The sequence below is a fragment of the Janthinobacterium sp. GW460-12-1-14-LB5 genome, assembly GCF_059423585.1.
In genome coordinates, this window is the sequence record NZ_JBWKYD010000011.1 from 112,661 (window position 1) to 201,852 (window position 89,192).

Sequence of the window (89,192 nt, forward strand, 5' to 3'; positions counted from 1 at the left end):
ATACCACCAAGGAACACGGGCTGGGCTTGGGATTGTCGATCAGCGCTGGCATACTGCGGGCGGCCGGCAGCGCATTGGCCGTGCGCAACCGCAGCGCGCAGGAAGGGGGCGGCGCGCAATTTACCATCACCCTGAGCTGCGCCCCGGGGGAGAATAAGATAGAGACGAAGGAATAGGGAATGCACGAGAATAATTTTGAAGGCATGCAAGTGCTGCTGGTGGAAGACGATGCCGTCGTGCGCAAGGGCGCGCGGCAATCGCTGGAACTGGCGGGCCTGCAAGTGACGGCCGTCGCCACGGCCGAGGAAGCGCTGCCCTACCTGGTGCCGGAATTTGCCGGCATTTTATTGAGCGACATCAAGCTGCCCGGCATGGATGGCTTGAAACTGCTCGATATCGCCGTGGCGCAGGATGCCAGCCTGCCCGTCATCCTCGTCACGGGCCACGGCGACGTGTCGATGGCCGTGGGCGCCATGCGCCGTGGCGCCTACGATTTCATCGAAAAACCGTTTTCTGCCGACTTGCTGGTGGAAGTGTGCCGCCGCGCCCTGGATAAACGCCATTTGGTGCTGGAAAACATGAACTTGCGCCGCCAGCTGGAACAGCGGGTCGGCATCGAGGCGCGCATCGTGGGACGCAGCGCGGCCATGGCCAAGGTGCGCCAGCTGGTGCTGAACCTGGCGCCGAAATCGGCCGACATCATCATCCTCGGCGAAACGGGTACCGGCAAGGAACTGATCGCGCGCTGCCTGCACGACTTCAGCGAGCGGCGCGACCATCCGTTCGTGGCGATCAACTGCGGCGCCCTGCCCGAATCGATCTTCGAGTCGGAACTGTTCGGCCACGAGGAAGGCGCATTTACGGGCGCGCAGCGCCAGCGCATCGGCAAGATCGAGTACGCGAACGGCGGCACCCTGTTCCTCGACGAAATCGAAAGCATGCCGCTGGCCCTGCAGGTGAAACTGCTGCGCGTGCTGCAGGAGCGGCAAGTCGAGCGCCTGGGTTCCAACAAATTGATTTCCGTCAATTTCCGCGTCATCGCCGCCGCCAAGGAAGATTTGAGTGTCCTGGCGGAACAGGGGAAATTCCGTCCCGATCTGTATTACCGCCTGAACGTGGCCAGCCTGACCCTGCCCGCGCTGCGCAACCGGCGCGAGGATATCCCGCTGCTGTTCGAATTTTTCGTGCTGCAGGCGGCCTTGCGCTATGGCCAGCCGGCCGCGCTCGTCAGCGGCGAACTGATCGCCTCCCTGATGGCGCAGCGCTGGGCCGGTAACGTGCGCGAACTGCACAACGTGGCCGACCGCTTCGTGCTGGGCTTGCTGGACGACACCCTGAGCCCGGCCGGCTGCCGCGAGGCGTCGCTGGCCGAACAGGTCGACACCTTCGAGATTTCCATCATCGAGGAAGCCTTGCGCCGCCACAATGGCAACGTCATCGACGCGGCCGCCAGCTTGAATATCCCGAAGAAAACCCTGTACGACAAGCTCAAGCGCTTTGACATCTCGACGGAGCAGTTCCGTTAATCTGAAGCAAATGGCCGACACGGCCATGAGGCGGCGTCCTACCCATACCGATGGACTCCTGTGTGAGAATGCAAGCTCAACTTCTACACAGGACACCGCCATGAAAACCGCCGCTCTCTTGCTGGCCGCCACCCTGATGACCGTGGGCGGCGCCTGGGTGCAAGCCCAGTCGACGACCAATGTCAACCAGACGGGCAACCATACCAACAATCCCAACGATCCGGGCCAGCAATCGGACCAGTCCGACAAGCTCGACAACAAGGGCAAGCTGATCCACGACGGCAAGGCCAGCAAAACCCGCACGGACAAACGCAGCCGCCGCGGCAAGCCCGTCGCCACCTCGGACACCCCGGCCGCCAGCGGAGCGGCCACCTCGCCGCCAGCGACACCGGTAGCACAGACCCGCTAAGTCCGCCGCCAGCGCTGCGCCACATTGCTCCAGGGCACGCTATCATCACGCCTTTACAAGATAGCCGGGATGACAATGAAAGCAGCATGGCAAGTGTTGGTGGCGGCAGGCGTATTGGCGGCCGCGGGCGTACAGGCGGCGCCGACGGTGGGCGAGTGCATGGAATTGACGACGGGCGTCAAGTTCAGCAAGAACAATGGCGACGCGCAAGTCAACGTCGAGGAAGTCTTCGAAGGCAAGAAACTCAAGGGTATCCAGCTGATCCTCGACGGCGGCGTCTTGCTGGCCACGTCCTACCAGGACATCCGCGACGGCCAGGTCTTCCTGACGGGCACGGTCCATTACAACGAAGACGGCACCGTGCGCAGCAAGAACGTCTACGCGCCGCAGTCCGCCATCCCCGCCAAAATGCGCCCGGGCCAGGAAGTGCGCGTGCAATTCACGGACACGCAAACGAGCACCCACTACCCGCTGGCGGGACTGTCCGACAAGATCACCACCTCCACGCGCACCGATCAACGCGATTTCTCGATCACCTTCCTGGGCTGGGAACGCCTGGAACTGGGCGGCCGCCGCTTCCCCGACGCCTGCAAGTTCGAATTGCACGACGTGGGCGGCAAGAGCAAGGGTAAAAGCGGCGAATACGTGTGGTACGCGCAGGGTTTCGGCGTGATCATGACGGACAAGCTGGACCAGGATGGCGACGTGCAGCCCGCGTACCGCATCGCGCTGACGAAGATCATCAGCGCGCCGTAAGACCGCATTCTTTCCCGCAAAGTTTGCGTAAGCGCAACTAATCCGCCATCGCGCCTCTCTACACTGTCCTGACTGGTCAGCATGGAGCGGCGATGGCGTATCCCAAACTTCCCTACACCAGCGGCAAGAGTACCGCCCTGCTCCATTGCGGCCGCATGCAGGACGCCATCGTGCGCATCCGCCCTGAGCTGCCCGGCAACATCATCGTCATCCATGGCGTCAACGATGTGGGCACCAGTTTCGGCGCCGTGGAAAAGGGACTCTGCCAGGGACTCGACGCGCGCATGTATGGCGGCGGCCACGTGTTCACCCCGGCCGCCTACCGCATGCCGCAGGCGTCCGACAAGAAGGAAGCCTTGGCCGACCCGGACGACGTGTTTTTCAAGCGCCAGCCTGACGATACGACGTACAGCCCCGTGATCCCGTTTTACTGGGGCTTTCGCGAACAAGGCAACGCCAGCAAAATGGTCAACGGCCAGAACACGGACCGCTACGGCAACCGCCTGGACAAGGACATGTCGAAGAATGGCGGCCCGTTCGGCAATGCCACCAACACCCTGCCTGACATGTGGAACAAGGGCTTGTTCTCGCCGTACGACGTGGGCGGCGACCCCGTGCGGCCCCTGATGACGGCCCCCGGGCGCATGTACATGGTGCTGGCCGCCAAGCGCCTGGCCGCGCTCATCGCCATGATCCGCGATTACGACAGCAACGACGTGGTGTCCATCGTCGCGCACAGCCAGGGCTGTCTGATCTCGCTGCTGGCACAGGCCTTCCTGCTCGACGAGGGCAAGCGGCCCGCCGACACCTTGATCCTCACGCACCCACCCTACAGCCTGGTGGAAGACACGACCATGTTCTTTGGCGCGGCGGAATCGAGCCGCATCTTTGGCGGCGGCCGGGATGCGGTGATGGAAGAGCAATACGATGCCATCGACAACCGCCAGACCCTGCATGCGCGCCTGCAGACGCTGGTGCAGATCGTGCAGGGCGTGGTGGCAAAAAAGCATGCCACGCCCGCCTTTGCGCAGATCAAGGATCATGCCGTCTGCCATGGCATGGCGGGCGCGGCATGGCGGGCGGAAGCGGACCGCGACAACCGGGGCAAGGTCTACCTGTACTTCTGCCCCGAAGACATGACGGTAGCGCTGGACAATATGCAGGGCATCGGCTGGCAAGGCATACCCGACTACATCGACGGCCATGCTCTGTCCAGAACCAAGGGCAAGACGGACAAAAGCATCTGGGGCGACGGCCCCACCTGCTGGGAAAAGGAATTCCAGCGCCGGCAACCGCTGGCGGAACTGCGTAAAGGATTCTACCAGCGCGTCTTCACCAACAAACAGCGCCTTGACGCGGCTGGCAAAAACAATGGGGCCGTGCTGGTCGGCCAGCCGCCGCACGACTTCGCCCTGCGCCTGGAAGGCGAGGACGACCACGCCCACGTGGCCGGCGCCAACCACGGCCATCGCGGCAACCATGACGAGGCGCAATGGCCGCCAGTCAAGCCCGGCAAATGGAATATCTTTTCCACGGCAGCGGGCCGGCGCGAAGGCTTGCGCTCGATCAATGGCGAAGCGCTGCGCGCGCCCAGGGCGGCCGTGCTGGACGGCGGCGAGATCCGCCCTGGCCAATTCCCCAAGGATTCCGACCAGGCCAAGCTGCCGCGCGACCAGCAAGGACCGTGCGAAGAGGTCGACCCGATCGACGCGGCCATTGCGGTAACCAGCAAAAAAGGTTTGCGGATGCGCAAGCAGGAAATCATCGCCGATCCCCGGCCGCTCAAGCATCGCATTCCCGAGTACGGCGTTGGCATGTTCGGCGCGGGCGAGCGCGAGCAGGTGGAAAAGGCCCTGAACCTGGGCAAGGAAGCGGGCGACAAATGCAGGATAGACCGCGTTTCGCGCCATCCGGGCGGTGGCGACAAGCTGATTGTCGACCGCGAAGAGACCCCGAACGAGGCGCGCAAGCGCTGGCAGAACGAGGTCAGCCCCAAATCCTTCCACGGCGCCATCATCGGCAACGCGGAAAACCACCGCAATGTGACGGCGTATGACGTGGCCATTGGCAGCGGGAAGGCGAGCAGCGATCCGCAGTTTTACCGGTATTTGTGTGCGGTGGCGGATTGGCGGCTGCAAAACGACAAAAAAAATCCTATAAGAAAATCCATCCTGAGATGGGAGGATTTCATGAAAAAATTTGCAATCTATTGGGCTGCAGAACCTCTACAACGCAAGCAAATCATTGAAGGTAATGCACATTACTACAGTTCGGGAGACTTACCTGCCTTTGTGCCCGCACTGCAAGCAGGCCTGCCGTCTACCGTCGTTTGTGAAACAGTGAATGGCAGGCGTACCGAATCGGTCGTCACTCCTTTTGTACATAAAGCCAGCGATGACATTCCAAGATGAAAAAAATTTTCCCGAACTTGCTCTCTCCCTTCTGCGTAACCCTCGCATTGATGACTCTGCTATTGCTTGGGTTTGTATTGATCAGTCCTACTTATTTACAGGAGTCCACGATGAGCAGCAAAATATGGCGCCACCTGCAATGGCTGTTGCTGATCCCGCCCATCGTCGCGGCTACATTGCTCGGTTCTCGCTGGCTGCATTCGTCCAAGCCTGTGGCCGTCGCACAGCCGCAAGTGCAACAGGCGGCGCCCACCGAGCAGGACAAGCGGGAATATGTGCTGGAAGTCATCGGTCTCGGCGTCACTCTGGACAAGTATCGCCAAGGCAAGCTGTGGGAAGTGCTGCAGCAGGGAAATGCCTATGCCAGCATCCGCGAACAGGACAAGGAAAAATACACCTGGGACGCCATGCAAAGAGCTGGGATAGCAGGTGGCCGCGGCGGCGACACGCTGGAGAATGGGGCGAGGGATACTCCCATGTATTTCGGTGTTCCCGTCTTTAACGCGGAACCACCTATCTTCAATTCGCGCATGCTGGATCGCCCAGATTCGCCAGCCATAGGCTTGGCAGGTGGCGCCACGTCATCCGGTATGCACTGGCACTTGTTTGCCTCCGGTCCGCGCCGCCTGAGCGAACACCCAGACCGCATACTGGAAGACGTATTCGCCTTCTTCGATGCCCATCCCGACGTGCCCTACATCGTGCTCAATTCGGAAGACAGCATGCCCACGCGCGATCTGTACAGCCCGGACAACTCGCCACCGCTCACAAGAGACGGCCGCTACATCCCCGAAATGCCCGACGCCTCCGCCCTGTTCGTGCTGGCCCGGCGCGAACGCATCGATGCCGTGCGCAAGTTTGCGTACGACGATGCGCCGCCCGAGGACAGCGTCGACGATTTGAATACCTACGGCGTGGCGCGGCGCCTGTATTTGGCCTACTATGATTTGATGGGCACCGTGCCACAGGCACGCCTGGAAACTGATCCCACAGCCATCACCCGGCGCCAGCCCAGCATCGCCGAATGGCTGCCCGTCGCCGCGCAATTCGCCCGGCGTTCCGACATCCGCGGCACGGGCAGCTTCAGCATGCTCGACAGGCTTCAGCACAAGACCTATCAGCCGCCGAAAGACTGGCAGCCCACGCCCTGGTTTCCCCTGCCGTTTAACAAGGAACAGCTGGCGCAGCTGGACCGCCTGCCCACCTTCGGCTTCCTCCACCGGCCCACTTTTATCAAATTGACGGATGAACACGGCAAGCCGCTCACGCGGCGCGACCAGCGCGAACACGCCCTGCAGGCGGGCTGGCAGCAAGCCTTGCGCAGCCTGCCGGAAACCGAACGTCCCGCCGCGCCGGCGCGCCTGGTCGCGGCCACCGGCGGCAATCAGGCGCAGCTGCTGGCGCTGCACAAGACTTTGCTGAAACATGCGGAAGATGGCGGCACGGAACTCGACAGCGGCAACACGGCGCAATGGATCGATACGGACCGGCGCCTGGGCAACACGGGCGCGGCCACCCTGTTCGTGCAGATGGCCATCGGCGTGATGGGCAGCTACCGCGATGGCGGCGTCAGCGCGGTGGTGAACCTGCGCAATCCGGACGAGGCGACCATCGTGCTGGTCAGCCCGCCATCGGAAGAAAAACGCCGCACGCAAAAACACCCGCACGGCGGCGATGTGCTGCGGCACTACGTCACGCCGGCCATCGACCCGGCGAACTATCCATCGAATTGATTATTTTCCCTGTGCGGCCAGCTGCGCCAGGGCATTGCCCCGCACCTGGAATGCCACCTGCGCCACCGTCTTGCCAGCGTCATCGACGAGGGCCAGCGCATGCTTGCCCGGCACGGGGCGCCAGCTGATGCTCTCCGCTGCGCCGCCCATATCCTTGCCGTCGAGCACCCAGCGCAAGCCGTGGCTGCCTTGCGCCTGGAAGAACACGCGCTGCAGGGCGGGCGGGATGTCGGGGTCGATGGCGAGGATGCTGTCCTCGGCCGGATACACGATGGCGGGCGGCTTCACGGTGTCGCCCACGACGGCGATGACGGGACTTTCCGTCCCGGCAATAAACCATTCGCGGCGCGGCGCTTCCAGCGCGGGCTGGTAGGCCACCATTTGCTGCAGCACGCCTGGCGGCGCTTTCGGGGCATGGCTGGGCACGTTCCTGTGCAAATAATCCATCACGTCGCGCCACACGGGCGCGGCGCCTGTCACGCCCGACACGTCCCACATGGGCTTGCCGTCGAAATTGCCCACCCACACACCCACCGTGTAGCGCGCCGAGTAGCCCATGCACCAGTTGTCGCGCATGTCCTTGCTCGTGCCCGTCTTGACGGCGCTCCAGAAATTCGTCCCCAGCTCGTTGCGCAAGCCAAAGGTCATGCTGCGCGCGGCACGGTCGGCCAGGATATCGCTCACGATGAAGGCGGCGCCCGACTCCATCACGCGGCGCCTGTCCTTGCCAGCCTGCCCCGGCTGCAGGCTGGCTGTGCTGTACAGCCCGCCATTCGCCAGCGCGCGGTAGGCGTTGGCCAGTTCCAGCAGGGTTACTTCCGACGAGCCCAGCGCCAGCGACGGGCCGTAGTATTCGGCCGGTTCCGTCAGGCTCGACAGGCCCACGTCCTTGAGGCGGTTATAAAAACCGTCCTGCCCCGTCAGCAGCACCGTGCGCACGGCGGGAATGTTCAGGGAACTGGCCAGGCTGGTGCGGGCGCTGACGTAGCCCTTGAAATTGCGGTCGTAGTTTTGCGGCGCATACATGCCGGACGCCGTGGCGACGTCGAGCGGCGAGTCGTCCATGACGGAGGCGGCCGTCATCAGGCGGCGCTCGATGGCCAGTTCATACAGGAATGGTTTTAAAGTGGAACCGGCCTGGCGCAAGGCCGTCACGCCATCGACGTGGCTGCCGCCCGCATTGCCCACATAGGCGAGGATCTCGCCGCTGCGGTTGTCCAGCACGATGATGGCGCCGTCGTTGACATTGCGCTCGCGCAAAGATCCCAGCTGCTGACGCAGGTTTTCCTGGGCGAAACGCTGCAGCGCACCGTCGAGCGTGCTGGCGACTTGCGCGCCCGGCTGCTTCAGCAGTTGCTGCGCCACTTGCGGCGCAGGCGCCAGGTCGGCGTACAGGGCCGTGCGCTGCAAGGCCGTTTGCACGCGCTGGCCGATCAGCTGGCAGCTGCTGTCCATGCGCCACTCCTTTGCCAGCGCGCAGGCGCGGCGCGTGACGGCGGCAGGCGGCGCATTCGGCGCCCGCACGAGGCTGGCCAAAATGATGCCATCCGTCTGGTTCAGGCCCGACGGCGCCTTGCCAAACAGGCTGTACGAGGCGGAGGCGATGCCCTGCAGCTCACCGCGGAACGATACGAGGTTCAGATAGGCCTCGAAAATCTGCGCCTTGCTCCAGCTATCCTCGATGGCCTGCGCGGCGCGCATCTGGTCCCATTTCTGGCGCAGGCCGCGTCCGCCCGAGGACGCCTGCAAGTCAGCATCGAGCTGGCCCGCCAGCTGCATGGTGATGGTCGAGGCGCCACGGGCTTTCTTGGCAAACAGATTGTCCCAGGCGGCCGTGGCCAGCGCGGACACATCCACGCCGCCATGGCGCATGAAGCGCTGGTCTTCCGCCAGCAGCACGGCCTGCTGCAGGGCGGGAGAAATATCGGCCAGCGGCACCCATGGCAGGCGCCGCACCTTCATGTCCACGCGCAACGATTGCAGCGGTGCGCCGCCGCGGTCCAGCAACTGCGCTTCCGAACTGCGGTAAGCGGCCTGCACCTGGGCCGGCGTCAGGACCGCCTCGGCGAAGACCGGGCTGGCCAGCAGGCAGCCCATGATCAAGATCAACCGCTTCACTGGCCCACCTTGACATTCGCGTTCGGCGCTTCGCCAAACATCTCGGGCGAATACATGGCCTCGATGCGCGTGGCCGGCAGGCTGAAATCCCCGGCATTGTTCAGGCGCACCGTGTATTCCACGCTCCAGTTACCCTTCGGCACAAACGCGTAATAGGCGCGGAAGGCGTCGAAGGCCCGTTCCTCGAACGTGGGCCAGACCCAGCCCGTGGATTTTTCACCCGCCGTCAGCAGCTGCGAATCGCGGCCCAGGCCATTGCCCAGCACGCTGGCGCTGGCCGGGATCGGGTCGTCGACCACCACCCAGCTCATGTCCGCCTGCGCCGACAAGTCCAGGCGCACGCGGTAGACGTCGCCGCGCGACCAGGCGCCCGCCGTTTTCTGTTCCACCGGCGTAATGGTTTTCTTGATCGTGTAGCCGCTGGAGACGGGCGCCTTGAGCGGGATGGCCGCCAGGCTTTGCACGGTAGCCCACGGTTTACCGGTGCCGCTGTGCGCCAGGCCCAGGGTGTCCGTGCCTTTCGGCCACGCCTGCAGCACGGGTCCCACTTTCGCGGCGCCATTCCACACGAGCGCCTGCGTATCGCTGCCCAGCTTGACGGCGCTGGCGCCCGTCACTGGCGTGGACTCGAACTTGGCCGAGAATTTGGCAATCGCCAGGGTGCCCCAGGCGTTGGCCACCGTGGTATCCCAGCGGCCCTTCTTCTGGCGGCCCATGCTGCCGCGCACCAGGCGGCCGATATCGTCCTTCCATGCCGGGTTGTCCATCACGGCCAGTAATAAACGGTTGGCGTTGACGTCGCCGGAGACCATCAGCCACCACCAGTTATCCTTGCGCTCGGTGGAAAAGCCCATGGTCGTGCCCTGGAAATTCAGGCGCGAACGCAGAATCTGCTGCGCCTCGGCCAGCAGCGCATCGCGGCGCGCCAGGCTTGGCGTGCGTTGCAGCAACAAGCTCCAGTCGATGACGGCGGACGTGGGCCACAGGTTCGGGCTGATGCTGATGCTCTCCAGCGCATCGGGCGGCACTTTATTCGAACGCGACAGCGCTTCCAGCGCAGCCAGCTTGCGCACGGCCAGGTCGGTCGTGGCCAGCGCGGAACGGCGCACGATCTTGCCCTGCACGAAGGCCGTCAAGGCTGCTTCCATGCGGTTCTTCGTTTGTTCAGGAATTGCATAGCCCGCTTCCCTGGTGGCCGACAGCACGTAGGCCGTCAAGCTGTCGCTGCCCTGCTCCATGATGGGAAAATATTTCACCAAGCCGTCGCCATCGAGGTAGGCGGGCAGGCTGGCGGCCAGCCGGTTCCACGCCTCCTGGTCTTGCAGGGCGATGGCCTTCGACGTGTTTTGCTCGAAACAGGTGTACGGGTAGGCGGCCATGTACTCGCGCACGCCGGGCAGCTCGCCGCCCAGCCTGGCGACAAAGCTCGTCTGCAGGCCGCCCCGGCCCGGCAAGGCGCCGGCCGGCATTTGCACGGACATATTGATGGGTTTGTCGATCTGCATCAAGGCGGCTTGATACGTGCGCACGGGCGTGGCCTGGCCGACTTTTTGCGTGATTTTCAGTTTATCGGAGGTGTTGCCAAGCCCGCTACCCGCGGTGTGGCTGCCCGCCTTGGCGCTGATCTCCCACACGACAGTTTGCGCACCGAGCGGCACCTGGTAATCCCAGCCCGTTTCGCGCGCTTCGCCCGCCGCCAGGGTCAAGCTCTGGCGCGGCAGCGCCTTGCCGGCCGCGCTGGCATTGAGTTCCACGCTCAGGGGGGCGGCCGAGGTGTTGCGCACAGTAAAGCCTGCGCGCAGCTGGTCGCCTTCGCGCACGAGGGTCGGCAAGCCCGACATCAAGATCAGGTCTTGCGAGCTGCGGATGTCCGTGCTGCCCGTGCCAAACAATTCCTTGCCCGCGCTGGCAATGGCAACGATGCGGAAGCCCGTCAAGGAATCGTTGAGCGGCACTTGCACGGTCGCTTCGCCCTTGGCGTCGAGCTTGACGGTGCCCTTCCAGAACAGCAGGGTGTCGAACAGCTCGCGGCTGGCGCCCTTGCCGCCGCCCCCGCCAGCCGGGAAGGCCTTGCGGCCGAAATGGCGCTTGCCGATCACCTGCATCTGCGCCGTCGCCGTTTCCACCTGCAAGCTGCGCTGTGCCATCATGGTATCGAGCAACTTCCAGCTATCGTTGGGCATCAGCTCCAATAAACCCGTGTCGACGGCCGCTAGCGCCACTTCGGCGCCCGCCGGCAGCGGCTTGCCGTCGGCGCGGCGCACGCGCACGGAGACTTCCGCCTTGTCGCGCGTTTTATATACTTCCTTGTCGGACACCACCATGACGTTCAGTTCATGCGCCTGCCACCCCACGTTCAGCGGGGCGATGCCCATCTTGTAGGCCGGCTTGCCCAGGTCCACCAGCGCCGTCGGCTGCACGCCATCGACACGCCCCCGCACGACAAACACGGACACATACACATTCGGCGCATAGTTCGGTTTGACCGGGATGGTCACCACCGGTTCCCGGCCATTGAGCTGGCGCACATAGGTGTCGAGGATGCCTTCGCGCTCGACCGTGATCAGCGCCGTGCCCGAGCGGAACGGCATGCGCACCTGCAAGCTCGCTTCCTGGCCCGGTTCATAGCGTTTCTTTTCAGGCAAGACGTCGATGCGGTCATTGTCGCTGGCGTTGAACCACCAGTCGCCGCTGCCGGCCACCCAGGTTTCGCGGTTGGCCACGGCCGCGTTGCCGGCCGCATCCTGCGTGCGGGCGCGCAACACCAGATTACCGCTGGCGGGCGCCTTCACGTCGCACATCAAGAGGCCCTTGCTGTCCGTCTTGCCCGAGCACGCTTGGCCCAGCTTGACGACTTCGCTGCTGTTTTCATACGCATAGAAGCCGCCGATCAGCCGCCGGCGGTGCGAATAGCTGTTGCGCTGGAAGAAGTCCACGGCGACCGGGGCGTTCGCCACGGGCTTGCCATTCGTGCCCAGCACGGCGACCGTGAACTTGAAGGCATCCTTGCTCAAGGCCCAGGCGTCGGGCTTGATGCCGATCACATAGTTGGATGGCCACAGCGGCACCCGTGCAGCCACCGAGGCTGTCTCGCCATTCGCATCCTGGAAAGCCATTTCCGCCACCAGGTCGCGCGGCACGGACAGTTGCGGCAACTGGTCGATGACGATGCGCGCGCCGCCGGCCTTGTCCAGGCTCAAGCTTTGCGTGCGCGCGGCCGTCGCGCCGGCGCCGGAGGGGCCACCACGGCCTTCATCCTGCCATTCGCCTTCATCGTCGTCGTAGCCCGTGCCCTGTTTGACGAAACCTTCCTTCACGTCGCCATTGCTGAAGCTGAAATCGGGATAATCGGCAAACGTCACGCTCTTGTCTTGCAGCACCGTGCGCAGCTTGACGGGCGCATTCGTGGCGGCGCCGCCGGCCAGGTACGTGATCTGCGCATCGAGGGCCAGCTGCTTTGCCTGCACGGCGGGCGCCTTCGGCCCCTGCAGCACGGCTTTCATGGTCGGCACGCGGAAGGCTTCTACGCGGAAACTGCCGGAAGGACGGCCCGCCATCGTGACGCTGTACTCTCCCTGCTTGGCGTCGGCGGGAATGAGCCAGTCGCTTTCCGCCGTGCCGCCGGCGGACCAGCGCAGCGGTAATTGATAGTTCTGGTCACTGCCCTGGTGCGTGATGACGACGGAGGTGGCGCTGCCGGGGCCGTTGTTCTTGTCGACCAGGCTCATGCCCTCGCCCGTGTGCTTGCGGATGAAATGCTTCATGTGCACGGTTTCGCCGGCGCGCAGCAAGGTGCGGTCGAATACGGTGGCCAGCAGGGTGTTGTCGGCCCGCGTGTCGTCCGTGGGCAAATTGAAACGCCAGGCTTCGATGCCGCCCACCCAGTCCGACAGGGTGAAGGTCATGTCGCCGCCGCTGCGCGCACTGATAAAGTAGCGGCCATTGTTCTTGCAACTGGAAGCGGCCAGCTCGGCGGGGATGTGCGCCACGCCGTCCGCGCCCGTGGCGCCTTGCCACAGCAGCTTGCCGGTGCAGTCGCGCACGGCCACTTGCGCTTTCGCAACAGGCGCGCCCTTGTCCAGCGACGTCACCCACACGAGCGACGATTGCGCGCCGTGCTTGAAGTGGGCCGCCAGGTTCGTCACCAGCGCGGCCGTGCGGATATACGCCGTCGTCGGTTTGCCCAGCAGCACCTTGCCGAGGATGGGGCTGGCCAGCTCGACCACATAAAAGCCCGGTTTCTGCAAAGGGATGCCGATCACTTCAAAGGTTTTCTTGCCATCGGGGCGCGGCAGGCTGATGGGGCGCGCGCCGGCGGCGTCGGCCAGCACGGATTTGCTCATGTTGCCCGCATACTGGGCGTACGGCTGCCAGTACTCGCCGCCAGCGCCATCGCCGGCCAGGCGCTGCATCCACTCGATGATGAACTTGTCGTCATTGTCGGGCACGCGCAAGGTGGCGCCCGTGGCGGCAGCGGATGGCTGGGCGACTTCCTTGCCTGACAGCACGGGCTCGATATTGCGCACGGTGACGGGCAGCAAGCCGTCGCCCTTGGCTTCGATGATGCCGAACGGGGCCGGGAACTTCAGCAGCGGCGGCTGTTCGCCCGTGCGCACCGTCATGGGGAAGCGCGCGCGGTTGAGCAAGGCGCGGCCCGCATCGTCTGTCAGCTTCGGCGGCAAGTTCAGCACGAAACTGGCTTGCACGGGGAAGGGGCCGTTGAAGGTGGCGCTATACAGGAACTCCGCCTTTTCTTCCTCTTTTGCAATCGTCGGCGCATACGTCTTGCCGCCGCCCTTCAGGGTCATGGCGCGCACCTGCGCCGCGCTCACGGGCGCGGAAAACTGCACGCGCATGGGCAGGAAGGGGATGCACTGCTCCTTCGGGTTGCTGCGCTCGCAACTGAACTTGGCCGTGAAATCGGGCCGCGTCTTGTACTGCAGGGTTTGCGCCTTGTCCGTGGCGATGCCACTGGCGCTGGCAATGCCCTCGCCCCACACGAGCGACACCTTGGCGTTGGCCGGGAAGCTGCGCTTGCATTGCAGCACCGTCACGGGCAGCGGCGGCGCGCCCTTGCTGGCGACGGGCATGCCCACTTTCCACAGCGTGCCCCGCTTCTTGAAATACACGGTCAGGTAGCGGTCGAGGAAGCTCTTGCGCAGGGTCAATACCTGCTCCAGTTCCTTGCCTTTGAGCAGACGCACGGGAATCTTTTCATTGATGCCATCGGCGCGGCAATACGCGTTGGCGGCCACGCTGGCCTCGTTCGGCGCGGCGTCCAGGCCCAGCACGAAGATCTGGTTTTCATCGATGTAGGGCTGGCCGTCATACGGTACGGCCTCGACGATGGCCGGGCCGCCCGTGGAAAAGCGGTACGCCGCCGTGCCCTGCAAGGCCTGGCCCGCCAAGTCCTTCAGCCCTGGCTTCAAGGTGAAGCTGCAGGCCACGCCGGCCGGCAAGTCGCGCTCGAAATCGTAGTTCCAGTTGCGCTCGTCTGCCCAGCGCCCCGCGCCCGCCACGACGCCAGGCTCGGCCTTGCCGCAATCGATGGCGAACGGCGCGGGCAAGCCCATGTCGCCGAAAGGCACCATCGGCGTGGCGAACTGGGCCCGTACCTGGCGCACGGCCTTGACCGTGCCGCTCGGTGAAAACAGGGCTACGCCGCTATCGGCCCAGGCCGGCATGGCCAGGCCCAGCGACAGGGACAGGGACAGACTTAGCCGGCCCAGCTTGCCAGACAGCGGGGAAGAAAAAATACGGGGACGATCAGGCACGGGTAACTCCTTGATGAAAAGTGGCGGAGCTGGCTGCGGCGTGCAAAAGTTGCCCAATGGAATCTCGGCAAGGCAGCGCGGCAGGAATACAACAGTAATGTAATATTAGTTATCAAGCTCATCATTGTTGCTAATATACAGTGGCAAGCCAGTAGCAAGTCGTACGATTGCCTCTTGCGGCGGCACCCGTCCGTTGGCGGTTGCCGCCAGTTTTTATCGAGGCAGATGAGTTTTTTTCAACAGCAAAGTATTTGTCGTGAATCTGCAACACCATTGATATACCGCAATGCTTTGTGCGCCAACGCACCGACCGGTTGAACGTGCAACCGTATTCTCTAGTCCAACAGCAGTGCATTTATCGCAAGAAAGCGCACCTGGAATTGTTGTCTATCTCTAGCAATAGCATGTCTGGCAGTTGTCGCATTGATGCAGTAGAGAAAATCTCTTATCAACGTTGGGAGTTACTTGTGAATAATCTAAAAAAAATCGCCGTTGCCGCCGCAGTACTGTGCTCCGCCCTCGGCGCACAGGCCCAGGAAATCAATCCTTCCTGGTACATTCAACCCAGCCTCAACGCACTCAAGCCAGATTCCGACTTCGCCACGGATAAAACCGGCTATGGCGCAGGCTTGCGTTTCGGCAAACCTGTTTCCCAGGACTGGGATATCCAACTGGGCACCACGTATGCCCGCTCCAAGGATGGCCAACAGCGCTACCAGCAAAATACGCTGGGCGTAGACGGCCTGTACATGTTCTCGCGCAAAGCCTTCCGCCCCTTCCTGCTGGTCGGTGCCGGTATGCAGCGCGACAAGGACACCAGCTTTGCCTTCGGCGAACGCAGCAAGAGTTCGCCATACGCCAGCGTCGGCCTGGGCTTCCAGTCCACCATCAATGATCAATTGTCGTTCCAGGCTGACGTGCGCAATGTGCACGGTTTCCTGCGCGGCAATACCTTCGACCCGAGCAGCAAGTCGAACAACTACTACGTCACCGTGGGCCTGAACTTCGCGTTCGACAAACCGCCTGCACCGCCGCCACCACCGCCACCGCCGCCAGCACGCTTTGAAAAAGTGACGATGTCGGCAACGGAACTGTTCGCGTTCGACAGCGCCAAGCTGGGTCCGACACAGACCAAGCTCGACGAAATCGCCCGCGTGCTGAACGCAGCGCCGGACGTCAACAACGTCGTCATCAGCGGTTATGCCGACCGCATCGGTTCGCCCAAGTACAACCTGAAACTGTCGCAGCAGCGCGCTGACGCCGTCAAGGAATACCTGGTCGCCCATGGCGTCGCCGCCAACCGCCTGACGGCCGAAGGCAAAGGCTCCACCAATCCTGTCGTCACCTGCGATAACAAGAAACGTGCCGACCTGATCAAGTGCCTGGAACCGAACCGCCGCGTTGAAGTGGAACAGATCACCATCGAACGCCGCGTGCAGTAAGCTGAACGGTGGTACGCCACTTGTAAATAAAAAAAGGGGCTCGCGCCCCTTTTTTGCATTGAAAGCCATCATGAATTTTTCTACCCGCTATCCCAGGCTGGCCGGCCTGGCGCCGCTCAGCAAACAAATGCGCAGCGTCATCGTCTGCTCCGTCACCGAATGGCTGGAACACCGCGCCTCGAGCAAGGGCGCGGCCCTCGCCTATTACACCCTGTTTTCCATCGCTCCCATCCTCGTGCTGGTGATCGCCATCGCCGGCTTTTTCTATGGCCCGGCCGCCGCGCGCGGCGAGCTGATGGGGCAACTGCAGGGTTTGCTTGGCACGCAGGGCGCCGAAGCCATCCAGCTGGTGCTGGCCGGCGCGAAGAACCATGAGCAAGGCCGCATCGCCACCCTCATCGCCAGCGCCCTGCTGCTGTTTGGCGCCACCAGCGTGTTTGCGGAACTGAAGGCCAGTCTCGATGAAATCTGGCAAGTGCCGCCATTGAAAGAGGCAGGCGCCTGGGACATGCTGCGCACGCGTTTGCTGTCCTTCGGCCTCGTGCTGGTGCTGGCCTTCCTGCTGATGGTGTCGCTGGTGGTGAACGCGGCCATGGCCATCCTCGCCAACTTCTGGGAAGGCGTGTGGAAAGACACGGCCGTGCTGTTTACCATTTTGTCGAACCTGATCGGCTTTGCCGTCATCGCCAGCCTGTTTGCCGTCATCTATAAAATGCTGCCGCGCGTGCGCCTGTCCTGGCGTGACGTGCTGATCGGCGCCATCGGCACGGCCTTCATGTTTTCACTGGGAAAATACGCGATTGGCGTGTATATCGGCAACAGCGGCGTGGCCAGCAGCTATGGCGCGGCCGGTTCGCTGGTGGCCCTGCTGCTGTGGGTGTATTACTCGGCGCAAATCTTCTTCCTGGGCGCCGAATTCACGCGCCAGTTCGCCCTGCAGCTGGGCAGCATGAAGGATATGCCGAAGACGGACGATGGCGACGTGCAAGTCAAGATACTGAAACGCCATCAGTCCTGAGCAGGCTGACGCATGTCAAAACGGCGCCCGCGGGCGCCGTTTTTCTTGTGCTGCCGCAAACTATTCGCCCAGCAGCTCGGCCACCACTTCCATGCCCTGCACGCGCTCAGCCACGACCTTCACGATGACGATGATGGGCACGCCCAGCAGCAAGCCCCAGACGCCCCACAGCCAGCCCCAGAACAGCAGGCTGATGAAGACAGCCGTGGGATTCATGCGGGCGATGCGCCCCGTCATCCAGGTGGTCACAAAGGTACCCACCAGGGTGGCGATGGCCATCGACGTGCCCGTCACCAGCAAGACCATTTCCAGTGATTCGAACTGTAAAAAGGCGACCAGGCCCGTGGCGATGGTGATGAGCAGCGGGCCGAAATACGGCATGATGTGCAGCAAGCCGGCCACGATGGCCCAGGCGCCCGCGTTTTCCAGGCCAATCACGCGCAGGGCGATCCACATCAGGACGGCCAGCAAGACATTCGTGACGAGCAGCATGAACATATAGTTCTGGATCGAGGTATTGATGTCTTCCAGGATGTGCACGGTGACCTTCTTGCGGCTCAGTGACGGCCCCGTCAGTTTGACGAGCTTGCGCTTGAAGGTGTCGCCCGACAGCAGCAGGAAAAACACGAGGAAGATGACCATGGTGGCCTGGCTGAGAAAACCCACCAGGCCCAGCGAACCGGCCCAGACCCAGTCCATGATCTTGAAGTTGGGCGCCTCGGCGGCGGCGGCGCGGCGGTTGTTGCGGCGCGCTTCGGCGCCGGCGGCCACTTGCTCGATTTCATTGGCCACGGCCTGCATTTTCTGGAAGGTGCTGTTCTTGCCGCCCGTACTGGCGGCGATCAGCCGCGACAGTTTATGCGTGGCGGCCGGCAACTCTTCCACGATGGATTCGAATTCGCCCTGCACGCGCTCGACGACGACGATGGAGCCGAACAGGATCAGGGCCGTGACGGCCGTGGCGCCGATGGCGCGCGGCAGGCGCAGCTTTTCCAGCCAGGCGACGACGGGATTGAGGGTATAGGCAATGAAAATGCCGAAGATGACGGGAATGAGGAATTTCTGTGCCCACTGCAGCGCATAGATGAAGCTGACGGTGGCGATGATGCCCAGGGCCATGCCGCGCGCATGGACGTGCAGCGGCAAACGCAGGGATGCGTCTGGCTGCTCCACGGGCGCGCCGGGAGGTGGCCCGGCAGGCTCGGTGGAGGCAGCCGCCACCGGCTCGGGCGGGGTATCTGTAGGCTGGATATGCATGCGATTCCCGCGACGGTCGGTGGAGGGCCGCAGGGCCAGCCGTGGGGCTGGCCGCTGCGGCAGTTCATGCCATTACTTGACGCGGATGTCGTTTTTCACCGACTTCACGCCCTTGACGCCACGGGCAACTTCGCCCGCTTTGGCGGCATCGGCTGGCTGCGCAACGAAGCCGCTCAGCTGAACCACGCCCTTGAAGGTTTCAACGTTGATTTCCGTCGATTTCAGGGTCGGCTCATTGAAGATGCTGGCTTTTACCTTGGTGGTGATGGCCGCGTCGTCCAGGTACTCGCCCGTGCCTTCCTTGGTTGGGGTGGAAGCGCAACCTGCAACGGCGAACAGGGAAGCGACGAAAAGGCCAGTAGCGATCGATTTAGTGAATTTCATGGTGGTTTCCTTAGGAGTGGTCAATCAATGTGCTCACAATGAGCTTCTTATACCAGTGTGGTGACTGTGCGCCGGAGGGAGCTCAGTAGCCAAACTGGGTTTTTGCAGCCTTGATACAGTCATCCTTGGCTGCGCCGGCCAATGCATCGCATTTTTCTGTCGCGACCTTGTACTCGGCTTTTCTTTTTGCTTCACGCGCATCGCTGCGCGCTTCGATGACTTTCTTGTCCGCCTTGGCGTCGGCCAGGGCCGCCACCTTGGTGGACTTGGCCAGCTTGACGCAGACATCCTTGTCGTTGCCCGTCAGCGCATTGCAGCGCGCCAGGTCGACGTCGTAGTTGGCATCGGCAATCTTGATGCGCGCCTTGGTGTAGGCACGCAGGGTATTCGTATATTGCGCCTGAGCAACTGCTTCATCATAGGCGCGCACGGCCTTCGCTTCGGCGATGCAGACGTCCTTCGGGTTGCCCGTGATTTTTTCGCATTCGGCGTGTGCCAGCTTGTAATTCAGGCCCGCCTGTTCATTGGCAGCCTTGTAGGCCGCTTTCGCTTCCGGCGTGGCAGCCACTGCCTGGCCGCCCCAGGCGGCGCACGCCAGGCTGACGACGATGGCGGTGAAAAGCTTGTTCTTGTTGTGCATGTATTTCTCCCTGGTGGTGACAAGCATGTCTGCTTGGCATGACTACCGTTTTACGTGGATCGCCGCCGCTCTTCTGTACGCTGCCGTACACAAGTAATTTATTTTGAAAGCGGAAGGCAGACAGGGAGAAATAACAACGTTTTGCAGGATCGCGCCAGCCAAAGATGTCATTTAAGCAGCAAATAGGTACGTGCGGCAGCGTACAGACCGGAGGCACGGGCCTGACTAAGATGGCCCTACACCCTCACCTCGTCAGGAGAATAAAATGAAAACCAACGCCACCTTGGCTGCACTGATGCTCGCCGCCACCGCCGTACTCAGCGGTTGCGCCACCGGCCCTACCCAGTCACAACAGTATTACCCGGCCAACCAGCCTGAGTCCGCCATGTATGGCACTGTCGACTCCATCCAGATCGTGCAAGGCGGCGGACAGACCAGCGGCGCCGGCGCCGTGGTCGGCGGCATCGCCGGCGCCCTGCTGGGCAACACCATCGGCTCGGGCAGCGGCCGCACGGCCGCCACCGTGGCGGGCGCCGTCGCCGGCGGCGTGGTCGGCAACCAGGTGGAAGGCCGCAAGCAGCAAGCGCAGGCTTACCAGATCAGCGTACGCCTCGACAACGGCGAATACCGCACCGTGGTGCAGGACAACGCGAATGATTTGCGCCCGGGCAACCGCGTACGCGTCGTTGACGGCCGCGTCTACCGCTATTAATCCACTGGCCAGGCTTGCCAGCAAGCCCGCGCCGGACCATGCACCAACAAGGAGATACCATGGGCACCATCATTCTGATCATCTTGATCCTGGCCCTGGTCGGCGTCCTGCCCACCTGGCCGCATAGCCGCAACTGGGGTTACGGCCCCAGCGGCATCGCCGGCCTGGTCGTAGTGATACTGATCCTGCTATTACTGACGGGCAGGTTGTAAAAAAAGGCGCTACGGCGCCTTTTTTATTTCAAGGAGGAAATATCATGACTATCCACAACACACTCTTGGCCACCCTGTTCGCTTGCAGCGTGGCACCATTGGCACTGGCCCAGACGGCCACGCCGCAGCCGGGCGACCCGCAACGCTGGTATCAGGAAGACAGCACGGCGCAAGCCCAGCTGCGCACCCTGCGCAAGGAAATCAGCGCCGCCCTGGCCGAGGCCAAGAAAGCTTGTCGTCTGGAGCCGTCCGCCGCGCGCGCCAGCTGCCTGAAGGAGGCACAGGATACGTACCGGCAAGACATGGCGAACGCGGAAAAACTGCGCGCAGCGGCGCATCCGCAGTGATTTGCCGTTTCCGGCAAGGCCTGATCAGGCGGCGTCGCGCTCGTATGGCGGCAATTCGTGCACCACGAGCGGCGTGTCTTCCGTGACAAAGGCGAGCCAGCCGGCCGCCTTGATCGCGCGCAAGGCATCCTGGTAGCCCTGCTCCCAGCGCCACTCGATGGAGCCCTTGGAAAAGTTGATGTCCTTGGCCGCCATATGCCAGTCGCGCCCCGCGTACGGCAGGCGCACGATGTGCATGGTGCTGTCGCAGCCCAGCGCCGCCAGTTCTTCGGCCTGGCGGTGGCTGTGCGCGTCCTCGGGCAGGCGGGCGTACAGTTCCCGCAGCTTGTGCTGCAGAGTATGCGTGTTGACGTAATCCTCGATGTGGCGTTTCGAGCGCGACGCGAAGGTGACGTCCTTTTGCCGCGTCTGCACTTCATCGAGGGTCGTCGGTTCCGGCCCTTCCGAACTCCACAAATCGACCATGAAGACGAGCGTGTCGACGTGGGGCGTATCGTCGAGCACGGTTTCCAGCGGGGTGTTCGAGTACAGGCCGCCATCCCAATATAAATCGCCATCGATCCGCACACCGGCGAAGCCGGGCGGCAAGGCGCCGCTGGCGCGGATGTGGTCGGCCGTCAACGGTTGCTGCTGGCTGTCGAAACTGGTGAGGCTGCCGCATTTGACGCGCAGGGCGTTGACCGTCAGGCGCATGCCGCCCGGCTGGTTCAGGTAATCGAAGTCGACCAGTTCACCGAGCGTGCTGGCCAGCTCGCCCGTATCGTAGAAGCTCGCTTCTTCCGGCTTGACGGCAATTCCGGCGGGAAACAGGCTGAATGCGCGCGGCTTGAAGAAGCCGGGCACGCCGCGCAGCACCGTATCGAGCGTGGCCAGCCAGATGTTCGAGCGGCGTTGCTGGTCAGAAACAAGGTTCATGTCGATGCTGTCGCGGTGCGCCACGCGCTGCCAGAACTGTTTTAGGCGCACGAGCCGGTCTTCGTGTTTGTTGCCTGCCAGAATGGCGGCATTGATGGCGCCGATCGAGGTGCCCACCACCCAGTCGGGCGCCAGGCCATGTTCGTGCAAAGCGTGGTAGACGCCGGCCTGGTAGGCGCCCAGTGCGCCGCCGCCTTGCAGCACCAGCACGATGCGCAGGCGCGAAGGATTTAACTGATTGATCGGTGTCTTCGCATTCGTCATCAAGATGGCCCCTCTGTCCGCCGCGCGGAATGCGGCGTGAATCATTGTAAGGGATTGTGCGCGCTTTAAGGAATTGTGCGCGCTTGCGCGTGCGCGCGTCGGACGTTGCGTACAGGCAAAAAAAACGCCGTCGATGACGGCGTTCCTGTGCGGCTGGCGTTCAGCGCTTGCGGCGCAGCCAGCTGGCGGCAATGGCGGCCACGGCCACGAGGACCAGGGCCGGCTTCACCAGCTTCTTGCGTCCGATAAACGATAACGCCGTCAGCACATAAGGCATGGCACCTTGCAAACGCATGCCGCCCGGTGCCAGCAGGGATTCGACGCGGTGGCCGGCAAAGCCGACCGCCGTTTCGACCACGCCCTGCAGCATCGATTCGGGACGCAAGGCATAGCCCACGTTGGCGCGCGCATGCACGATGCCCACGCGGTACATCTCGCCCTGGGCGATCAGCAGGCGCTTGCGGGCGGCTTGCGCCGCCAGTTTGTCGTTTTCCGACATGAATTCTCCTCGTAGGGCAGCTTACATCAGCATGTCGCGGTCGGCCTTCAATTCCGCCATGGTGGCGGGCATGGACAGCCGTCCTTGACGCAGCATGGCGCGCGCATACATGACCAGGCCGATGGCCAGCAGTACGAACACGACCGTCATGATCGCCAGGATCTTCCAGCCCAGGCTATCCCAGGCCAGGAAGACGATCAGCACGCTGCCGTAAGCGATGGCAAACAAGCCCGCCACCGTCGCCAGCGCGAAAATGACAATCAGCTGCAACACGTGATTGCGCACTTCCGACAGTTCGATGGTGGCCAGTTCCAGCCGCGACAACATCAGTCCGACGGCGTTCTTGGCCAGGCCGGCAACCGAACCGATCAATCCCGGCCCCTGGTGAGACGAAGCAGACTTGTCCATATCGCTCCTGAGTGGGATTACTTGCGGCCCAGGATGAAGCCGACCAGCACGCCGACGCCAGCGGCGACGGCCACCGTGCGCCATGGGTTTTCCTTGACATAACCGTCTGCCTGGGCAGCCATCTGCTTGGTGGCGACGATGGCCGACGCTTGCGCTTCGTGTGCCTTGGCCAGGGCGGCGTCCAGGGTTTTCATGCCCTTGATGCGCACTTCGTCGGCTTTTTCGCCCGTCAGGGCGGCAGCGGCGCTGAACAGGGCTTGCGCATCCTTGACCAGGGTTTTGACATCGTTATTGACGGTGGTGATATTGTTTTCCAACATGGTTTAGCTCCTTAGCTGTGGATGAATGTAGTTACTATACCTACTTTACTCAAAAACACTATTCCATTAGATCGCGCATATCATCGGCGTGCTCTTCCTCGACAGCCATGATTTTGATCAACAAATGGCGTGTCGTCGGGTCTTTGTCGCCAATTTTCACGATCATCTGGCGATACGACTCGATCGCTACCCGTTCCGCGATCAGATTGGCACGCACCATGCTTTGCACGTCTTCGGAGTCATCATACTCGGCATGGCTGCGCGCAAGCAATGTTGCAGGATTAAAATCTGGCTTGCCATTCAATTGCACGATGCGTTCGGCCAGCCAGTCGGCGTGCTCCTGCTCCTGTTGCGCATGCTCAAGGAACTCGGCCTTGATGGTGCCATTGTCGCGCCCGCTCACGGTGTAGTAATGGCGTTTATAGCGCGCAATACACACCAGTTCGGTGGCCAGCGCCCCATTCAACAGGGTGATCAACTCCTGGCGGTCGCCCTGGTAGCCGGCCGTCACGGCGCCGTCGTCCAGGTTTTTGGCGGCCGCGCGGATGGCGGCCGTATCGATGCCAGCTGGAATCTCAACAGATGTTTGGGTCATGATGCTTCCTTTCAAGTATTGCATGGGTATCCACCGGCCAACCTTCGGCCGGTGCTGCCTACTAACAAATCAAACGCCAGGCAAAACCGTCGCGAGCGGCAGTGAATTGTGGCCGAGAAGCGGAGCTGTGCTATAGCACAGTGAGCATCGGAGGCCGCAAGCCGCGACGCGCAGCAGGTTTGGCCTGGTGTTTTAACGGCGGGCAGGAATGGCCGTATTATCTTCCGACAAGACAATTTCCACCCGGCGATTCAGCTGGCGGTTCGCCGCCGTATCGTTGCCGGCGGCCGGATAAGCGGCGCCATAGCCTTTCGTGGCGATGCGGTCGCGGCTGATGCCTTGCTCCAGCAGCGCATTGCGCACGGATTCGGCACGGCGTTGCGACAATTCCAGGTTGTGCGCGGAGCCGCCCGTGCTATCCGTGAAGCCTTCGATCAGCACGGTGCGCTGCGGGTTGTTTTTCAGCACGTCGGCCAGCTTGCGCGCCGTATTCGCGCCATCGGCCGTCAGGTTTGCCTTGTCCGTGCCAAACAGCACGTCACCCAGGGTAATGACCATGCCGCGTTCCGTTTTCTTGGCGGCCAGGTCGGCCAGCTGCGCTTCCAGTCCGGCGGCGCGGGCTTGCGCATCGCGTGCCGACGCTTCGGCCGCTTGCGCCTGTGCCTTGGCCGCTTCCGCATCGGCTTGCGCCGACTGGGCGCGGGCCGTGGCCTGGTCAGCCTGCTGCGTGCGGGCATCGAGGCGCAACTGGTCGCGCTGCTTGCCGGCATTGGCGATATCGGCTTCGGCGGCTTTCTGCTTGGCGACTTCTTGCGCCGTGGCTATCTTTTGCTTGGCCAGGTAGGCCAGCTTGTCGACTTTTTCGCTGTCATCCTGGCGCGTGGCGGCAGCGTTGGCCGCTTCCAGTGCAGCGCTCGCTTCGCGGAATTCGCGCGGCGCATAGGTCGACACCAGCGGGTTCGATTGCGCCGCCATGTAGTCGCCGCGCGTCTGGTCGAGCAGGCTGGTGGTGGTCGGTGCGGAGCTGCAGGCGGCAACGAGGGCGGCCATGGCCAGCAGGCCGGGAATGGTGGTGTAGGTAGCTTTTTTCATGATGGAATCCTGTTCTTCTTGTTAGTTATTGTTTCGGGGCTTGCTGGTTGGCACGGTCGAGTTCTTCGCGCATGACGCGGATGTTCTCGTTGATTTCATCGGCGGCGCTGGTGGCCTTGGCCGAGTTGGCCTTGCTTTGCGCCAGCTTGGCATCGGCTTGCGCCTGGTCGGCCAGGTCGCGCGCCAGCTTGTAGTCGCGGTCTTTCAGCGCTTGGTTGGCCATGCGCATTTTTTCGCGGGCCGAACGCATTTCATCGGGTGCCAGGTCGGCAGCGCCGGCGCTGGCAGCGTTATCGACTGCGGCGCGCGACACGGCGACGTCGGCCGTGGCCGGCGTTTTCAGGCTGGAACAGCCCGTCATCAGGACAACGGCGGTGAGGCAAGCGGCCAGAGCGGTCATGGGGGTGTTGATGAAATCTCGGTTTGTCATTTTTCTTCTCCTGGAGAATGTGATTGATGTGTAACAGGTGGAACGAATCAGGAACTGCGTTTGATGTATGACGTTATAGGCCCCGGCTCCCCGCATATCCGTTCGGTGCCGCACATAGAGTAGGAAATCGACAATACTTGCATGGGCAACGTGCGCCAGCGCACGCGCCGGGCCGCAAAAGCGAGAAACGGGCCCGGCTTGACAGCGATTCCTGTAGCATCGTGAATACTTGTCCAGAAAGAATCGTCGCCCATGCAACTGTCTCGCCGCCAGAAAATCGCCCTCGCCAGCACCGCCGTGCTCGTCGCCCTGCCCGTCACGGCGTCCATCGTCCTGCTGAACATGGACTGGAACCGCGCCAAGCCCTGGCTCAATGCGCGCGCCAGCGACGCGCTGGGACGGCCGTTTGCCATCGAGGGCGACCTGGCGCTGACGTGGCAGCAGCCAGGCAAGGCAGCAGGGGAAAAAACCTGGCGCGACTATCTGCCCTGGCCGCACCTGCAGGCCAAGGACGTGCGCCTGGGCAACCCGAGCACCATGGCCGGGACGGATGGCCAGGCGCAACTGGCCAGCGTGGGCCAGCTGGCGTTCTCGCTCAATCCCCTGGCCTTGTTGGAGAAGAAGATCATCATCCCGCAATTGCGCTTCGACACGCCGCAGGTGCGCTTGCTGCGCAGCAAGGATGGCAAGAACAACTGGACCTTCGACAAGCAGGACCAGCCGTCGCCGTGGCAGCTGGAGCTGCAAAGCGTGGTCTTCAGCAAGGGCAGCGTGACCTTGGACGACGGCGTCAGCAAAACGGCGATGCGCGCCGACGTCGACACCATCGCCGGCGATGCGCGCTACGGCATCGCCTGGAAACTGTCCGGCACCTACCGCGGCGAAAGCGTCCAGGGCGGCGGCAAGGCGGGCGGCGTGCTGTCGCTGCAGCAGCAAGGCACGCCCTTCCCCATCCAGGCCGACATGCGCGCGGGCGGCAGCAGCGTAGCCATCGAAGGCACGCTGACGCGCCCCGCCGACCTGGCGGCGCTGGACGTGCGCCTGAAGCTGTCCGGCCCCAGCATGGCCCGGCTGTATCCCTTGACGGGCGTGCTGCTGCCGGAAACGCCGCACTTCAGCACGGAAGGCCATTTGACGGGCACCCTGGCGCCGCGCGGCGGCGAATGGGTATACGACAAGTTCAGCGGCAAGGTGGGTTCCAGCGACATCAGTGGCAAGCTGGCCTTTTCCGCCAGCACGCCGCGCAAGCGCCTGACGGGCGACGTCCACTCGCGCCTGCTGCAATTTTCCGACCTGGGTCCGCTGGTGGGCGCCGATTCCAGCGCCAGCAAGAAGGAACGGGGCGTGCCGTCCACGCAGCCGGCCGGCCGGGTCTTGCCGGTGGAAACCTTCAAGACGGAGCGCTGGACCAGCCTGGACGCCGACGTGCGCTACACGGCCGATAAAATCACGCGCGACGCCGAGTTGCCGATCAGCAAGCTCGACACGCACGTGGTGCTGACGGACGGCGTGCTGTCCTTGACGCCGCTCAACTTCAACGTGGCGGGCGGCACCCTGACGTCGCAAATCAAGCTCGACGGCAGCGGCAAGGTCATCGCCAACGGCATCGCGGCCGAACTCAAGGCCAGCGCGCGCCATCTGCACATCCAACAACTGTTTCCCCGCTTGCCGGCCCTGCAAGCGAGCGTGGGCGAGATCAATGGCGACGCTTCGCTGTCGGCCACGGGCAATTCCGTCGCCAGCCTGCTGGGCAGCTCGAACGGCGAAGTGCGCGCGCTGATCAACCGGGGCAGCATCAGCAAGCTGCTGCTGGAAGAAATGGGCTTGAATATCGGCAGTGTCGTGCTGGCCAAGCTGGCTGGCGACAAGCAGGTCAAGCTCAATTGCATGGCCGCCGACTTCACCGTCACCAAGGGATTGATGCGCACGCGCCAGTTCATCGTCGACACGGATGACGCCGTCCTGCATATCGACGGCACGGTGAACCTGGCCGATGAACGGCTGGACCTGACCCTGCGGCCCGACAGCAAAGGCTTGCGCATCTTTTCGCTGCGCTCGCCCCTGTATGTGCACGGCACCTTCAGCAAGCCCGACGTGAGCGTCGACAAGGGCGTGCTGGCCCTGCGCGCCGGCGGCGCCCTGGCGCTGGCCGTGGTGGCGCCCGTGGCGGCGCTGCTGCCGCTGGTCAATACCGGCCCCGTCGAGGACAGCGAATGCGCGGCCCTGCTGGCCCAGGCGCGCGTGAAACCGGTGGCGCCGAAACCGGGCAAGGCGCCGCGCAAAAACCGTTAAGAAATACGCAGCCGTGCACGATTACAATTGTTACACCCCTATGTGCGTTGCCGAACAGACCCTGCCTTGTCACAATCCTATTCTGTGATCGTGCCTGAAACACCCAAGACGTGGCGATACGAAGTCCCCCGGCCCATACCATGCCGGCGCCACGAGGTCCGAATTCATAGGAGAACTATCATGCAAATCATTAAAAAAATCGCCGCTACCACTTCCGTTGCCGCCCTGCTGCTGAGCCTGACCGCTTGCGCCAACATGTCCGGCCAGGATAGAAACACGGCCATCGGCGCTGGTGTCGGCGCCGTTGCCGGCTCCGTGCTGACGGGCGGCAGCGCCGTCGGCGCAGTCGGCGGCGCCGCCGTCGGCGGCGTGATCGGCAACCAAGTCAAGCCGAAGTAATCGGCCATCCGAAAAGCGGGGTGGGCGCCCAGGCGCCTGCCCCGCTTTTTTGCGTCCGGCTTCCGTTGACGACATTGAAAAGTTATTCCGAGGAAATTAGACGAAGACGTTGGCCATGCCGATGGCGCCGCTATCCTTGACCAGCTCGTAGCAGCGGCAAGACACGGCTTCCAGGCCGGCCGAATCGAGGATCTCGATATTGCCGCGGCTGTAGGTGATGAGTTTTTGCTGTTGCAGCGCGCTGGCCGCCTTGGTCACGCCGACGCGCCGCACGCCCAGGGTATGGGCGAGGAATTCATGGGTCAGGTGAAATTTTTCGGATTGCAGGCGGTCGCGCGTGATCAGCAGCGAACGGGCCAGGCGCGCCTCGAGCACGTGGAAGCGGCTGCACACGGCGATCTGGATGGCTTGCGCCAGCAAGGTGTCCGTGTAGCGGTACAGCAGGCGCTGCAGGGAATCGAGCTGGGCGAACTCGGCGCAGAAATCGGCCCGCGCGATGCGGCTGGCCGTGCCGGAACGTTGCACCACGGCACGCACTTGCGCCAGATCATGGCCCAGCGCGACGGAAGCGCCCAGCACGCCTTCGCGGCCGACGGAGCCCACTTCCAGGGTCATCCGGCCTTCCGCCACGGCCAGCAGCGAGATCAGGCAATCGCCGGGGAAATAAATGTGGCCGATCGGCTGGCCCGGTTCGTACAGCACCTCGCCCACCTCGACCGTGACGGTATGGAACAGCGCCGTCAGGTGCCGCAAGTCGTGCTCGGGCAGGCTGGCCAGCAAGCGGTTGCCTGCGTCAAGCGCGCCCGCAGGCGTGCCCAGGCCGGATCGGCCTGCGTCGCGGGACAGGGTCATGCTGGCAGTCGTTGGTGGCATTGCTTTTCCTTGGTGTCGTTACAACTCGACATAATTTTTACCTAGCCTACGGTGCCGTACCACCCCTGTATGTACGGTGACGCACGGAAGCGGGGCAAGCGGCGCAGCACACTGGCAATACACGCGAATCGCACGGATAACACGCACTACCCATTTCATTATTTATAAAAACCAAGGAGCTTTCCATGACCACCACCACCAAATCCCTCCATCCGCTGGTACTTGCCGCCGCCGTCGCCGTCCTGCTGTTTTGCGGCGTGGGCACGGCAGCCCTGATGGGCTGGCTGCCTTCGTCCCAGGGAGATAGCCAGCCCCTGGCGGCCAGCACCTCAGCCGAGCAAATGGCCAACCTGCAGGCAAACCAGCCGCCAGCAAACTTGCAACCGGCCGGCGCGCAGCCGCTGGCCGCCCTGCCGCCACAGCAGCAGCAGCAGCAGCAGCAGCCCGTGCGCCAGCCGCAGCCGCAGCAGCCACCACCGCAGCAATACGCGGCGGCCCCGGCCCCGGCACCGCAGGTGTGCAGCAATTGCGGCGTGGTCGAAGCCATCCATGAAGTCAATACGCGCGCCGAAGGCAGCGGCGTGGGCGCGGCCGGCGGCGCCGTCGTCGGCGGCTTGCTGGGCAACCAGGTGGGCGGCGGCCATGGCAAGCAACTGGCCACCGTGCTGGGTGCCGTCGGCGGCGCCGTGGCCGGCAACCAGATCGAAGGCAGCGTGCGCGCCACGCGCAGCTACAACATCGTCGTGCGCCTCGATAACGGCAAGACGCGCACCGTGCACCAGAGCGCCGCGCCGAACTGGCGCCAGGGCGACCGCGTGCGCGTCGTCAACGGCGGCTTGCGCGCCATCGGCTAAGAGAAGCGCGGCGGCGCCGCTGCCGCGATGCGTGGCAAATCCAACACACGCCCGGCCTGTCCGGGCGTTTTCTTTTTGACAATGTTCGTTGGCGTACAGATGAGTTTGCCGTGACGCGAGATGATGCATTCAGGAAAGTTCAACGGATATTCCCCTCAAGGAGCGGCGATGGAAAACGACAAGACAGGCAGCAACAGGATCTGGCTGGGTTTTATCGGCGGCGGCATCCTGGCCACCGCGCTGGGCTTCTGCGCGCTGGACCTGGCGCCAGCGCAAGCGAGCGCACCCGTGTTCGGCGTGATGCTGCTGCTCACCGGCGGCATGCTCAGCTGCCTGGCGGGCGCCGTCGGCATGGCCGGCATGCTGGCGTGGCTGCCCGGCATGGCCGACGAACATGCCGACCGGCCCCGATAGTTGAGACTTGTGTACGACAGCGTACAGAACGCAAGGGAAACAAAGTAGACACTAAGTCATGGCATCAGCGTTCAGCGAACCAATCGCCGCGCAATGACAAGAACCGATGACGGCGCCATGCGCCAGCGCCTTCCAGGCCTGGGCCGCCGCCGTCATCCACACATTACTCTCGGAGGACATATCATGTTGTATACAATCGCCGTCGTACTCATTATTCTTTGGCTGCTGGGCCTGGTAACTTCCTATACCATTGGCGGCTTCATCCACATTCTGCTGGTAGTCGCCGTGATCATGGTCCTGCTGCGCCTGATCAGCGGGCGCGGTTTATAGAGGCCTGTTTACTGGCCAGACAAGGCGGCGCGCGTGCAAACGGGCGCCGCTTTTTTTGCATACGATGTGCGTGCTGGCAAGCAGCGCCATTTTGCAGTAACGTGTGCAGGTAATTCCTGGGTATGTCCCAATAACAAAACAAGGAGAAAATCCATGAAAGTAGCATTCAAAAAAGGCCCTGGCGCCAAATCCCTGATCGGCATGCTGGTGATCGCGCTGGCCGCCACCGGCTGCGCGGATATGTCCTCAACGCAACGTGGCACGGCCACGGGCGCGGGCATCGGCGCAGGCCTGGGCGCCCTGATCGGCGGCACCACCGGTGGCGGCAGCAGCGGCCGCACGGCCGGCGGCGCCCTGATCGGTGCCGCAGCTGGCGCCGTGGTCGGCAATATCTGGTCGAACCGCATGGAAAACCAGAAGCGCGCCATGGAGCAAGCCACGCAGGGTACTGGCGTGCAAGTGTCGCAGACGTCCGATAACCGCCTGAAAATGGAAATCCCGAGCGACATTTCCTTCGATACCAACCGCGCCGACATCAAGGGCAACTTCCGCCCGATTCTCGACCGCTTTGCCGCCACCCTGAATGAAAACCCGAACACGACGGTCAGCATCATCGGCCACACGGACAGCACGGGCAGCGATTCCATCAATGAACCGCTGTCAGTGGAACGCGCCGCCCACACGCGCGACTACCTGGCCATGCGCGGCGTCTCGCCGACGCGCGTCGTCACGGAAGGCCGCGGCGCCCGCGAGCCGATCGCCTCGAATGCGGATGCATCGGGACGCGCACGCAATCGCCGCGTGGAAATTTACGTCGCGGAATTAGCACCGCGCTAAGTTGACTCGCATCAATAAAAAAACCCGCTGGCAATTACATTGCCAGCGGGTTTTTTCCATCTAAAACAGCTTACTTCGACGTCGTTGCCTTCGCGCCGCTTTCACCCTCTTTCGCCACCTTGGCAAAATCGCCCGCCGTCACGACCGACACGGCCGCTGGCTTCAGGTACTCGCGCAAGCCCTGGTTCACTTGCGCCAGGGTCAGGGCCGCCACTTTCGCTTCCAGGTCCTTGTCGTAGGCCATGGTACGGTCTTCGGCAAGGTAGCCGGCCAGTTCGCGCGCCAGGCCGCTGTCCTGCGTGCGGCCCACTTCCTGCGATTGCAGCCAGCCTTTCTTCGCTTCCGCCAGTTCCTCTTGCGTAAAGCCGTCGGCCAGCGCCTTGGCGATTTCCTCGCGCAGGGCCGCTTCCACCTTGACGGTGTTTTGCGGCGCGCTGATGGCGTAGGCCATCCAGTAGCCGGCCGGTTCGCGCGACGGCACGGACACTTGCGAGCCGACGCCGTACGACAGGCCTTCCTTCTGACGGATGCGGTCGGCCAGGCGGCTGCGCAAGGCGCCGCCGCCGAGCATGTGGTTAGCCATCAGCAAGGCGGGGTAGCTGGCGGCATCATCCTTGAGGGGAACCGGCTGAATGGCGAACAGCACGCTGTTGGCCTTGTCCGGCGTTTCCAGGGTGACTTTCTCGCCGCTGACGGGCTTGACGGCGTCGGGAATGCGCACGTAGGGCTGCTGCGCCTTCCAGCTGCCGTACAGGCTGGTCACTTGCGCCTTCAGCGCGGCCGGGTCAAAGTCGCCCACGGCGGCAAAAGTGGCATTCGACGCGCCATAGTAGGCGCCATGGAAGGCTTTCACATCGGAAACCTTGATGGCTTTCCATTGCGCCAGCTCCGCCGGCAAGGTAGCCACGTGGCGCACATGGCCTTCCGGCGTGGCGTCGAGCAGGCGGCGGAAGGCGTTCACGGCCAGCGGCTGCGGTTCAGGCAACTCCTGCTCGGCGCGGCCCACGCGCTCGCGCTGCAATTCCAGGAATTCCGTCTCGTTCAGGGCCGGCTTTTGCAGCACTTGCGCCAGCAGGTCCATGGCGGCCGGCAAGTTCTCGCGCTTGCCCGTCAGCATGGCGGTCACGCCTTCGGCGCCACCGGAGATGGCCACTTGCATGCCCAGCTGGTCGAACTTGTCCTTCACTTCCTGGCGCGACAGTTTATCCGTGCCGCGCGACAACAAATTGGCCGTGTAGCTGCCCACTTGCCCCTTGCCGCGCAAGCTTTCTTCGCTGCCGAGCTGCAATTTCAATACGACGCTGACGTTGCTGCCCTTGGTTTTCTTCGGCAGCAAGGCGCCCTTCAAGCCGTTCGGCAAGGTGAAGCGCGTGGTGCGCGCCTCGATATTGTCGGGGCTGGGGTCGAACGCTTCGCCCTGCGCCACCACGGCGCGGCCCGTGTAGCCGGCCAGCTGCGGCGCCACGTCGGCGTAGGCCGGCACGATGGTGCGGTCCGGCGCATCGGTGGGGATGAAACGGCCCAGGGTACGGTTCGAGCTCTTCAGGTATTTCTCGGCCGCCGCCTGCACTTGCGCCGTCGTCAGCTTGTCGAGCTGGTCGCGCTGCAGGAAGAACAGACGCCAGTCGCCGGCCGCCAGGGACTCCGTCAGGGCGATCGTCATGCGCGCCGTATTCGAGGTGATCAGTTCCACCTGCTTGTTCAGCTGCTGTTTCACGCGCGCCACTTCCGCATCCGTGATCGGCTGCGATTTCAGCTCTTCCAGCACTTTCAGCATGGCAGCTTGCGCTGCGTCAAGGTTGCCATCGACGGGCACGAGCGCGCCGAACAGGTTGTAGCCCGGTTCCAGGTTGCTCACCGAGTTGTATTCGATCTTGCTGGCCAGCTTGGTTTCCACCAGCGCCTTGTGCAGGCGGCCGGCGGGCGCATCGGTCAGCACGTGGCCCAGCACCTCGATGGCGACGGCGTCCGGGTTGCCGGACGGCGCCACGTGGTAGCCGGCGCCGACGAATTGCGTGCCGCCGCTGCGGCGCACCGTCACGGCGCGCTCGCCATCCTGCACGGGTTCGGCCGTGTAGGTCGGTTCGATCACGCGCGTCGGTTTCGGGATCTTGCCGAACAAATCATTGATCTGCTTCAAGACCTTGGCTTCATCGAAGCGGCCCGCCACCATCAGCACGGCGTTATCCGGCTGATAATATTTATGATAAAACGCGCGCAAGCGGGGAATATTCACCTGCTCGATGTCGGAGCGGGCGCCGATGGTCGACTTGCCATAGTTGTGCCAGTCGTAGGCGATGGCCTGGATGCGTTCGCTGGTCACGCCGATCGGGTCGCTCTCGCCCATCTCGAACTCGTTGCGCACGACCGTCATTTCGCCTTTTTTCGTGACGGGGTTCCACAGGTCGTTCTGGTCGATGGCCGCGTTGACCATGCGGTCCGCTTCCATGGCCAGCATCTGGCGCAGGTTGTCGTCGTTGGCGGGGAAGGTGGCGTAGTAATTGGTGCGGTCGTACCAGGTGGTGCCGTTGAACTGGGCGCCCGTCGAGTTCAGGATCTCGACGGGGGTTTTCGTGCCCTTCCTGACGCCAAAGTTGGCGCTGGGCTTGAACAGCAAGTGTTCGAGCAAGTGGGCCATGCCCGTTTCGCCATAGTTTTCATGGCGCGAGCCGACCAGGTAGACGATGTTGGTGGTGAGCGTAGGCTTGCTGGCGTCGGGGAACAGCAGCACGCGCAAGCCGTTGGCCAGGCGGTATTCGGTGATGCCTTCGACAGACGTGACCTTGACGGCGGCACGGTTGGGCGCAGCCTTGCCGGCTTTCTGGACCGGCGCCGCTTCCACTGGGGTGGCGGCAAGGATGAACGAAGGCGAGAGGATGCCGGCGGCAAGCAGGAGGGCGGTAATTGGTTTCAAGGCAAAGTCCTGGTAACACTACGTTATTAGACAAGCGCAAAAGCGGGCGCAATGGAATACAAGCGCAAGAATTGCCACAGGCCCGCGCTGCGTCTTCGCTGCCAGGGGAAATGATTGCTCTCGCAATTTACGGCATACTTATCAGTTACGCAAGTCCTGTCATCGAGCTGTTATTTTCCCGTGTTATACTCCACGGTTCCAGAACTATCTGCCTGTATATGAGACGAGCTCTCGTCCTGCTCTGCCTTTTTGTTTTCATTGCGTTACCCCAGGCGTTCGCCAGCATGGCTTACGCCAGTCCTTCCCCATTCCAGCACCTTGACGTCGCAGTCGCGGCCGGCGCTGCCGCCATGCCTGCCTCCGATTGCCTCGACCCCAGCGTCCATGCCGGCTTGCCCGGCGACAGCTGCGACGCCGACGAATGCGACAACGATCCCATCACGCTGTACCCGACCTCGCGCCAGGGCGCGCCGTTTTGCGCCATCATTTGGCAAGCGGGACCGGGGGCACTTGCCGAAGCGGACGCGCGGCTGGCCACCCGGCCGCCGCGCGTCCGCCATCACATCACACATTAGCAACATCATTCCCTGGGGCACTGGCCGCCAGGCAAGCTTTATTTTGATTTAACTTTACAAGGTTACACACATGGAATGGTTATTTGACCCGACAATCTGGGTCGGCCTGCTGACGCTGGTCGTACTGGAAATCGTACTGGGTATCGACAACCTGATTTTCATCGCCATCCTGGCCGAGAAACTGCCGCCGCACCAGCGCGACAAGGCGCGCGTGCTGGGCCTGACCTTGGCCCTCGTCATGCGCCTGGGCCTGCTTTCGCTGATTTCCTGGCTGGTCACGCTGACCACGCCGCTCTTTTTTGTCTGGCAATTTTCGTTCTCGGGGCGCGACCTGATCCTGCTCGTCGGCGGCCTGTTCCTGCTGTTCAAGGCCACCACCGAGCTGCACGAACGCCTCGAAGGCGTCACGCACGCCCAGACGGGCCCGAAAGTCTACGCCGGCTTCGGCCTGGTGGTGGCGCAGATCGTCGTGCTCGACGCCGTCTTTTCGCTCGACGCCGTCATCACGGCCGTCGGCATGGTGGAAAACCTGTACGTGATGATGGCGGCCGTCGTCATTTCCATCGTCGTCATGATGCTGGCCTCGAAGGTACTGACGCGCTTCGTCAACGCCCACCCCACCGTCGTCGTGCTGTGCCTGAGCTTTTTGCTGATGATCGGCCTCTCCCTGGTGGCCGAAGGCCTGGGCTTCCACATCCCGAAGGGTTATCTGTACGCCGCTATCGGTTTCTCGATCGTCATCGAATTCTTCAATCAGCTGGCCCGCCGCAACTTCCTCAAGCTGCAGTCGAACGCCCCGCTGCGCGACCGCACGGCGCAAGCCGTGCTGAGCCTGCTGGGCGGGCGCAAGGGCCGCGAAGCCGTGGAAGAGCACGAAGTCAAGGAATTGCCCGACGTCTCCGCCTTCGGCGTGGAAGAACGCAACATGGTCAGCGGCGTGCTGACCCTGGCCGAACGCTCGATCCGCTCCGTCATGACGCCGCGCGGCGACGTGTCGTGGGTCAACCTGAACGACAGCAGCGACAAAATGCTGCAATTGCTGCGCGAAACGCCGCACAGCATGATTCCTGTCTGCAAGGACGACCTCGACAACGTGGTCGGCATCGCGCGCAGCAAGGACCTGATCGAAGACCTCGTCTCGCACGGCAAGATCGACCCGGCCAGCATGCGCGAAGCCGTCGTCGTGCCGGAAGCGGCCGGCGTGCTGAAAGCCATGGAAACCCTGAAGCGCTCGCGCGGCCAGCTGGTGCTGGTGGTCGACGAGTTCGGCACCGTGCAAGGCGTGCTCACGCCCATCGACATCCTCGAAGCCATCGCCGGCGAATTCCCCGACGAGGACGAGCAGCCGGACGTGGAAGTGCTGGGCCCCGGCCACTGGCGCATCGACGGCGCGACGGACCTGCATTACCTGGAGCAAGTGTTCGAGACGGAAACCCTCGTCAGCGAAGACGGCGAGTACAACTCGCTGGCCGGCTTCCTGCTGGCGCATTTCGAGAACATGCCGGCCGTGGGCGAAGTGCTGGAGCTCGACGACTTGCGCTATGAAATCGTCGAAGCGGACGAGCGCCGCATCGCCTGCGTGGACGTGCGCCGCATCGAACCCGATCACAGTTTGTAACACAATGGCAAGCGTGCCCCGCTTGCCATGCCGTATGCTGGAGTCTGCCTTTTCCGGAGACGCCCACATGAAATCATCCCTGCTACGCCTGACCCTGCTCGCTTGCGCCGCCCTGGGCGCCCAGGCCGGCGCCCAGGCCGCCGCGCCATCGACCGCCATCAAGCCGGGCCTGTGGCAAGTCGACAGCAAGATGGCCTCGCCCGACGCCGCCACGGACAACGCCATGTCCATGGTGCTGCAGCAACTGGGCAACCTTCCCCCCGATCAACGCAAGCAGCTGGAAAGCATGGCGGCCAGCCGCGGCATGGCCATGCCCACCGTGGGTGCCGACGGCGCCGTGCGCGTGACGGCCTGCGTGACGCCGGACATGGCGGCGCGCAAGCAGATTCCCACGGGCCAGCCCGGCGATTGCAAATCGAACAACACCGATATCGCGGGCGGCATGCAGGTGTCGTTCAGCTGCGCGAATCCGAAATCGAGCGGCGAAGGCCAGGTGCGCTTCAGTGGAGACCAGGCGTTCAGCATGCAGCTGGCGGTGAGCACCAGCGCGCGCGGCACGCCGGAACAGGTGAATGTGACGAGCAACGGCAAGTGGCTGGGCGCAACGTGCCCTGCGCCATCCGCCGCCGCTCAGAAACCGTGACGGAAGCCCATATTAAAAGCCGCGTCGCCGCGGCCCGCATCGCTGGCATTGCCCACCGTGTAGCGGGCGCCGTTCCTGTTGTGGATCTTCGCGTAGGACGCGTAGAAATCGCTGCGTCTTGACAGGGAATACGTGAGGCCGACGGCCACCTGGCTGGCGTCGCGGTTGGCCAGGTCGCGGTCGTCCTTGCGCACCCAGGATGCCAGCAGCTTGAAGCCGCCCACGGGTACGGACACGCCCAGCAAGGTATCGCGGCTGTCCGACGACGACATCGACAGGGCCAGCGCGCTGTAGGCGTTGTTCGGGTCCCACGGCGAACTGCCGTAACCCTTGTTGACACCGACGGCGGCAAAGGCGGTCGCCACCTTCAGGTCGAGGTTGGCCGCGATCAGGGTGTTGCGGGCCGACATGTCGATGGCGGGCAAGGTGCCGGCAGCAAGGATCAGGCTATTCTTGCGCTGGTGCGACACGCTGACATTCACGGCGCCGGCCGAATAGCCGAGCGTGGCGCCATACGCGCGGTTGTTGGCATTGCTGTAGGGCGACTCGCCAAAGCTGTAGATGGCGCTGGCGGACACGCCGCGCAAGGCGGGGGTTTCATATTTGATGGTGTTGTCGTAGCGTTTCACGCTGTAGCCGGCCAGGTTGCTGGCGCTGCCGGCCATGCCGCCCTTGAACGGGTCGGCCACGTCGGTCAGGGCCAGGTAGTGCGGATTGTACTGGCGCCCCAGGGTCAGCGCGCCCAGACGGCTGTCGAGGCCCACATAGGCCTGGCGGCCGAACAGCCGGCCCTCTTCCGACTGGCCCGTGTCGTTCTGGATGCCCGCTTCCAGCGTGAATACGGCGGACACGTCATTGCCCAGCGCTTCGCGGCCCCGCAGCCCCAGGCGCGAACCGGACGCGACGCCGCCCGAGACCTTGGTGCCGGCGCAATTGGCGGCACAGCCCCGTTCGGCCACGATGCCCGCGTCGAGCACGCCGTACACGGCAACGTTACTGGATGCGGCATTGCCTGCGCCATCGGCAGCCTGGGCCGGCGCAAACAGCAGCCACGGCCCCATCCCTATCACAGCAAGCGCAAAATACGAGGTCTGCATGATAAATATCTCGGTAACGTGAAAGAAACTTTCCGGTATTGATCAGGACGTGCGCTGTGTGTCACGTCCCAGTGTTACCTTATCCTCGCTTTTTGTCCAGCCATCCGTGCGTTGTACAACAGAAACTTCAGCTTAGTCCCGGGAAACACGTCGCACACTGACAACACGCAAGAGCAAGCATGATTGTCGCAATTTGCGGCAAAATGGCGTTAAAAGCAGGCCCTGCCGTGAAGCAATGTTCGGTGGCGAACGTTGCGCGATTTGACGCAGGCGGTACACTACTGGTTTTACCGACAGCGGCTCGCCCGTTTTTTTGCATGCTAGCTATCCTCGAACGCATTGACCCCAACTCCAGCAATATCGACTTGCTGGTGGAATTATTCAACTCACTGCGTCCCAAGCGCGCCCACGACAGCGCTACCGCGATCGCCAACGTGCGCACCCTGCGCCAGCTTCTCAAAGGTAACCCCGCGCAAGCGCGCGCCCTGCACGAATACGTGCTGCGCGTGCTGGCCGCGCGCCGCCACGCCAGCCTGTACACCGATATCGGCGTGCTGTCGAACAGCGGTTTCTTTACTGAATTGAAACGCCGCATCGCCTACCGCATGCTGCCGCCCGCCCTCGGCGACGAATACCTGAACGACGCGCTCGACCAGGTGCTGTACCTGAAGACCGATTATTTGTGGATCAGCAACGTGCCCGCCACGGACTGGCTGGAACTGTTCGACGTGCTCACCAGCGACGAGGTCGAACTGGCCGTCGGCGACGGCAATATCATGCTGCCAGGCCTGCTCGACGCCATCCGCACCCTGTCCTACCGCGTCTGCGCCATGGGCCTGGAGCCGGAACTGACGCGTTTCCACAATGAAATTGAAGTGTTCCAGTCGCCGTTCATGGTGCAGAACACGGAAGTGAACGCCTACCTGGATGCCTACACGAATCTGCTGCAAGGCGATATCGAGCACATCGAGGATGCGCGCCATTTGCTGGTGATGCTGGACCAGTGCGACGCCGTCATCGCCAAGATCCGCAAGAAGGCGCTGTACCAGGGCACCAGCATTCCCCTCACCTACCTGCTGGTGGCGCTGGCGCAAAGCATCGAGCGCCTGCGCAAGCTGTTGTTCCTCGTCGACACGAGCGGCGAGCTGCCCGCATCGAACAATGTGGACATCGCCGCCATCACGGTGGACGCCACGCAAGACTTGCTGCACCCGCAACCGGTCAGCCGCCGCCGCGCTGGCGCCGTCGGGCTGGCGCTGGAACTGATCCAGGCGCACAACAACAAATACAAGGTCAGCGACCTGTTTTCCGACAATATCAACTTGCTGGCGCGCAATGTGACGGAAAACGCCAGCCGCACGGGCGAGCACTACATCGCGGAAAACCGCCGCGAAATGGGCGCCATGTTCCTCTCGTCCGCGGGCGCGGGCGTGATCATCGGCTTCATGGCCCTGTTCAAGATATTGATGTCGTATCTGCGCTCGGCGCCGCTGGTCGAAGCGTTCATGTTCAGCATGAATTACTCGATCGGCTTCATGTTCATCCACTTGCTGCACTTCACGGTGGCCACCAAGCAGCCGGCCATGACGGCGTCGCGCATCGCCGCCGGCCTGCACAGCAAGGATGGCCGGAACATCGACCTCGACAGCATGGCGGAACTGATCAACAAGGTCTTCCGCACGCAAAACATGGCCGTGCTGGGCAACCTGGCGACGGCCATTCCCACGGCCTGGCTGATCGCGCTCGGCTACAAGGCGATCACGGGGCACAATCTGGTGACGCCGGAAAAAGCCATGCACTTGCTGCACGATATCGACCCCATCGGCAGCCCCGCCATCTTCTACGCCATGATCGCTGGCGTGTGCCTGTTCGTGGCGGGCCTGATTTCCGGCTACTACGACAACCAGGCCCTGTACACGCGCTGGGCGCAGCGCATCGCGCAATTGCGCGGCCTGGGCCGCGTGATCGGCCAGGAACGCTTGCAGCGGCTGGGCCTGTACCTGGAAAACAATCTGGGCGGGCTGATGGGTAACTTCTATTTCGGTATCCTGCTCGGCTCGATCGGCACCCTGGGTTTCCTGATCGGCTTGCCGATCGATATCCGCCACATCACCTTCTCTGCCGCCAACTTTGCGACAGCCCTGGTGGGACTCGATCACAATATGAGCTGGCAACTGGCCGTCAAGTCGCTGTCGGGCATCTTCGCCATCGGCACGGCCAACCTGCTCGTCAGCTTCGGCCTGGCCCTGTGGGTAGCCCTGCGTTCGCGCCAGGTGCGCTTCAAGCACGGCATGCAACTGTTGAAAATACTGGGCAAGCGCTTCCTGCGCTCGCCCATCGTCTTCTTCTTCGGCTCGAAAAACCCGCCACCACTGGCACTGGCCGATGACTCGGCAAACCTGTCACCCACGACCAAGGCTCAAAAATGACCGCCAGGCGCATGCAACCCTGTCTCACCGCCCTACTGCTGTGCTGGACCCTGGCTGCATGCGCCTCGCTGCCCAATGTCAAGAATCTCAATACCACCCTGGAACCGGTGGCCAAGCCCAATGTGATCACGGGCAAGGGCGCCTTGCTGAACGTCAACAGCCGGGCCGCCCTGCTCAACAAGCGCTGGGCCAGGTCCGGCATGGACTTGAAGACCCAGGCCGCGCTGGAAGAGGCGGCCACGGGCGTGCCTTTGATCAAGGGCAACAAGGTGACCCTGCTGTTTGACGGCCCGCAAACCATGGCCGCCATGTTCCAGGCCATCAGCGAAGCGAAGAACAGCATCAACCTGGAAACGTATATCTTCGACCAGGACCCGCTGGGCCTGAAATTCGCCGACATGCTGATCGAGAAGCAGCAAGCGGGCGTGACGGTCAACGTCATCTATGACAGCGTGGGCACGATCGGCGTGCCGCAGGCGTTTTTCGAACGCATGCGCGCGGCCGGCGTGCACCTGGTGGCCTTCAATCCCGTCAATCCCGCCAAGCTCAAGGGCGACGACTGGAAGATCAACAACCGCGACCACCGCAAGGTGCTGATCGTCGACGGCAAGACGGCGTTTACGGGCGGCATCAATATCAGCGATACCTATGCGAAAAGCTCGCTATTCCGCTCGAAATCAAAGGCTACCGACAAGAAGGACGTGGGCTGGCGCGACACGCACGTGAAAGTGGAAGGCCCGGCCGTGGCCGCCTTCCAGTGGCTGTTCATCCGCACCTGGGCCCAGCAAGACCAGGCCGACTTGCCGGATGCCAATTATTTCCCCGTGCTGTCCGAAGTGGGCGACAAGCTGGTGCGCGTGGTGGCCAGCGAACCGGACGGCGGCTTTGAAATCTACAAGGCGTATATTTTAGCTATCCAGGAAGCCAAGAAATCCATCCACATCACGTCCGCCTATTTCGTGCCCGACCAGCAGACGGTCGACGCGCTGGTGGCGGCCGCGAAACGGGGCGTGGACGTCACCGTGGTGCTGCCCGGCGTGTCCGACAGCGGCCTCGTGTTTCATGCGGGACACGCGCTGTACGACCAGCTGCTGGCCGGCGGCATCCGCATCTTCCACTTGAAACTGGCCGTGCTGCACGCCAAGACGGCCGTCATCGACGGCGCCTGGTCGACCGTCGGCTCGACCAACATCGACATGCGCAGCTTCCTGCACAACAGCGAGCTGAACGTGATCGTGCTGGGCGACAGCTTCGGCCGCGAAATGGAAAACGCCTTCCAGGAAGACTTGCGCGATTCGGAAGAAATCACCAAGGCGAAATGGGAAACGCGGCCCATTGCGGACCGCATGAAGGAGTGGGCGGCCCGTTTCATGAATTACTGGCTGTAAGCGCCTTGCAGGAACTGGATATTTGCATAGATATGCACTATATTGCACCAATAGTATGATGATCGTCGTACTACTCATCTCTGGAGCTGACCACCATGGGCACCGTGCGCAAGACCATTACCTTGACGGAGCAGCAGGACGACTGGATCAAGGCGCAAATTGACGCCGGGCGCTATACCAACGACAGCGAGTACATCCGCGACCTGATCCGGCGTGAACAGGAACGCAGCACCGAACTCGATGCGATCCGCGCGGCGCTGGTGGAAGGCGAGGCCAGCGGCGAACCCCAGCCTTTCGACGCCAGGGCTTTCAAGCAGAGAATGCTGGCAGCGCATGGCTAAATACCGGCTGACGCCCGCCGCCGAGCATGATCTTGAGGCGATCTGGGCGTATACGTCGCAGCGGTGGAGCGTGCAGCAGGCCAGTGCTTATCTTGACAACATGACGGCGGCCTTCGATGAGCTGGCGCGCACGCCCGAGACGGCACCGGCATGCGAGCAGATCCGGCCCGGCTACCGGCGCCGCAAAGTGGGACGGCACATGATTTATTTCCGCATCACTCACTATGGCATTGCCATCGTGCGCATTTTGCATGACCGCATGGATCCGGCACGCCATCTGTAGTCAATAATCCATCGCGCGCATGCGGCGCCTCACAGCGGCCGCAAACTGGCCCACACCCCGCCCTGGCGTTCAAACGCTTCCGTGCTGACCTTTTCAAAATCGGCACTCTCGTCACTCCAGCTGTAGCGCTCGACCCGGATGCAGCTGTTTTCCACGCGCAGCACGTTGAAGGAGTTCGACTCGCCCCTGCCCCGCGTCGACGTGGCCGTGCCCGCCTGCACCATCAGGGCGGCGTAGCCGGCGATCTTGTAGCGTTCGGCCGTGTTGCCCGCCACGCTGGCATGCAAGTGTCCCGCCAGCAATAAATCCACGCCGCATTCGGAAAACATTTGCAGTGCCAGCGGCGCGCGGTCCACCAGGTCATCTTTGTCGAAATGCTCGGGCAAGTCAAACGGATGATGCGTGACGATGATGCGCGTCAAACCGGGCGGCAAACGGCCCAGGCGTTCGCGCAGGAAATCGATCTGCTCATGGCTGATGCGGCCATCCTTGAACGTCAATGAGCGGGCCGTATTGATGCCCAGCACGGCGATTTCCTCATCGATATATTCGGGCGTCAGGTCATCCGTCACATGGCGCCGGTACTTCACCAGCGGCGTCAGGAAGCGGGAAAAGACGTTATACAGGGGCACGTCGTGGTTGCCTGGCACCACGATCTGCGGCCCCGGCAAGCTGTCGAGAAAGTGCCGCGCCTGCTGGAATTGCACGCTGCGGGCCCGCTGGGTAAGGTCGCCCGAGACGACGACCACGTCCGGTTCCAGGCGCTCGACCAGCGCGCGCAGGGGCGCCAGCAGGGCCGCATCGACCTTGCCGAAATGTAAGTCAGATAAATGCACGAGGGTACGCATGGCCTACTCCTGGGCTGGCGCCGGCATGGGCACGATCACGTCCAGCGCGGCGGGACGGATGCGGTACTGCAGCGGCGTATTCATGACGGTCACTTCGCCATCGGTGGCCACGCGCAGGCGGCGGTGCCGCGTGGCGATTTCCAGGTCGGTGGCCGTCAGCACGTCGAAATCCTTGGCTTGCGACAACTTGCCGAACAGCGCGTGCAAGGCCAGCTTCAGCAAGCCGAGGCGGCCCGGACGCTGCGCCACGTACAGGCTCAACTGGCCTCCATCGAGCCGTTCGCGCTCGCCGATATTCAAGCCTTCCATCAGGTATTCATTATTGCCGATGAAGACGAAAGGCGTGCGCCGCGCATGCACGGCATCGTTGAGTTTCAATTGCACGCTGAGAAACGGATAGCGGCGCAAGGCGGCCACCAGCGCCCAGCCGAACGCCAGCCACTTGCCCCGTCCCAGCCGGCGCTGCTGCTTTTCGCGGTCGCGCACGATATCGGGATACAAACCCAGGCTGGAATTGTTCAGAAAGATGCGGCCATTGACGTCGCCCACGTCGACCTGGTGTCGCACGCCCTGCGCCACATTGGCGATGGCCGCCTCCAGCGCGAGGGGAATATTCAGATCCTTGGCGAAATGGTTCAAGGTGCCTAGCGGCAAGACGCCAAACGGCGTGCCGCTGCCGACGACGACGGAGGCGACGGCATTGATGGTGCCATCGCCGCCGCCGGCCACGACAATGGGCGCGCCATCGCGCAAGGCTTGCTCGGCCGTGGCGATCATCTCGGCGCCGCTTTGCGCCAGGGTGATGGCGGCATCGAGGCCCACGGCCAGGAATTGCGCTTCGAGCTGCTGCGCCCAGTCGGGCGCATAGCCGCAACCGGCGCCCGCATTGATGATGACTGCAATCTTGCTCAGGATCACTCCCCTTATCTGGTTTGCCGGATATGCCGGCGGCGGCGCAGGGTCGACACGCCGGCGATGCAGATGGCCAGCCAGCCATAGCTTTCCGCCATGGCCGCCAGCACATCGCTCAGGTAATGCGCGCCCAGGTAAATGCGGCTGAAGCCGACGAGCGCCGCCATCAGGAAGGCTGCCAGCGCGATGGCGATGCGCTTGCCCCAGGCGCCCGGTGCCGTCTGGCAAATCAGGTAGGCGGCCAGCAGACCGTACAGGGCTGTCGACGTGGCCGTATGGCCGCTGGGAAAGCTATACGTGCTCAAGGCCGTCTGCAGGATGGGCTCGTCAAAGCTGGGCCGCGCGCGGACAAAAATGTACTTTAACAGCAGGTTCAAAAACATGACGCCCGGCATGGTGATGACCAGGGTAAACAGCCAGTAATTGGCGCCCTTGCGGTGCAGATACCAGCCCAGCAAGGTAGCCAGGGTGATGGCGCCGATCACGCCATGCATATGCGTGACGACCAGCAGGCAGCTGGTGATCCACGGCACGGCATGCTGGTTGAACCACTGCGCCACCTGCAAGTCGATCACGGTGATCCGGGCCATGCCCATCACGGCTTCGGCGATCTCGTGGAAGACCACGATGGCGACCAGCATCAGCGCCACGCCCACCGTCATGTGCAGGCCCAGCTCGCCCTCGGGCGACAGGCGCGCCTCGACGAAGCGCCGCAGTTTAAGGGTCCAGCCCGTGGTCATGCCCATGTCATTTTTCTCTTGCAAACTCATCTCTCTTTCATGTCCCTGGCGATGATCAAAAAAACCACACCAGTAAAAAAATACTGTTTATTCATACAGTAGCTGTGTTTTCATACAGTAGTTATGCTATTCTGATGACTCGTTCAACACATCTCCCTCAAAGGAATTGTCATGGCAACATTGAATAGCGGTTTTGGCTCACGGTTCGGCCTGGAATACGCCCCAAGCTCTTTCCTCGTCCGCATGGGCAAGCGCGAAATCCTCGTCTGCCGCGACTTCCGCAAGCGCTACTACACCGTCAATCCCTTGATCGAGTGCGGTACGGGCATCGAGCCGGGCTATGTTGAAGTGCTGCTGATGCGCCGTTGGCTCCTCATTCTATCCAAGGCGCATTAAGAATGCCTTTAAAGCATGGTGCTTGCACCCTGTTCTAAAGTCAGCTCCGCCCGGCCACGCCGGGAGCGCGCCAGTACCGGCCGGCGGCAACGCTGGCCGACCCCTCATTACTGCGTGCGTTCCGGTGCGGCCGGGCTGGCAGGTGTTTTATCGTCAAACACATTCGCCTCGTACCACAAGGTCACGAACAACACCATCACGACGGGGCCAATGAACAGGCCCACCAGGCCCAGGGTTTCTACGCCGCCCAGAATGCCGAACAGCACGGCCAGGAAGGGCAAGCGGGTAGCGTTGCCGATCATGCCAGGACGCACGAAATGGTCGGCCACGAACAGCACCACGGTACCCCACGCGGCCACGCCGATGGCGGCGCCCACATTGCCCTGGAACACCAGCAAGGCGGCCGCGCACAGGTAAGCGAGCGGCGCGCCAAATGGGATGATGGCCAGGATGCCCGTGGCGAACGCCCACAGGGCCGGCGACGGCAAGCCGGCAATCGCATAGGCGAAGCCGATCAGCACGCCTTCGGCCAGCCCCACGAGCACCAGGCCGTTGACGGTAGCGCGGATGGCCGTCGGAATCTTTTGCGCATAGCGGCCCCACCGTTCGGGGCGCAGGAAATGGCTGCCGACGGCCGTGATCTGGCGCGTCAGCGCTTCGCCATCCTTGTAAAAGAAAAACAGGCATAAAAACGCCAGGCCGAAGTCGACGAGGCGGTGGAAGACGTCCGCGCCGAGGACTTTCAGCATGTCGCGCGCGGAGTGAAAGCCGCCCACGGCGCTGCCCGCAAAGAAGTGGCCGAGGCCGTGGGGCTGGCTCAGGGTGGCTTGCCACCAGTCGCCGATGGCGCTGCCCGCCAGCGGAATGTGCGCCACCCAGTCCGGCACGGGCAAGCCATCCGTATTCGCATGGACGACGAAATTGGCCAGCACGGGCACTTCGCGCGCCGCCTGCGCCACGCCGAACAGCACGGGAATGATGAAGATGCAGGCAAACGCCAGGGTCAGCACGGCTGCCGCGATGAGGGTGCGCTGGCCCAGCGCCGCGCGCACGCGCAGGTACAGGGGCCAGGTGGCCACGCACAGGATGCCAGCCCACACGAGGGGCAAAAAGAAACGCTGCATGACGAAGGCCGTCACAGCGATCAGGGCCAGGGAAAAGCCTGCGCTGACGATGTCGCGCTGGGTATCGGTCATACCACTCCATTCATGCCCCGCACCGGGGACAGGGACGGGGCTTGGTTACGCGCCAGTTGCGCAGGCGTAGCGTAACACGGAGGTTCGCTGATTTACACGAGTCCCAGCTCCACCGGTTTGACGCCGGCAAACACGTGATCGAGTTGCGCCGGCGTCAGACCGAAGGTGCGGCGCAGCAAGCCGCCCAGCACGGCCCGGTATTCATTCAGCACGGGCATATCGCGGTTCTGGAACAGCGTCGCCTGCGAAATCGCCACCTGCTCGCCCGCCACCTGCCTGCCCTTGATCCCGCCACCGAGCACCCAGAAGACGCTGCCGTGGCCATGGTCCGTGCCGCGGTTGCCGTTTTCGCGGAAGGTGCGGCCAAATTCGCTGACGACGACGACCACGGTATTGCGCCAGGCGCTGCCCATTTCCTGCGAAAACGCGGCCAGGCCCCGCCCCAATTCGTCGAAGCGCCCCGCCAGGTAGCCGTTGGCGCCGCCCTGCCCCACGTGCGTATCCCAGCCGCCCACGTCGACGAAGCCGAGGTTGTATTTGTCCTTCATCAAGCGGGCGATGCGCTGCGCTTCCAGTTCAAAACCCTTGGTACTGATGGCGTTGCGGTTGGCCGCCTGCATTTCTCCCGTCAATTCCCGGCTCACGTCCGCGCGCACGGCAAAGCCCGCGCTGACCGGTTGCTGCAAGGGCGTGCCCTGGTACATGGCGGCGATGAGCTGGCTTTGACGCGCATCAATACCGGACTTGCCCACGGAGCGCAGCCCCATGTTCGGCACTTGCACGCCGCCCTGGAAGATCAGCGGCAGCTGGTCCGTGAAGGAAATGGCGTGCTTGCTGCCATTGAGGCTTTGCGCCAGCCGGTTCAAGAAGCCCGAGCGGAAATCGCGCCGGCCGCCGATCTCCTGTCCCAGTTCGATGCTGTCCTGCGTCTCGAAATGGCTGCGCGTCAAATCCGTCGTGCCCGCAAACGGGATGAAGGCCGCCTCGCCGCCGGTGAACATGGGGTAGATGCTCTCGCGCAAGGCCGGATGCAGGGCCCAGTCGCCGTTCAAGGCCAGCGCGCCGTTGTCTTCACCGGGTTTCGCGATGGCGATATTCGGCCGCGATGCATAGTAAAAATCGCTGCCGACCGGCACCAGCAGATTGTTCGCGTCATAGCCGCCGCGCAGGAAGACGAACAGCAGCTTCGCATCCGTGGCGGGCGCGGCCAGCAGGCTGCCCGCATGGGTGAGCAAGGGCGCGGCGGCCAGGGCTTTCAACAGGTCACGACGGTTCATGGCAACTCCTTTCAGTATTTAACGCGTGAACAAAACCGTAGCGAGCGGCAGTGAATTGTGGCCGAGACGCGGAACTGTGCGAATGCACAGTGAGCATCGCAGGCCGCAAGTCGCGACGCGCAGCAGGTTTTGGCAGGCGTTTTAGCGGTGCATCATTTCCGGCGAAGAGAGCAGAAATGTATTCCACTCCTGCGGCGAGGCGGCCTGGTCCAGGGCCTGGCGCGTGGCCGGACTCAGGCCTGGCTGCAGCGACTGGTAATACAGAGCGCTGGCCAGCTGGGGAAACGCGACTTTTTCCTGCGGCTGCGGGCCCTCCGTCCTGAACAGGCCGGCGCTGCCCGAACCGATGGTGCGGGCGATATCGAAGCGCGTCGTCATCTGGCCGGGGCTGGCCCAGGCAGCGTCCGTCAAGGGATAGCCATCGGGCGTCTGGCGCCCGTACAGGGGCTGGCCCATGCGCGCGAGCCAGCTCAGCATGGGGGCCGCGTTGAGGATGGGCTTGTCGTCATAGCTGAGGCGCACGGCCGACACCACATAATGCATGGGGTCCTTGAATTTCTTGCCCAGCGATTGCCTGAACTCGGGACTGCTGAACATGGTCTGCAGCACGTCGGCGATCATGCCGTCGCTTTGCCGGAAGGTGGCCGCCATGCGCGCCACCAGCGCTTCGGGCGGATTGTCGCCGACGAAATACTGGGCCAGCTTGCCGCTGATAAAGTGCGCGGTGGCGGGACTGCGGCTCAGGCGGTTCAGCGCTTCATCGAGCTCGGCCAGTCCCCTGCCCTTCACCGTTTGCCCCAGGAATTGTTTATCACCGTAATCGTGGCGGTTCGGATTGAATTCGAACAAGCCGCGGCGCACGTATTGCGATTGCAAGCCCGGTTTCACCTTCGGCGTCTCCGGCCCCAGGTTCACGCCCACCCCGGTCAGGATGCGCGCCAGTTCCTGCACGTCGGTCTGGCTGTAGCCGCCGTTGACGCCCAGGGTGTGCAGCTCCATCAGCTCGCGCGCATAGTTTTCATTGATGCGCTTGACGGCATTGGCTTCATTGTCCAGGTAGCGCAGCATGGCAGGATGGTGGACGGTGGCGCCCAGCAAGTCGCGAAATTTCCCCAAAGCATGCGGCGCGATGGCATTCGCCTCGTAATCGCCGACCATGGCGCGCAAGTTGTGCTTGCCCTGATGCACGCTGAAATGGTTGAGCCAAAACCAGCTCAATTGCTGCTGCAACTGGTTAGTCGAATACACGTCGAGCAACAGCGAGCGCGTGGCCGCCTCGCGCGCCAGGCGATTCAGTTCCTGCTGATACTCCTTTTGCGCCTGCTGCTTCGCCATGTCGTCCATGACGCCGGCGGACGCCTTGCGCTTTTGCTCCACGGACATGACGAGCTGATCGAGCGGCACCTGGCTGATGGTCATGGCGTCGATCTGCGCCTGCACGGCGGGCGGCAGGCTGGCCTTGCCTGGATGCAACTGCGCCTGCAGCCAGGCATTCCAGCCTTGCTGCTGCAGCTGGCGCACGCTGCCCCCGTTCACGCCCCAGCTGACCCTTTGCAGCATGGCAATGTCCTGCGCGGCGCTGGCCGGCGCGCGATGATCGGCCTGGGCGGCAGGTTGCGTTGCGGTGCAGCCGGCCAGCAGCAGGGACATCAAAACCGTCGGCAATAATCGGTTGGGGGTCATGGCTATCCTTCAAGCGGTTTCATGCAGAATGCCTGAGGGTACGCCCAGCTTGACCCGCGCATGATTGCCATTTGCAACGAGTTGTAATTAATAATGCTATTTTATTAATTCCGCACACTTGTCGCGCAGGAAATCGCGCAGCTGCAGCACCAGCGGCGTCACTTGCGCCCGGTGCGTGCAGACCAGGTGCAGGGGCGTGGCCTCGCCCGCCACCTCGGGCAACAGCGCTTGCAGGCGCCCGGCGGCCAGGTCGCCTGCCACATCGAGCCGCGATTTGCAGGCGATACCGAGGCCCGCCACGGCCCAGCGCCGCACGAGGTCGGCGTCGTCGGCGCTGCGGTTGCCGCTGACGGACACCGTCACCTGCTCGCGCTGGGGCAGGCGGTAAAAAGTCCAGCGGTCGTGCAAGCCGTCTTCCAGTGCGAAGCGCAGGCAATTGCGCTGCGACAAGTCCTCCAGCGCCAGCAACGGGCCATGTTCGCGCAGGTAAGCGGGCGAGGCCACCAGCACGCGGTCATTGGCGGGGGCGATCGGCATGGCGATCAGGCTCGAATCGTCTTGCTGGCCATAGCGGAGGGCCACGTCGACTTGCTGGCGCACCATGTCGGCCACCCGGTCGCTGACGCTGAGCTGGTACTGCAGCTTTGGATGGCGCAACTGGAACTCGTCCAGCCAGCCCAGCATCAGGTTGCGGCCCAGGTCGGAAGGCATGGCAATTTTCAAGGTTCCGCCGAAACTGTCCTTGCCGGCCAGCAGTGCGTCGTGGCCTGCGCGCAGCAGGCGCAAGGCTTCGCGCGCATGTTCCAGGTATTGCGTGCCTTCCGGCGTCAGGCTCAGCGAACGGGTCGTGCGGGCCAGCAGGCGCAAGCCCAGTTCCCCTTCCAGGCGCTTGACGGCGGCGCTGGCCAGCGCGGGCGAGATGCCGATCTCGCGCGCGGCCGCCGACAAACTGCCCCGGTCGGCCGTGCGCACAAACACCTGCAAGTCATCGAGTCGCAGCAATTTTCAACATTCCTTTGAAAGTGTTTCGGTACGCGCCCCCTTTTTTCAAGGCGACAATACGACCATCATACGGTATCCACTCAACGAGGAAGCACATGAAAGCCATCGCCTACCACCACAGCCTGCCCATCACGGATGCCGACGCCCTGCTCGACATCGAGCTGCCCGTGCCCGCCGCCACGGGACGCGACCTGCTCGTCGCCGTGCACGCCATTTCCGTCAACCCCGTCGACACCAAGGTGCGCAAGAACCGCGCGCCGAAAGACGGCCAGCCGGAAGTGCTGGGCTGGGATGCGGCCGGCGTCGTCACGGCCGTCGGCCCCGACGTCACCCTGTTCCAGGTGGGAGATAAAGTCTGGTACGCGGGCGCCATCAACCGCCCCGGCAGCAACAGCGAATTTCAATTAGTCGACGAGCGCATCGTCGGTCACATGCCGGCCAGCCTCGATTTCGCTGCGGCCGCCGCCCTGCCGCTCACGGCCATTACGGCCTGGGAACTGCTGTTCGACCGCCTGCAGCTCAGCCGCGACAAGAGCCTGACCGGCAAGTCGTTGCTCGTGATCGGCGCGGCCGGCGGCGTCGGTTCCGTGCTGGTGCAGCTGGCGCGGCAATTGACAGGCGTCACCATCATCGGCACGGCGTCGCGCGCGGAAACGGCCGATTGGGTCAAGCAACTGGGCGCGCACCACGTGATCGATCACAGCCTGCCGCTGGCCGCCGAAATCACGCGCCTGGGCTTGCCGCCCGTCGATTACGTCATCAGCCTGAACCAGACGGACAAGCATTTCGAACAGATCGTCGAATTGATCGCGCCGCAGGGGAAATTTGCCCTGATCGACGACCCCGAGCACATCGACGTGCGCAAGTTCAAGGGCAAGAGCGTGTCCCTGCACTGGGAACTGATGTTTACCCGTTCCCTGTTCCAGACGGCCGACATGGTCCAGCAGCATGCCTTGCTGGAAGAACTGGCGCAGCTGGTGGATGCGGGCATCATCAAGACCACCGTGGCCGAGCGCTTCGGCACGATCAATGCGGCGAATTTGAAACGCGCGCATGCCCTGCTGGAGAGCAATACGGCGAAGGGAAAAATCGTCCTGGAAGGTTTTAACTGATCAGGTAATCAGGATGGCCCGGAAATCATTGACATTCGTCAATGTCGGGCCCGTGATCACGGCGTCTCCCAGCGCCTGGAAGAAGCCGTGGCCATCGTTGTTGTCGAGGCTGTCGCGGGGCTTGATGCCCAGCGCCCAGGCCCGTTGCAGGGTGTCGGGCGCCAGAAGCGCGCCGGCGATCTCTTCCTGGCCGTCGACGCCATCCGTGTCGCCGGCCAGCGCGTGGATGCCCGCTTGTCCATCGAGCGCGATGCCCAGCGCCAGCAAAAATTCCACGTTGCGCCCGCCGCGGCCATTGCCGCGCACGGTGACCGTCGTTTCGCCGCCCGACAGCAGCACGCACGGGGCGGGAAACGGCTGGCCCCGCACGGCCGTTTGCAGCGCGATGCCGGCCATGACCTTGCCCACGTCGCGCGCCTCGCCTTCCAGGCTGTCGCCTAATATATACGGCGTGACGCCGGCCGCGCGCGCCACGGCGGCGGCCGCTTCCAGCGCCATCTGCGGCGTGGCGACCAGGGTCGTGCGCGTGCGCGCCAGCCGTGGATCACCGGGTTTCACGGATTCGCCGCGCCCGCTTTCCAGCGTTGCTCTTATGCTGTCCGGCAAGTCCATGCCATAGCGGCGCACGATGGCCAGCGCATCTTCGCACGTCGTCGCGTCGCCCACCGTGGGGCCGGAAGCGATATCGCCCAGCTTGTCGCCAGGCACGTCGGAGATGGCCAGGGTGATGACTTGCGCCGGATGGCAGGCGGCCGCCAACCGGCCGCCCTTGATGGCGGACAAATGGCGGCGCACGCAATTCATTTCGCCGATGGTGGCGCCCGACGCCAGCAATGCGCGGTTCAAGGCTTGCTTGTCTTCCAGGCTGATGCCGTCCAGCGGCAAGGCCAGCAGCGACGAGCCGCCGCCCGAGATCAGGCACAGCACCGTGTCGTCCGCCTGCAAGTTGGCGACCAGATCCAGCATGCGGCGCGCCGCGTCCATGCCGGCCTGGTCCGGCACGGGGTGCGACGCTTCCACGATCTCGATGCGTTCACAGGGCACGGCATAGCCGTAGCGCGTGACGACCAGCCCGGACAGCGGCCCCGGCCAGTGCTGTTCCACGGCTTGCGCCATGGCGGCCGAGGCCTTGCCGGCGCCGATGACGATCAGCCGTCCCTTGGGCGCGGGCGGCAGATGGGGCGGTATGCAGTGCGATGGCTGCGCCGCCTCGATGGCAGCGTGGAACATGGCTTGCAGCAAGGCGCGCGGCACGGCGGTGGTCGTCATGGTCAATTCCTCCGGTTCGATGGCAGGTTCGTTCAACGGTTCACTTAGCGATTCACTTAGCGATTCACGATGCGCGCGGGCACGCGCAGCACCAGTATGGCGCCCAGCAGCATGACTGCGGAAAGAATATACAGGGCCACGTCGGTGCCGCCCGTCGCATCCTTGATCCAGCCGACGAGGAAGGGGCTGACGAAGCCGGCCACCTGGCCCAGCGAATTGATCAGCGCCAGGCCGCCGGCCGCCGCCGCGCTGCCCAGGAACGCCGTGGGCAGCGGCCAGAACATGGGCAGGCCGGACAGCGCGCCCATGGTCGCCAGCGACAGGCCGATCAGGGCGACGACCACGTTGCCGTGCGCCTGGGTGGCCAGCAGCAAGCCGCACAGCGCCATCAGCAGGGGACCGCTCAAATGCCAGCGGCGTTCCTTGTGCCTGTCGGCCGAACGGCCCACCCAGATCATGAAGATGCTGGCGCACAGGTAGGGAATGGCGCTGATCCAGCCCACGGCGACGGGGCTGGCAAAACCCAGCGACTTGACGATGGTGGGCAGCCAGAAGTTGATCGCATACACGCCCATCTGGATGCAGAAATACACGAGGCCCAGCATCCACACGTGCTTGTTGCGCAAGACGCTGGCGAAGGTGTCGGCCGTATTCGCGCCGTTGCGGCGCTGGCGTTCGTCCTCGTCGAGGTCGGCGCGCAGCAGCTGCTTTTCTTCCGTATTCAGCCACTTCGCCTGGGCGATGCCGTCGTTCAGCAGCACGTACACGAGAAAGCCCAGCAGCACGGTAGGGATGCCTTGCAGCAAGAACATCCATTGCCAGCCGGCCAGGCCGCCGTGGCCCGCGAACGATTGCATCATCCAGCCCGACAAGGGGCTGCCCAGCAAGCCGGAAATGGGAATGGCCGACATGAACAGACCCATGATGCGGCCCCGGCGCGAAGCGGGATACCAGTTCGTAAAGTACAGCACGATGCCGGGGAAGAAGCCCGCCTCGAACACGCCCGTGATGAAGCGCAGCGAGTAGAACGCGGCCGGCGTGGTGACGAACATCAGGCAGGCCGAGGCGATGCCCCAGGCGATCATCAGGGTGCCGATGACCTTGCGCGCGCCCAGGCGGTGCAGCAGCAGGTTGCTGGGCACGCCGCTGGCCACGTAGCCGATGAAGAAAATACCGGCGCCCAGGCCGTACACGCTTTCGCTCCATTGCAGCGCATCAAGCATTTGCAGCTTGGCAAAGCCGACATTCACGCGGTCCAGGTAATTGAACAGGTAGCAAATGAAGATGAAGGGGATCAGATGCAAGGTGACCTTGCGGTAGGCGCCTTCGCGCACGCGGTCCTGCGCGGACGCGCCGGCGGGCAGGCTGGCGCCTGGTTGGGTGGTCATGGGTGTCTCCTGAGTATTTTTTTATGGGATACGAGCAGCCCATCGTACAATCGCCGGCAGAAACAGTCATCGGGCGGATGCACGAAGAAATATAGTGTTTAATCCGATGATTCCATGCAAATGCACAAAACCATAAGGCGACCAGCCATGCCGAGCATCGATTTCCCCCTGGCGCAGGACATCGTCCGGCGCACCATGCACATCATCCCGTTCAGCGTCAACGTCATCGATGCGCGCGGCGTGATCCTGGCCAGCGGCGACCCGCAGCGCGTGGGCGACCTGCATCCGGGCGCGCAACTGGCGCTGGCCCGGCGCGCCAGCGTGGAAATCGGCGCGGCCGACATGGCCAGGCTGCCCGGCACGCGGGCCGGCATCAACCTGCCCCTGACGGTGCGCGGCGAGATTTGCGGCGTGCTGGGCCTGACGGGCGAGCCCGATGCCGTGCGCCAGTTCGGCGAACTGGTGCGCGCCATGGCGGAAATGATGCTGGAGCAGGCGCGGCTGCTCAGCGAGTTGCAGCACGAAAAGCGCTACCGCGAGGAATTCGTGTTCCAGCTCGTCTACCGCACGGGCATTTCGGACGCCAGCATGCAGGCGTGGGCGGCGCGCCTGGCCGTCGATCTGCGCGTGCCGCGCGCCATGTTCGTGCTGGAAATTCCCGATGCGGGAGAAGGCCCGGGCGAGCGGCTGGACCAGGTGCTGACGCAGCTGCAGCAAGTGCAGTCCGACCTGTCGGCGCGCTGGCCTGCCCTGCTGATGGCCGTCGTCTCGCCAGGCGAACTGGTATTGCTCGACGCCTTTCCCGCCAGCGGCCCGCAGCAGGCGCGCGCGGCACAGGCCAGGCAGCGCCTGCTCGAACTGCACCAGGTGGCGCAGCAGGCGCTCGCGCCGGCCGCCACCCTGTCCATGGGCGTGGCCTTGCCGGGCCTCGACGGGGCGACGGCGTCCTATGAATCGGCGAAGCAGACGGCCCGCGTGGGACGCGCCCGCGATGGCGCGCAAGCCACTTTTTCGTATCTGGAACTGAGCCTGCCCGTGCTGCTGTCCGGCCTGCAGGACGGTTGGCAGGCTGAGCAATTGCGCCAGACCCTGGCCCGCCTGCAGGCGCACGACCGCAAGGCGGGCACCCTGATGCGCACCCTGGCCGCCTGGTTCCGCCACCACAGCCACCCGATGGCCACGGCCAGGGCGCTGCACATCCACCGCAACACGCTCGATTACCGGCTGCAAAAGATCGCCGAACTGACGGGGCTGGACCTGGACGACACGGATGACCGCCTGCTGCTGTATGTTGCCCTGCAGCTCAATGAAGGTTCGCCCGGCTACAATGGCGGCCCGACTGAAAAAACAGGAATGCCATGAACGACGCCATCGAGTGGACCAGTCTTGCCCGCACTTTCGGGCTGTTTACCGTCACGGCCGTGGCTGAACTGCTGGGCTGCTACCTGCCCATGCTGTGGCTGAGCAACAAGGGCAGCGCCTGGCTGCTGTTGCCGGCCGCCGTCAGCCTCTTGCTCTTCGTGTGGCTGCTGACCCTGCACCCGGCCGCCAGCGGCAGGGTCTACGCCACGTATGGCGCCATCTACATCGCCACGGCGCTGGGATGGCTGTGGCTGGTGGACGGCGTCACGCCCGCCTGGACCGATATGACGGGCGTGGGCCTGGCCCTGGCCGGCGCCGCCGTCATTGCCATGGGGCATAAGACGGCTTGATGTGCATCAAGCGGCATGCGCGCGGAAATTCGTTTCCGCCGACCATGCCGCGCTGGCGCGGGCCAGCAGCACGGCTTCGCCATCGGCCAGCCAGTCGTCCGCGTCGGCGATCTTCCACATGGCTTGCAGCAGCTTGCGGCGCAAGTCCGGATCCGTGATTTCATCGAGCAGGCTGTCGATCACGCCATGGGCCAGTTGCACGGCGCCATGCACGGTCGAGGTCAGCATATCGTCGCACAGGTCTTGCAGCAGTTGCTGGAAGGCGGCCGGTTCGAGGTCGATATGCTCGAGGATCTTGCTGCGGTGCATGGCCTGCAGCTCGGCACTGGCCAGGTTGCCATCGACCACCATCATCAGGGCCAGGATACGTCCCGCTGCCTGGGGACTGTTCATTTCATAGGTACGCATAATCTTTACTTTCCATTGTTGGTTTACAAAGCGCGCCACCGCCGTGCGGGGCGCGCCATATCGTTGTTAAACTCGCTGTTTACTTCTTGTCGCTGCGGGTGATGAACACGCTCGCCACGCAGCTCGATACGATCAGCACCGCCACCACCAGCAGCGACGCTTCCACCGGCACGTGGTACCACGGCATGACCAGCATCTTGGCGCCGATGAACACCAGCACCATCGCCAGGCCATACTTGAGCATGTGGAAGCGGTCCGCCACGTCCACCAGCAGGAAGTACAAGGCACGCAAGCCCATGATGGCGAACAGGTTCGACGTGAAGACGATGAACGGATCCGTCGTGATGGCGAAGATCGCCGGGATCGAGTCCACCGCAAACACCAGGTCCGTCACCTCGATCAGGATCAGCACGAGGAACAGCGGCGTGACATAGCGCAAACCACCCTTTGCCACGAAGAAACGCTCGCCGTGGTCGCCATCGGCCACCCGCAAGTGGCGGCGGGCAAAGCGCAGCACGGGGTTGTTCGCCACGTCCGGTTCCGCATCGGCCGCCACCAGCATGCGCATGCCGGTAATCAACAGGAAAGCGCCGAACAGGTACAGCACCCAGCTGAACTCGCTCACCACCCACGCGCCGGCCATGATCATCACGGCGCGCATGACGATCGCACCCAGCACGCCATAGATCAGCACGCGGCGCTGGTACTGGATCGGCACCTGGAAGGCGCTGAAGATCAGCAGGAAGACGAACACGTTATCGACCGACAGCGCTTTCTCGATCAGGTAACCGGAGAAAAACTCCAGCGCCTTCTGGTTGGCGATCTCGGGACCGGCCGTGCCGTTCAGATACCACCACAGGCCGCCGTTGAACAGCAGGGCCAGGCTGACCCACACGAGCGACCACGTCGCCGCTTCCTTGACGCCCACCTTGTGCGCCTTGTTGCCGCCGAAGACGAACAAGTCCAGCGCCAGCATCAGCAGGACGAAGGCGATGAAACCGGCCCACATGGGCGCCGTTGCAATGCTCTCCAGGCCGTTCATCGGCGGCCTCCGCAATAATCTGTCTGTATCCTGATGCCCATGGCATTCTCCTTGCATGAATTGAGCAGTCATCATAGGCTGAATATAAACATCGAACAAATCGAATATAATTTACGAATACATCGAAAAAGTCGATGCATTAATTTGCCGGGAACAAATATGTCGACACTCAACTTCAAGCACTTGCGCTATTTCTGGATGGTGGCCAAGACGGGCAGCATCGCCCGCGCGGCCGAGCAGCTGCACCTGACGCCGCAATCGATTTCCGGCCAGCTCAGCGACTTTGCCGACACCCTGGGCGTGGAACTGTTCCGCCGCAGCGGGCGCAAGCTGGAATTGACGGAGACGGGCAGGCGCATCCTCAGCCATGCGGAAGAGATTTTCAGCACGGGCGATGAATTGCTGGAAATCGTGCGCGACCAGTCGCGCACGGCGACGACCACGTTTCGCGTCGGTTGCGCCGATTCCGTGTCGAAACTGATCGCCTGCCGCCTCGTCGAACCGGCGCTGGGCCTGGCCGAACCGCTGCGCATGATCTGCCGCGAAGGCCGGCTGGCCAGCCTGCTGGCGGACCTGGCCGTGCACCGGCTGGACCTGATCATCGCCGATCGCCCCATGCCGTCCCATTTGAGCGTGCGCGGCTACAACCACCTGCTGGGCGAAAGCGGCATGACCCTGTTCGGCACGCCGGCGCTGGCCGCCACCCTGGAAGGCGGCTTTCCCCGCTGCCTCGACGGCGCGCCGCTGCTGCTGCCGGGCGAGGATTTCGCCATCTACGGCCGCCTGCTGCAATGGCTGGGCGAGCACAATCTGCACCCGCGCATCGTCGGCGAATTCGACGACAGCGCCATGATGCAAGCGTTCGGCCAGTCCGGCGCCGGCCTGTTCTTCGCCCCCACCGTGATCGCGCCCCAGGTCTGCGAACAGCATGGCGTGGTGGCGCTGGGGCGGGTCGACAGCCTCGTCGAGCAAGTGTATGCAATCACCACGGAACGCCGCCTGAGCCACCCGGCCACCGTCGCCATCAGCCAGAGCGCGCGGCGCGAACTGTTCGTGTAGCAGTTCCACAACTGAAGTTCCACCATTAAAACCCCGCAAATACATTTGATCAAATACATCTATATAATGGCAAGTCTCCCCGACGCCTTGCGCGCCCCTTCCAGGACTTGCCGCAATGAAGCACTTGCACGACATCCCCTCTGCCTTCAAGCATGAATTTGCCAACCCGCGCCTGTGGTGGTCGCGCGCCGTCGTCGTCGGCATGGCCGCCGTCGCGGGCCTCGTCGTCGTGGGCTTTACGTGGCTGGCGGAAACAGCGCTCGATTGTTTTCTCTTTTTTAACGACAAGGCCTGGTGGTTCGCCCTGCTGTGGACACCCGCTTGCGCCGCCCTGCTCGTCTGGCTGACGCGCCGCTACGCCATGGGCGCGGCCGGTTCCGGCATCCCGCAAGTGATGGCGGCACTGGACCCGGCCGTGGCGCCGGAACAGCGCTCGCTGTTCGTGTCCCTGAAACTCAGTGCCGCGAAAATCGGCCTGACGGCGGGCGGCTTGCTGGGGGGATTATCTCTGGGGCGCGAAGGCCCGTCCGTGCAGATCGCCGCCGGCGTGATGCTCGCCGCGCGGCGCTGGCTGCCGCGCCACTCGCAGGTGAGCGCCCACTCGCTGCTGGTGGCAGGGGGCGCGGCCGGCATCGCGGCCGCCTTCAACACGCCGCTGGCGGGCGTCATGTTTGCCATCGAGGAATTGTCGCGCTCGCCCGAGCAGCGCAACAGCGGCTTGATCGTCGCGGGCATCGTGCTGGCCGGCATGATGGCCGTGTCCATCCACGGCAATGCCACCCATTTCGGCATCATCCATCCGGGCCCCATCGGCCTGGCGCTGGCACTGCCAGGCTTATTGGTAACGTTGGTCGCGGGCGTGGCCGGCGGCCTGTTTGCGCGGCTGCTGCTGGCGTCCGCCCGGGGCAATCCGCTGGGGAAATTGTCCGCGTGGAGAACAGGCCGGCCCGTGCTGTTCGCCGCCGTCTGCGGTTTGCTGGTGGCGGCCATCGGCATCGCCAGCCACGGCGCCACGTTCGGCAGCGGCACCGTGGCCACGCGCGCCATGCTGGAAGGTTCCAGCGACGCGGCACCGGCCTTTGTGGCCTTCAAATATGTGGCGACGTGGCTGACCGTGTGGTCGGGCGTGCCGGCCGGCATCTTTGCACCATCCCTGGCCATCGGCGCCGGCATCGGGCATGACATTGCGCAATTGCTGCACTATCCGCACGCGCCCGCGCTGATCGCGCTGGGCATGGTGGGCTTCCTGGCCGCCGCCACGCAGGCGCCGCTGACGGCGTTTATCATCGTCATGGAAATGGTCGACGGCCACGGCATGGTGCTGAGCCTGATGGCTTGCGCGGTGGTGGCCAGCACCGTCTCGCGCGTGCTCAGCGAACCGCTGTACGGCGCGCTGGCGCAGCTGCAGCTGCAACGGCTACCGGCGCCACCGAACTAAAAATGGCTGCAGGGGCGCAGCAAGCTGCCGTCCTGCCATGCGCAGACGGTGCGCGTGCCGTCCTCGGCCCAGTTGCGCTCCAGCCCGTGCTTTTCCCCATGCACGTAATGGAGGTGCGCTTTTTCGCGGCCGTCCGGCCACCAGGCCTCGTACAGGCCGGTGCGCTGACCCTCCAGGTACGTCCCGCGCTCGGCCAGCCGGCCATTCGGATGAAACGCTGTCACTTCGCCCGACAGCACGCCATCGGCAAAATGGGCGCGGTTGCTGACCTGGCCACGCTCGTCAAAGCTCAGGTATTCGCCATCGGCAGGCTGGCCCGCCTGGTACCGCAATTCACGGCTCAGCTGGCCATTCGCATGGTAGTGGCTATGCAAGCCCTCGTACTCGCCGCCGCGGTAAGCCTTGCGGCTTTTTAGCGTGCCATCCGCATACCAGGCGACGTTCACGCCGTCGAAGTCGCCCTCGCCGTTGCGCTCTTCCAGCAGCGCCGGCTGGCCATCGGCGAAATACACGCTGCGCTGGTGGACGTAGTCGGGCGACTCCGGATCCGCGTCGCGCAGCCAGGCATCCATGTGCAGCTTGCCTGGCGGCTGCGCGAAATGCAGCTGCCAGTGCCAGGCCTGGCGGCCCGCGTCGTGGCGCAGCGGCGCGCGCTGCTCGTACATGGCGGCGGCCCGCCCGGCAGGCTGATAATCCGCGTCGAAGTATCGGGTGGCCGACTCAGTGGCCATGGAAAGGGATGAACCGGCCAGGACGGTAGCCAGCAAAACGGGAATGACGATCTTCAAGGTATGCTTTCATCAACACTGCGACAGCGCCGATGATAAGGGCAAGCGGAGCGGCCCGGCCACACGCTTGCCGGCGACTACATGGTGAACGGAAACGGCTGCATGCCCGCCTGCCTGTCATCGGGGGCGACGACGGCCAGCAAGGCGCTCAAGCCCTGGTTCAGGTGCGCCAGGCTGGCGGCATCGAGCTGCGCCAGCGCACTGGGCAGCAAACCGCGCGCCGGCTGCGGCGCGCCGGCGATCACGGCATGCCCTTCCACCGTCAGGGTCAGCGTCACGACGCGCTGGTCGGGCTGGTCGCGCGCCTTGCGCACATAGGCTTTTTTCACCAGCGCCTCGACCAGGTTGCTGGCCGTCGTCTGGTGGATGGACATCTTGCTTGCCAGCTCGCCCATGCGCAGGCCTGGCCGCTCCAGCAATTCCTGCATCACCCACAATTGCGCGCCCGACACGCCGCATTGCTTTTCGACCTGTGCCGAATGCCGCTGCGCCGCGCGCATGACGACGCGCATGTTTTGCAAGGCCAGGCTTTGCGCCTTGATCACCGCCGATACTTCCGCTTCCACCACCGTTGCCTCCAGTTATCCTGCCGGCTTCGCGCCTGCTGGCGGGCCGGAATCCCTGCATGATACCTGCAAAGACGGCCCTCCACTAACTGCTTGTTACAGGCTCCCCATGGCGCCAGGCCTGCTCCAGCACCAGCTTGCCGGACGGATCCCACTCGCGCTCGACGCCGTGCTTCTTGCCGTGTTCGTAGGGCACGAGTTGCCGCAGGCTGCCGTCGCCGTACCAGCTTTGCAGCAAGCCGTGGCGCTGGCCGTCGCGCATGGGAGTAACCTGGGCGCGCACGCCGCTGTCATGCCACTGCGTCACGTCGCCCTGCTCGCGCCCTTGCGCATCCTGCTGCCAGGCAATGGTCGGCAGGCCATTGCTGCCCCACTTCTGCATGCGGAGCAACTTGCCCCTGCGGTACAGCGCTCTCTGCGCCAGTTGACCATTGTCATGGCTGTCGAACGACCAGCCGTCGGGCTCGCCATTGCGCCATATCATGCTGGCGAGCACCTTGCCATCCTCGGCCAGGGTGACGGCCTCGCCATCCTGCCTGTCATGGATGAAATGGCTGCGCTGGAACAGCTTGCCGTCGGCGTAAAACAATTGCTGCAAGCCATGCATCCTGCCGTCCTTCAGGAAAGCGCGGCTGCTGACCTTGCCATTCGGGCCATACGACACATACTCGCCATCGGCCATCTGCTGGCCGTGGTAAGTGATGCGGTTCATCAGCTGGCCATTCTCGTGGTAGGTCTCGGCAATGCGGTCGCGCCCGTTCGGCAGCAAGGTGACCTTTTGCTGGAGCCGGCCGCTGTCATAGAACGATGTGCCGCCAGCCGGCGCCTGCGCCTGCGCCGCCAGCGGCAACACCGTCATGAGCGCCGCCAGCAGGGCCAGGCGCATTTTCTGTCCACACCGCATGCGATCCCCCCTATTTCGCGGCCACGGGCTGGCCAGCCTGCCACGTCTGTTCCAGCACCAGCTTGCCCGTCTTGTCCCACTGGCGCTCGATGCCGTGCTTCTTGCCGTGTTCATACGGCACGATCTGCCGCAGGCTGCCATCGCTGTACCAGGTCTGCAGCAAGCCGTGGCGCTGGCCTTCGACAAACGGCGTCACGCTGGCGCGCACGCCGTTGGCATGCCAGTCCGTCGTGTCGCCATGGTCGCGCCCCTGCGCGTCTTTCTGCCACGCAAAATTGGGCCGGCCATTCGGCCCCCACGTTTGCAAGCTGAGCACGGCGCCTTTCCGGTACAGCGTCTTGTTCGACACGACGCCATTGCCATGGCTTTCAAACGACCAGCCGTCGGGCTGGCCGTGCACCCAGACGGTCCTGGCCAGCACCTTGCCATCCTCGGCAAGCATGACAAACTCGCCCTCGCGCTTGCCATCGACGTGCCGTCCCCTTCGGAACAGCTTGCCATCCGGATAAAACGATTCCTCCAGGCCATCCATCTGGCCATTGCGCCGATACGAGCGGTTGCTGACGGCGCCATTCGCGCCATACGACACGTGCTCGCCATCGGCCATCTCGTCGCCGTGGTACAGCGTGCGGCTCATCAGCTGGCCGTTCTTGTGATACGTTTCCGAGATGCTGTCGCGTCCGTTCGGCAGCGGCGTGACCCGCTGCTGGACCTGGCCATTCTCGAAGTACACGCAGCCGCCCAGCAGCTCCTCGCCCTGGGCATTGAAGTAGGTTTCGCGCAGCAGCTGGCCATTCTCGTAGTAGGACTTGCGAAAACGCACGAACTTGATCTGGCTCATGTCCAGATCCGTGGCATAGGTTTCAAAGGCCAGCACGCCCGGCGTGTCGGGAAATTCGAGCCGCACATGCCAGGCGCCCAGCGCCTCGTCGCGCTCCGGCGGCGTGCGCAGCGCATACACGGCGCGGCGTTGGTTGCTTGGCATGAAATTTTCATCCAGATACATGGTCTTGTCCTCTTCTTGCGCGTGATCGGAAGCCGTTGCCGGCAACGGCGCATCTTCCTGTGCCGCCAATGGCAGGGCTGCGCCCATGCCCAACGCGGCGGCCAGCAGCCAGCGCATCGTCTGTTGATTCTTCATGTTGCTCCATTGTTCATGTTGCTTTACGGCCACTATCATAAAGGCAAGCGCCGTTCGCCATGGGCACGATTGCCGCCCCATAAAAAAAGGCCGGGACGGACCTGCTGGTCCGGCTCCGGCCCGGCGGATGCGCTGGCGCGCCACACATCAGCCCATGCCATCCTTGACGGGAGATAACTGGCTCGCATGCAGCCGTGCATACGCGCCGCCCTGCTGCAGCAAGGCGGCATGGCTGCCCGACTCGACCAGGCGGCCGCCCTGCATGACGACGATGCGGTCGGCGCTTTCGATGGTGGACAGCCTGTGGGCGATGACGATGGTGGTGCGGTTGCGCATCAGCACTTCCAGCGCCGCTTGCACGGAGCGCTCCGATTCCGTGTCCAGCGCGCTGGTCGCTTCGTCGAGCAGCAGGATCGGCGCATCCTTGTACAGCGCGCGGGCGATGGCCAGGCGCTGGCGTTGCCCGCCCGACAGGCGCGAGCCGTTCTGCCCCGCCTGGGTCTCGTAGCCTTGCGGCAACTGCATGATGAAGTCGTGCGCGTAGGCGGCGCGCGCCGACGCTTCGATCCTGTCCTGGTCCGGGGCCGGGTCGCCATACGCGATATTCGCCGCCATCGTGTCGTTGAACAGGATCACGTCCTGGCTGACGAGGGCAAACTGGCGCCGCAGGGCCAGCAAGGCGTAGTCGCGCACGTCGACGCCGTCGAGCAAAATCCGGCCGCCGCTGACGTCATAGAAGCGCGGCAGCAAGCCCAGCAAGGTCGTCTTGCCACCGCCGGAGCCGCCCACCAGGGCCACCGTTTCGCCGGCGCGGATGTCGAGCGTGATATCGCTCAAGGCCGTGGGCGCATCGGGATCGTCGCTGTTGTAGCGGAAGTGCACGTTCTGCAGGGACAGATTGCCTTGCACGGCGGCCGGGGCGATAGTGCCCGGGTCCGGTTCCAGCGGCGTGTCGATCAAGCCGAAGACGGATTCGGCCGCCGCCAGGCCCCGCTGCAGCGGCTCATTGATCTTGGTCAAGTTCTTGATCGGCGACTGCATCGCCATCAGCGCGCCCATGAAAGCAACGAAGGCGCCCGGCGTGATGGCGCCGCTTTGCGCGCGCAGCATGGCGAAATAGATCACGGATGACAGGGTGATGCCGACGAGCATCATGATGAAGCCGGAATTCATGGCGGACGTGGCCGCATGCTTGACGGCCAGCTGGCGGTTGCGCTTGACGACGTCGACGAAGCGCGCCTGTTCATAATCCTGGCCGCCAAAGATTTTCACGACGCGCTGGCCGGCGATGCTTTCGTCGAGCACGGACGTCAGCTCGCCCACGGCTTGCTGCGAACTCTTGCTCAGGTGGCGCATGCGGCGGCCCGCCAGGGTCACGACGATGGCGACGATGGGCATCGAGGCCATGCAGAACAGGGCCAGTTTCACGTCGATGCTGAACAGCAGGACCAGGTAGCCGATGGTGGCGACGGAATCGCGCACCATCACGTTGAGCACGTTCAAGCCCGCCTGCGACACCTGGCTGGCGTCGAAGGCCACGCGCGACTGCGTCAGGCTGGTGGTGGTGGTGTCGAAAAAGCGGCTGGGCAGGCGCATGATGGTGGCGAACATCTTTTCGCGCAGATCGGCCTGCACGCGGCTCGATAGCCATACGGAACCGTAATCGCCGGCAAAACTGGACACCATGCGCAGCACGGCCAGGCCCAGGATGGTGGCGGGAATCACCCACAAGTCCACCTGCCCTGCCTGTGCCGGCAAGAAACGGTCCACCCAGCCCTGCAGCATGCCCATCACGCCGGACGCGGGCGCGGCCTGCGTGCTGGCCGTCGCGCGCATGGCGTCGACGACGTTTTGCAATTGCCGAATCAATAATACATCGGTGGCGGACGCCACGCCCACGGCCAGCAAGGTGGCGGCAACGATGGCGCCATAGCGGCGAAACTGGCCGGCCAGGCGGAAGAACAGGAGGCGACTTTGCTGCATGCAGGTGACAAAAGTGAGGGTAAAGCGTGATTCTAACCGCTGCCAGACTTAGCTATGAGAAAGTCGTCACCTTGCCGGCGCAGGACCGGCAAGGGAAAGCACGGACTGTCAGCTCTTCGCCACTTTCCACGCGGCCGTGCCGGCCTTGCACACTTTCAGCTTCAGGGTCTGTTCCTGGCCCTTGGCGTTCAAGCCCACCTGCACCTTGCGGCAGGTTTGCGCGTCCGTCTTTTGCGTGTCGCTGGCCGTGATGTCGGCGGCGATGCGCACGGAATTGCGCAAGCCTTCATTGCTCCATTGCACGGTTTCGCCATCTTTCTTGTCATTGAGCACATCCGTGACGGCTTTCACGAAGACGGGCTTGTCGTTCTTGTTCAGGTAAGCCATCGGCGTATCTGCCAGGAAACCCAGGCCGACGGCGGAAGCGGAAGCGCTGAAGACGACGCTGCCCAGTATCAAGGTGGACAACAGTGTGGCGGGACGAATACGCATGGAAAACTCCTAGTTAAGTAAAAATAGGGACCGCCGGGGCGGCCCTTAGCCGGGATCCGCCGGCGAAATACCCACGGCCAGCAAGGCGTCGATGCTGGGCACGAAATAGATCGCCGACGACAGCGCCGTGGAAAAATCCAGCAGCCTGTCCGTCTGAGTGACGCCATCATAGCCTACGCCGTACATTTGCCGCAGCATGCCCATGGTCACCGTGATGTCCTTGCAGAAACCGACAAACATGACGCCCGCCTCGGCAGCATTGGCGTAATTGGCATTGCGGCGCACGATATCGACTTCCTCGCCATCGCGGATAAACTGGTTGCGGCCCACGTGGGAATCGACGGGCAGCGGCGACAATTCATGGCTGCCGGCCTTGGTGCGGCCCCACACCTGCTCCGCCGCGTGCACGGGCAAGGCGCGCAGGCGCTCCACGTCCATGCGCCATTTCTGCAGCAGCACGGTGGAGCCGCCCGCACCCGCCTCGCCGTCCGGAATGATGGCCACGCCATTGGCGCGGAACAGATTCGGGTTGGCGACGCCGTCGGCAAAGCCGTCGAAAGTCACATTGTTATGATACGGAAAACACACCTGTTCGCTGGCCAGTTCGGCATAAGGCCCCAGCAAGGTGAGCGTCGTGCGCATGCTGTCGTACAGGGTGGCCGCGTTCGACTGCGTGATCCAGACCCAGAAATCGTGCTGGGTGGCGGGCGCCGTCTTGCCGTTGGCGCCCACCAGGTCGTGCGCGAACGATGCCATGTTGTCCGGCACGCAGCCGGGACAGGCGGCGCGCCACAGCTCGGGCCGGAATCCCAGCACCACATTGGCCGTGCCGCCGGTCAACTGATGGTGGCGGTTCAGCGTGGGATCGAGGATGCCCGTGACTTCGGATTCCCACAGTTTGCCCAGCACCCTGAACAGCTGCTCCGGTTCAACGCCGGCCTTCACATTGAACTGCAAATGCACTTCGTCGCGCGCGACGACGGACAGCATGCTTTGTGGAATTGCCATGACAGATGTTCCTTTTTCGTTTTCCAGGTGAATCTTAAACCAGAAGTGCCGGATGGCAGTTTCATTTAGGCAACATGCGATAATTGTAACTATAGGTCGTCATGAATTGGACGATAATGCAATGACGTAGAGCAAGAATCAAGAATGGATACCATTGCATGAAATTGTATGAAAAGCTCGTCGGCGACATCGAGCAACTGGTCGCCCAGGGCGTGCTCTTGCCCGGCGAACGCATTCCCTCCGTGCGCCAGACCAGCCAGCAGCACAAGCTGAGCATCACCACGGTGCTGCGCGCCTATGTCAAGCTGGAAGGCATGGGCGTGATCGAAAGCCGGCCCCAGTCCGGCTACTTCGTGCGGCCCCGCACCGGCGATGCGCAGCCGGCCGACCTGTGCATGCAGGCATCCCAGCCGAGCACCGTGCCGGCCGAAGTGCATGTCAGCCGCCTGGTGCTGTCGACCCTGCGCTCGATCGGCTTGCACGACGCCATTCCGCTGGGCTCGCCCTACCCCGATCCCGCGCTGTTTCCGTGGGAACGCATCAACCAGTACGCAAGCGCCGTGGCGCGCCGCAACCGCGACTGGAGCGTGACGGACGACCTGCCGCCGGGCAACCCGCAACTGATACGCGAAATCGCCCGCCGCTACCTGGAAAACGGCCTGGCCGTCGATCCCGACGAAATCATCGTCACCGTGGGCGCCACGGAAGCCATCAACCTGTGCCTGCAAGCCGTGGCCAGGCCGGGCGACACCATCGCCGTCGAATCGCCCACCTTCTATGCGATGCTGCTGGCCGTCGAGCGGCTGGGCATGAAGGTGGTGGAAGTGTCCACCGATCCGTATGACGGCATCAGCATTGAAGCGCTGGCCGACATCATGGCCCGGCAGCCGATCGCCGCCGTCATGGTGATGCCGAACTTCCAGAATCCGCTGGGCTTCCAGATGTCGGACCAGCGCAAGCGGGCCCTGGTCCAGCTGCTGGAGCAGCACGACGTGCCCGCCATCGAAAACGGCGTCTACAACGAACTGTATTACGGCGACGCCCACCCGTCCTCGCTCAAGTCCTACGACCGCAAGGGCCTGGTGCTGCACTGCTCCTCGTTTTCCAAGAGCCTCAGCGCCGCGCAGCGCGTGGGCTGGGCCCTGGCCGGACGCTACCGGGGCAAGGTGGAGGAACTCAAATTCCTCAACACGCTCACCACCTCGTCGTTCCCGCAACTGGCCATCGCCGAATACCTGCAGAACGACGGCTACGAACAGCATCTGCGCCGCACCCGCAAGGCCTACGCCCAGCAGGCGCGCATCATGGCCGCCGCCGTGCTGCGCTTCTTTCCCGCCGGCACCAAAGTCTCGCAACCGCAGGGCGGCTATGTGCTGTGGGTGGAGTTGCCGGGCAACGTGGACTCGATGCAACTGTACCGGCGCGCGCTGGAGTGCAAGATCACGGTGGGTCCGGGGCGCATGTTTTCCGTCAGCCAGGCTTACAAGCACTGCATCCGGCTCAACTACAGCTATCCGTGGAGCGTGGGCGTCGAGCAAGCCATTATTCTGCTGGGCAAACTGATCACCGAGTTCCTGTAAACCACTCACCCGCCCACCAGCGACATGCGCACGGTGGGATATTGCTTGCGCCCGCCCACCTGGGCCAGTGCGCCGCGCACTTCCGAGTAGCGGTCGCCACGGCGCTGCCAGTGCCGGCGCAGCACGGTTTCCAGCCCTTGCGGGCCTTGCGCAGGATCAAGCTGGGGACGCAGATCGAGGCCGTCATGGGCGAACAAGCAAGTAAACAGCTTGCCATCGGACGAGACGCGCACGCGGCTGCAGTCGCCGCAGAACGGCTGCGACACGCTGGAAATGAAGCCCACTTCGCCGCCGCCATCGAGATAACTGTAGCGGCTGGCCGTCTCGTGCGAGATCGGCTTGCCTTCGCCCAGCGATACAAGGGGAAATTCCGCCGCGATCAGCGCGCGCGCCGCGTCCGACGTGACGACGTGCGTGCGCGACCAGGCGCCGATGCCGCCCACGTCCATGAATTCGATCAGGCGCAGCACCACGCCCGTGTGGCGGAAATGGCGCGCCAGCGGCACGATCTGGCTGTCGTTGACGCCTTTCTGCACGACCATGTTGACCTTCACGGGATGCAAGCCGACGGCTTGCGCTACCTCAATGCCGTGCAGCACTTTCTCGACGGGAAAATCGACGCCATTCATGCGCTGGAAGATGCCGTTATCCAGGCTGTCGAGGCTGACGGTGACCCGGTCCAGGCCCGCCTCCTTCAGCGAGCGCGCTTTGGCCGCCAGCAAGCTGCCATTCGTCGTCAGCGCGATGCTCACGGCGCGCCCGTCCGGCGTGGCGAGCCGCGCCAGGCGCTCGATCAGCTGTTCCAGGTTCTTGCGCAGCAGCGGCTCGCCGCCCGTGATGCGGATCTTATCCACGCCCAGGCGCACGAAGGCGCGCGCCATCGTTTCGATCTGCGCGAAAGACAGGCGCTCGCTGGAGGGAAGAAACGGGTAATCGCTGGGGTACAGCTCGGCCGGCATGCAATAGGTGCAGCGGAAGTTGCACTGGTCAATGACGGAAATGCGCAAATCCGTCAGGGGGCGGCCCAGCATGTCCACGCACGGCTCGATATAGTCTGGCTGCCGGAGCGCCGGCTGCGGATACAGGATGGTGTTCATTGTGCTTCCCCCTTGATGTGCATTCGTCAGTGTCCAGCATAGGACGAAAGGGGGCATGCCAGGAGGTACAGTCCGGCGCCAGCCGATAGAGTACAGACGCGATCTAATCCGCTGACGGTGCGGCAAAGACGCTGGCGCACAGCTCGGCGCCCGCCGCGCTCAAGGATGCGCTGCCGCCGCCGCTCTCTGCCGTGGCGACCACCACCAGGCCCGCGCTGGACAGCGCATTGAGCTGGCGCAACAAAGTGCTCATCTGTACTCCTGCCCGCTTGGCCAGCTTGGCCAGCGACCACGGTTTATCGGGCGCTTCCTGCCGCGCTTGCCACAGCAGCGCCAGCAGCGCTATCAGGGCCGCGTCGATTCCTTCTTCCTTGTGCATGTTTTTCTCCTTGTCCACATCATAAATCACGGCCGGCGCCGGCGCGACCGGCATCGTCATCTTGCCATCTGTACTCTGTTTTTTTGTCCGGAACTGTGCGCCTACGCTCCCGCCTGCCGCCCCTACCATGTGATTGTCCCATCGCATATCACCAGGAGAGTCATCATGAGCAAGCCAAAGTCCGACGCGCGCATCGCGCCCTACACCCATGCCGCGGCCGGTTGGGGTGCCCTCAAGTACGTGGCCATCAATCTGTTCAAGGAAAAAGTCAGCGCGGGCAATTACCGCTCGCTGTTCGAGCAAAACCAGCCCGACGGCTTCGACTGTCCCGGCTGCGCCTGGCCCGACCGCGAACACGCGTCGACCTTCGAATTCTGCGAAAACGGCGTCAAGGCCGTGGCCGCCGAATCGACGAGCAAGCGCGTGCGCCCCGAGTTTTTCGAGGAGCACACGGTCACCGCATTGATGGAGCAGTCGGACTATGATCTGGAACAACATGGCCGTTTGACGGACCCCATGGTGTACGACGCGGCCAGCGACAAATACCAGGCGATAGCCTGGGACGATGCCTTCGCCCTCGTGGCGCACCATTTGCACGCGCTGGACGACCCGAACCAGGCCGCCTTCTACACATCCGGCCGCGCCAGCAACGAAGCGGCCTTTTTGTACCAGCTGTTCGTGCGCGCCTACGGCACCAACAACTTCCCCGACTGTTCTAACCTGTGCCACGAAGCGACGAGCCGTGGCTTGCCGGAAACGGTGGGCATCGGCAAGGGCACGGTGCTACTCGATGACTTCGAACATGCGGACACCCTGCTGCTGTTCGGCCAGAACCCGGCCACCAACCACCCGCGCATGCTGGGCGAATTGCGCGAAGCGTCGCGCCGCGGCGCCACCATCGTCTCCATCAACCCGCTGCACGAGCGGGGCCTGGAGCGCTTCACCAGCCCCCAGCATCCGCTGGAAATGCTGACGGGCGGCAGCACGAACATCTGCTCGCTGTTCATCTGCCCGACATTGGGCGGCGACTTCGCGCTGATCAAGGCCATGGCCAAGCGCGTCGTCGAGCTCGATGATGACGCCATCGCCCATGGCCAGGAGCGCGTGCTCGACTGCGCCTTCATCGCCGAACACACGAGCGGATTCGAGGCCTTCGCGGCCGACCTGCGCGCGGAAAGCTGGGACTTGCTGCTGGCCGAATCGGGCGTGGCGCGCGACAAGATCGAAGAATTGACGCAGATCTATGTCAAGGGCAAGGCCGTCATTTCGACCTGGGGCATGGGCGTGACGCAGCACAAGAATTCGCTGGCCACCGTGCAGATCCTGTCGAACTTGATGATGATGCGCGGCAATATCGGCAAGCGCGGCGCGGGACTGTGCCCGGTGCGCGGCCATTCGAACGTGCAGGGCGACCGTACCATGGGCATCGAGGAACAGCCGACCAAGGAATTCCTCGACCGCCTGGGCCTGGTCTTCGGTTTTGAACCGCCGCGCCACCACGGCTATGACGCCGTGGGCACCATCGAAGCCATGCTGGAGAAAAAAGTGAAAGTATTCGTCGCCCTCGGCGGCAATTTCTCGATGGCCACGCCGGACACGCCGCGCACCTGGGACGCGCTGCGGTCGTGCGACCTGACGGTCCACATCGCCACCAAGCTCAACCGCAGCCATCTCGTGCACGGCAAGGATGCGCTGATCCTGCCCACCCTGGGCCGCACGGAAATTGACGTGCAGCAAGGCGTGGCGCAAGGCGTGACGGTGGAAGACTCGATGAGCATGGTGCACATCTCGTTCGGCATGAACCAGCCCGCCTCACCCAATCTGCGTTCGGAAATCGCCATCGTGGCCGGCATGGCGCAGGCGACCGTGGGCAGCGAGAAGATCGACTGGCTGCGCTATTCCGGCAACTATGCGCTGCTGCGCGATTCCATCGAGCAAGTGTTCGACGACTTTTTCGACTACAACTTGCGCGTGGCCAAACCGGGCGGTTTCCACCTGGAAATTGCCTCGCGCGAAAGAGTGTGGAAGACGGACAGCGGCAAGGCGCAATTCCTCGTCAACGCCGTGGAACTCGACACGCCGATCCACCGTGCGCGCCAGCAATATGGCGAACGCCTGATGGTGCTGATGACGACGCGTTCGCACGACCAGTACAACACGACGATCTACGCCATGGACGACCGCTACCGTGGCGTGTTCGGCCAGCGCCGCGTCGTCTTCATCAACAAGGACGACCTGTCCATGCTGGGCTTTGCGGCCGGCGACTGGGTCGACCTGATCGGCGTGTGGCATGACGGCATCGAACGCCGCGCCGACCGCTTCCTGCTGGTCGAGTACGACATTCCGCGCGGCTGCATCGGCGCCTACTACCCGGAAACCAATCCGCTGGTGCCGCTCGACAGCGTGGGCCACGGTTCGCGCACGCCGACCTTCAAATCCATCCCCGTGCTGCTGGCGCCTTCGGCTGCCCTCAGTTGATCAGGAGAACGCCATGTTCGGTTTCGATACCCTGGACCTGTCGCGCGCGCAATTTGCGATGACGGCCATCTTCCACATTCTGTGGCCCATATTGACGATCAGCCTGTCGCTGTTCCTGTTCGTCGTCGAGGCGCTGTGGCTGCGCACCAGCGACCCCGTCTACTACCGCCACGCGCGCTTCTGGAGCAAGTTGCTGGTGCTCAACTTCGCCGTCGGCGTCGTCAGCGGGATTCCCCTGGAATTCCAGTTCGGCACCAACTGGGCGCCGTTCTCGCACCATTCCGGCCAGTTCATCGGCAACATCCTCGGTTTCGAGGGCGCCATGGCCTTCATGCTGGAAGCGGGCTTCATCGGCGTCATGATGTTCGGCTGGGGCCGCGTACCGAAGGGCGTGCACCTGTTTGCCACCGGCATGGTGGCGCTCGGTTCCAGCATTTCCTCGTTCTGGATCATGGTCGCCAATTCCTGGATGCAAACGCCGGCCGGCGTGCGCGTGGTGGACGGCAAGATCATCGTCACCGATTACGTGGCCGCGATCTTCAATCCCGACATGGCCTGGGCCGTGGGCCACATGTGGGTGGCCGCCGTGGAAACGGGCTTGATCGTCATCGCCGGCATTTCCGCCTGGTATATGTTCAAGCGCCGCGAACCGGCCTTCTTCGCGCGCTCGTTCAAGCTGGCGCTGATGCTGCTGCTGGTCATTGCACCGTTGCAAGTGTGGCTCGGCGACTCCAGCGGCGTCGACGTCTTCAAGACCCAGCCCGCCAAGGGCGCGGCCATCGAAGGCCACTGGCACACGAATCCCGATGGCGAAGGGGCGGCCTGGTCCCTGCTGGCCTGGCCCAACCAGGCGGAACAGAAGAACGACTGGTCGCTGGAAGTGCCCGGCATGCTCAGCGTGATCGCCACGCATAGCGCCACGGGCAAGATCACGGGCCTGGCCGACATCGCCCGCGCAGACCAGCCGCCCATGCTGCCGCTGCTGTACTACGCGTTCCGCGCCATGGCCGGCATCGGCATGTGGTTCGTGCTGCTGGCGTTCTGGACCTTCGTCGCCTGGCGCAAGGTGGGCGGGCGGGTGCAGGAGTTCGTGCGCAACCGCAAGCTGCTGCTGGCCTGGGTGCTGACGATACCGCTGCCGTACATCGCCGTCGAGTGCGGCTGGATCGTGCGCGAAGTGGGACGCCAGCCGTGGGTCGTGTACGGCTTGCTGCGCACGCGCGACGCCGTTTCCGACGTGGCCGCTCACGCCGTGGCCGGCAGCATGCTGATGTTCTTCGTGTTTTACATCGTGTTGTTCGTCACTTTCTTTGTGTTTGCCAAGAAATGGCTGCAGCAAGGCCCGGACGTGGCGTTGCCGCTGCCGGACGCCGCCCATGCCGCCGGGTATTGAAATGCGCCCCCATCAATCAAGGAGTTTGTAATGGATATCAATTCGCATGCCATGCTGGGCAATGCCTGGTTCGGCCTGATCGGCCTGATGCTGGTGTTCTACGTGGTCACGGACGGCTTCGACCTGGGCGTGGGCATCCTCAGCCTGTTCACCGGTCGCGAGCAGGAACGCAATCTGATCTTTCAGTCGATCGCCCACGTGTGGGACGCCAATGAAACCTGGCTGGTGGTGGTGGGCGGCGCCCTGTTCGGCGCGTTTCCCAGCGCCTACGCCACCCTGCTGGAACAATTGTACATTCCCATCATGCTGCTGATCGCCAGCCTGATCATGCGCGGCGCCTCGATCGAGTTCCGCCATGCGGCCGGCAACAAGCGCCTGTGGGACCTGGTCTTCGGCGTGGGCAGCCTGCTGGCCGCCGTGGCGCAGGGCGTGGTGCTGGGCGAGGTCATCACGGGCTTGCAGCCGGGCTGGCTGAGCGGCATCTTCACGGCGTGCACGGCGCTGGGCGTGGTGGCCGGGTACTGCCTGCTGGGCAGCACTTATCTGATCAAGAAGACGGGCGGCCAGCTGGAAGCGGCCGCGCGCCGCTACGCCACCACCAGCGTGCTGGCGACGGTCGCGGCCGCCATCGTTCTGTCGGCGGGCACCATGGTCTTCAGCGCCATCGGCCACGACCGCTGGGCGCAGCCGGGCGTGTTCGGCGTGCTGCTGGCCCTGGCCGCCATCGCCGCCAGCGCCTTCATCTACATCCTGTGGGCCGTGCATGTGAACGGCGTGCGCGGCCCGTTCCGCGGCGCCATCGTGCTATTTTTGGCGTCGTTCGCGGGCCTGGCCATCAGCTTCTTCCCCGATCTGGTGCCGGGCAAGCTGAGCATTGCGGCAGCCGCATCGGACGAGCCGACCCTGATCTTCATGCTGATCGGCATGGGTTCCATGCTGCCGATCATGATCGGCTACAACCTGTTCCAATACTACGTCTTCGAGGGCAAAGTTGTGCCCCGCAAGCATTGATCGGCATCAGATCATGATCATTCGGCCTACCACCAACTGGTTCCGCATGCTGTTCGTCTGGGACGGCTCGGTGCTGCAAGCCATCATCCCGCAATTGCTGCTGATGCTGGTCGTCAGTTCGCTGGCCTTGCTGACGGACGGCCGCATCTTCGGCGTCAAGATTCCGCTCGATACGGCGCCGTTTCCCATGGTCGGCATCAGCCTGGCGATCTTTCTCGGCTTTCGCAACAACGCCAGCTATGCGCGCTTCGTCGAGGCGCGGCATATCTGGGGGCAATTGCTGATCGCCGCGCGGGCCCTCGCTTCGCAGGCGCTCACGTATTTGCCGCAGGAAACGAGCGGCCTGGACCACCAGTTGCTGCTGCGCCGCCTGATCGCCTTCGTCTACGCGCTCAAGCACCAGCTGCGCCAGACGGATCCGCAAGAAGACCTGGCGCGCTACCTGCCGGCCGGCGAAGTGCAGCAATTGCAGGGAGTCAACTTCAAGCCCGTCGCCGTGCTGCACACGGTGCGCGCCATGCTGTACGAGGCCGTGCAGCGCCAGCCGGGCCAGACGCAGCTGCTGTGGATGCTAGACACCCAGCTCAACGACCTGGCCGCCACCGTGGCCGGCTGCGAGCGCATCAAGAACACGCCGATTCCGTATCCGTATGGCGTGCTGGTGCACCGCACCGTCTACATGTACTGTTTTTTACTGCCGCTGGGCCTGGTGGACGCCATCGGCGTGGCCACGCCCCTCATTTCCGTCTTCGTCGCCTACACCCTGTTCGCGCTGGAAGCCATCGCGCAGCAGATCGCCGAACCGTTCGGCCTGGCGCCCAATTGCCTGGCCCTGAACGCCATGACGCGGGAAACGGAACGCTCGCTGCTGGAATTGAACGGCGACCCGCTGCCGCCTTCGATACGGCCCTGCCCCCGCTATCAGATCGATTAACTGGAGGAAAAATCATGGAATGCGACATCGGCATCACCACCATCGAACGCGACGGTTTCCTGGACGTCCCCATGGTGCGCCACCAGGGGGGCGTGGCCACGGCGGCCCGCGACATGGTGGCCGAGGAGTATCCGGTGGCCCTCGTCTACAACGGCATCGCGCACGCCGTGATGATGGCCACGCCGCGCGACCTCGAGGAATTCGCCGTCGGCTTTACCTTGACGGAGGGCATCGTCGGCAGCGTGCGCGATATCTACGACCTCGACGTGTGCTGCGGCGCGGACAGCGCGGAAGTGCGGCTGACCATCGCCCAGCCCGATTTGATCAAGCTCAAGGCCCGCCGCCGCGCGCTGACGGGGCGCACGGGCTGCGGCGTGTGCGGCATCGAAAGCCTGGCCCTGCTGGACCTGGTGCCGGAAAAGATTACGCGGCCCCTGCCGCCGCTGGTCGCCAGCAGCGCCATCCTCGGCCGGGCCGCGCGCGAACTGCTGCCCTACCAGGAACTGATGCACAAGACGGGCGGCGTGCATGCGGCCGCCTGGTGCACGGCCGAGGGCGCGGTGGTAAAAGTGTTCGAGGACGTGGGCCGGCATAACGGCCTCGATAAACTGATCGGCTACCTGGCGCTGCACCGCATCGCCATGCACGACGGCTTCGTCTTCCTGTCCAGCCGCGCCAGCTATGAACTGGTGCGCAAGTCGGCGCGCATGCACATCGGGCTCGTCGCCACCATCTCGGCGCCCACCTCGCTGGCCATCCGCATCGCGCGCCAGGCCGGCATGCAGCTGGCCAGCTTTTGCCGCCGCGACGGCTTTGTCGATTACACGGCGGGCGAAGGGGAAAATAGCGGCCAGCATGCACCTTGAACAGCCGATGCTACATTCTTTGCCGTAAAGCAAGTGCACGCTTGACTTGCCCCCGCTGGCGGCTTTCAATGGCAATAGTTTCTAATCATTAACTTTGCCTGCTGCCACGCTCCCGGCGCGGCAGCGATGAAAGGATGGCGCGATGGCCCTGGCACAAGAGCAGCATCTGGCGGATACGTGGCAAACGGGCGGCTTGAAGCCGCGCGCCTGCGACTGCGGCGGCACGGTCTTCACCATCCTGCACCAGCGGGTGATGGCGGACATGCGGCGCCGGCAATTTCTCGGCGGCACGGCCGCCATGCTGGCGCCGTTCATCGGCCTCGGCCTGTCCAGCGGCAACGCCATCGCCCAGCAACCGCAAGCATCCGAGCGCCCCATATTGCTGACCAATCTGCGCCTGTTCGACGGCACGGGCAAGGCACCCCGTTCCGGCATCCACGTGCTGGTGACGGGGGCGACGATTACCGCCCTGCTGCCGGCCGGCGAGAAAGTCGAAGGCGCGCAAGTGATCGATTGCCAGGGCAAGCTGGTCATGCCGGGCCTGATCGACGCCCACTGGCACACCATGCTGGCCGCCATCAGCCAGGTGACGGCCATGACGTCCGATGTCGGCTATTTATATCTGGTGGCGGCGCAGGAAGCGCGGCGCACCCTGCTGCGGGGATTCACGTCCGTGCGCGATCCTGGCGGCCCCGCGTTTGCATTGAAACGCGCCATCGATGAAGGCATCGTCGACGGCCCGCGCATCTTCCCGTCCGGCGCCATGATTTCGCAGACCTCGGGCCATGGCGACTTCCGCATGCGCTCGGATATCCCGCGCGCGGCCAACGCGCCGCTGGGCATGGCGGAAACGGCGGGCATGGCCATGATCGCCGATGGCGAAGCGGAAGTGCTGCGCCGCGTGCGCGAGCAGCTGATGCTGGGCGCGACGCAGATCAAGATGATGGCCGGCGGCGGCGTGGCGTCGATGTACGACCCGCTCGACAGCACCCAGTATTCGGAACGCGAACTGCGCGCCGGCGTGGAAGCGGCCACCGACTGGGGCACCTATGTGATGGCCCACGTCTACACGCCGAAAGGCATACAGCGGGCCATCCGCGCGGGCGTGCGCAGCATCGAGCACGGCCAGCTGGCCGATGACGAATCCGCGCGCATGATGCGCGACGCAGGCACATGGTGGAGCCTGCAACCGTTCCTGCAGGATGCGGATGCGAATGTGTATCCCGATGCGGCGCGCAAGGCCAGCCAGGCCATCGTATCGGAAGGCACGGTGAAGGCGTATGCGCTGGCGCAAAAGTACGGCATCAGGACGGGCTGGGGCACGGATATTCTGTTCAACGCGAAAAACACCCCCACGCAAGGCCGCCAGCTGGCCAAGCTCACGCGCTTTTACGATCCGTTGACCCTGCTGGCGCAGGCGACGGGGCAAAATGGCGAACTGCTGGCCCTGTCCGGCCAGCGCGCGCCGTACCCGGGCGCCTTGGGCCGGCTGGCGGCAGGCACCCTGGCCGACTTGCTGGTGGCCGATGGCGATCCCACGAAGAACCTCGATTTCCTCGCCCAGCCTGAAGAAAAATTGCTGCTGATCATGAAGAACGGGCGCGTCTACAAGGACAAATTGAGCGCTTCACTGGCAAGCTGAGGCCAGCGGCGTTGGCAAGCGGGCAAGGCTTGCCGCATAATGCGGGCATGTTCAAACTGACTTTTCTCGGCACGTCTTCCGGCGTGCCCACGCGCCACCGCAACGTCACGTCGCTGGCCCTACACACCACGCACAACCGCGACTGGTGGATGATCGATTGCGGCGAAGCCACGCAGCACCGGCTGCAGCGCCTGTCCTTGTCCGTGCACGACCTGGTGGGCATCTGCATCACCCACGTGCATGGCGACCACAGCTATGGGCTGCCGGGCCTGCTGGCCAGCGCCTCCATGACGGGACGCAAGAAGCCCTTGCTGCTGATCGCCCCGGCCGCCATCAAGGCGTGGATCGACGCGACCCTGCTGCACACGGAACTGTTTTTGACGTACCCGTTGATCCACATCGACGTGGACAGCGCGCCAGTCGTCCATGAAGAAGCGGGCCTGACCATTTCGCGCCACGCGCTGTCGCACCGCGCACCGAGCGTCGGCTACCGATTTGCGCTGGAAACGAGCCGGTGGAAACTGGACAAGGCGGCCCTGCAGGCAGCGGGCGTGCCGCCCGGCCCCGCCTGGGGACTGTTGCAGGCGGGCCAGGATGCGCCGCTCGGCGATGGCACGGTCTTGCGCGCCGCCGCTTTCCGCCAGACGGAAACGCAGCACGCCACCGTGGTCATCGGCGGCGACAACGACACGCCGGCGCTGCTGACGGATGCCTGCACGGACGCGCAACTGCTCGTGCATGAAGCCACCTACACGGAAGCCATGCTGCAAAAGGTGGGGCCCGGCCCCACGCACAGTTCCGTGCAGCGCGTGGCGCAGTTCGCCGAAGCCGTGCGCTTGCCGAACCTGATCCTCACCCACTTCAGCGCCCGCTACCACAATGCGGACGGCATGGCCGAGCTGGAAGCGGAAGCGCGGCGGCATTACTCGGGTGAACTGTTCCTCGCGCGCGATTTCGACAGCTATGAACTCGATGCGGCCGGCGTGCTCGGCAAGCTGCCTGGGAAATCTAGTGGGGATTGACCCCGTACTGCGCTGCATACTCAGCAGCCAGCGCGCGCGCCGCCTGCTGCTGTGAGGGCGTGAGGATTTCCAGCAGCTGGTCGCGGTTCTTGACCGATTGCGCGCTGCCCGCCTCGGCCGGCATGGCGATCCACGCATAGGCCTGCACGTAATCGAGATCCACGCCCTGCCCTTGCGCGTACAGCAAGCCATATTCATTCTGCGCGGAAAGGGAACCGGCTTCGGCCGCCTGCTTGTACCAGAACGCCGCCTCGGCATAGTCTTGCGGTACATCAATACCCTTGCGGTAGGCCTGCGCCAGATTGAATTGCGACTGGCCATCGCCCGCCTCGGCCGCCTGGCGCCCGTACGCCAGCGATTGCGCCATGTCTTGCGCCACGCCATCACCGCTCGCATACATCAGGGCTAGGTTGGCCAGCGACGGCGGAAAGCCCGCTTGCGCTGCCGCCGTGAACAATTCCACCGCTTTCGGCAAGTCTTGCGTCACGCCATGGCCCTGGTAATACAGGCTGGCCAATAAATGCTGGCCCGCGGGATCGCCGGTGCGCGCGGCGGCGTCGAATTGCTTAAATGCCTCGGCATGATTGCCGTCGTTATAAGCGAGGATGCCCGCTTCATTAAAAGATGCGCTGGAAACAGTCATGAAGATTCCTTATCGGGGATTTTCTGGCATTGTACACAGCACTGTTACGCGCAGAATGCACGATAGGGTATGGTGTGGCGCATTGCCCAAATCCTGCGTTATGATCATCGATTGCACGATTTAATCCCGGCATAAGAACAGTGCCAGCCCAAGAATATCTCCATGAAACTGATTGCCCTGCTTTTATCCCTGCTTTCCACCTCCGCTTATGGCGGCACCTTGCATCTGGACAAAGCCGCGACAGGCAAAGTGCGGCAAGCGGCCGATATCCGCTATGTCAATCACGATGAAAAACAGACGTACCGGCTGAAAACCGGCAAGCAGTGGATAGCTGGCAATTGCAGCAGCGGCGGCACGGGCAATTTGCACGCGCTGCTGGTCGACATGAATTTCGACGGCCATGCCGACCTGTGGGTGACCGGCTATACGGATAGCCAGGGACGCATCCGCTGTTCCGACGTGTGGCTGTGGGATGCGCAAGCAAAACAATACAGTTTCAACAAACCCTTATCGGCCATTCCGAATCTCGATATCAGCATCGCCGAGCAAAGAATCGACGGCGGCATCGCCAATTGCGGCTGCGCCGCGCAATGCTTTTATGAAGACAGCTATAAGTGGCGGGCTGACAAATTAATCACCACCGCCCGGCGCGCACAGGATTGCGAGCGCTACCGGGAATATGGATTGAACGATAAAAACGACCTGGTCATCGTCAAGGATGAAAAGATCGATAGCGGCAATCCCGGCCAGCAAGCCATCGAACATACCAAAGCCTATGACTGGCAGCGCCATGCGCAAACCATGCGCAAATCCTGGGAGTAAATCCTTCACTACCATCCCACAATGAATGCACACATGACGACACATCCCGCATCGATTACTTTCCATGCCGCCAAGGCGGAAGATACCCCGGCCTTTATCGCCTTGCGCGGCAAGACGCGGCAAAACGCCGTTTCCAAGGAACGCCTGGCGGAAGTGGGCATCACGGCCGACACCTGGGCCGCGATGATGCGCTCGGGCAGCCTGCCCGGCCAGGTCTGCCATCACGACGGCCAGCTGGCCGGCTACTGCTTTGGCGAGCGCGACACGGGCGAAATCATCGTCCTGGCCCTGCTGCCGCAATTCGAAGGCCTGGGCATCGGCAAGACCTTGCTGGAACTGGTGATGGCGGAGCTGCGCGCCCGGGGCCACCAGCGGCTGTTCCTCGGCTGCTCGAATGACCCCGCCTCGCGCTCGTACGGCTTTTACCGCTACCTGGGCTGGACGGCGACGGGCGAGACGGACAAGTATGGCGACGACGTGCTGGAGTTTCGCTTTACGGCCTAGCGCCTAGCCCGGCACGCGATTGGCATCCCACACGCGCAGGATCTGCGTAATGGCAGAATCAAACACGGCGTAGCCCACGCCGTCGCGGGCCTGGATAGACACGCCCGACAAAAAACTGTCGAAGACGGCCGCCAGCGCGCTCGCGTCCGTCCCCTCCGGCAATTCGCCGCCGGCCATGCCCCGCTCCACGCAATGCACGAAACCGGCACGCGTGCGCGCGCGCGAAGCCGTCAGCGGGGCTGCCACGGCCGCATGTTCGGCCGTCGGCGCGCTCATGCAGCCGAGCGCTACCATGCAGCCGGGCGGGTGGCCCGCATCGGACTGCATGCGGGCCGACTGGCGCAAGGCCAGCTCGATGGCCGCGCGCGGCGCCAGGCCATCGTCCCACAAACATTCCGTCACGCGCGCAAAGGTGTCCAGATAGCATTGCGCCGCCTCGCGGAACAGCGCTTCCTTCGAGCCGAACGCCGCATAAAAACTGGGCGCGGAAATGCCGCCGCCCAGGCTCGCCTTGAGCTGGCTCAAGGAAGTCGATTCATATCCCTGCTGCCAGAATAAAAACATGGCCTGCTCGACGGCTGCCTGCCGGTCGAACGTGCGCGGCCGTCCCATTTGCGCCATCCATCGCTCCTTCTCATCTGCTCATACGCCACTTACATACTACTCGATACAGAAGTCATTGACAACGCGGCGCGCCATCGCCTATATTTATACCGATCGATACATATGTACCGCCACGACGGCCGGGGGCACTCCCGCGCCTGGCCGCCCCGTCACATTTCCAAGGATAGCCGCTTTGAATCACGCCACGCTCACCACCGGAACCAGCCCCGCGCTGGCCGACCGCCTCCCCGTTTCAGGTTTATTGGCCCTGGCCATGACGGGTTTTATCTGCATCGTCACGGAAACCTTGCCCGCCGGCTTGCTGCCGCAGATCAGCGCGGGACTCGGCATCAGCGCCGCGCTGGCCGGGCAAATGGTCACGGCCTATGCGCTGGGCTCCCTGCTGGCGGCCATACCGCTGACCATCGCCACGCGCGGCTGGCGCCGCCGCAACGTGCTGCTGCTGACCATCATCGGCTTTCTCGTGTTCAATACCGTCACGGCGCTGTCATCGCACTACTGGCTGACCCTGGCAGCCCGCTTCTTTGCCGGCATGGCGGCCGGGCTGGCGTGGAGCTTGCTGGCCGGCTACGCGCGGCGCATGGTGGCGCCCCATCAGCAAGGCCGCGCCCTGGCGCTGGCCATGGTGGGCGCGCCCGTCGCCCTGTCGCTGGGCGTGCCGCTGGGCACCTTGCTCGGCTCGCTGGTCGGCTGGCGCGCCGCGTTCTGGATCATTTCCGCGCTGACACTCATCCTGATCGCCTGGGTGCTGGCGAAAGTGCCGGACTACCCGGGCCAGCGTGCGCATGAGCGCCTGCCCCTGCGCCGCGTCTTCACGACGCCGGGCGTGCGCCCCGTGCTGGCCGTCGTCATTGCCTGGATGCTGGCGCACAACATTCTCTACACCTATATCGCCCCGTTCGTGGCGCCGGCCGGATTGACGGGACGCATCGACCTGGTGCTGCTCGTCTTCGGCGCGGCGGCCATGGCCGGCATCTGGATCACGGGGAAATTGGTCGAGCGCCACCTGCGCGCCACCGTGCTGGCCAGCCTGGCGACCTTCGCCGCCACGGCCCTCGTGCTGGGCATGGCGTCGCAGTTTCCAACTGTCATCTATGTCGGCATGGCCGTCTGGGGCCTGAGCTTTGGCGGCGCGGCAACGCTGTTGCAAACGGCATTGGCCGACACGGCCGGCAGCGGCGCCGACGTGGCCTTGTCGATGAACGTGGTGGCGTGGAATGGGGCGATTGCGGCCGCGGGCGTGGTGGGCGGCGCCTTGCTGGAAACCTGGGGCGCGGACGCTTTCCCCTGGGCCATGGTGGCTTTGCTCCTGCTGGCGTTCGCGCTCGCCTGGTCGGCCCGCGCGCATGGCTTCCGGCCGGGGCGGCGCAGCGGCGGCGCGCCCGTGGCCGGGCATTGAGCTTGTCTTACTGCGTTGCCGGCACCGTCACGATGCGGGGCACGTGTCCCGTATGCGCGAGGAAACGGACCAGGGTCGCATGCGACAGCGCCACCGTGGCCGTGTTGCGCAACGGATGGGCTTGTATATGGTCAGCTTCCCACACGGCCTGGTCCAGCACCAGCTCCACCGCCTGCGCGCCGTCGTGGATCAGCGCGAACAGGCTGACGGATCCGGGCGTAATGCCCAGGTGCCGCAGCAGGCGCTCGGGCGAGGCCATGCTCAGCTTACTGGCAGGCAACAACCGTCCCAGCGCTGCCAGATCGACGCGCTTGTCGCAGGGCACGATGACGAGCAAATGCCGCCGGCCCTTCTCGTCGCGCACGAACAGGTTTTTCACCATCAGGCCGGGCATGGCCGGCACGTGGATTAGTGCTTCATCGATGGTGTGGACGGCCGGGTGTTCGACCATGGCGTAATCGCCGGCGCTGCTTGCCAGCCAGCGGGACAGGATTTCTTGCATGGGCATTTCCTCAGCGTGGGCGCGTTTGCGATGGGAAATTGTAGCGGATCGCGGCGCTGTCACCGCTACGGTTTTTTCTCCGCCTCGGCTTGATCGGCGGCCGCCAGCCCCCAGTCATTCCACCCTTCCCCGAACAGCTCGATGGGATGCTGCGTGCGTTCGGAACCGTTGCCGCAGCGCATGGCATCCGGCGGACAATACTTGTCGCAGCCCCAGCAGATGCGTTCGGGATTCTTGGGATTCAAGGGAAATGGCTTGGCCATGGGGGGCGATGGGGTCGGTTGAGGTGTCTTTGACGACTCTAGACCTGGCGCGGGAGGCGGTCAAACGAATTTCTGTGGGGAATTTGCTTAGGTCAAGTTTGCGCATATTGCTGTGGTGGCAGCTTGCGCTCTACGTTCACCAGCAAGACCAGCGTATGTCATTCCCTCTCATAACTGATCACCGCATCATTAGCATGACTCTTGATGACCTTCATTATTTTGGCATTGCCTTGATATTTCACCTCAAGAATTCTCAGCTGATTTTGCGCCACCTTGCAGTATTTATGTATATTCTTGAGGATAGCATCCTGCTGCCGCTTAGGTAGCTCCCCATCAAATTCTCCCGCCAAGTGCTCACATGCTTCTGCGTTATAGATAAACCTGCTGACATCCTGAGGGAGTGGCTGGGCTGAAAAGGCAAAAGGAAGAACAAAGTAAATGGCTACTATCAGAAAAAACATTCGCATGATTTTCCTTTAATAACCGTTATTGGACCAGTGTGACCGGTCGCTTCCAGGCCCGTTGTATTTCTTTACTCCATATGTTGCAGCGACCGCGATAAGTTGCCTGTTCATGCCGTTTCTCGGCAAAGTGGCAATCTTCACCATATTACCGCTCGCATCTTTCACCTCAACCGTTCCGCTCCACACCAAATCCATATCAATCGCAAGACCAGAATTATGTTGCGAGCGCAGTGCGGGCTTGATGGGTAAATGATTAATCTGCAAGACGGTCAACATCGCTTTTGCAGCCTTGACAGATGCGTCAATTTCACCGTGATCCCATGCGATATTCACACCCGCCATTTTTGGGATGTGTTGGGGATCAAGCTGTTTTCTTGCGAGTCTCCACGCATAATGCATCAGGCAGGAGCGCTGCGGCGGTCTGTAGGTGGCATTGATTGCAACCCTGATCCCCGCCTCTTTCATTGCATATAGAAAATCTTCCACTGCCAAACGAAAATTTCCTGACAAATCCCTCGTGTTGGTGCTGCCTGGAAATTTTCGCCCCCATCTTTCACCACTGAGTTCGTCATCCATCTCGCCTCCATCATGAAGTATCCTTAATTTAATGCAAACCTGGAGGGATGGTGTTGACAGGGAACAGGGGGCTTATGGCAGCGGTATCAAGTGAATATAAGGCCTTATGCCGCAGAAACAGACACTTCCAGCACGATCCGCGCATAGTCGGCACCACCGTCCGCCGCCCGCGCCTTCAGCTCATCGAGCGCGTAGACCATCGTCACCGTGACGCCTGGCACGAACAGCTTGATGTCCTGCCGGCGGTGCGTGTAGATGCTTTCATCGGCTGTCGAGCCATCGGCCAGGCGCAAAGTGAAGCTGTTGACTTCATCGCCACGCCGGCTGTCCTGGCCTGCGAAATACGTGCGCTCGATGATGCCCGTCAAGGTTTGCGTCTGCAGGCGCCTGGCCGCGATGTTTTGCCACCACGCTTCGGACGCGAACAAGCCATGGCTGCCTTTCAGGCCCATGCGGGGCCTGGCACTGTCGAGGGTGAGCGCCTGGGTTTTGGCGACGCGGCCGGGGTCTTTTGCCAGGGCTTCGGCGAGGGTGTAGACGGGTTTCATAAGGCGGAGTTCCTGGAAGCGCGCGCTCAATGTTTGCGCCGGATCACATAGGCATTGCCGGCAGGCTCAAAACCGAGCGTCGGATAGTAGGACATGGCATCCGGAGCGGAAAGCAGTATCAGGGACACTTCATCGCCGATGATGGCTTGCGTGCGCTGGACCAGCTGCTTGCCGATACCCAGGCCCTGGTATTGCCTGTTGACGGCCAGATCCGACAGATAGCAGCAATACGCATGGTCGGTCAGCGACCTCGCCACCCCCACCAGCTCATTGTCTACCCAAGCCGACAGCAAGAGACAAGGCGCGGCGAACATGCGCGCGATTCTCGGCAGATTGCCGGTCGGCCGCTTGATTCCGGACTGATCGAAGACGCGCACGACGTCGAGCGGATCGAGGGGAAAGTTGTGACGATATTCTACGGTGATGTTTTTCATGGTTTCATAGGTGGAAGTGAATAGGAGCGTAGCTGGGGACGAGGGGATATTGCCATCCCCTCCACGCAGATAAAACTCATTCAACTGCCCGGAACTTCAGGAAACGCCGGCCGTCATACTCCACCTCGCAGTCAAAGGCGAAGCCGATTCGTGCAAGCCCCCTGACGCGCGTGCGGCTGGGCGGCAGCAGGAGACTTACAGCACCTATGCCCAGTTCCAGCCGGCGGCGCATGAAAGCGCGCACCAGCGCGGGTCCACATCCCCAGAATTCAGGGAGCAATACCAGTGCGAGATCCGCTTCGCGCCCTTCCTGCTGAAAACCGCCCCAGCCGGCAAAAGCACCATCGATCCGGATCGCCCACGGTCCATAGCCATGGGCCTGCCACTGCGCGTCCTTGCCTTTCGCCCATTCCACCACAGCGTGCCCGGTCCAGCTTTCGGTGGCGAGCGGCATGTGGCGGATGACGTCCGGGTGGTTCAGCAGAAGGAGCCAATCCGCGGGCAGGATAGCGGAAAACGGGTGGAGGGTGAAGGTCATGGTCGTCTTGTGGGGGCAATCGTGGGCAGAGAGAGGCCTGTGCCACGCCTGGGGCAGATGAAATCAGTTGGTGTCATGAAAGCATTGTAGCGTGTCGCAAACGTTCAAGACCTGCATCAGGGAGCAAGCGATACTGACTTCATCGCATGCACACCGAAGGAGTTTCATGAACACCGCTGCCATGCCCGTCGCGCGGGATCGCCGACTTGCCAAGCCCGCCCGCCCTGCCGTTTCCCGGCAATGCGCAGCAGTTCAAGCCGCGCACTATCCACCAGGCCATGAAAAATTGGAGCGGGCACGACGGCCCGATATTCCTGGCACAGCTTCGGCCAGCGACTGGTGCCGCACCTGAACAAGCGATGGCGCTCAGCATGGCGCCATGCGCAACACAGGAAACATCGAACTCACCCATGAATACCTATGTCAATTCGTAAATTTCACCGCCTGTCGGCCTGTGTCCTGGCGGTCTTTATATTGTTGCATCTTGGCAATCACCTGGCGGCCGTTGCCGGCCCCCATGCGCACATCGCCTTCATGGAGGCGATCCGGCCCCTGTATCGACATGCCGTGCTCGAGCCGGTGCTGCTGGCGTGCGTGCTGTTTCAATGTGGCAGCGGAACATGGATAGTGCTACGCAGCTGGAAGAAACGCGACGGATTCGTAGCGTGGCTGCAAGCCGGTTCGGGCATCTACCTGGCCCTGTTCCTGCTGTTTCATGTGGGTGCCGTCCTGTTCGGCCGCGCCGCGCTCAGGCTCGACACCAATTTTTACTATGCGGCGGCCGGTTTTGTCCTGATGCCATATGCATGGTTCTTTGCGCCGTACTACTTCCTCGCGGTGTTCGCCCTGTTTGCCCACCTGGGCTGTGCCGCCTACTGGCAAGTCCAGGCGCGCCCGCCCATGGTGCGCAGGCTCGCCATCGGCATTCCGGCGGGCGCCGGCCTGGTGCTCGCCCTGCTGATTGACCTGGCTCTGGCGGGCAGGCTCCACCCGCTCGACATTCCCGCGAAATACCTGCTCATTTACCAATAAGCAGGGTACGCCCGCGGTCGCGGTTGGGGAAATTGTGGCGGGCAGGCGCCGTCCAGTCATCGTTGCCAGCAAATATCTGCGTACATTATCCATGCAAAAGAATTCCCGCCGTGGCTGCGCCCGATACGCTGCGGCACCCGGCAGAGAATCCCGGCAGATATAATGATGGAATGAGTAGCCGAGACAAATCCCCGAAAAATAAAATCCGGGCCCTGCCCTCGACGCATATCTGACCGATACAACAAGACCACATGAAAATGAAAATATTATTCGCCGCTTCGCTGGGAATTCTGTCGCTGATGCAAACACCATTATCCTTCGCGGATAATATCAACGGAAAAAATCTTTATGTACAGAGATGTGCCGTGTGCCACGGCGCTGATATCAAAGGGACAGGAGCATTGGCAAATAAGAGCAATCCCCCAACGCCTGACCTGACGACATCCGCTTTCAAAAAACGACTGAAGGATTATCCTGGCGTTATTGTGTCATCGGTCATACTCCGCCCCAATGGCGACTTGATTCCAAAAACTTTGCGAGAAAATGGCGTGAAGATACCGCCGCATGCCTGGAAAGTTCAGGATTTTCGCGACTTGAATCAATATATGAGTGGGGTAATTTTAAAGAGTCGATGATGTAGGCAGGAAATCAAGAAACTGAGCCTGTCATTTTTGCGCGGACTCTTGCTCGGAATCTCAAGAGCGCGATAAAAAAGCCAGTCAAATGACTGGCTTTTTTTATTATGTTGGATTTTCTTGAAACTGTTTTGCACCATCACAAATTTCATACCATGCCGGCTTGGAGCCAACATAAACATGAAATTGCATTCTTACCTCGGGGTCATCATCCAGGCAGTTAACGGCGATAGGAAATGAATCATTCTCCGAGCCAACTTCCCCCAAGGAAGTCCCGCAGTTCTTGCAAAAAGTTCTTGCATACTTAAAGGGAGGCTCTGACTCATAGCGCTGAATACATTCTCGCCCCTCCAGCAAGGTAAATGAATTTTTATCCACGAAGACCAGGGCACTCGCTCCCGCCTTCCGGCAGCGGGAACAGTGGCACATGCCCATCATGCCTGGGGGTGAGGCCAATTCAAATTTTACTGCGCCACAGCAGCAACTGCCTTTGATCATGAGGTGTCCTTTTTGAACGTTGATACTGTATTTTTACACAGTATTTCAAAAAAAACAATGCGCGCATAAAGGAGTCTTTCAGAGCCCAAGCGCAAGCACGGTGCGGGCAAGAGCATCAGGTCCTGCCATTCGGATACGGACTGATGCGTGAGGTGCTGTGGAGGTTCGGTCGACAAGCTGATTAGATCCACGGACGCGCAGCGGCGGCAGGCGGGTGCGAGCAACGGGTGCGAGGGTCAGGTCCGCCATTCGGGCACGAACTGATGCGTTGGGTGCTGTGGAAGCTGGCTCAGTTAAAGACCTGATTAGAACCACGAACGCGCGCCCTCGGCGCGCGGAGCTGCCGCGCAGCGGCAGCGATTGGAGGATTCGGGGCGGGGGGGGGGGGGGGGGGG

General features: G+C 63.2%; 88 protein-coding genes (1 of these 88 cut by a window edge). 43 read left to right on the top strand and 45 right to left on the bottom strand.

Annotated features, from left to right (window positions below; genetic code table 11):
* From AC07X6_RS13395 to AC07X6_RS13420, 6 genes are all read left to right on the top strand, one after another.
* Positions 1-176: the final stretch of a sensor histidine kinase gene (locus tag AC07X6_RS13395; RefSeq protein ID WP_494791279.1), read on the top strand. The gene continues 1,723 nt to the left of window position 1, outside the view; only the last 176 of its 1,899 coding nucleotides appear in the window; the start codon falls outside the window, past its left edge; its stop codon occupies positions 174-176.
* Positions 177-179: 3 nt separating this feature from the next.
* Positions 180-1,526, top strand: coding sequence for a sigma-54-dependent transcriptional regulator (locus tag AC07X6_RS13400; protein ID WP_152254507.1), 1,347 nt, complete (start codon positions 180-182; stop codon positions 1,524-1,526).
* Between the two features lie 100 nt (positions 1,527-1,626).
* Positions 1,627-1,935 carry a hypothetical protein gene (locus AC07X6_RS13405; RefSeq protein ID WP_494791280.1) on the top strand — a complete coding sequence of 103 codons (309 nt, stop codon included), beginning with the start codon at positions 1,627-1,629 and terminating at the stop codon, positions 1,933-1,935.
* A 69-nt stretch (positions 1,936-2,004) separates the two neighbouring features.
* Entirely contained in the window at positions 2,005-2,691 is a 687-nt protein-coding gene (locus AC07X6_RS13410) for a hypothetical protein (protein ID WP_494791281.1), read from the top strand.
* A gap of 92 nt (positions 2,692-2,783) precedes the next feature.
* Positions 2,784-5,102, top strand: coding sequence for a T6SS effector phospholipase Tle3 domain-containing protein (locus AC07X6_RS13415; protein ID WP_494791282.1), 2,319 nt, complete (start codon positions 2,784-2,786; stop codon positions 5,100-5,102).
* Between the two features lie 110 nt (positions 5,103-5,212).
* The gene (locus tag AC07X6_RS13420) at positions 5,213-6,835 is read left to right on the top strand and encodes a type VI lipase adapter Tla3 domain-containing protein (RefSeq protein ID WP_494791283.1); all 1,623 of its coding nucleotides are present in this window, start codon (positions 5,213-5,215) and stop codon (positions 6,833-6,835) included.
* On the opposite strand, the gene pbpC is transcribed toward AC07X6_RS13420, so the two are convergent.
* Entirely contained in the window at positions 6,836-8,932 is a 2,097-nt protein-coding gene (pbpC, locus tag AC07X6_RS13425) for a penicillin-binding protein 1C (protein ID WP_494791350.1), read from the bottom strand. It abuts the gene before it with no gap.
* A gap of 17 nt (positions 8,933-8,949) precedes the next feature.
* Positions 8,950-14,727, bottom strand: coding sequence for an alpha-2-macroglobulin family protein (locus AC07X6_RS13430; RefSeq protein WP_494791284.1), 5,778 nt, complete (start codon positions 14,725-14,727; stop codon positions 8,950-8,952).
* A 467-nt stretch (positions 14,728-15,194) separates the two neighbouring features.
* On the opposite strand from AC07X6_RS13430, the gene AC07X6_RS13435 reads away from it, so the two are divergent.
* Together AC07X6_RS13435 and AC07X6_RS13440 are read left to right on the top strand one after the other, a co-directional pair.
* Positions 15,195-16,169 (top strand): OmpA family protein, encoded by a 975-nt coding sequence (locus AC07X6_RS13435; protein WP_494791285.1) that lies wholly within the window; start codon positions 15,195-15,197, stop codon positions 16,167-16,169.
* A 70-nt stretch (positions 16,170-16,239) separates the two neighbouring features.
* Positions 16,240-17,187 carry a YihY/virulence factor BrkB family protein gene (locus AC07X6_RS13440; protein WP_494791286.1) on the top strand — a complete coding sequence of 316 codons (948 nt, stop codon included), beginning with the start codon at positions 16,240-16,242 and terminating at the stop codon, positions 17,185-17,187.
* Positions 17,188-17,247: 60 nt separating this feature from the next.
* On the opposite strand, the gene AC07X6_RS13445 is transcribed toward AC07X6_RS13440, so the two are convergent.
* From AC07X6_RS13445 to AC07X6_RS13455, 3 genes are all read right to left on the bottom strand, one after another.
* Positions 17,248-18,444 (bottom strand): AI-2E family transporter, encoded by a 1,197-nt coding sequence (locus AC07X6_RS13445; protein ID WP_442908094.1) that lies wholly within the window; start codon positions 18,442-18,444, stop codon positions 17,248-17,250.
* Between the two features lie 72 nt (positions 18,445-18,516).
* Positions 18,517-18,828, bottom strand: a complete 312-nt coding sequence (locus AC07X6_RS13450; RefSeq protein WP_070224920.1) for a BON domain-containing protein — start codon at positions 18,826-18,828, stop codon at positions 18,517-18,519.
* A gap of 82 nt (positions 18,829-18,910) precedes the next feature.
* The gene (locus AC07X6_RS13455; RefSeq protein ID WP_474290276.1) at positions 18,911-19,468 is read right to left on the bottom strand and encodes a hypothetical protein; all 558 of its coding nucleotides are present in this window, start codon (positions 19,466-19,468) and stop codon (positions 18,911-18,913) included.
* A 265-nt stretch (positions 19,469-19,733) separates the two neighbouring features.
* Here AC07X6_RS13455 and AC07X6_RS13460 point away from each other — a divergent pair, with 265 nt between their 5' ends.
* Genes AC07X6_RS13460 through AC07X6_RS13470 form a run of 3 tightly spaced genes read left to right on the top strand, consistent with a single transcriptional unit; the run spans position 19,734 to position 20,739 of the window.
* On the top strand, positions 19,734-20,180 hold the full coding sequence (locus tag AC07X6_RS13460; RefSeq protein WP_230541770.1) for an outer membrane lipoprotein: 447 nt from the start codon (positions 19,734-19,736) through the stop codon (positions 20,178-20,180).
* Between the two features lie 59 nt (positions 20,181-20,239).
* A complete protein-coding gene (locus AC07X6_RS13465; RefSeq protein ID WP_010396415.1) occupies positions 20,240-20,392 on the top strand; it encodes a DUF3309 family protein in 153 nt (50 codons plus the stop codon).
* 44 nt (positions 20,393-20,436) lie between these two features.
* The gene (locus tag AC07X6_RS13470) at positions 20,437-20,739 is read left to right on the top strand and encodes a hypothetical protein (RefSeq protein ID WP_494791287.1); all 303 of its coding nucleotides are present in this window, start codon (positions 20,437-20,439) and stop codon (positions 20,737-20,739) included.
* 24 nt (positions 20,740-20,763) lie between these two features.
* Here the strand turns inward: AC07X6_RS13470 and AC07X6_RS13475 are convergent, their stop codons facing one another.
* From AC07X6_RS13475 to AC07X6_RS13505, 7 genes are all read right to left on the bottom strand, one after another.
* Complete coding sequence (locus AC07X6_RS13475) at positions 20,764-21,918, bottom strand: patatin-like phospholipase family protein (protein WP_494791288.1); 1,155 nt, start codon at positions 21,916-21,918, stop codon at positions 20,764-20,766.
* Positions 21,919-22,078: 160 nt separating this feature from the next.
* Positions 22,079-22,417 (bottom strand): hypothetical protein, encoded by a 339-nt coding sequence (locus tag AC07X6_RS13480; protein WP_494791289.1) that lies wholly within the window; start codon positions 22,415-22,417, stop codon positions 22,079-22,081.
* Positions 22,418-22,438: 21 nt separating this feature from the next.
* The gene (locus AC07X6_RS13485) at positions 22,439-22,825 is read right to left on the bottom strand and encodes a phage holin family protein (protein WP_230541773.1); all 387 of its coding nucleotides are present in this window, start codon (positions 22,823-22,825) and stop codon (positions 22,439-22,441) included.
* 17 nt (positions 22,826-22,842) lie between these two features.
* A complete protein-coding gene (locus AC07X6_RS13490; RefSeq protein WP_034758939.1) occupies positions 22,843-23,145 on the bottom strand; it encodes an ElaB/YgaM/YqjD family protein in 303 nt (100 codons plus the stop codon).
* Positions 23,146-23,203: 58 nt separating this feature from the next.
* Complete coding sequence (locus AC07X6_RS13495; protein ID WP_070224913.1) at positions 23,204-23,740, bottom strand: ferritin-like domain-containing protein; 537 nt, start codon at positions 23,738-23,740, stop codon at positions 23,204-23,206.
* 192 nt (positions 23,741-23,932) lie between these two features.
* Positions 23,933-24,832 carry an OmpA family protein gene (locus AC07X6_RS13500; RefSeq protein WP_230541774.1) on the bottom strand — a complete coding sequence of 300 codons (900 nt, stop codon included), beginning with the start codon at positions 24,830-24,832 and terminating at the stop codon, positions 23,933-23,935.
* A gap of 25 nt (positions 24,833-24,857) precedes the next feature.
* Positions 24,858-25,262, bottom strand: a complete 405-nt coding sequence (locus AC07X6_RS13505) for a DUF4398 domain-containing protein (protein WP_077401548.1) — start codon at positions 25,260-25,262, stop codon at positions 24,858-24,860.
* A 252-nt stretch (positions 25,263-25,514) separates the two neighbouring features.
* Here AC07X6_RS13505 and AC07X6_RS13510 point away from each other — a divergent pair, with 252 nt between their 5' ends.
* Positions 25,515-27,554, top strand: a complete 2,040-nt coding sequence (locus tag AC07X6_RS13510) for an AsmA family protein (protein WP_494791290.1) — start codon at positions 25,515-25,517, stop codon at positions 27,552-27,554.
* Between the two features lie 180 nt (positions 27,555-27,734).
* Positions 27,735-27,953, top strand: coding sequence for a YMGG-like glycine zipper-containing protein (locus tag AC07X6_RS13515; protein ID WP_494791291.1), 219 nt, complete (start codon positions 27,735-27,737; stop codon positions 27,951-27,953).
* A 96-nt stretch (positions 27,954-28,049) separates the two neighbouring features.
* Here AC07X6_RS13515 and AC07X6_RS13520 read toward each other — a convergent pair whose 3' ends face one another.
* Complete coding sequence (locus tag AC07X6_RS13520; RefSeq protein ID WP_230541776.1) at positions 28,050-28,826, bottom strand: Crp/Fnr family transcriptional regulator; 777 nt, start codon at positions 28,824-28,826, stop codon at positions 28,050-28,052.
* 185 nt (positions 28,827-29,011) lie between these two features.
* Here AC07X6_RS13520 and AC07X6_RS13525 point away from each other — a divergent pair, with 185 nt between their 5' ends.
* The 4 genes from AC07X6_RS13525 to AC07X6_RS13540 all read left to right on the top strand — a co-directional run bounded on the left by AC07X6_RS13525 (position 29,012) and on the right by AC07X6_RS13540 (position 31,261).
* On the top strand, positions 29,012-29,680 hold the full coding sequence (locus tag AC07X6_RS13525) for an outer membrane lipoprotein (RefSeq protein WP_494791292.1): 669 nt from the start codon (positions 29,012-29,014) through the stop codon (positions 29,678-29,680).
* Between the two features lie 168 nt (positions 29,681-29,848).
* Positions 29,849-30,094, top strand: a complete 246-nt coding sequence (locus AC07X6_RS13530) for a hypothetical protein (RefSeq protein WP_474290266.1) — start codon at positions 29,849-29,851, stop codon at positions 30,092-30,094.
* Between the two features lie 183 nt (positions 30,095-30,277).
* The gene (locus tag AC07X6_RS13535; protein WP_010396376.1) at positions 30,278-30,424 is read left to right on the top strand and encodes a lmo0937 family membrane protein; all 147 of its coding nucleotides are present in this window, start codon (positions 30,278-30,280) and stop codon (positions 30,422-30,424) included.
* A 201-nt stretch (positions 30,425-30,625) separates the two neighbouring features.
* Positions 30,626-31,261 (top strand): YiaD family glycine zipper/OmpA-like lipoprotein, encoded by a 636-nt coding sequence (locus AC07X6_RS13540; protein ID WP_442908098.1) that lies wholly within the window; start codon positions 30,626-30,628, stop codon positions 31,259-31,261.
* A 70-nt stretch (positions 31,262-31,331) separates the two neighbouring features.
* On the opposite strand, the gene AC07X6_RS13545 is transcribed toward AC07X6_RS13540, so the two are convergent.
* Complete coding sequence (locus AC07X6_RS13545; RefSeq protein WP_494791293.1) at positions 31,332-34,175, bottom strand: M16 family metallopeptidase; 2,844 nt, start codon at positions 34,173-34,175, stop codon at positions 31,332-31,334.
* Between the two features lie 350 nt (positions 34,176-34,525).
* On the opposite strand from AC07X6_RS13545, the gene AC07X6_RS13550 reads away from it, so the two are divergent.
* The 3 genes from AC07X6_RS13550 (at position 34,526) to AC07X6_RS13560 (ending at position 37,011) form a co-directional block, all read left to right on the top strand.
* Positions 34,526-34,750 (top strand): hypothetical protein, encoded by a 225-nt coding sequence (locus AC07X6_RS13550; RefSeq protein ID WP_494791294.1) that lies wholly within the window; start codon positions 34,526-34,528, stop codon positions 34,748-34,750.
* A 70-nt stretch (positions 34,751-34,820) separates the two neighbouring features.
* A complete protein-coding gene (locus tag AC07X6_RS13555; protein WP_494791295.1) occupies positions 34,821-36,368 on the top strand; it encodes a TerC family protein in 1,548 nt (515 codons plus the stop codon).
* Positions 36,369-36,435: 67 nt separating this feature from the next.
* Positions 36,436-37,011, top strand: a complete 576-nt coding sequence (locus AC07X6_RS13560) for a DUF3617 domain-containing protein (protein WP_494791296.1) — start codon at positions 36,436-36,438, stop codon at positions 37,009-37,011.
* On the opposite strand, the gene AC07X6_RS13565 is transcribed toward AC07X6_RS13560, so the two are convergent.
* Positions 36,999-38,108, bottom strand: a complete 1,110-nt coding sequence (locus AC07X6_RS13565) for a porin (protein WP_494791297.1) — start codon at positions 38,106-38,108, stop codon at positions 36,999-37,001. The two genes, AC07X6_RS13560 and AC07X6_RS13565, sit on opposite strands and share 13 nt — an antisense overlap.
* A 317-nt stretch (positions 38,109-38,425) precedes the next feature.
* On the opposite strand from AC07X6_RS13565, the gene AC07X6_RS13570 reads away from it, so the two are divergent.
* The 4 genes from AC07X6_RS13570 (at position 38,426) to AC07X6_RS13585 (ending at position 42,549) form a co-directional block, all read left to right on the top strand.
* Positions 38,426-40,537 carry a site-specific recombinase gene (locus AC07X6_RS13570; protein ID WP_494791298.1) on the top strand — a complete coding sequence of 704 codons (2,112 nt, stop codon included), beginning with the start codon at positions 38,426-38,428 and terminating at the stop codon, positions 40,535-40,537.
* A gap of 11 nt (positions 40,538-40,548) precedes the next feature.
* A complete protein-coding gene (gene cls, locus AC07X6_RS13575; protein ID WP_494791299.1) occupies positions 40,549-41,925 on the top strand; it encodes a cardiolipin synthase in 1,377 nt (458 codons plus the stop codon).
* A gap of 95 nt (positions 41,926-42,020) precedes the next feature.
* A complete protein-coding gene (locus tag AC07X6_RS13580; protein ID WP_230541787.1) occupies positions 42,021-42,266 on the top strand; it encodes a type II toxin-antitoxin system ParD family antitoxin in 246 nt (81 codons plus the stop codon).
* Entirely contained in the window at positions 42,259-42,549 is a 291-nt protein-coding gene (locus AC07X6_RS13585) for a type II toxin-antitoxin system RelE/ParE family toxin (RefSeq protein WP_474290255.1), read from the top strand. Before AC07X6_RS13580 ends, AC07X6_RS13585 begins: the two co-directional genes overlap by 8 nt.
* A gap of 29 nt (positions 42,550-42,578) precedes the next feature.
* Here AC07X6_RS13585 and AC07X6_RS13590 read toward each other — a convergent pair whose 3' ends face one another.
* From AC07X6_RS13590 to AC07X6_RS13600, 3 genes are read right to left on the bottom strand one after another with little or no spacing between them, the layout of a single operon-like run.
* A complete protein-coding gene (locus AC07X6_RS13590) occupies positions 42,579-43,397 on the bottom strand; it encodes a metallophosphoesterase family protein (protein WP_230541789.1) in 819 nt (272 codons plus the stop codon).
* A gap of 3 nt (positions 43,398-43,400) precedes the next feature.
* Positions 43,401-44,315: a diacylglycerol/lipid kinase family protein gene (locus AC07X6_RS13595; RefSeq protein ID WP_494791300.1), complete on the bottom strand. Its 915-nt coding sequence runs from the start codon at positions 44,313-44,315 to the stop codon at positions 43,401-43,403.
* A gap of 5 nt (positions 44,316-44,320) precedes the next feature.
* Positions 44,321-45,079: a phosphatase PAP2 family protein gene (locus AC07X6_RS13600; protein ID WP_494791301.1), complete on the bottom strand. Its 759-nt coding sequence runs from the start codon at positions 45,077-45,079 to the stop codon at positions 44,321-44,323.
* A gap of 141 nt (positions 45,080-45,220) precedes the next feature.
* On the opposite strand from AC07X6_RS13600, the gene AC07X6_RS13605 reads away from it, so the two are divergent.
* Entirely contained in the window at positions 45,221-45,445 is a 225-nt protein-coding gene (locus tag AC07X6_RS13605) for a hypothetical protein (RefSeq protein ID WP_010396348.1), read from the top strand.
* A gap of 107 nt (positions 45,446-45,552) precedes the next feature.
* Here the strand turns inward: AC07X6_RS13605 and AC07X6_RS13610 are convergent, their stop codons facing one another.
* The 4 genes from AC07X6_RS13610 to AC07X6_RS13625 form a co-directional block, all read right to left on the bottom strand.
* Positions 45,553-46,641 (bottom strand): AI-2E family transporter, encoded by a 1,089-nt coding sequence (locus AC07X6_RS13610; RefSeq protein WP_494791302.1) that lies wholly within the window; start codon positions 46,639-46,641, stop codon positions 45,553-45,555.
* 92 nt (positions 46,642-46,733) lie between these two features.
* Positions 46,734-47,918: a DUF1501 domain-containing protein gene (locus tag AC07X6_RS13615; RefSeq protein ID WP_474290250.1), complete on the bottom strand. Its 1,185-nt coding sequence runs from the start codon at positions 47,916-47,918 to the stop codon at positions 46,734-46,736.
* 141 nt (positions 47,919-48,059) lie between these two features.
* A complete protein-coding gene (locus tag AC07X6_RS13620; RefSeq protein ID WP_494791303.1) occupies positions 48,060-49,601 on the bottom strand; it encodes a DUF1800 domain-containing protein in 1,542 nt (513 codons plus the stop codon).
* 96 nt (positions 49,602-49,697) lie between these two features.
* The gene (locus AC07X6_RS13625; RefSeq protein WP_474290247.1) at positions 49,698-50,603 is read right to left on the bottom strand and encodes a LysR family transcriptional regulator; all 906 of its coding nucleotides are present in this window, start codon (positions 50,601-50,603) and stop codon (positions 49,698-49,700) included.
* 95 nt (positions 50,604-50,698) lie between these two features.
* On the opposite strand from AC07X6_RS13625, the gene AC07X6_RS13630 reads away from it, so the two are divergent.
* On the top strand, positions 50,699-51,715 hold the full coding sequence (locus AC07X6_RS13630) for a zinc-binding alcohol dehydrogenase family protein (protein WP_494791304.1): 1,017 nt from the start codon (positions 50,699-50,701) through the stop codon (positions 51,713-51,715).
* Here the strand turns inward: AC07X6_RS13630 and AC07X6_RS13635 are convergent, their stop codons facing one another.
* Together AC07X6_RS13635 and AC07X6_RS13640 are read right to left on the bottom strand one after the other, a co-directional pair.
* Positions 51,716-52,984, bottom strand: coding sequence for a glycerate kinase type-2 family protein (locus tag AC07X6_RS13635; RefSeq protein ID WP_494791305.1), 1,269 nt, complete (start codon positions 52,982-52,984; stop codon positions 51,716-51,718).
* A gap of 56 nt (positions 52,985-53,040) precedes the next feature.
* On the bottom strand, positions 53,041-54,372 hold the full coding sequence (locus AC07X6_RS13640) for an MFS transporter (protein ID WP_494791306.1): 1,332 nt from the start codon (positions 54,370-54,372) through the stop codon (positions 53,041-53,043).
* A gap of 147 nt (positions 54,373-54,519) precedes the next feature.
* On the opposite strand from AC07X6_RS13640, the gene AC07X6_RS13645 reads away from it, so the two are divergent.
* Positions 54,520-55,734 (top strand): sugar diacid recognition domain-containing protein, encoded by a 1,215-nt coding sequence (locus AC07X6_RS13645; RefSeq protein WP_230541799.1) that lies wholly within the window; start codon positions 54,520-54,522, stop codon positions 55,732-55,734.
* Positions 55,731-56,084: a YnfA family protein gene (locus AC07X6_RS13650; protein WP_474290244.1), complete on the top strand. Its 354-nt coding sequence runs from the start codon at positions 55,731-55,733 to the stop codon at positions 56,082-56,084. Before AC07X6_RS13645 ends, AC07X6_RS13650 begins: the two co-directional genes overlap by 4 nt.
* A gap of 6 nt (positions 56,085-56,090) precedes the next feature.
* Here the strand turns inward: AC07X6_RS13650 and AC07X6_RS13655 are convergent, their stop codons facing one another.
* On the bottom strand, positions 56,091-56,492 hold the full coding sequence (locus AC07X6_RS13655) for a TerB family tellurite resistance protein (protein WP_230541801.1): 402 nt from the start codon (positions 56,490-56,492) through the stop codon (positions 56,091-56,093).
* A gap of 79 nt (positions 56,493-56,571) precedes the next feature.
* Positions 56,572-57,534, bottom strand: coding sequence for a TerC family protein (locus AC07X6_RS13660; protein WP_329958086.1), 963 nt, complete (start codon positions 57,532-57,534; stop codon positions 56,572-56,574).
* A gap of 159 nt (positions 57,535-57,693) precedes the next feature.
* On the opposite strand from AC07X6_RS13660, the gene nhaR reads away from it, so the two are divergent.
* Both nhaR and AC07X6_RS13670 read left to right on the top strand, forming a co-directional pair.
* Positions 57,694-58,593, top strand: a complete 900-nt coding sequence (gene nhaR / locus AC07X6_RS13665) for a transcriptional activator NhaR (RefSeq protein ID WP_474290242.1) — start codon at positions 57,694-57,696, stop codon at positions 58,591-58,593.
* Positions 58,594-58,708: 115 nt separating this feature from the next.
* Positions 58,709-60,031, top strand: a complete 1,323-nt coding sequence (locus AC07X6_RS13670) for a chloride channel protein (RefSeq protein ID WP_494791307.1) — start codon at positions 58,709-58,711, stop codon at positions 60,029-60,031.
* On the opposite strand, the gene AC07X6_RS13675 is transcribed toward AC07X6_RS13670, so the two are convergent.
* From AC07X6_RS13675 to AC07X6_RS13705, 7 genes are all read right to left on the bottom strand, one after another.
* Complete coding sequence (locus AC07X6_RS13675) at positions 60,028-60,819, bottom strand: toxin-antitoxin system YwqK family antitoxin (protein WP_494791308.1); 792 nt, start codon at positions 60,817-60,819, stop codon at positions 60,028-60,030. The two genes, AC07X6_RS13670 and AC07X6_RS13675, sit on opposite strands and share 4 nt — an antisense overlap.
* A gap of 77 nt (positions 60,820-60,896) precedes the next feature.
* Positions 60,897-61,385, bottom strand: a complete 489-nt coding sequence (locus AC07X6_RS13680) for a MarR family winged helix-turn-helix transcriptional regulator (RefSeq protein WP_494791309.1) — start codon at positions 61,383-61,385, stop codon at positions 60,897-60,899.
* A gap of 85 nt (positions 61,386-61,470) precedes the next feature.
* Positions 61,471-62,271, bottom strand: coding sequence for a toxin-antitoxin system YwqK family antitoxin (locus AC07X6_RS13685; protein ID WP_494791310.1), 801 nt, complete (start codon positions 62,269-62,271; stop codon positions 61,471-61,473).
* Positions 62,272-62,299: 28 nt separating this feature from the next.
* Positions 62,300-63,430, bottom strand: coding sequence for a toxin-antitoxin system YwqK family antitoxin (locus tag AC07X6_RS13690; RefSeq protein WP_494791311.1), 1,131 nt, complete (start codon positions 63,428-63,430; stop codon positions 62,300-62,302).
* Positions 63,431-63,577: 147 nt separating this feature from the next.
* Positions 63,578-65,413, bottom strand: coding sequence for a lipid A export permease/ATP-binding protein MsbA (gene msbA, locus AC07X6_RS13695; RefSeq protein ID WP_494791312.1), 1,836 nt, complete (start codon positions 65,411-65,413; stop codon positions 63,578-63,580).
* Positions 65,414-65,521: 108 nt separating this feature from the next.
* Complete coding sequence (locus AC07X6_RS13700; RefSeq protein WP_494791313.1) at positions 65,522-65,905, bottom strand: hypothetical protein; 384 nt, start codon at positions 65,903-65,905, stop codon at positions 65,522-65,524.
* Positions 65,906-65,950: 45 nt separating this feature from the next.
* On the bottom strand, positions 65,951-66,913 hold the full coding sequence (locus AC07X6_RS13705; protein WP_494791314.1) for a Dyp-type peroxidase: 963 nt from the start codon (positions 66,911-66,913) through the stop codon (positions 65,951-65,953).
* A gap of 158 nt (positions 66,914-67,071) precedes the next feature.
* On the opposite strand from AC07X6_RS13705, the gene AC07X6_RS13710 reads away from it, so the two are divergent.
* Positions 67,072-68,493: an aminotransferase-like domain-containing protein gene (locus AC07X6_RS13710; protein WP_494791315.1), complete on the top strand. Its 1,422-nt coding sequence runs from the start codon at positions 67,072-67,074 to the stop codon at positions 68,491-68,493.
* Positions 68,494-68,498: 5 nt separating this feature from the next.
* Here AC07X6_RS13710 and moaA read toward each other — a convergent pair whose 3' ends face one another.
* Complete coding sequence (gene moaA, locus AC07X6_RS13715) at positions 68,499-69,590, bottom strand: GTP 3',8-cyclase MoaA (RefSeq protein WP_494791316.1); 1,092 nt, start codon at positions 69,588-69,590, stop codon at positions 68,499-68,501.
* A 103-nt stretch (positions 69,591-69,693) separates the two neighbouring features.
* Positions 69,694-70,029: a helix-turn-helix domain-containing protein gene (locus AC07X6_RS13720; protein ID WP_494791317.1), complete on the bottom strand. Its 336-nt coding sequence runs from the start codon at positions 70,027-70,029 to the stop codon at positions 69,694-69,696.
* Positions 70,030-70,134: 105 nt separating this feature from the next.
* Between AC07X6_RS13720 and AC07X6_RS13725 the strand changes: the two genes are divergently transcribed.
* The 7 genes from AC07X6_RS13725 (at position 70,135) to AC07X6_RS13755 (ending at position 79,315) form a co-directional block, all read left to right on the top strand.
* Positions 70,135-72,447: an FdhF/YdeP family oxidoreductase gene (locus AC07X6_RS13725; protein ID WP_494791318.1), complete on the top strand. Its 2,313-nt coding sequence runs from the start codon at positions 70,135-70,137 to the stop codon at positions 72,445-72,447.
* 13 nt (positions 72,448-72,460) lie between these two features.
* Positions 72,461-73,840, top strand: coding sequence for a cytochrome ubiquinol oxidase subunit I (locus tag AC07X6_RS13730; protein ID WP_494791319.1), 1,380 nt, complete (start codon positions 72,461-72,463; stop codon positions 73,838-73,840).
* A 30-nt stretch (positions 73,841-73,870) separates the two neighbouring features.
* Positions 73,871-74,851 carry a cytochrome d ubiquinol oxidase subunit II gene (locus AC07X6_RS13735; RefSeq protein ID WP_494791320.1) on the top strand — a complete coding sequence of 327 codons (981 nt, stop codon included), beginning with the start codon at positions 73,871-73,873 and terminating at the stop codon, positions 74,849-74,851.
* Positions 74,852-74,864: 13 nt separating this feature from the next.
* Entirely contained in the window at positions 74,865-75,785 is a 921-nt protein-coding gene (locus AC07X6_RS13740) for a bestrophin family protein (RefSeq protein ID WP_494791321.1), read from the top strand.
* Between the two features lie 14 nt (positions 75,786-75,799).
* Positions 75,800-76,651: a formate dehydrogenase accessory sulfurtransferase FdhD gene (fdhD, locus tag AC07X6_RS13745; protein WP_494791322.1), complete on the top strand. Its 852-nt coding sequence runs from the start codon at positions 75,800-75,802 to the stop codon at positions 76,649-76,651.
* A gap of 142 nt (positions 76,652-76,793) precedes the next feature.
* On the top strand, positions 76,794-78,293 hold the full coding sequence (locus tag AC07X6_RS13750; protein ID WP_494791323.1) for a metal-dependent hydrolase family protein: 1,500 nt from the start codon (positions 76,794-76,796) through the stop codon (positions 78,291-78,293).
* A gap of 47 nt (positions 78,294-78,340) precedes the next feature.
* Entirely contained in the window at positions 78,341-79,315 is a 975-nt protein-coding gene (locus AC07X6_RS13755; RefSeq protein ID WP_494791324.1) for a ribonuclease Z, read from the top strand.
* On the opposite strand, the gene AC07X6_RS13760 is transcribed toward AC07X6_RS13755, so the two are convergent.
* Entirely contained in the window at positions 79,302-79,958 is a 657-nt protein-coding gene (locus AC07X6_RS13760; protein WP_494791325.1) for a tetratricopeptide repeat protein, read from the bottom strand. The genes AC07X6_RS13755 and AC07X6_RS13760 overlap by 14 nt on opposite strands.
* 162 nt (positions 79,959-80,120) lie before the next feature.
* Here AC07X6_RS13760 and AC07X6_RS13765 point away from each other — a divergent pair, with 162 nt between their 5' ends.
* Positions 80,121-80,780 (top strand): XAC2610-related protein, encoded by a 660-nt coding sequence (locus AC07X6_RS13765; RefSeq protein WP_494791326.1) that lies wholly within the window; start codon positions 80,121-80,123, stop codon positions 80,778-80,780.
* A gap of 33 nt (positions 80,781-80,813) precedes the next feature.
* Positions 80,814-81,284 (top strand): GNAT family N-acetyltransferase, encoded by a 471-nt coding sequence (locus AC07X6_RS13770; protein WP_494791327.1) that lies wholly within the window; start codon positions 80,814-80,816, stop codon positions 81,282-81,284.
* 3 nt (positions 81,285-81,287) lie between these two features.
* Here the strand turns inward: AC07X6_RS13770 and AC07X6_RS13775 are convergent, their stop codons facing one another.
* Positions 81,288-81,905: a TetR/AcrR family transcriptional regulator gene (locus tag AC07X6_RS13775; protein ID WP_494791328.1), complete on the bottom strand. Its 618-nt coding sequence runs from the start codon at positions 81,903-81,905 to the stop codon at positions 81,288-81,290.
* Between the two features lie 256 nt (positions 81,906-82,161).
* Here AC07X6_RS13775 and AC07X6_RS13780 point away from each other — a divergent pair, with 256 nt between their 5' ends.
* On the top strand, positions 82,162-83,307 hold the full coding sequence (locus AC07X6_RS13780) for an MFS transporter (protein ID WP_494791351.1): 1,146 nt from the start codon (positions 82,162-82,164) through the stop codon (positions 83,305-83,307).
* A 7-nt stretch (positions 83,308-83,314) separates the two neighbouring features.
* On the opposite strand, the gene AC07X6_RS13785 is transcribed toward AC07X6_RS13780, so the two are convergent.
* The 7 genes from AC07X6_RS13785 to AC07X6_RS13815 form a co-directional block, all read right to left on the bottom strand.
* Positions 83,315-83,809, bottom strand: coding sequence for a prolyl-tRNA synthetase associated domain-containing protein (locus tag AC07X6_RS13785; protein ID WP_494791329.1), 495 nt, complete (start codon positions 83,807-83,809; stop codon positions 83,315-83,317).
* Positions 83,810-83,874: 65 nt separating this feature from the next.
* Positions 83,875-84,072, bottom strand: a complete 198-nt coding sequence (locus AC07X6_RS13790) for a DUF3079 domain-containing protein (protein ID WP_332862333.1) — start codon at positions 84,070-84,072, stop codon at positions 83,875-83,877.
* 158 nt (positions 84,073-84,230) lie between these two features.
* Positions 84,231-84,539 carry a hypothetical protein gene (locus tag AC07X6_RS13795; RefSeq protein WP_494791330.1) on the bottom strand — a complete coding sequence of 103 codons (309 nt, stop codon included), beginning with the start codon at positions 84,537-84,539 and terminating at the stop codon, positions 84,231-84,233.
* Positions 84,540-84,548: 9 nt separating this feature from the next.
* Positions 84,549-85,112 (bottom strand): hypothetical protein, encoded by a 564-nt coding sequence (locus tag AC07X6_RS13800; protein ID WP_494791331.1) that lies wholly within the window; start codon positions 85,110-85,112, stop codon positions 84,549-84,551.
* 104 nt (positions 85,113-85,216) lie between these two features.
* Complete coding sequence (locus tag AC07X6_RS13805; protein ID WP_494791332.1) at positions 85,217-85,660, bottom strand: immunity protein RhsI2 family protein; 444 nt, start codon at positions 85,658-85,660, stop codon at positions 85,217-85,219.
* Positions 85,661-85,686: 26 nt separating this feature from the next.
* On the bottom strand, positions 85,687-86,094 hold the full coding sequence (locus tag AC07X6_RS13810) for a GNAT family N-acetyltransferase (RefSeq protein WP_230541828.1): 408 nt from the start codon (positions 86,092-86,094) through the stop codon (positions 85,687-85,689).
* A 76-nt stretch (positions 86,095-86,170) separates the two neighbouring features.
* Positions 86,171-86,632, bottom strand: a complete 462-nt coding sequence (locus tag AC07X6_RS13815; RefSeq protein WP_494791333.1) for a GNAT family N-acetyltransferase — start codon at positions 86,630-86,632, stop codon at positions 86,171-86,173.
* Positions 86,633-87,052: 420 nt separating this feature from the next.
* Between AC07X6_RS13815 and AC07X6_RS13820 the strand changes: the two genes are divergently transcribed.
* Together AC07X6_RS13820 and AC07X6_RS13825 are read left to right on the top strand one after the other, a co-directional pair.
* On the top strand, positions 87,053-87,664 hold the full coding sequence (locus AC07X6_RS13820; RefSeq protein WP_494791334.1) for a hypothetical protein: 612 nt from the start codon (positions 87,053-87,055) through the stop codon (positions 87,662-87,664).
* Positions 87,665-87,921: 257 nt separating this feature from the next.
* Positions 87,922-88,299: a cytochrome c gene (locus AC07X6_RS13825; protein WP_230541852.1), complete on the top strand. Its 378-nt coding sequence runs from the start codon at positions 87,922-87,924 to the stop codon at positions 88,297-88,299.
* Between the two features lie 105 nt (positions 88,300-88,404).
* Here the strand turns inward: AC07X6_RS13825 and AC07X6_RS13830 are convergent, their stop codons facing one another.
* Positions 88,405-88,797, bottom strand: coding sequence for a GFA family protein (locus AC07X6_RS13830; RefSeq protein ID WP_494791335.1), 393 nt, complete (start codon positions 88,795-88,797; stop codon positions 88,405-88,407).
* Positions 88,798-89,192: the final 395 nt, after the last annotated feature.

Bases quoted from the DNA above. Each gene is read 5' to 3' on its own strand.
- AC07X6_RS13400 (WP_152254507.1), top strand. From the start codon at position 180: ATGCACGAGAATAATTTTGAAGGCATGCAAGTGCTGCTGGTGGAAGAC.
- AC07X6_RS13405 (WP_494791280.1), top strand. From the start codon at position 1,627: ATGAAAACCGCCGCTCTCTTGCTGGCCGCCACCCTGATGACCGTGGGC.
- AC07X6_RS13410 (WP_494791281.1), top strand. From the start codon at position 2,005: ATGACAATGAAAGCAGCATGGCAAGTGTTGGTGGCGGCAGGCGTATTG.
- AC07X6_RS13415 (WP_494791282.1), top strand. From the start codon at position 2,784: ATGGCGTATCCCAAACTTCCCTACACCAGCGGCAAGAGTACCGCCCTG.
- AC07X6_RS13420 (WP_494791283.1), top strand. From the start codon at position 5,213: ATGAGCAGCAAAATATGGCGCCACCTGCAATGGCTGTTGCTGATCCCG.
- pbpC (WP_494791350.1), bottom strand. From the start codon at position 8,932: ATGGGCTGCCTGCTGGCCAGCCCGGTCTTCGCCGAGGCGGTCCTGACG.
- AC07X6_RS13440 (WP_494791286.1), top strand. From the start codon at position 16,240: ATGAATTTTTCTACCCGCTATCCCAGGCTGGCCGGCCTGGCGCCGCTC.
- AC07X6_RS13445 (WP_442908094.1), bottom strand. From the start codon at position 18,444: ATGCATATCCAGCCTACAGATACCCCGCCCGAGCCGGTGGCGGCTGCC.
- AC07X6_RS13450 (WP_070224920.1), bottom strand. From the start codon at position 18,828: ATGAAATTCACTAAATCGATCGCTACTGGCCTTTTCGTCGCTTCCCTG.
- AC07X6_RS13455 (WP_474290276.1), bottom strand. From the start codon at position 19,468: ATGCACAACAAGAACAAGCTTTTCACCGCCATCGTCGTCAGCCTGGCG.
- AC07X6_RS13460 (WP_230541770.1), top strand. From the start codon at position 19,734: ATGAAAACCAACGCCACCTTGGCTGCACTGATGCTCGCCGCCACCGCC.
- AC07X6_RS13465 (WP_010396415.1), top strand. From the start codon at position 20,240: ATGGGCACCATCATTCTGATCATCTTGATCCTGGCCCTGGTCGGCGTC.
- AC07X6_RS13470 (WP_494791287.1), top strand. From the start codon at position 20,437: ATGACTATCCACAACACACTCTTGGCCACCCTGTTCGCTTGCAGCGTG.
- AC07X6_RS13475 (WP_494791288.1), bottom strand. From the start codon at position 21,918: ATGACGAATGCGAAGACACCGATCAATCAGTTAAATCCTTCGCGCCTG.
- AC07X6_RS13480 (WP_494791289.1), bottom strand. From the start codon at position 22,417: ATGTCGGAAAACGACAAACTGGCGGCGCAAGCCGCCCGCAAGCGCCTG.
- AC07X6_RS13485 (WP_230541773.1), bottom strand. From the start codon at position 22,825: ATGGACAAGTCTGCTTCGTCTCACCAGGGGCCGGGATTGATCGGTTCG.
- AC07X6_RS13490 (WP_034758939.1), bottom strand. From the start codon at position 23,145: ATGTTGGAAAACAATATCACCACCGTCAATAACGATGTCAAAACCCTG.
- AC07X6_RS13495 (WP_070224913.1), bottom strand. From the start codon at position 23,740: ATGACCCAAACATCTGTTGAGATTCCAGCTGGCATCGATACGGCCGCC.
- AC07X6_RS13500 (WP_230541774.1), bottom strand. From the start codon at position 24,832: ATGAAAAAAGCTACCTACACCACCATTCCCGGCCTGCTGGCCATGGCC.
- AC07X6_RS13505 (WP_077401548.1), bottom strand. From the start codon at position 25,262: ATGACAAACCGAGATTTCATCAACACCCCCATGACCGCTCTGGCCGCT.
- AC07X6_RS13510 (WP_494791290.1), top strand. From the start codon at position 25,515: ATGCAACTGTCTCGCCGCCAGAAAATCGCCCTCGCCAGCACCGCCGTG.
- AC07X6_RS13515 (WP_494791291.1), top strand. From the start codon at position 27,735: ATGCAAATCATTAAAAAAATCGCCGCTACCACTTCCGTTGCCGCCCTG.
- AC07X6_RS13520 (WP_230541776.1), bottom strand. From the start codon at position 28,826: ATGCCACCAACGACTGCCAGCATGACCCTGTCCCGCGACGCAGGCCGA.
- AC07X6_RS13525 (WP_494791292.1), top strand. From the start codon at position 29,012: ATGACCACCACCACCAAATCCCTCCATCCGCTGGTACTTGCCGCCGCC.
- AC07X6_RS13530 (WP_474290266.1), top strand. From the start codon at position 29,849: ATGGAAAACGACAAGACAGGCAGCAACAGGATCTGGCTGGGTTTTATC.
- AC07X6_RS13535 (WP_010396376.1), top strand. From the start codon at position 30,278: ATGTTGTATACAATCGCCGTCGTACTCATTATTCTTTGGCTGCTGGGC.
- AC07X6_RS13540 (WP_442908098.1), top strand. From the start codon at position 30,626: ATGCTGGTGATCGCGCTGGCCGCCACCGGCTGCGCGGATATGTCCTCA.
- AC07X6_RS13550 (WP_494791294.1), top strand. From the start codon at position 34,526: ATGCCTGCCTCCGATTGCCTCGACCCCAGCGTCCATGCCGGCTTGCCC.
- AC07X6_RS13555 (WP_494791295.1), top strand. From the start codon at position 34,821: ATGGAATGGTTATTTGACCCGACAATCTGGGTCGGCCTGCTGACGCTG.
- AC07X6_RS13560 (WP_494791296.1), top strand. From the start codon at position 36,436: ATGAAATCATCCCTGCTACGCCTGACCCTGCTCGCTTGCGCCGCCCTG.
- AC07X6_RS13565 (WP_494791297.1), bottom strand. From the start codon at position 38,108: ATGCAGACCTCGTATTTTGCGCTTGCTGTGATAGGGATGGGGCCGTGG.
- AC07X6_RS13570 (WP_494791298.1), top strand. From the start codon at position 38,426: ATGCTAGCTATCCTCGAACGCATTGACCCCAACTCCAGCAATATCGAC.
- cls (WP_494791299.1), top strand. From the start codon at position 40,549: ATGCAACCCTGTCTCACCGCCCTACTGCTGTGCTGGACCCTGGCTGCA.
- AC07X6_RS13580 (WP_230541787.1), top strand. From the start codon at position 42,021: ATGGGCACCGTGCGCAAGACCATTACCTTGACGGAGCAGCAGGACGAC.
- AC07X6_RS13585 (WP_474290255.1), top strand. From the start codon at position 42,259: ATGGCTAAATACCGGCTGACGCCCGCCGCCGAGCATGATCTTGAGGCG.
- AC07X6_RS13590 (WP_230541789.1), bottom strand. From the start codon at position 43,397: ATGCGTACCCTCGTGCATTTATCTGACTTACATTTCGGCAAGGTCGAT.
- AC07X6_RS13600 (WP_494791301.1), bottom strand. From the start codon at position 45,079: ATGAGTTTGCAAGAGAAAAATGACATGGGCATGACCACGGGCTGGACC.
- AC07X6_RS13605 (WP_010396348.1), top strand. From the start codon at position 45,221: ATGGCAACATTGAATAGCGGTTTTGGCTCACGGTTCGGCCTGGAATAC.
- AC07X6_RS13610 (WP_494791302.1), bottom strand. From the start codon at position 46,641: ATGACCGATACCCAGCGCGACATCGTCAGCGCAGGCTTTTCCCTGGCC.
- AC07X6_RS13615 (WP_474290250.1), bottom strand. From the start codon at position 47,918: ATGAACCGTCGTGACCTGTTGAAAGCCCTGGCCGCCGCGCCCTTGCTC.
- AC07X6_RS13620 (WP_494791303.1), bottom strand. From the start codon at position 49,601: ATGACCCCCAACCGATTATTGCCGACGGTTTTGATGTCCCTGCTGCTG.
- AC07X6_RS13630 (WP_494791304.1), top strand. From the start codon at position 50,699: ATGAAAGCCATCGCCTACCACCACAGCCTGCCCATCACGGATGCCGAC.
- AC07X6_RS13635 (WP_494791305.1), bottom strand. From the start codon at position 52,984: ATGACGACCACCGCCGTGCCGCGCGCCTTGCTGCAAGCCATGTTCCAC.
- AC07X6_RS13640 (WP_494791306.1), bottom strand. From the start codon at position 54,372: ATGACCACCCAACCAGGCGCCAGCCTGCCCGCCGGCGCGTCCGCGCAG.
- AC07X6_RS13645 (WP_230541799.1), top strand. From the start codon at position 54,520: ATGCCGAGCATCGATTTCCCCCTGGCGCAGGACATCGTCCGGCGCACC.
- AC07X6_RS13650 (WP_474290244.1), top strand. From the start codon at position 55,731: ATGAACGACGCCATCGAGTGGACCAGTCTTGCCCGCACTTTCGGGCTG.
- AC07X6_RS13655 (WP_230541801.1), bottom strand. From the start codon at position 56,492: ATGCGTACCTATGAAATGAACAGTCCCCAGGCAGCGGGACGTATCCTG.
- AC07X6_RS13660 (WP_329958086.1), bottom strand. From the start codon at position 57,534: ATGAACGGCCTGGAGAGCATTGCAACGGCGCCCATGTGGGCCGGTTTC.
- nhaR (WP_474290242.1), top strand. From the start codon at position 57,694: ATGTCGACACTCAACTTCAAGCACTTGCGCTATTTCTGGATGGTGGCC.
- AC07X6_RS13670 (WP_494791307.1), top strand. From the start codon at position 58,709: ATGAAGCACTTGCACGACATCCCCTCTGCCTTCAAGCATGAATTTGCC.
- AC07X6_RS13685 (WP_494791310.1), bottom strand. From the start codon at position 62,271: ATGCGCCTGGCCCTGCTGGCGGCGCTCATGACGGTGTTGCCGCTGGCG.
- AC07X6_RS13690 (WP_494791311.1), bottom strand. From the start codon at position 63,430: ATGAAGAATCAACAGACGATGCGCTGGCTGCTGGCCGCCGCGTTGGGC.
- msbA (WP_494791312.1), bottom strand. From the start codon at position 65,413: ATGCAGCAAAGTCGCCTCCTGTTCTTCCGCCTGGCCGGCCAGTTTCGC.
- AC07X6_RS13700 (WP_494791313.1), bottom strand. From the start codon at position 65,905: ATGCGTATTCGTCCCGCCACACTGTTGTCCACCTTGATACTGGGCAGC.
- AC07X6_RS13705 (WP_494791314.1), bottom strand. From the start codon at position 66,913: ATGGCAATTCCACAAAGCATGCTGTCCGTCGTCGCGCGCGACGAAGTG.
- AC07X6_RS13710 (WP_494791315.1), top strand. From the start codon at position 67,072: ATGAAATTGTATGAAAAGCTCGTCGGCGACATCGAGCAACTGGTCGCC.
- moaA (WP_494791316.1), bottom strand. From the start codon at position 69,590: ATGAACACCATCCTGTATCCGCAGCCGGCGCTCCGGCAGCCAGACTAT.
- AC07X6_RS13720 (WP_494791317.1), bottom strand. From the start codon at position 70,029: ATGACGATGCCGGTCGCGCCGGCGCCGGCCGTGATTTATGATGTGGAC.
- AC07X6_RS13725 (WP_494791318.1), top strand. From the start codon at position 70,135: ATGAGCAAGCCAAAGTCCGACGCGCGCATCGCGCCCTACACCCATGCC.
- AC07X6_RS13730 (WP_494791319.1), top strand. From the start codon at position 72,461: ATGTTCGGTTTCGATACCCTGGACCTGTCGCGCGCGCAATTTGCGATG.
- AC07X6_RS13735 (WP_494791320.1), top strand. From the start codon at position 73,871: ATGGATATCAATTCGCATGCCATGCTGGGCAATGCCTGGTTCGGCCTG.
- AC07X6_RS13740 (WP_494791321.1), top strand. From the start codon at position 74,865: ATGATCATTCGGCCTACCACCAACTGGTTCCGCATGCTGTTCGTCTGG.
- fdhD (WP_494791322.1), top strand. From the start codon at position 75,800: ATGGAATGCGACATCGGCATCACCACCATCGAACGCGACGGTTTCCTG.
- AC07X6_RS13750 (WP_494791323.1), top strand. From the start codon at position 76,794: ATGGCCCTGGCACAAGAGCAGCATCTGGCGGATACGTGGCAAACGGGC.
- AC07X6_RS13755 (WP_494791324.1), top strand. From the start codon at position 78,341: ATGTTCAAACTGACTTTTCTCGGCACGTCTTCCGGCGTGCCCACGCGC.
- AC07X6_RS13760 (WP_494791325.1), bottom strand. From the start codon at position 79,958: ATGACTGTTTCCAGCGCATCTTTTAATGAAGCGGGCATCCTCGCTTAT.
- AC07X6_RS13765 (WP_494791326.1), top strand. From the start codon at position 80,121: ATGAAACTGATTGCCCTGCTTTTATCCCTGCTTTCCACCTCCGCTTAT.
- AC07X6_RS13770 (WP_494791327.1), top strand. From the start codon at position 80,814: ATGACGACACATCCCGCATCGATTACTTTCCATGCCGCCAAGGCGGAA.
- AC07X6_RS13775 (WP_494791328.1), bottom strand. From the start codon at position 81,905: ATGGCGCAAATGGGACGGCCGCGCACGTTCGACCGGCAGGCAGCCGTC.
- AC07X6_RS13780 (WP_494791351.1), top strand. From the start codon at position 82,162: ATGACGGGTTTTATCTGCATCGTCACGGAAACCTTGCCCGCCGGCTTG.
- AC07X6_RS13785 (WP_494791329.1), bottom strand. From the start codon at position 83,809: ATGCAAGAAATCCTGTCCCGCTGGCTGGCAAGCAGCGCCGGCGATTAC.
- AC07X6_RS13790 (WP_332862333.1), bottom strand. From the start codon at position 84,072: ATGGCCAAGCCATTTCCCTTGAATCCCAAGAATCCCGAACGCATCTGC.
- AC07X6_RS13795 (WP_494791330.1), bottom strand. From the start codon at position 84,539: ATGCGAATGTTTTTTCTGATAGTAGCCATTTACTTTGTTCTTCCTTTT.
- AC07X6_RS13800 (WP_494791331.1), bottom strand. From the start codon at position 85,112: ATGGATGACGAACTCAGTGGTGAAAGATGGGGGCGAAAATTTCCAGGC.
- AC07X6_RS13805 (WP_494791332.1), bottom strand. From the start codon at position 85,660: ATGAAACCCGTCTACACCCTCGCCGAAGCCCTGGCAAAAGACCCCGGC.
- AC07X6_RS13810 (WP_230541828.1), bottom strand. From the start codon at position 86,094: ATGAAAAACATCACCGTAGAATATCGTCACAACTTTCCCCTCGATCCG.
- AC07X6_RS13815 (WP_494791333.1), bottom strand. From the start codon at position 86,632: ATGACCTTCACCCTCCACCCGTTTTCCGCTATCCTGCCCGCGGATTGG.
- AC07X6_RS13820 (WP_494791334.1), top strand. From the start codon at position 87,053: ATGTCAATTCGTAAATTTCACCGCCTGTCGGCCTGTGTCCTGGCGGTC.
- AC07X6_RS13825 (WP_230541852.1), top strand. From the start codon at position 87,922: ATGAAAATATTATTCGCCGCTTCGCTGGGAATTCTGTCGCTGATGCAA.
- AC07X6_RS13830 (WP_494791335.1), bottom strand. From the start codon at position 88,797: ATGATCAAAGGCAGTTGCTGCTGTGGCGCAGTAAAATTTGAATTGGCC.